The sequence below is a fragment of the Mycobacterium celatum genome (genome assembly GCF_002101595.1).
In the GTDB taxonomy this organism is placed as follows: domain Bacteria; phylum Actinomycetota; class Actinomycetes; order Mycobacteriales; family Mycobacteriaceae; genus Mycobacterium; species Mycobacterium celatum.
Genome location: NZ_LQOM01000020.1, coordinates 57,391 through 162,031 on the forward strand (window position 1 = coordinate 57,391; position 104,641 = coordinate 162,031).

At 64.0% G+C, this 104,641-nt stretch carries 91 protein-coding genes (1 of these 91 cut by a window edge); 50 read left to right on the forward strand and 41 right to left on the reverse strand.

Features of this window, described 5'->3' with window-relative positions; translation table 11 throughout:
- Nucleotides 1-162 carry the 5' portion of an ABC transporter substrate-binding protein gene (locus tag AWB95_RS06160; RefSeq protein WP_062539818.1) on the reverse strand. 969 nt of this gene lie to the left of the window's left edge, so 162 of the gene's 1,131 nt are visible here — the first part of the coding sequence; the start codon lies at nt 160-162; its stop codon lies off the left edge, out of view.
- Nucleotides 163-443: 281 nt separating this feature from the next.
- Here AWB95_RS06160 and AWB95_RS06165 point away from each other — a divergent pair, with 281 nt between their 5' ends.
- From AWB95_RS06165 to AWB95_RS06175, 3 genes are read left to right on the forward strand one after another with little or no spacing between them, the layout of a single operon-like run.
- Nucleotides 444-1,310, forward strand: coding sequence for an enoyl-CoA hydratase (locus AWB95_RS06165; protein ID WP_062539849.1), 867 nt, complete (start codon nt 444-446; stop codon nt 1,308-1,310).
- A 12-nt stretch (nt 1,311-1,322) separates the two neighbouring features.
- Entirely contained in the window at nt 1,323-2,522 is a 1,200-nt protein-coding gene (locus tag AWB95_RS06170; protein WP_062539817.1) for an amidohydrolase family protein, read from the forward strand.
- A 38-nt stretch (nt 2,523-2,560) separates the two neighbouring features.
- Nucleotides 2,561-3,757, forward strand: a complete 1,197-nt coding sequence (locus AWB95_RS06175; protein ID WP_062539816.1) for an acyl-CoA dehydrogenase family protein — start codon at nt 2,561-2,563, stop codon at nt 3,755-3,757.
- A 9-nt stretch (nt 3,758-3,766) separates the two neighbouring features.
- Here AWB95_RS06175 and AWB95_RS06180 read toward each other — a convergent pair whose 3' ends face one another.
- From AWB95_RS06180 to AWB95_RS06195, 4 genes are all read right to left on the reverse strand, one after another.
- The gene (locus AWB95_RS06180) at nt 3,767-4,993 is read right to left on the reverse strand and encodes a cytochrome P450 (protein WP_062539815.1); all 1,227 of its coding nucleotides are present in this window, start codon (nt 4,991-4,993) and stop codon (nt 3,767-3,769) included.
- Nucleotides 4,990-6,258 (reverse strand): amidohydrolase family protein, encoded by a 1,269-nt coding sequence (locus AWB95_RS06185; RefSeq protein ID WP_062539814.1) that lies wholly within the window; start codon nt 6,256-6,258, stop codon nt 4,990-4,992. Before AWB95_RS06185 ends, AWB95_RS06180 begins: the two co-directional genes overlap by 4 nt.
- 108 nt (nt 6,259-6,366) lie before the next feature.
- Nucleotides 6,367-7,383: an aromatic ring-hydroxylating oxygenase subunit alpha gene (locus AWB95_RS06190; protein WP_062539813.1), complete on the reverse strand. Its 1,017-nt coding sequence runs from the start codon at nt 7,381-7,383 to the stop codon at nt 6,367-6,369.
- A gap of 484 nt (nt 7,384-7,867) precedes the next feature.
- Nucleotides 7,868-8,860 (reverse strand): hypothetical protein, encoded by a 993-nt coding sequence (locus tag AWB95_RS06195; RefSeq protein WP_062539812.1) that lies wholly within the window; start codon nt 8,858-8,860, stop codon nt 7,868-7,870.
- A gap of 364 nt (nt 8,861-9,224) precedes the next feature.
- Here AWB95_RS06195 and AWB95_RS06200 point away from each other — a divergent pair, with 364 nt between their 5' ends.
- Nucleotides 9,225-10,010: a FadR/GntR family transcriptional regulator gene (locus AWB95_RS06200; RefSeq protein WP_084707092.1), complete on the forward strand. Its 786-nt coding sequence runs from the start codon at nt 9,225-9,227 to the stop codon at nt 10,008-10,010.
- Nucleotides 10,011-10,046: 36 nt separating this feature from the next.
- On the opposite strand, the gene AWB95_RS06205 is transcribed toward AWB95_RS06200, so the two are convergent.
- From AWB95_RS06205 to AWB95_RS06210, 3 genes are all read right to left on the reverse strand, one after another.
- Nucleotides 10,047-10,781: an ANL family adenylate-forming protein gene (locus tag AWB95_RS06205; RefSeq protein ID WP_428838830.1), complete on the reverse strand. Its 735-nt coding sequence runs from the start codon at nt 10,779-10,781 to the stop codon at nt 10,047-10,049.
- A gap of 46 nt (nt 10,782-10,827) precedes the next feature.
- A complete protein-coding gene (locus AWB95_RS24080) occupies nt 10,828-11,103 on the reverse strand; it encodes a hypothetical protein (protein WP_428838831.1) in 276 nt (91 codons plus the stop codon).
- Nucleotides 11,104-11,183: 80 nt separating this feature from the next.
- Nucleotides 11,184-12,356, reverse strand: a complete 1,173-nt coding sequence (locus tag AWB95_RS06210) for an acyl-CoA dehydrogenase family protein (RefSeq protein ID WP_062539848.1) — start codon at nt 12,354-12,356, stop codon at nt 11,184-11,186.
- Between the two features lie 92 nt (nt 12,357-12,448).
- On the opposite strand from AWB95_RS06210, the gene fabG reads away from it, so the two are divergent.
- The 5 genes from fabG to AWB95_RS06235 are packed head-to-tail and all read left to right on the forward strand — an operon-like array spanning nt 12,449 to nt 17,490.
- Complete coding sequence (fabG, locus tag AWB95_RS06215) at nt 12,449-13,189, forward strand: 3-oxoacyl-ACP reductase FabG (RefSeq protein WP_062539810.1); 741 nt, start codon at nt 12,449-12,451, stop codon at nt 13,187-13,189.
- A gap of 2 nt (nt 13,190-13,191) precedes the next feature.
- The gene (locus AWB95_RS06220; RefSeq protein WP_062539809.1) at nt 13,192-14,409 is read left to right on the forward strand and encodes an acetyl-CoA C-acetyltransferase; all 1,218 of its coding nucleotides are present in this window, start codon (nt 13,192-13,194) and stop codon (nt 14,407-14,409) included.
- A complete protein-coding gene (locus AWB95_RS06225) occupies nt 14,406-15,614 on the forward strand; it encodes a CoA transferase (RefSeq protein ID WP_062539808.1) in 1,209 nt (402 codons plus the stop codon). The genes AWB95_RS06220 and AWB95_RS06225 overlap by 4 nt, the downstream gene beginning before the upstream one ends.
- Nucleotides 15,611-16,804 carry an acyl-CoA dehydrogenase family protein gene (locus AWB95_RS06230; RefSeq protein ID WP_062539807.1) on the forward strand — a complete coding sequence of 398 codons (1,194 nt, stop codon included), beginning with the start codon at nt 15,611-15,613 and terminating at the stop codon, nt 16,802-16,804. Before AWB95_RS06225 ends, AWB95_RS06230 begins: the two co-directional genes overlap by 4 nt.
- On the forward strand, nt 16,801-17,490 hold the full coding sequence (locus AWB95_RS06235; RefSeq protein WP_062539806.1) for a GntR family transcriptional regulator: 690 nt from the start codon (nt 16,801-16,803) through the stop codon (nt 17,488-17,490). Before AWB95_RS06230 ends, AWB95_RS06235 begins: the two co-directional genes overlap by 4 nt.
- 5 nt (nt 17,491-17,495) lie before the next feature.
- Here AWB95_RS06235 and AWB95_RS06240 read toward each other — a convergent pair whose 3' ends face one another.
- The 7 genes from AWB95_RS06240 to AWB95_RS06270 all read right to left on the reverse strand — a co-directional run bounded on the left by AWB95_RS06240 (nt 17,496) and on the right by AWB95_RS06270 (nt 24,852).
- Nucleotides 17,496-17,777: a type II toxin-antitoxin system VapC family toxin gene (locus AWB95_RS06240; protein ID WP_232315662.1), complete on the reverse strand. Its 282-nt coding sequence runs from the start codon at nt 17,775-17,777 to the stop codon at nt 17,496-17,498.
- 189 nt (nt 17,778-17,966) lie between these two features.
- The gene (locus tag AWB95_RS06245) at nt 17,967-19,478 is read right to left on the reverse strand and encodes a class I adenylate-forming enzyme family protein (protein ID WP_062539805.1); all 1,512 of its coding nucleotides are present in this window, start codon (nt 19,476-19,478) and stop codon (nt 17,967-17,969) included.
- Nucleotides 19,471-21,030 (reverse strand): class I adenylate-forming enzyme family protein, encoded by a 1,560-nt coding sequence (locus tag AWB95_RS06250; protein WP_062539804.1) that lies wholly within the window; start codon nt 21,028-21,030, stop codon nt 19,471-19,473. Before AWB95_RS06250 ends, AWB95_RS06245 begins: the two co-directional genes overlap by 8 nt.
- Nucleotides 21,020-22,441: a class I adenylate-forming enzyme family protein gene (locus AWB95_RS06255; protein WP_062539803.1), complete on the reverse strand. Its 1,422-nt coding sequence runs from the start codon at nt 22,439-22,441 to the stop codon at nt 21,020-21,022. The genes AWB95_RS06250 and AWB95_RS06255 overlap by 11 nt, the downstream gene beginning before the upstream one ends.
- Nucleotides 22,441-23,220, reverse strand: a complete 780-nt coding sequence (locus tag AWB95_RS06260) for an enoyl-CoA hydratase/isomerase family protein (protein ID WP_062539846.1) — start codon at nt 23,218-23,220, stop codon at nt 22,441-22,443. Before AWB95_RS06260 ends, AWB95_RS06255 begins: the two co-directional genes overlap by 1 nt.
- A complete protein-coding gene (locus AWB95_RS06265) occupies nt 23,217-24,020 on the reverse strand; it encodes an enoyl-CoA hydratase/isomerase family protein (protein WP_062539845.1) in 804 nt (267 codons plus the stop codon). The genes AWB95_RS06260 and AWB95_RS06265 overlap by 4 nt, the downstream gene beginning before the upstream one ends.
- A 13-nt stretch (nt 24,021-24,033) precedes the next feature.
- On the reverse strand, nt 24,034-24,852 hold the full coding sequence (locus AWB95_RS06270; RefSeq protein WP_062539802.1) for an enoyl-CoA hydratase/isomerase family protein: 819 nt from the start codon (nt 24,850-24,852) through the stop codon (nt 24,034-24,036).
- A gap of 122 nt (nt 24,853-24,974) precedes the next feature.
- On the opposite strand from AWB95_RS06270, the gene AWB95_RS06275 reads away from it, so the two are divergent.
- The 3 genes from AWB95_RS06275 to AWB95_RS06285 are packed head-to-tail and all read left to right on the forward strand — an operon-like array spanning nt 24,975 to nt 27,302.
- Nucleotides 24,975-25,640, forward strand: a complete 666-nt coding sequence (locus AWB95_RS06275; protein WP_062539801.1) for a hotdog family protein — start codon at nt 24,975-24,977, stop codon at nt 25,638-25,640.
- Between the two features lies 1 nt (nt 25,641).
- On the forward strand, nt 25,642-26,427 hold the full coding sequence (locus AWB95_RS06280; protein ID WP_062539800.1) for a FadR/GntR family transcriptional regulator: 786 nt from the start codon (nt 25,642-25,644) through the stop codon (nt 26,425-26,427).
- The gene (locus tag AWB95_RS06285) at nt 26,424-27,302 is read left to right on the forward strand and encodes an enoyl-CoA hydratase/isomerase family protein (protein WP_062539799.1); all 879 of its coding nucleotides are present in this window, start codon (nt 26,424-26,426) and stop codon (nt 27,300-27,302) included. Before AWB95_RS06280 ends, AWB95_RS06285 begins: the two co-directional genes overlap by 4 nt.
- A gap of 76 nt (nt 27,303-27,378) precedes the next feature.
- On the opposite strand, the gene AWB95_RS06290 is transcribed toward AWB95_RS06285, so the two are convergent.
- Nucleotides 27,379-28,155, reverse strand: a complete 777-nt coding sequence (locus AWB95_RS06290; RefSeq protein ID WP_062539798.1) for a TetR/AcrR family transcriptional regulator — start codon at nt 28,153-28,155, stop codon at nt 27,379-27,381.
- A gap of 129 nt (nt 28,156-28,284) precedes the next feature.
- Here AWB95_RS06290 and AWB95_RS06295 point away from each other — a divergent pair, with 129 nt between their 5' ends.
- Nucleotides 28,285-29,082, forward strand: a complete 798-nt coding sequence (locus tag AWB95_RS06295; RefSeq protein WP_062539797.1) for an SDR family NAD(P)-dependent oxidoreductase — start codon at nt 28,285-28,287, stop codon at nt 29,080-29,082.
- A gap of 10 nt (nt 29,083-29,092) precedes the next feature.
- Complete coding sequence (locus tag AWB95_RS06300; protein WP_062539844.1) at nt 29,093-30,100, forward strand: dihydrodipicolinate synthase family protein; 1,008 nt, start codon at nt 29,093-29,095, stop codon at nt 30,098-30,100.
- A 6-nt stretch (nt 30,101-30,106) separates the two neighbouring features.
- Here the strand turns inward: AWB95_RS06300 and AWB95_RS06305 are convergent, their stop codons facing one another.
- Nucleotides 30,107-30,427: a hypothetical protein gene (locus tag AWB95_RS06305; protein ID WP_062539796.1), complete on the reverse strand. Its 321-nt coding sequence runs from the start codon at nt 30,425-30,427 to the stop codon at nt 30,107-30,109.
- 179 nt (nt 30,428-30,606) lie between these two features.
- Between AWB95_RS06305 and AWB95_RS06310 the strand changes: the two genes are divergently transcribed.
- The 6 genes from AWB95_RS06310 to AWB95_RS06335 are packed head-to-tail and all read left to right on the forward strand — an operon-like array spanning nt 30,607 to nt 37,324.
- On the forward strand, nt 30,607-31,437 hold the full coding sequence (locus AWB95_RS06310) for an enoyl-CoA hydratase (protein ID WP_062539795.1): 831 nt from the start codon (nt 30,607-30,609) through the stop codon (nt 31,435-31,437).
- Nucleotides 31,434-32,636 (forward strand): amidohydrolase family protein, encoded by a 1,203-nt coding sequence (locus tag AWB95_RS06315; RefSeq protein WP_062539794.1) that lies wholly within the window; start codon nt 31,434-31,436, stop codon nt 32,634-32,636. The genes AWB95_RS06310 and AWB95_RS06315 overlap by 4 nt, the downstream gene beginning before the upstream one ends.
- Nucleotides 32,637-32,639: 3 nt before the next feature.
- On the forward strand, nt 32,640-34,259 hold the full coding sequence (locus tag AWB95_RS06320; protein ID WP_062539793.1) for an acyl-CoA synthetase: 1,620 nt from the start codon (nt 32,640-32,642) through the stop codon (nt 34,257-34,259).
- Nucleotides 34,256-35,089 carry an amidohydrolase family protein gene (locus AWB95_RS06325; RefSeq protein WP_062539792.1) on the forward strand — a complete coding sequence of 278 codons (834 nt, stop codon included), beginning with the start codon at nt 34,256-34,258 and terminating at the stop codon, nt 35,087-35,089. The genes AWB95_RS06320 and AWB95_RS06325 overlap by 4 nt, the downstream gene beginning before the upstream one ends.
- 2 nt (nt 35,090-35,091) lie before the next feature.
- Nucleotides 35,092-36,126, forward strand: coding sequence for an acyl-CoA dehydrogenase family protein (locus AWB95_RS06330; protein ID WP_062539791.1), 1,035 nt, complete (start codon nt 35,092-35,094; stop codon nt 36,124-36,126).
- 10 nt (nt 36,127-36,136) lie between these two features.
- Nucleotides 36,137-37,324 (forward strand): acyl-CoA dehydrogenase family protein, encoded by a 1,188-nt coding sequence (locus tag AWB95_RS06335; protein ID WP_062539790.1) that lies wholly within the window; start codon nt 36,137-36,139, stop codon nt 37,322-37,324.
- Nucleotides 37,325-37,402: 78 nt separating this feature from the next.
- Here AWB95_RS06335 and AWB95_RS06340 read toward each other — a convergent pair whose 3' ends face one another.
- From AWB95_RS06340 to AWB95_RS06350, 3 genes are read right to left on the reverse strand one after another with little or no spacing between them, the layout of a single operon-like run.
- Nucleotides 37,403-38,548, reverse strand: coding sequence for a thiolase family protein (locus AWB95_RS06340; RefSeq protein ID WP_062539789.1), 1,146 nt, complete (start codon nt 38,546-38,548; stop codon nt 37,403-37,405).
- The gene (locus AWB95_RS06345) at nt 38,545-39,759 is read right to left on the reverse strand and encodes a CaiB/BaiF CoA transferase family protein (RefSeq protein WP_180275987.1); all 1,215 of its coding nucleotides are present in this window, start codon (nt 39,757-39,759) and stop codon (nt 38,545-38,547) included. The genes AWB95_RS06340 and AWB95_RS06345 overlap by 4 nt, the downstream gene beginning before the upstream one ends.
- A gap of 21 nt (nt 39,760-39,780) precedes the next feature.
- Nucleotides 39,781-40,989: a cytochrome P450 gene (locus AWB95_RS06350; RefSeq protein ID WP_062539787.1), complete on the reverse strand. Its 1,209-nt coding sequence runs from the start codon at nt 40,987-40,989 to the stop codon at nt 39,781-39,783.
- A 62-nt stretch (nt 40,990-41,051) separates the two neighbouring features.
- Between AWB95_RS06350 and AWB95_RS06355 the strand changes: the two genes are divergently transcribed.
- Nucleotides 41,052-42,515, forward strand: coding sequence for an aldehyde dehydrogenase family protein (locus AWB95_RS06355; protein WP_269745730.1), 1,464 nt, complete (start codon nt 41,052-41,054; stop codon nt 42,513-42,515).
- Between the two features lie 182 nt (nt 42,516-42,697).
- Nucleotides 42,698-43,072 carry a type II toxin-antitoxin system PemK/MazF family toxin gene (locus tag AWB95_RS06365; protein ID WP_373280770.1) on the forward strand — a complete coding sequence of 125 codons (375 nt, stop codon included), beginning with the start codon at nt 42,698-42,700 and terminating at the stop codon, nt 43,070-43,072.
- A gap of 12 nt (nt 43,073-43,084) precedes the next feature.
- Here the strand turns inward: AWB95_RS06365 and AWB95_RS06370 are convergent, their stop codons facing one another.
- Genes AWB95_RS06370 through AWB95_RS06385 form a run of 4 tightly spaced genes read right to left on the reverse strand, consistent with a single transcriptional unit; the run spans nt 43,085 to nt 46,714 of the window.
- The gene (locus AWB95_RS06370; protein ID WP_062539785.1) at nt 43,085-44,740 is read right to left on the reverse strand and encodes an acyl-CoA synthetase; all 1,656 of its coding nucleotides are present in this window, start codon (nt 44,738-44,740) and stop codon (nt 43,085-43,087) included.
- Between the two features lie 8 nt (nt 44,741-44,748).
- Complete coding sequence (locus AWB95_RS06375; protein WP_062539784.1) at nt 44,749-45,366, reverse strand: PaaI family thioesterase; 618 nt, start codon at nt 45,364-45,366, stop codon at nt 44,749-44,751.
- Nucleotides 45,363-45,980: a cysteine hydrolase family protein gene (locus tag AWB95_RS06380; RefSeq protein WP_062539783.1), complete on the reverse strand. Its 618-nt coding sequence runs from the start codon at nt 45,978-45,980 to the stop codon at nt 45,363-45,365. Before AWB95_RS06380 ends, AWB95_RS06375 begins: the two co-directional genes overlap by 4 nt.
- Nucleotides 45,981-46,033: 53 nt before the next feature.
- Entirely contained in the window at nt 46,034-46,714 is a 681-nt protein-coding gene (locus AWB95_RS06385) for an LLM class flavin-dependent oxidoreductase (protein ID WP_084707088.1), read from the reverse strand.
- A 182-nt stretch (nt 46,715-46,896) separates the two neighbouring features.
- Between AWB95_RS06385 and AWB95_RS06390 the strand changes: the two genes are divergently transcribed.
- Both AWB95_RS06390 and AWB95_RS06395 read left to right on the forward strand, forming a co-directional pair.
- A complete protein-coding gene (locus AWB95_RS06390; protein ID WP_062539782.1) occupies nt 46,897-48,021 on the forward strand; it encodes an alpha/beta fold hydrolase in 1,125 nt (374 codons plus the stop codon).
- A complete protein-coding gene (locus AWB95_RS06395; protein ID WP_062539781.1) occupies nt 48,002-49,048 on the forward strand; it encodes a TIGR03857 family LLM class F420-dependent oxidoreductase in 1,047 nt (348 codons plus the stop codon). The genes AWB95_RS06390 and AWB95_RS06395 overlap by 20 nt, the downstream gene beginning before the upstream one ends.
- An 88-nt stretch (nt 49,049-49,136) precedes the next feature.
- Here AWB95_RS06395 and AWB95_RS06400 read toward each other — a convergent pair whose 3' ends face one another.
- A complete protein-coding gene (locus AWB95_RS06400; RefSeq protein WP_062539780.1) occupies nt 49,137-50,633 on the reverse strand; it encodes an acyl-CoA carboxylase subunit beta in 1,497 nt (498 codons plus the stop codon).
- Between the two features lie 108 nt (nt 50,634-50,741).
- Here AWB95_RS06400 and AWB95_RS06405 point away from each other — a divergent pair, with 108 nt between their 5' ends.
- From AWB95_RS06405 to AWB95_RS06420, 4 genes are all read left to right on the forward strand, one after another.
- Entirely contained in the window at nt 50,742-51,749 is a 1,008-nt protein-coding gene (locus tag AWB95_RS06405; protein ID WP_062539779.1) for an LLM class F420-dependent oxidoreductase, read from the forward strand.
- A gap of 9 nt (nt 51,750-51,758) precedes the next feature.
- Nucleotides 51,759-52,991, forward strand: coding sequence for a cytochrome P450 (locus AWB95_RS06410; RefSeq protein WP_062539778.1), 1,233 nt, complete (start codon nt 51,759-51,761; stop codon nt 52,989-52,991).
- A gap of 84 nt (nt 52,992-53,075) precedes the next feature.
- The gene (locus AWB95_RS06415; RefSeq protein WP_062539777.1) at nt 53,076-55,388 is read left to right on the forward strand and encodes an FdhF/YdeP family oxidoreductase; all 2,313 of its coding nucleotides are present in this window, start codon (nt 53,076-53,078) and stop codon (nt 55,386-55,388) included.
- A gap of 95 nt (nt 55,389-55,483) precedes the next feature.
- Nucleotides 55,484-55,930: a PIN domain-containing protein gene (locus tag AWB95_RS06420; RefSeq protein WP_232315660.1), complete on the forward strand. Its 447-nt coding sequence runs from the start codon at nt 55,484-55,486 to the stop codon at nt 55,928-55,930.
- 55 nt (nt 55,931-55,985) lie between these two features.
- Here AWB95_RS06420 and AWB95_RS06425 read toward each other — a convergent pair whose 3' ends face one another.
- From AWB95_RS06425 to AWB95_RS06445, 5 genes are all read right to left on the reverse strand, one after another.
- On the reverse strand, nt 55,986-57,158 hold the full coding sequence (locus AWB95_RS06425) for an ATP-binding protein (protein ID WP_062539776.1): 1,173 nt from the start codon (nt 57,156-57,158) through the stop codon (nt 55,986-55,988).
- Nucleotides 57,159-57,354: 196 nt separating this feature from the next.
- Entirely contained in the window at nt 57,355-58,512 is a 1,158-nt protein-coding gene (locus tag AWB95_RS06430; RefSeq protein WP_062539775.1) for a Zn-dependent alcohol dehydrogenase, read from the reverse strand.
- The gene (locus AWB95_RS06435) at nt 58,509-59,711 is read right to left on the reverse strand and encodes a cytochrome P450 (RefSeq protein ID WP_062539774.1); all 1,203 of its coding nucleotides are present in this window, start codon (nt 59,709-59,711) and stop codon (nt 58,509-58,511) included. Before AWB95_RS06435 ends, AWB95_RS06430 begins: the two co-directional genes overlap by 4 nt.
- Nucleotides 59,712-59,858: 147 nt before the next feature.
- Nucleotides 59,859-60,479, reverse strand: coding sequence for a hypothetical protein (locus AWB95_RS06440; RefSeq protein ID WP_062539773.1), 621 nt, complete (start codon nt 60,477-60,479; stop codon nt 59,859-59,861).
- On the reverse strand, nt 60,476-61,237 hold the full coding sequence (locus AWB95_RS06445) for a hypothetical protein (RefSeq protein ID WP_062539772.1): 762 nt from the start codon (nt 61,235-61,237) through the stop codon (nt 60,476-60,478). The genes AWB95_RS06440 and AWB95_RS06445 overlap by 4 nt, the downstream gene beginning before the upstream one ends.
- 133 nt (nt 61,238-61,370) lie before the next feature.
- Between AWB95_RS06445 and AWB95_RS06450 the strand changes: the two genes are divergently transcribed.
- From AWB95_RS06450 to AWB95_RS06460, 3 genes are all read left to right on the forward strand, one after another.
- A complete protein-coding gene (locus tag AWB95_RS06450; RefSeq protein ID WP_062539771.1) occupies nt 61,371-62,504 on the forward strand; it encodes an acyl-CoA dehydrogenase family protein in 1,134 nt (377 codons plus the stop codon).
- Nucleotides 62,501-63,721 carry an acyl-CoA dehydrogenase family protein gene (locus AWB95_RS06455; RefSeq protein ID WP_180275984.1) on the forward strand — a complete coding sequence of 407 codons (1,221 nt, stop codon included), beginning with the start codon at nt 62,501-62,503 and terminating at the stop codon, nt 63,719-63,721. Before AWB95_RS06450 ends, AWB95_RS06455 begins: the two co-directional genes overlap by 4 nt.
- A 148-nt stretch (nt 63,722-63,869) precedes the next feature.
- Nucleotides 63,870-64,694, forward strand: coding sequence for a class I SAM-dependent methyltransferase (locus AWB95_RS06460; RefSeq protein ID WP_062539770.1), 825 nt, complete (start codon nt 63,870-63,872; stop codon nt 64,692-64,694).
- Nucleotides 64,695-64,746: 52 nt separating this feature from the next.
- Here AWB95_RS06460 and AWB95_RS06465 read toward each other — a convergent pair whose 3' ends face one another.
- From AWB95_RS06465 to AWB95_RS06475, 3 genes are all read right to left on the reverse strand, one after another.
- The gene (locus tag AWB95_RS06465; protein ID WP_062539769.1) at nt 64,747-65,940 is read right to left on the reverse strand and encodes an amidohydrolase family protein; all 1,194 of its coding nucleotides are present in this window, start codon (nt 65,938-65,940) and stop codon (nt 64,747-64,749) included.
- 83 nt (nt 65,941-66,023) lie between these two features.
- Complete coding sequence (locus AWB95_RS06470) at nt 66,024-67,037, reverse strand: hotdog fold thioesterase (protein ID WP_062539768.1); 1,014 nt, start codon at nt 67,035-67,037, stop codon at nt 66,024-66,026.
- A 108-nt stretch (nt 67,038-67,145) separates the two neighbouring features.
- Nucleotides 67,146-67,838: a rhamnosyl O-methyltransferase gene (locus AWB95_RS06475; RefSeq protein ID WP_062539767.1), complete on the reverse strand. Its 693-nt coding sequence runs from the start codon at nt 67,836-67,838 to the stop codon at nt 67,146-67,148.
- Nucleotides 67,839-68,039: 201 nt separating this feature from the next.
- Between AWB95_RS06475 and AWB95_RS06480 the strand changes: the two genes are divergently transcribed.
- Nucleotides 68,040-69,518 carry an MFS transporter gene (locus AWB95_RS06480; protein WP_232315659.1) on the forward strand — a complete coding sequence of 493 codons (1,479 nt, stop codon included), beginning with the start codon at nt 68,040-68,042 and terminating at the stop codon, nt 69,516-69,518.
- A 42-nt stretch (nt 69,519-69,560) separates the two neighbouring features.
- On the opposite strand, the gene AWB95_RS06485 is transcribed toward AWB95_RS06480, so the two are convergent.
- From AWB95_RS06485 to AWB95_RS06500, 4 genes are all read right to left on the reverse strand, one after another.
- Nucleotides 69,561-69,884, reverse strand: a complete 324-nt coding sequence (locus AWB95_RS06485) for a hemophore-related protein (protein WP_062539842.1) — start codon at nt 69,882-69,884, stop codon at nt 69,561-69,563.
- A 182-nt stretch (nt 69,885-70,066) separates the two neighbouring features.
- On the reverse strand, nt 70,067-72,982 hold the full coding sequence (locus tag AWB95_RS06490) for an MMPL/RND family transporter (RefSeq protein ID WP_062539765.1): 2,916 nt from the start codon (nt 72,980-72,982) through the stop codon (nt 70,067-70,069).
- 22 nt (nt 72,983-73,004) lie between these two features.
- Complete coding sequence (locus tag AWB95_RS06495; RefSeq protein ID WP_062539764.1) at nt 73,005-75,890, reverse strand: MMPL/RND family transporter; 2,886 nt, start codon at nt 75,888-75,890, stop codon at nt 73,005-73,007.
- Nucleotides 75,887-76,306, reverse strand: a complete 420-nt coding sequence (locus tag AWB95_RS06500; protein WP_062539763.1) for an MmpS family transport accessory protein — start codon at nt 76,304-76,306, stop codon at nt 75,887-75,889. The genes AWB95_RS06495 and AWB95_RS06500 overlap by 4 nt, the downstream gene beginning before the upstream one ends.
- 749 nt (nt 76,307-77,055) lie before the next feature.
- On the opposite strand from AWB95_RS06500, the gene AWB95_RS06505 reads away from it, so the two are divergent.
- Nucleotides 77,056-78,324, forward strand: a complete 1,269-nt coding sequence (locus AWB95_RS06505; protein ID WP_062539265.1) for a glycosyltransferase — start codon at nt 77,056-77,058, stop codon at nt 78,322-78,324.
- 22 nt (nt 78,325-78,346) lie between these two features.
- Here the strand turns inward: AWB95_RS06505 and AWB95_RS06510 are convergent, their stop codons facing one another.
- Nucleotides 78,347-79,708: a hypothetical protein gene (locus AWB95_RS06510; RefSeq protein ID WP_084707012.1), complete on the reverse strand. Its 1,362-nt coding sequence runs from the start codon at nt 79,706-79,708 to the stop codon at nt 78,347-78,349.
- Between the two features lie 322 nt (nt 79,709-80,030).
- On the opposite strand from AWB95_RS06510, the gene AWB95_RS06515 reads away from it, so the two are divergent.
- The 9 genes from AWB95_RS06515 (at nt 80,031) to AWB95_RS06555 (ending at nt 89,676) form a co-directional block, all read left to right on the forward strand.
- Nucleotides 80,031-80,870, forward strand: coding sequence for a phthiotriol/phenolphthiotriol dimycocerosates methyltransferase (locus AWB95_RS06515; protein WP_084707011.1), 840 nt, complete (start codon nt 80,031-80,033; stop codon nt 80,868-80,870).
- A gap of 254 nt (nt 80,871-81,124) precedes the next feature.
- The gene (locus AWB95_RS06520; protein ID WP_232315602.1) at nt 81,125-81,790 is read left to right on the forward strand and encodes a class I SAM-dependent methyltransferase; all 666 of its coding nucleotides are present in this window, start codon (nt 81,125-81,127) and stop codon (nt 81,788-81,790) included.
- A gap of 645 nt (nt 81,791-82,435) precedes the next feature.
- Complete coding sequence (locus AWB95_RS06525) at nt 82,436-83,665, forward strand: DegT/DnrJ/EryC1/StrS family aminotransferase (protein WP_084707009.1); 1,230 nt, start codon at nt 82,436-82,438, stop codon at nt 83,663-83,665.
- Nucleotides 83,662-84,933 (forward strand): glycosyltransferase, encoded by a 1,272-nt coding sequence (locus AWB95_RS06530; RefSeq protein WP_062539263.1) that lies wholly within the window; start codon nt 83,662-83,664, stop codon nt 84,931-84,933. Before AWB95_RS06525 ends, AWB95_RS06530 begins: the two co-directional genes overlap by 4 nt.
- Nucleotides 84,934-85,161: 228 nt before the next feature.
- Nucleotides 85,162-86,184 (forward strand): GDP-mannose 4,6-dehydratase, encoded by a 1,023-nt coding sequence (gene gmd, locus AWB95_RS06535; RefSeq protein ID WP_085167836.1) that lies wholly within the window; start codon nt 85,162-85,164, stop codon nt 86,182-86,184.
- 6 nt (nt 86,185-86,190) lie between these two features.
- Nucleotides 86,191-87,153 (forward strand): GDP-L-fucose synthase family protein, encoded by a 963-nt coding sequence (locus AWB95_RS06540; protein ID WP_062538370.1) that lies wholly within the window; start codon nt 86,191-86,193, stop codon nt 87,151-87,153.
- Between the two features lie 59 nt (nt 87,154-87,212).
- Nucleotides 87,213-87,875, forward strand: coding sequence for a class I SAM-dependent methyltransferase (locus tag AWB95_RS06545; protein ID WP_099539592.1), 663 nt, complete (start codon nt 87,213-87,215; stop codon nt 87,873-87,875).
- Between the two features lie 121 nt (nt 87,876-87,996).
- Nucleotides 87,997-88,728: an FkbM family methyltransferase gene (locus tag AWB95_RS06550; protein ID WP_085167838.1), complete on the forward strand. Its 732-nt coding sequence runs from the start codon at nt 87,997-87,999 to the stop codon at nt 88,726-88,728.
- 144 nt (nt 88,729-88,872) lie between these two features.
- Nucleotides 88,873-89,676: a glycosyltransferase family 2 protein gene (locus AWB95_RS06555; protein ID WP_274520120.1), complete on the forward strand. Its 804-nt coding sequence runs from the start codon at nt 88,873-88,875 to the stop codon at nt 89,674-89,676.
- Between the two features lie 28 nt (nt 89,677-89,704).
- Here the strand turns inward: AWB95_RS06555 and AWB95_RS06560 are convergent, their stop codons facing one another.
- Nucleotides 89,705-90,517 (reverse strand): GAP family protein, encoded by an 813-nt coding sequence (locus AWB95_RS06560; RefSeq protein ID WP_062538373.1) that lies wholly within the window; start codon nt 90,515-90,517, stop codon nt 89,705-89,707.
- Between the two features lie 500 nt (nt 90,518-91,017).
- On the opposite strand from AWB95_RS06560, the gene AWB95_RS06565 reads away from it, so the two are divergent.
- The 5 genes from AWB95_RS06565 to AWB95_RS06585 all read left to right on the forward strand — a co-directional run bounded on the left by AWB95_RS06565 (nt 91,018) and on the right by AWB95_RS06585 (nt 97,296).
- A complete protein-coding gene (locus AWB95_RS06565; RefSeq protein ID WP_062538374.1) occupies nt 91,018-92,331 on the forward strand; it encodes a hypothetical protein in 1,314 nt (437 codons plus the stop codon).
- Nucleotides 92,332-92,521: 190 nt separating this feature from the next.
- Nucleotides 92,522-93,790, forward strand: a complete 1,269-nt coding sequence (locus tag AWB95_RS06570; RefSeq protein WP_062538381.1) for a glycosyltransferase — start codon at nt 92,522-92,524, stop codon at nt 93,788-93,790.
- A gap of 136 nt (nt 93,791-93,926) precedes the next feature.
- Nucleotides 93,927-94,652, forward strand: coding sequence for a class I SAM-dependent methyltransferase (locus AWB95_RS06575; protein WP_084706895.1), 726 nt, complete (start codon nt 93,927-93,929; stop codon nt 94,650-94,652).
- A gap of 87 nt (nt 94,653-94,739) precedes the next feature.
- Complete coding sequence (locus AWB95_RS06580) at nt 94,740-95,999, forward strand: glycosyltransferase (RefSeq protein WP_062538375.1); 1,260 nt, start codon at nt 94,740-94,742, stop codon at nt 95,997-95,999.
- A 16-nt stretch (nt 96,000-96,015) separates the two neighbouring features.
- Nucleotides 96,016-97,296: a glycosyltransferase gene (locus tag AWB95_RS06585; RefSeq protein ID WP_062538376.1), complete on the forward strand. Its 1,281-nt coding sequence runs from the start codon at nt 96,016-96,018 to the stop codon at nt 97,294-97,296.
- A 36-nt stretch (nt 97,297-97,332) separates the two neighbouring features.
- Here AWB95_RS06585 and AWB95_RS06590 read toward each other — a convergent pair whose 3' ends face one another.
- On the reverse strand, nt 97,333-98,415 hold the full coding sequence (locus AWB95_RS06590) for an NAD-dependent epimerase/dehydratase family protein (protein WP_062538377.1): 1,083 nt from the start codon (nt 98,413-98,415) through the stop codon (nt 97,333-97,335).
- 250 nt (nt 98,416-98,665) lie between these two features.
- A complete protein-coding gene (locus tag AWB95_RS06595; RefSeq protein WP_085167840.1) occupies nt 98,666-100,849 on the reverse strand; it encodes an acyltransferase family protein in 2,184 nt (727 codons plus the stop codon).
- Between the two features lie 579 nt (nt 100,850-101,428).
- On the opposite strand from AWB95_RS06595, the gene AWB95_RS06600 reads away from it, so the two are divergent.
- The 3 genes from AWB95_RS06600 to AWB95_RS06610 all read left to right on the forward strand — a co-directional run.
- The gene (locus AWB95_RS06600; RefSeq protein ID WP_062538378.1) at nt 101,429-102,523 is read left to right on the forward strand and encodes a class I SAM-dependent methyltransferase; all 1,095 of its coding nucleotides are present in this window, start codon (nt 101,429-101,431) and stop codon (nt 102,521-102,523) included.
- Nucleotides 102,524-103,077: 554 nt separating this feature from the next.
- Entirely contained in the window at nt 103,078-103,308 is a 231-nt protein-coding gene (locus AWB95_RS06605) for an MbtH family protein (RefSeq protein ID WP_062538383.1), read from the forward strand.
- Nucleotides 103,309-103,331: 23 nt separating this feature from the next.
- Nucleotides 103,332-104,641: condensation domain-containing protein (locus tag AWB95_RS06610; RefSeq protein ID WP_085167842.1), on the forward strand; the 1,310-nt coding region annotated here is incomplete at its 3' end.

The following is a 104,641-nucleotide window of genomic DNA, read 5'->3' on the forward strand; positions in this document are numbered from 1 at the left end:
TACCGCTCGCACAACGAATTCCACTGGTCTGTCCAGGAGTCCGCGTGCGACATAGTCGTCGACGACCAGTTGCAGCGAGGGCAACACGTTCTCGTCGTATCCGCCGTCGCCGTCGATGTAGTCGATCAGCAGTCCGACGCGCGCCGGGTCGACTGTGGGCATCACACATCACTCCTACGGACGTCGGTACAGCGGACAAGCCGAGGAAACCCGGCGCATTCCGTCGGGTCGCGCACTGTGAGGGCCCATAATACATCTAGAGCTTTCGTGGTTCGATTCGGCGCAATCCGCGACAGTGGGTTGTCGTCACCGCGGGGGTTGCAGGGAGCCATACTGTTGTATATACCGTATGACTTATCTTTAGATGTTTGACAGCCCGGCTGCACGCTTGACGAGGCTTTGATCGCGAGCGAAAGGCAGCGTGACACACAGATGAGGTGATCTTGTCCTCCGCCAGCACTGAGGCAACCGCGAATACCGCACCCTGCCCGGACGAAGCCGTCCGTTACGAGATTCGCGACAGCGGCGTGGCGGTGCTGACCTTGAACCGCCCCGAGCGGATGAATGCCTGGGGAGGTGGCCTGGCATCAGCGCTCTATGCACATATGGATGCGGCCGAGGCCGACCCCGCGGTCCGCGTCATGGTGCTCACGGGCAGCGGTCGGGCGTTTTGCGCCGGCGCGGACATGGGTGACCTTGATGCGATCGGCGGTGCCCAGACTTCTGGTGACGTCGACGTCACAAAGTTGGTCGGGGAACGCTATCCGGCGTTCGTCACCGAGCTGCGCAAGCCGCTGATCGCGGCGATCAATGGCGCCTGCGCCGGCATCGGCCTCACCCAGGCCCTCATGTGCGACGTGCGATTCGCCGCCGCAGGCGCAAAGTTCACCACCGCGTTCTCGCGGCGCGGGCTGACCGCCGAATACGGCGTCTCCTGGATCCTGCCCAGGGTGGTCGGATGGGGCCCGGCACTGGATTTGCTGCTGTCCGGGCGGGTGTTCTACGCCGAGGAGGCCGCCGAACTCGGCATGGTCAAGGAAGTGGTCCCGCCCGAACAGCTGATGACGCGGACCCTGGAGTACGCCGACGACATGGCCCTCAACTGCGCCCCCAGTTCCATGGCGGTGATCAAGCAGCAGCTGTGGGGCGACGCCCTGCGCGGCATCCAGGAGACGAGCGCACGTGCCGAGAAGCTGATGCACGCCTCCATGTTGCGGCCCGACTTCATCGAGGGCATCAGCGCATTCTTCGAGAATCGCAGACCCAATTTCCCGCCGCTCGGCGACTTGACTGAACTTCAACAATCCTGAAGGGACAAGACGATGTTGGACTATCGCGCGATCGACGTCGACAACCACTATTACGAGACGCTTGACGCGTGCACTCGCCATCTGCCCAAGGAGTTCAAGCGTCGCGGGGTGCAGATGCTCAGCGACGGAAAGCGCGTCACCGCAGTGATCGGTGAGCGCGTCAATCGCTTCATCGCGAACCCGACATTCGATCCGATCATCGTCCCGGGCTGTTTGGACCTGCTGTTTCGCGGGGAGGTTCCCGAGGGGGTGGACCCGGCGACGTTGATGAAGGTTGAGCCGCTGCCGGAACATCCCGAATACCAGGACCGCGACGCGCGCATCAAAGTGATGGACGCTCAAGGCATCGAGACCGTATTCATGTTGCCGACGTTCGCGTGCGGGGTCGAAGAAGCGCTCAAACACGACATCGACGCGACCATGGCCACGGTGCACGCGTTCAACCTCTGGCTGGACGAGGATTGGGGTTTCGATCGGCCCGACCACCGGATCATCGCCGCGCCGATCATCTCGCTGGCCGATCCTGAAAAGGCAGTCGAGGAAGTTGAATTCGTGCTGGCGCGTGGCGCGAAGCTGGTGCTTGTGCGGCCGGCACCGGTCCCCGGTGTCATCAAGCCACGCTCGCTCGGTGACGTCAGCCACGATCCGGTGTGGGCGCGGCTGGCGGAGGCAGGAGTGCCGGTGAGCTTTCACCTCAGTGACAGCGGCTATCTGCAATTGGCGGCGCTGTGGGGCGGTAAGTCGAAGTTCGAACCCTTTGGGTCCACGCCGAATTCGCTGGATCAAATCCTGGTCGACGACCGGGCGATACACGACACTATGGCGTCGATGATCGCCCATGGCGTATTCACCCGGCACCCTGAATTGAAAGCGGTCAGCATCGAAAACGGGTCGTATTTCGTCTACCGGCTGATCAAACGATTGAAGAAGGCAGCCAACAACCACCCGCGTCTGTTCCCCGTTGACCCGGTCGAGCAACTCAAAACCAACGTGTGGATCGCCCCCTACTATGAGGACGATCTGTCTGCGCTGGCTGAGGTCATCGGTACCGACAAGATCTTGTTCGGCTCCGACTGGCCGCACGGTGAAGGCCTCGAGTCACCGGTTTCGTTTGTCGACGAACTCTCGGGGTTCAGCGACGGAGATATCCGAAAAGTGATGCGCGACAACGCACTCGACCTACTCGGCGTGCGATCAGCGACGCCGGTCTAAGCCGCCGCTCGACAAGCAACGAACGTAGGAACTGATCGATGGATTTCTCCCGTGTCGAGCTTTCCGCCGATGACCGGGCCTTCCTCGACGAGGTGCGGCAGTTCCTGCGCACCCACGTCACCGAGGACGTGCGTCGCCGCAATCGCGAAACCGGCGACAATTTCGACGAGGCGGTCCACCTTGCGATGGGCGCTGCCGGTTACCTGGAAAAAGAGTGGCGCCGCGAATCCGACGGTGGTTTCAGCCGCGTGCGCCGGCGGATATGGGAACTGGAGAAACGCCGCTTTCATGTCCCCTGGGTCACCTGGGGGACGACGGCGCTGGTGGCTCGTTCTGTCGATACGTTCGCAACACCCGAGGTTCGCGACGAGGTGCTGGCCGGGGTTTTCGACGGCAGCGTGCGGCTCTGCCTGGGCTACACCGAGCCCGAAGGCGGCTCGGACGTTGCGACCTGTAAGACTCGCGCGGTACGCGACGGTGACGACTGGATCATCAACGGCTCCAAGATGTTCACCACCGGCGCGCACAATTGCCAGTATGTGTTTTTGATAACCAACACCGATCCGCAAGCCCCGAAACATCAGAGCCTGACCACATTTCTCGTTCCTCTCGATTCACCGGGCATCGAAATTCAAGGCATCCGCACCGTCGATGGCGAGCGGACCAACATCGTGTACTACAGCGATGTCCGCGTACAGGACAAATATCGGCTCGGTGAGGTCAACGGCGGCTGGGCAGTGTTGCGGGAACCGCTGAACACCGAACACGGTGCTGTCGCAGCCGCTGCGGACGGCCTGTCCGACGTATCGATCCTCGATCACCAAAGCGGTTTCTTTGCTCAGGCCATCGACGCCGCGGCCGCTGCGACCGCAGCGGCAGACTTTAACGGACGGCGATTGATCGAAGACGGTTCGGTGGCATACCGGTTGGGTCGTGCGTACGCGCGGTTTGAGGCCGCGGTGTCCGCGCCGGGCATTTTCGGTCGCGTGGCGGTGGCGCAGGCGATGCGTGATTGCTCTCCCGACGTCATGGACCTCTTGGGGGCTGCCTCAGCGCTGCCCCTCGGCGCGCCGGCTGCAATCGATAACGGCGCAACGGAATACGTGTACCGCTTCGCACCCCTTGTCGGTATATACGGCGGCACGCTGGAAGTGTTTCGCAACATGATCGCCCAGCACGTCCTGGGTCTGGGGCGGCCGAATTACTCACCGCCTCAGGCGAAGACGTCTACATAACGCTGCCATCTACAGGACGCGCACCGGGACGTTGGCCCAGCCGACTACGTTGGTCATGTTGACCCGGCGCAGCCCCGTCTGGTCCACCGCATATCGCGGGATCAGGTCCAAGAGCGCATCCAGTGCGATTCTGCCCTCCATCCGGGCCAGCGCCGCGCCGAGGCAGCTGTGGATGCCATAGCCGAACCCGAGGTTGTAACCCACCTTGCGTTCCCGGTCGATGTCGAATCGGTCGGGGTCGGGGAAGGCCCGCTCGTCGCGGTTGGCCGAGCCGTTGATCAGCATGACGGCGCTCCCCGCCGGGATCGTCGTGCCGTGCAACGTCACTTCACGCAAGCTGTAACGCACGTTGTATTGGGACGGGCCTTCGTAGCGGAGTAACTCCTCGAACGCCGCCGGTATCTTGTGGCGGTTCTCGCGCAAGTGCCGCCACTGGTCGGGATTTTCGGCGAACACCACGACGGCGTTGCCGATGAGCTTGGTCACCGTCTCGGCGCCGGCGCCGCCGAGCATATTTGCGAATCCGGCGATTTCGACGTCGTCGAGCCGTCTGGTTTCGCCGTTTTCGATCACCTCGGTTTCGATCAACCGGCTGATCATGTCGTCTCGGGGGTTCTTGCGCCGCTGCTGGACCAGGTCGAAGTAGTAGGCGCCCGAGGCCAGCATCGCATCGATGCTTTCCCTGGAAGGCAGCGCCTTGCCGGGCTCGCGTTCGAGGCCCTTGTCCAACAACCTCCGCAGTTCTTGGCGGTCAGAGGGCGGAACGCCGAGCATCTCGGTGATGATCTCGACGGGGAACAGCGCCGAGAAATCGGCGACCGCGTCGAAGGATTTGGGGTCAAGGGTCTCCACGACGTTGTAGATCTTTTCCCGGACCATCGACTCAAGCCCGGCGACCGCCCGTGGCGTGAATACCCGATTGACCAGCTTGCGCATCAGGTCGTGTTCGGGCGGATCCATCATGATCAGGACTTTGCCGCGGGGCATCTTGAGCTTGGAAGCATTGACCATGTCAACGCTCACGCCACGCGCCGACGAGTACGTCTGGAAATCCTTGTACGCCGGCGCGACGTCGTCGTAACGGGTGAGCGCATAGAAGTCGAGCTTCTCGTTGTAGTACACGGGCGCCTCGTTGCGCATGCGGCGGTAGGTGTCGTAGGGGGAGTTGAAGAAATCCTCCGAGTACGGATCGAACTCAAGTGGTTCGGACACGGTCGAACTCGGTGCACTGTTCATCGCGGAGCTTCCGCGCCGGCCGCCGCCTGCTCGCTGTTCTTCTTGTGGGAGAGAGGTCGGATGGACACGTCGTGTCCCTGAGCGGCGTGTCGTAGCGCACCGACGGTGGCTTGCTCCTTGGGTATGCGGGAGAAGGGGTCGAAATGGTACCAGCGCATCGCATTCTGGTAGGTCATTTTGTTGATCTCGTCGTCGGGCACGGCGTTTTCGGTGAGGACGCTGTGGAGTTGCTCGGGGGCGCCTGGCCACATCGAGTCGGAGTGCGGGTAGTCGGCTTCCCAGCAGATGTTGTCGATGCCGATGTCGTTGCGGAGCTTGACGCCGACGGGGTCGGAGATGAAGCAGGTCAGGAAGTGCTCCCGGAACACCTCCGAGGGAAGTTTGCCGCCGAAGTCCTGACCGGTCCAGGTGGAGTGCATTTCATATGTGCGGTCGACGCGCTCCAGGAAGTAGGGGATCCAGCCCGTACCGCCTTCGGACAGCGCGATTTTGAGGCCCGGATACTTCTTGATCGGCGCCGACCACAGGAGGTCGGCGGCGGCTTGGACGATGTTCATCGGTTGCAAAGTGATGGTCACATCCATCGGCGCGTCGGGGGCAGTCCGGGCCAGCTTGCCGGAGGAGCCGATGTGCACATTCATCACCGTGTCGGTGTCGACCAGCGCTTCCCACAGCGGCGTCCAATAGTCGTTGTGGAAGGACGGGTAGCCCATGGCCGCAGGGTTTTCGGTAAAAGTCAGTGCATGCACGCCGCGAGCGGCGTTTCGGCGCACCTCTTTGGCGCAGGCTTCGGCGTCCCAGATCACCGGCAGGCACATCGGGATGAACCGCGCCGGGTAGGCCCCGCACCACTCCTCGACGTGCCAATCGTTGTAGGCCTGCAGCAGCGCCAGAGAAAAGTCTGGATCCTCGGTAGCGAACAGCCGGCCGGCGAACCCGGGAAACGACGGGAAACAAATCGATCCCAAAATCCCGCCGGCGTTCATGTCCTTGATGCGGTCATCAACTCGCCAGCAGCCCGGCCGGATCTCGTCGAGGCCCTGCGGTTCGAACCCGTACTCCTCTTTGGGGCGGCCCGCCACGGCGTTGAGCGCTACATTCGGGATCACGACATCGCGGAACTGCCAGGTATCACTGCCATCTGGGTTGTGCACCAGCCGCGGCGCCTCATCCAAGTACTTTTTGGGCAGGTGATTTCGGAACATGTCCGGCGGCTCCACGATGTGATCGTCAACGCTGATCAGGATCATCTCGTCCTTGTGCACGCCAACCCCTCCGTCACTGACAATTGTCGGTCTTACTGTTGTAACAACAGTATTGCATATGAGTCACTGGTGTCTTGGTATCAATAGCGCGGGACTACCGAGCGGTTCTCACACACTGACTGGCGATTGTTCCGCCGGTGGGACCTCGTAGAACTGCGTCGCCCACTTGCGCAGGGCCATATACGGTTTGGCATCGACTTTCGATAGTGGGGGACGGTCGACGTACTCTTGGTACCGCCAGATGTCCAGGTCTTCCCATACGGTGCGCAGGAATTGACGCTCAACCTGCTCGCGCACGTTGTCCGGAGGCACGTCGGAAGTGTCGCCCGGAATGCGGGGCCACCAGATTGAATAGAACATGTCGGAGTGGCCGTCCTCGACGGGCGTGCAGGCAAAGATCAGCCGGTGGTTTGACGATCCCTCAAACGCGCTGATCGCGAAACCCAGCCCGGAGAAGTGGCTGTGAATGTAGAGCGCCATCTTGTCGGGATCGTCGCTGCCCACGTCTGGCCAGCCGGTAAGGAACCGCCATTCCTCGTCCACGGCTTCCCAGTTCAGGCATACCGGCGTCACGCTGGCGCCGTGTACGTAGCGGAAGTGCGCGCTGTCCGGCCCATTCTCGGCGACGATCTGTGGATGCACGGGTTCACGCTCGGCGCGGCGTGAGAACTCCGGGTAGGGCCGGTAATACGCGTCCGGGTCGGTTTCGAGCTGGGGGAACTTACAGAACAGGTCCGGCATGTCCCACCGCGGCTCTTTGCCTTCGGGTTGGTGCCAGACGAACACGCAGCCGTACTGTTCGCGCACGGGGTAGACCCGCAACCGCAGTGCCTTGTTGGGCCGATCCGGCTGATAGGGGATGTAACGGTTGGTCCCATCGGGTCCCCACCGCCATCCGTGGAACGGGCACTCTACGCAGTCTCCGACGACCTTGCCGCCGTGACCGATATGGGCGCCGAGATGCCGGCAGTGCGCCGAGAGGACGTGCAGTTCGCCGGATTCGTCGCGGTAGGCGACCAGATCCTCGCCGAAGTACCGAAGCGGCCGGACGTCGCCAGTTGGGAATTCCGCCGACCAGCCGACCATGAACCAGCCGGTGACCTTCCAGGTGAACGGCACCTTCACAAGACATCCCTTCCGTCGCCGTAGGCGGTTTACTGTATAGCTTACAGTATGACCATCGCTTACAGTAATTACAACCGCAAAGTCCGCTGGGGTCTGCTGCCCCGACCACCTGCACAGCAGTGACACATTGAGCACGCCCCACCGAGGACTATGCCGTCAAGCTTCTCGCCGATCCCGCGGCAAATGTCGACGAGCCCAGAGTCCATGCGGCGCTCACTCATCTACGCGCATGCGCCGGTGTCCTGGGTCGATGTGCCCGGTGGTATCGGACACTGACACCGTGTCCCACTACATCCTCATCGCCATGGCAGGCCATGACCGCTAAGCGGACCGCGGATTGCATGAAAGTTGTGCTTACGCCAGAAGCGCTTCCTTGACGCCGATAGTCAGACTACCGCCGAGCGCGGCGCACAGTGTTGAGCCGTCTGTCGGAGTGAGAGTGAAATTGGCTCCGGCGCTTGCAAATACGGCGCTGACCGGGTGCTCAGCGGCCGCGGGCGAGCCTGAAGGGCTGCATCATGGCGTCGAGGATCTCCGGCGTTAGCATCCCGCCGGCGTACTCGACCCAACACCAGCTCCGGGCGGGCAACCGACCCGACGAGCTGTTCGTCAGGCGGCCGAAGAAGTGGATGTAGCTACCTGCAGTGTCGAAGGTGAACCAGTAGGAATCGGAACCGATCGATACGCCCAGTGCGCTCAACTTGCCCTGGTCGTCGAACCTCGGTGTGGCGACGATGTCGTCATAGGCAGTGGTAATCCCGTCTTTGAGTTGGTAGCCCGGTCCGAAGTCATGCCCGTCGCGGCCTTGCCAGAAGCAGCCGCCACCGAGTTCCCCGTCCTCATACTGGTGTAACCACGACACCCACATGCCCTGCAATTGACGGGCGATCGGCAGTTCGGGGTAGACCATGCCGGGCGGACCGTAGGCGTAATCCTGATGGAGGTAGCCCGAAACGTCCACACCGTTGACTTTTCCTGTGGCCCAAAGCAGTTCGTGACGATAGTAGACGTCGGCGTCGATCCCGTCTTGTCTCGGTACGTGGACGACGAAGATGTCGGTAGCGTTCTTGCCGTGGATCTCCCACCGGTGGCTCGCGTCGTACCAATGAATGCCGTCAGCGTCGCGCTCGATGCGGCCACTGCTGTAGCTCAGTGCTACTCGAGCACCGCTGTCGACGTAGTCGAGGGGTTCGAACCAGTCGATTGATGAGTACTCCGCAAACAGCTGGGGCGGATCCCCGTCGAGGGTCTTTTGCAGCGCCTTGAATCCGCCAACAGGCGAAACCACGTGGGTCATCCCGGTGAGAAAGTCATCGGCACCTCGCAATCCCCAATAGTTCTGTCCGGATGCGTCAGCGACCACGGCGCCGATCCACATGCCGGCTAGGCCCACCCCCGGGGCGGGCGCCCATTCGCGTCGATAGTGCTCCGGCGATGGCGACTCAACCAGCACTTCGAAATCGACACGGTCTGGCATACAACCTTCCTTTCGCTGACGGGACTCTCATATGTGCAGGGGTTTTTTCGGCGATCGCCGCACACTCCTCACAACCCGCCAACCCTGTAGAGCGGCTGGGCGACCGCAATCCGATGACGGCATTGCGCTCGCGCTGAACTATTTAAACCTCTAAAGGTATGTTCTGTAAAGGCTCCGACGCCAGTTAGGTCCTCCGCCGGGCAGGCTGGCATTGCGGCCCATGGAGTGGTGGGCAACCTCGGCCGGCAGCGGATCTAGAAACACGTGTCCCGCCGCAACTGGGCAAGCGGCGGCAAATATCAGATAATTGTGCTCGCGGGCTGGTCCATCGAGCACCGCTGACTAATCGGATAGTGGGAGAGAAGTGGCTAAGCGGGCGAAGCGCACAACGGCGACGGGCACCGTGTCGGGCGAGGGCCCGCCATCGGGCAAGCCGAAGAAGATCGCAGACGAGTTACGCGGCCTGATCATCAGGCGCGGAATGGACGAGGGAGATTTGCTTGGCACCGAGGCCGATCTGCTCGCGCAGTTCGACGTGTCGCGGCCCTCCCTGCGGGAAGCCTTACGCATTTTGGAGGCCGATGGCCTGATCTCCGTAGCGCGCGGCGTTCTCGGCGGTGTGGTAGTTCATCGGCCCGACGAGCGCATGACGGCACGCGCGGCAGCCATTGTCATGCAGTCACGCAGCATCTCACTGGCCGACGTGTTCGAGGCAAGCGCAGTTATCGAGCCGGCTGCCGCACGTATGGTGGCAATCTCGCGTGGTCATCAGCGCGCCGCAAACCAACTGCGCGAGGTCATCATCGAGCAGAAGCGCACCATCAACGACCCGCTGGCATCCAACACCGCCATGATCCGGTTCCACAAGGAGATAGTGGATCTCGCGGGAAACCAAACATTGATACTAATGCTCGAAACCCTCAATGAGGTCATCTCCCGCGCGATCGCGGACGTGCTCATGCGCACCCGGGTGCAACCCGTTTCGGCGCGTCGGCGCACGATTCGCTCGCACGAGCAACTCGTGGAACTCATCGCGGCCGGCGACGGCGATGCGGCCCAAGCGCACTGGAACACTCACATGGCGTGGCTGCGCCGATCGCTGCTGGGTGAGCACGCGGATACGATCGTTGATATCAACAGCCATCTCTGAGTGGCGCTCACACCCCGGCACTCGAGCCCCGCACCGCTACATCGCTTGATACAACGCCGCCACCTCGCCCGGCCTGACCTTCATCGCCGCGTTACGCGGTAATTCGTCGACGACGGCGATTGCGACCGGAACGTGGTGGCTGGGCAGGGACTCGCGCACCCAATCCTTGAGCTCGGTTTCCGACGGCGGCGAGACGCCCTGCTGCACTTCGACTGCGGCGAACGGTACTTCGCCGACACGGGCATCGGGCACACCGACGACGCAGGCATCCCGAACCGCATGATGCGAGACGAGCACGGCGCGCACCGTCTCCGGAAGGATCTTGAATCCGCCGCGGTTGATGGCTTCGTCGGCGCGGCCGTGCAGTGTGACGAACCCGTCGGCGTCCATCGACGCCACGTCGGTGGTCCGGATCCATTCCGGTCCGATCACCGCGACCCGGGCCTCCAGCAGCCCTGCCTCGCCGGGTCTCACCTCGGCACGAGATTCGGGGTCGACGATGCGCACCTCGACACCAGGCAGCGGACGTCCGACGCTGTCGCGTTTGGCCTTCCCGTATCGGCGGTAGAGCTCCGGGGTCCAGGCACACACCGAGCCGGCGAATTCCGTTGCGCCATATGCCCACAGCAACGGAATTCCGTAACGCTGCTCGAACGCGTCGCGCAGGGCCGGTTCCAGCGGTCCCGAGCCGCCCGGCAGATACTCCAGTGAGGCAAGGTCTTCGGCGGCAACGTCGGCGTCGAGCAGCATGCGCACGATGGCCGGCTGCACGCCGGCTCGTCTCACTCGATAGGTCTTGACCGCCCGCACCCACTCCTCAAGACGGTGTGGTGCAGAACACCACCGGTCGCCGGGCGGCGATAAAACCCAGCACCGCCGCCGCATGCGACAGCCGGTTTCGGACCACCATGCCGACCGGCTCGGCCGGGGACACGCCGGCGCTGGTCAAAGCATCGGTAATCTGCTCGATGTAGTCGGTGATCTCGTTGCCCGAGTACCACTTTCGCTCGAACTCGATGAACGGCTGATCACGGTAGCCGACCAACCGCGCCGCCAGTGTGTCGGCGAAATCTGCACCGGTGTCTGGAGACATTGGCGCTGATTAGTATTGCGTGGAGCCTTGGCCCCGCGCGGCTCCGGTGATGAACGCCACCTTGGCCTCGAGACGACCGGTCATACTCGTTGTCCTTTCGAGGCCGCCTTCACCAGATTCGACCCGACGATCAGGCGCTGAATCTCGCTGGTTCCCTCGTAGAGTCGCAACAGCCGAACGTCGCGGTAGATCCGCTCCACCGGCACCTCCCGCATGTAGCCGCTGCCCCCGTGAATCTGCACAGCGAGATCCGCTACCTTGCCGGCCATTTCGGTGCAATACAGCTTCGCGACCGACGGCGCGATCCGGCGGTCCTGTTCGGTGATCCACAGTCGGGCGGCGTCACGAACCAGCGCGCGCCCGGCCATCACGCCGGTCTGCTGGTCGGCCAGCATCGCCTGCACCAACTGAAAATTGCCGATCGGCGTGCCTCCCTGCGTCGCGGTGGCCGCATACGTCACCGACTCGTCGAGTGCCCGCTGCGCCGTACCCACTGCGAGCGCGGCGATATGGATCCGGCCGCGCGCCAACGACGTCATCGCCGCCCCGTAACCGAGGTCTTCGCTGCCGCCGACCAGCGCGGCTGCGGGCACGCGGACCTCGGTGAGACTGACGTCGGCCGTCCACGCGCCTTCCTGGCCCATCTTGGCGTCCTTGGCGCCGACCTGAACCCCGGGTGTGTCCGCGGGAACCAGGAATACCGCGATGCCCGGGCCTTGATCATCGGCCGGGCGGGTGCGGGCGAACACCACGAACAGATCGGCAACCGGCGCGTTGGTGATGAAGCGCTTCTCACCGGAGATCACCCAATCGCCGTTGTCGCGAACGGCTTTGGTGCGCAGTCCGGCCGGGTTGGATCCGGCGCCGGCCTCCGTCAACGCGAACGAGGCGACGACGTCGCCGGAGGACATTGCCGCCAGCCAGCGTGACTTCTGCTCGTCGGTGCCGAACCCGACCAAGACCTGACCGGCGATGCCGTTGTTGGTGCCGAACATCGAGCGCAACGCCAGCGACGTGTAGCCCAGCTCCATCGCTAGCTCGACATCCTGGGCGAGGTTCAAGCCGAGACCACCCCATTCCTGCGGGATGGCGTAGCCGAACAAGCCCATCTGCTTGGCCTGGTCGCGCAGATCGTCGGGCACCCGGTCGTTGGCCAGGATTTCCTGCTCGCGTGGGACGACGGCGGTGCGGACGAACTCGCGGGTCTGCGCGAGGATCTGCGCGAAATCGTCGTCGTCGACGGCAGTGGCCATGGATAGCGCTCCTTCCGGGCCGTTGTCCGCGGCGATCATATATGAAATAGGATGTCTGAGATTATGGAGGTCGACAGGAGGACGGTGATCAGGTGTCGTTGCTGACCGGTCAGACGGCGGTCGTCACAGGCGGCGCGCAGGGATTGGGGTTCGCCATAGCCGAACGGTTTATCGCCGAGGGAGCGCGGGTGGTGCTCGGCGACGTGAATCTCGAGGCGACCGAAGCCGCGGCGAAGCGCCTCGGCGGTGACGACGTGGCGCTGGCGGTGCGCTGCGACGTCACCGTGGCGAGTGACGTTGACGCGTTGGTTGCCACCGCCGTCGAGCGGTTCGGCGGCTTGGACATCATGGTGAACAACGCCGGGATCACCCGTGACGCGACGATGCGCAAGATGACCGAGGAACAGTTCGACGAAGTGATCGCGGTGCATTTGAAGGGCACCTGGAACGGCACCCGCAAGGCCGCGGCGATCATGCGGGAGAACAAGCGCGGCGCGATCGTGAACATGTCGTCGTTGTCGGGCAAGGTCGGGCTGGTCGGTCAGACCAACTACTCGGCGGCCAAGGCCGGGATCGTGGGCATGACCAAGGCGGCCGCCAAGGAGCTGGCCCACCTCGGCGTTCGGGTCAACGCCATTGCGCCCGGGTTGATCCGCTCCGCGATGACCGAGGCGATGCCGCAACGCATTTGGGATGAAAAGGTGGCCGAGGTGCCGATGGGTCGCGCCGGCGAGCCGGCCGAGGTGGCCAACGTCGCGCTGTTCCTGGCGTCGGATATGTCGTCGTACATGACCGGAACCGTGCTCGAAGTCACCGGCGGGAGGTTCATGTAGCCATGCGCCACGCCGTGATCTGCGAACCGGTGCGCACCCCGATCGGCCGCTACGGCGGAATGTTCAAGTCGCTGACCGCCGTCGACCTCGGGGTGGCCGCGCTGAAGGGGCTACTGGGCCGAACCGGCCTGCCGCCCGAATCGGTGCAGGACGTCATCCTCGGGCACTGCTATCCGAGTAGCGAGGCGCCGGCAATCGGTCGCGTGGTGGCGCTCGACGCCGGGCTGCCGGTCACGGTTCCCGGCATGCAGATCGACCGCCGCTGCGGCTCGGGTCTGCAGGCGGTCATCCAGGCTTGCCTGCAAATCGTCAGCGGCGACAGTGATCTCGTCATCGCCGGCGGCGCGGAAAGCATGAGCAACGCCGTGTTCTATTCCACCGACATGCGCTGGGGTGGGGCACGGACCGGTATCCGAGTGCACGACGGGCTGGCCCGCGGACGCACCACCGCAGGCGGCCGTCACTACCCGGTGCCGGGTGGAATGTTGGAAACGGCCGAGAACCTGCGCCGCGAGTATGGCATTTCGCGGCAGGAGCAAGACGAGCTCGCGGTGACATCGCATCAGAGGGCGGTAGCTGCGCAAAAGAACGGGATTCTTGCCGAGGAGATCATCCCGGTGACCGTGCGGACTCGCCACGGCGAGGAGCTGATCGACACCGATGAACACCCGCGCGCCGACACGTCGGTGGAATCGCTGAGCAAGCTCAAACCCGTTCTGCTGGAACAGGATCCCGACGCCACCGTGACCGCCGGCAATGCCAGCGGACAAAACGACGCTGCCTCGATGTGTGTGGTAACGACACCCGAGAGGGCCGGCGAGCTGGGCCTGACGCCGCTGGTGCGGTTGGTCTCGTGGGGCGTCGCGGCGGTACCGCCCAACGTCATGGGCATCGGCCCGGTGCCCGCCACCGATGTCGCGCTCGCGAAGGCGGGGCTCCAACTGAGCGATATCGATCTGATCGAGCTCAACGAGGCCTTCGCTGCGCAAGCACTTGCGGTGATGCGTGAGTGGGGGTTCACGGAGGCCGACCGGGAGCGGACCAACGTACACGGGTCCGGGATTTCGCTGGGGCATCCGGTCGGCGCGACGGGCGGCCGGATGCTGGCCACACTGGCGCGCGAGCTCAACCGGCGCGGGGCCCGCTACGGCCTGGAGACCATGTGCATCGGCGGCGGCCAGGGTCTGGCCGCCGTGTTCGAACGGGTTACGTCGCAATGACTATGCCGTTGACCGACCTCACCGTCGTCGAAGTGTCCAGCTTCGTGGCCGCACCGCTATGCGGAATGACGCTCAGCCAGCTGGGTGCCGAGGTGATCCGGGTCGACCCCATCGGCGGTGCCTCCGACGTGCACCGGTGGCCGCTGGCCGCAAGCGGTACGTCGATCTACTGGACGGGGCTGAACAAGGGAAAGCGTTCGGCCACAATCGATTTGCGTTCCGGCGAGGGCCAGCAGTTGGTCCAGCGGTTGATCGTCGAGGGCGACGGCGTCGTAGTCACCAACGCCGCGGGCCTGTCCTGGCTGTCGCATCAGACCCTCGCTGCGCTGCGCTCCGACGTGATCCACGTGCAGTTGCTCGGCCGCGGCGACGGGTCCACCGGCGTGGACTACACGGTCAATGCGGCGACGGGATACCCCTTGGTGACCGGCCCACCCAACCACGCCGGACCGATCAACCATGTGCTGCCGGCCTGGGACGTGTGCTGCGGGCTGTACGCTGCCCTGGCGGTGACAGCCGCCGTACGCCGTCGCGACCAAACCGGCGCGGGCGCGCAGATCAGCATTGCGCTCGAAGACGTCGCACTGGCCACCGCCGGCAATCTGGGCCTGCTGACCGAACCTCAAGTCAACGGCACGCAACGGCAGCGGTTGGGCAACGCGATCTACGGCCAGTATGGTCAGGATTTCACCAGCCGCGACGGCGTCGCTTTCATGGTCGTCACACTGACCGGGCGGCACTTTCGCGATCTCGTCGAGGTCACCGAAACCGGTGCAGCGGTGTCGGCGATCGCCGAAGCCCTGGGTGCCGACTTCACCGCCGAGGGGGAGCGCTATCGGTACCGAGATGTGTTGAGCGGGTTGTTCGCAACCTGGTTCGCCGACCACACCGCGGCGGAGATCACCGATGCTCTGTCGGCGACCACCGTGCTCTTCGAGCGCTACCGCACGTTCGCCGAGGTCGCCGAAGACGAGAAGGTGACGGCGAATCCGCTGTTTTCCCGTGTGCACCAAGACGGGCTCGGAGACTATCTCGTACCCGGCATGCCAGCTGCTTTCGACGGCACCCATCCGGCGAGCAAGCCCGCACCCACACTGGGTCACGACACCGCTGACGTGCTGACCGAGCGACTGGGGTTGAGTGCCGCCGACATCGAGCGGCTGACAAGCGCGAAGACGATCGCCGCTAAGAGAGGTATGCCATGACCAAGCTCGCCCAGACGGTTGGTCTCACCGAGTTGCAGACCGAGATCGTCGCGACCGTCCGGCAATTCGTGGAGAAGGAAGTCATTCCCAACGCGCCGGAACTGGAACGCACCGACAGCTATCCGCAGGCCATCGTCGACCAAATGCGGGAAATGGGCCTGTTCGGCCTGATGATCCCGGCCGAGTACGGCGGGCTGGGCGAGTCGCTGCTGACCTACGCGCTGTGCGTCGAAGAGTTGGCGCGCGGCTGGATGAGCATCTCCGGGGTGCTCAACACGCACTTCATCGTCGCCTACATGGTGCGCCAGCACGGCACCGACGCACAGAAGCAGCGGCTGCTGCCGCGGATGGCGACAGGCGAAGTGCGCGGGGCGTTTTCGATGTCCGAGCCGGAGCTGGGCTCCGACGTGGCGGCCATCCGCACAAGGGCGGAACGCAACTCCGACGGCACCTACACCATCAACGGCCAGAAGATGTGGCTGACCAACGGCGGCAGTTCGACACTGGTGGCAACGTTGGTGCGCACCGACGAAGGCGCAGACACGCCGCATCGCAACCTGACGGCGTTCCTCATCGAAAAGCCCGTCGGATTCGGCGAAGTCGCACCGGGGCTGGTGATACCCGGCAAGATCGACAAGCTGGGCTATAAGGGCATCGACACCACCGAGTTCATCTTCGACGGATATGTGGCCAGCGCCGACGACATCCTAGGCGGCGTCCCCGGGCAGGGTTTCTACCAGATGATGGACGGCATCGAGGTCGGCCGGGTCAATGTGTCGGCGCGGGCCTGTGGGGTGGCGCTGCGGGCGTTCGAACTCGGAGTGCGCTACGCGCAGCAGCGCCACACCTTCGGCAAGCCGATCGCAGAGCACCAGGCCATCGCGTTCCAAATCGCCGAGATGGCAACCAAAGTTGAGGCCGCGCACCTGATGATGGTCAACGCGGCCCGGCTGAAAGACTCCGGCGAGCGCAACGACGTCGCCGCCGGCATGGCGAAGTATATGGCCAGCGAATTCTGCTCGGAGGTCACCCAGCAGAGCTTCCGCATCCACGGCGGCTACGGGTACTCGAAGGAGTACGAGATCGAGCGGCTGATGCGCGACGCCCCCTTCCTGCTCATCGGCGAGGGAACCAGTGAGATACAGAAGCAGATCATCAGCAAGCGACTGCTGGCCGAGTACCGAGTATGAGCGTTCCGGAATTCGCCGCGCGGCCACAGCTGTCCGAAGACGTTGCGCGCTATGTGCGTAAGCGGATTTTCGACGGCACCTACACGGCGGGGGAGTACGTGCGGCTCGACCAGTTGGCCGCGGAGTTGGGCATCAGCGTCACGCCGGTGCGTGAGGCACTGTTCGAACTGCGCGCCGAGGGGCTACTGGCGCAACAGCCCCGGCGCGGTTTTGTGGTCCTGCCGGTGACGGGACGTGATCTCGCTGATGTCGCCAACGTCCAGGCACACGTCGGCGGTGAACTCGCCGCACGTGCAGCGGTCAACATCGACGAGGTTCAGCTGCGCGAGCTCAAGGAAATCCAGGCGCAGCTGGAAGACGCCTACGCCGGCGGCGACGACGAGCTCACCGTGCGTCTCAATCACGACTTCCACCGCGCCATCAACGTGGCCGCCGACTCGCCGAAACTCGCCCAACTGATGTCCCAGATCACCCGCTACGCACCGGAATCGGTGTTTCCGACCATCCCCGGCTGGCCGGATCAGTCGATCAAAGACCACCGCCGGGTGCTGGCGGCGTTGGCGAAACATGACGCAGAGTTGGCCCGCAAAGCCATGTCCGAGCACCTCGCCGCTGGTGCGGCGCCCTTGATTGAGCACCTCGTCGCGCACGGGGTAGTCGATGAAACCAATAGCCCGAACTCATGAGCTCCCTATGGCGTCGCCTCCTGGTTGGTGTCGTAGGTTGCCATGCCGACCTCCAACCATGCGTTCAGCAGCTGTTGGTCTCCCGACGCGGCGACGACATCCTCGTCATCGAGTTGCTCCGCCGATGCGCAGTGCACAGCGTCGTAGCCGCGCAGCGAAAGCCGGTGCGCCAGTTCAACCGCCCGAGTCACGAGCTGCTCGTCCACCTCGACGACATCCATCTCTGACCACATCTGGTCCAGACGTCGGCGCGCTCGAACGTGCGTGCCCTGACTAAGACGTCTCATCCTTCGCGCTTGCGCCAGCGCGGCCGTGCCTTCCACGTAAAGCAGCCTCGACGTATATGCCGCCGGCTACCCCGACGACCAAGACCTTTACCTACCGTCGTCGTCTTCGACCGCTGTTGTCACTCGTTGACCCCGTACAGCGATGTTGGTCAATGATCGATTGAGCGCCGCGCTGTTCGACCACCTCGATTAGGACTTCTCGCTCAACAACTCGCGCAGTCGCCGAGCGTCGACCTTGCCGGTGGCACCCCGCGGAACCGCGTCATCCGAATCCACCAAGAGCCACACCGTCGGCACCTTGAAGGAACTCAGCAGTGCCCGCGCCGATGCGCGGAGCTGTTCGACGGTCACGACGGCAGTGTCACACACGACCACCGCGCCAACCCGGTTGCCTTGTGCGCCAGGCACGTTCGTGACAAATGCATTGTCGACAGCGTCGATTTCCCGCAATGCCCGTTCGACCTCGCCGGGATAGACAGTGGCCCCGCTGACTTTGAACATGTCGTCGGACCTGCCGTGGTAGAACAGAAACCCGTCGTCGTCGAGTCGGCCGAGATCGCCGGTGGGGTAGAAGCCGTCGATTGTGAAAACATCTTCCCGGCTGCGTCGACAGATGCCGCGCAGCGTATGCGGCCCCCGGATCTGGATCATCCCTACGCTTCCCGTCGCAACGGGGCGTCCGGTGTCGGGGTCGGTGATCCGGACCTCCATCCCGGCGAACGGCATTCCGCAACTGCCCCAGGCGGATCGGGGCATATCGGTGTCGGCGGGGTAACCGCAGTAGGGCCCGAACGCCTCCGTCATGCCGAACAGCGTCGCCCGCGCCCCGGGCTCCGATCGTTGCTCGGGCGGCAGCAACGCCTCGAGGCTACCCGGCCGCAGCGCCGACAAATCAGCCGTACTGGCATGGCGCGCCAGTGCCTCGGCCTGATCGGGCCAGCCACGAAACAGCGTGACCCGTTCACGCTCCAGCAGCCGCAACGTGGTTTCCGGCCGCGGGATTTCCTCGGTCACCAGCGTGGCGCCACCCAGCAGCGCGGAGAGGACACCGCCGCCGAATCCGCCGACCCAGAAGAACGGCATCGGCAGATACAGTCGGGTATCCGCGTCGATGCAGCGGCTGGCCAGACCGGATTTCACGGCGCCCAGCGCGCTGCCATGCGAATGCACGACTCCCTTCGGCGGCCCGCTGCTGCCGGACGTGAACATGATGACCATCGGGTCGCTGGGTGTCACCGTCTCGGTCAGTGCGTCGAAGATCCGGGCGGCACGTTCGGTGGGGCGCATCGTTGCCACCTGGTCGGCGGTCCACACTTGTCGCAGCGCAGGAAGCTGGTCGCGCTGCAGGTCGTCGAGATAGCGGTGTCCGCGGAATTCTTCAACGCTGACCAGAAACTGCACCGACGCGACCCGCAGCTGGTCCGTCAACTCCCGTGATTGCAAGAGGGTGCTCAACGGCACCAGTACCGCGCCGATGCGGGTCAGCGCGATCGCGATCTGCACCCAGCGCGTACCGTTGGGCATGATCAGACCGACTCGACTCCCTTTCACAACGCCGGCCTCGACGAACGTCGCGGCCAAATCGCGTGTGCTCGTGTCGAGTTCGCCGTAGTTCAGTCGGTCGACCGGCTCGATCACCATCGGTTTGGCGCCGTGCTCAGCGGCGCGGGCCCGTACCACCCGGTCGATGGTGTCAGGCATCGAACACCTTCTGTAGCCGGCGCAGGTCGACCTTGCCGCTGGACAGCAGCGGAATGTCGGCCGGCTGCAGCACCGCAAAGCGTTTGGGAATCTTGTATGCCGACAGTTCGGCCCTCAGCTGATCACGAAGTGCCGCTTCGTCGAACGGCGTGCCGTTCTCCACGGCCAGCACCGCCGCAACCACCTGTCCGCGTTCGGGATCGGGGATGCCCAGCACATGCGCGACGGCGCCGCCGGTGACTTTGGTGATCGCCTTCTCCACCTCTGCCGGTGACACGTTGGCACCCGCCGTCTTGATCATCGAGCCGCGGCGGCGGATGAAATATACGAACCCATCCCGGTCGACGGCCACCAGGTCACCGGTGTGGAACCAGCCGTCGGCGTCGAAAGACTCCTCGCGGCTGCGTTTGTAGTACCGCTGCATCAGATAGGGCCCGCGGAGGCACAATTCGCCGAGTTCGCCGTCTTGGACCGGCCTGCCGGTCGACGGTTCGATGACCTTGATGTCGAAGCCGGGCGCGGGCTTACCGAACGACCCGCGCCGGTGTTCGGGCTGGTCGGTTTCGTCGCCGCTTAGCAGCACGACGCTGCCGGCCTCGGTGAGGCCGAGCATGTTGTGCCGCAGCTCGGGGTCGGCCGGCCGCACCTCGGGCGCCATGATCGGATACAGGTTGCCGCGCCGCATCGACGACAGGTCGCGATCCGCGAAACTCGGGTGCCGCGCCAGGTGGGCGACCCCGGCGACGAAACCGTTGGTGATCGTGGGCTTCTCAGCCTCCAACAGGTCGAGCGTTGCGGCGGCGTCGGTGGCGTTGGAGCACACCAAGGTGCATCCGGCGACCAGCGTGGCGAGCACCGCGAACCCGAGGCCGCCAATCCAAAAGAACGGCGAATTGCAGAACAGCTTGTCATCGGCGGTCAATCCGCGAATCTCGTTGAGATTCTTCTGGTGGCCAAGGAGTGGGGCATGGGTATGCAGGACCCCTTTGGGTGCGCTGGTGGTGCCCGACGTGTAAATGATTGACAGCGAGTCTGATCCGTCGACGTCGTCCTCCATTGCCGTCACCAGCCGATCGTCGGCAGACCGGCACACCCGGTCGATATCGAATATCGCATGACGCAGCTGCGGCACCCGGGTGCTGAACAACCGGTCGGCAGAGTCGAGTTCAACGTCGCAGAGCACTTCCGCCAGCCGTCGCCGGTAGTCGTGCGAGCGGTAAGACGGAGCCGCCAGGAGGATCTCGACATCGCTGTCCACCAACTGCTCGCGTAACTCCGGCGCGGTGACGAACGTGGAGAACGGGACGACGACGGCACCGATCCGCGCCGCCGCCAGCATCGCCACGACGAAGGCAACGCCGTTGGGGTACAACAGGCCCACGTGGGTGCCCTTGCCGGCGCCGAGAGCGACGAGACCACGGGCCAGCACCGCCGAGCGCCGCTCGGCCTCGCCGTAGCTGATGCGCTCCGAGTCGCAGACCAGCAGCGGATGATTCGCGCGTGCACTCGCCTGCCGCCGAAGGACATGCCCTACGGTCGAGTCAGCCGGCATGAGCCGACTCGTTGAAGTAGGCCCGCACCGCAGTCAGGTCCGGCTTGCCCGACGGCGTCCGGGGAATCTCGTCGACGATCGCGATGTCGGTGGGAATCTCGTAACGCGCCAACCGCGTCCGAAGGTGGTCCGTCAAAGCGGCAACGTCCGCACTGCCTGCCTCGCGCAGCTCCACCATGGCGACCGGCGTCTCCCCAAGACGGTTGTCGCGCCGGCCGACCACAGCGGCGCCGGCCACTGCCGGGTGATTCTCCAAAGCGCGCCGCACGTCGTCGGGCATCACCTTGAAGCCCCCACGGATGATCGCCTGGTCGGCCCGTCCGACGATCCACAGAAAGCCGTCGGCATCGATGCGTGCGATGTCGGTGGTGCGCATCCAATCCGCCGACTGTCCCAGCTGTCCGGGCTTGACCTCGAGCAGCCCGACTTCGTCGGGGCCGAGCGGTGTGCCGTCGTCGCCGACCACCCGCAACTGCGCGCCGAGGCTGGCGCGTCCCACGCTGCCGCGTTTGGCTGTCCAGTACTTCCGGTAGTCGGCCAACGTCCAGCCGGCGACACCGCCGCCGAATTCCGTTGCCGCATAGGAGGTCAACACCGGAATGCCGAATTTGTCATAAAAGGCATCCGCGTCATCCGCGGAGAGCGGCGCAGTCCCCGACGTCACGGCGCGGATGCTCTGCAGGTCCTCGCGTGTCAAGTCGGAGTGCAGCACCATGCGCAGCGCCGCCGGTACCAGCGACACTGCCCGCGGCTTGTGTCTGCGCACCGCGTCGGCCCACCGCTCGAGCTGGAATCGCTCCAGCAGCACGAACGGCCTTGCCTCCGCGACACATTGTAGGACCCGGAACACGCCGCCGATGTGTACCAGCGGCGAGTTGACGATCGCCACGCCGCGGCGCAGCTCCGTGGGCGCCGGTGACCGGTTGCTGTCTGGGCCCATCACGCTGTGCGCCAGCATGTCGTAGGTGAGGTCAATTCGTTTGGGGGGTCCGGTTGTTCCGCTGGTCAACATCCGCACCGCAACCCCGGGCCGCTCGGCGGCTCCACCGCCGCCGGAGCTGACCACCGCCAGCTCGCCGATCGCATTCGCCGGACGGGAAAGGTCATTGGGCTCGCCGATTATCAGCGGGAGACCGAGCTCTTCGATGTCGGCTTTGGTGCGGTCGTCGCCGCGCGACGGGTTGATCGTGACGACGGTCGCGCCGCTCAGCAGCGCACCCAGCAGTGCGGCCACATGAGCCGGCTTGTTGCGCAACAGGATGCCGATCTGTCCGGTTCCGGCGAGGGTCCGGATCTTGGCGGTCGCATCGTCGAGCTGACCCCACGACAACCATTGGCCCTCATACTCGATCGCCGGTGCGTCGGGCTGCAGAGCGAGGACGTCGGCGATGCGCTGACTGAGCGGATGCATCAGCGGATCCTCGGCTGCGCCGCGGCGCGCCGATGCGCGGCGAGTTCGGCGGTGCCGATCGGATTGCCCAGCCGGGTGTAGATGAGGTTCTGCTCCATGGCCGCCCGATAGGGCTTGTCGAGCGATTCCCAGATCGCCTTCACGGTGCCTTGAGTTGCGGACGGCGGTTTGGCAGCGATCGTTGCGGCGATCTCGTGCGCGCGGGCCCAGAGCCGCTCGGGGGAGACCACCTCGGAGACCAATCCGATCTGCAGCGCGGTGTCCGCGCCGATGCGTTCGTCGTTGCCCATCAACGCTATTCGCAGGGTTTCGCCCAGGCCGACGCGGCGCATCAAGCCGATGGGCTCCAGCGCGCAGACCAATCCCGCCGAGACGTGGGAGTCGAAAAACGTGGCGTCCGTGGAGCAGATCACCACGTCGGACTCGTTGACGAAGTAGAACGCGCCGGCGGTGCACATGCCCTGCACGGCGCACACGACTGGTTTCCACATCTTCTGCCACTTAGGGCTGAGCGGTTCGCCGGGATCCTCGTGGTTCCAGATGTTTTCCGGCTGGCCGTATGGCACCTTGATATCAAGGCCGGCGCTGAATGCGCGGTCGCCGGCCGCGCGCAGCACCACGGCATGGACCGTGTCGTCGAACTTGACGGTGCGCCACGCCTCGGCCATCTCCTCGCACATTGTGCGGTTGAATGCATTGAGTTGTTCGGGCCGGTTGAGCGTGATCGTGGCGACCCGGTCGTCGTGATCCAACTCAAGCAGGATGGTTTCGAAGTTCATCGGCACTGCCATTCCGGTGCCCGCTTTTCGGCGAAGGCTTTGGGACCTTCCAGTGAATCCTCGGTGTGCAGATTGCGTTCGCGGAAGGATTCGGCAAGCATCTCGGCTTCGTGCAGCGGCAGGTCCAGGCCCTTCAGGATCGCCAGGCGGGTGCCGCGCACGGCAAGCGGCGCGTTGGAGTTGACAATGTCGGCGATCTCATGGGCGCGCTCCAATAGCCGTTCGTGTTCCACGATTTCGCTGATCATCCCGAGTTCGTATGCCCGCTGTGCGCTCATCCGCTCATGTTTGCCCATCAGCGCCATCCGCAGCGCGATCGAGCGCGGCAACACCCGGGCCACCCGGACCACTTCACGCCCGGCCACCAGCCCGATGCTGACGTGCGGGTCGAAGAATGTCGCCTTGTCGGAGGCGATGACGATGTCACCGGTGGTGACCCAGTCGAGTCCGGCGCCGCAACAGATTCCGTTGATGGCAGCCAGCACCGGCTTGGCCATCGTCCGAAACGGCGGCGTGCCCTCCTGCGGCGCCTCCCACTGTTCGTAGGTCGACAGATACGGCCGTTCGTTGATCACCTTGCCATCGCCGGGGATGGCCTTGACGTCTGCGCCGGTGCAGAATGCGCGGCCGGTGCCGGTCACGATGAGAAGCCAGATGTTGTCGTCGTTTTCGGCTTCGTGGTAGGCGGCGCGCAACTCGGTGATCATGTGCGGGCTGAGCGCGTTGAGGGCATCGGGACGATTCAAGGTGATCGTCGCTTTGTGCCCGTCGACCTCATACTTGATTGTGTCGAACGACATGGTCTTCCCTTCGTCAGCGCCCACGGAATTCGGGCGCTCGGCGTTCCCGAAATGCAGCCAGGCCTTCTTTGAAATCGCCGGTGCGGCAAGACAGCTCGAGGTTGAAAAGTTCCTGCGTCATCGACTGGCTCAGCGTCGCGTGCTGGCCGTAATGGATGGCCTGCTTGGCCAGCCCGATCGCCACGGTGGGCCCGGATGCCAGCCGGCCCACCAACTCTTCGGCCGTTTCGTCGAGGTCTGCCGGGCTGACAGCGCGATAAATCAAGCCCCAATCGGCGGCCTCCGATGCGCCGACTTGCTCGCCGAGCAACAGCATCTGTTTGGCTCGGGTCAGCCCGATCAGCCGCGGCAGCAGCCAGCTAGAGCCCGAATCCAGGCTGAAACCGCGGGCCAGAAACGGTTCCCAGAACAGCGCATCCGACGCGGCCACCGTGAAGTCGGCGGCCAACGCCAGATTGCAGCCCAGGCCAACCGCCCATCCCCGCACGGCGCATACCACCGGCAGCTGGATGCTGTGGAGGAGTTCGATGACCCGGTGGGCGGCATGCGGGATACGACGGACCAGATCGCCGGTGCGCGGTCGTTGGCTGGCTTCGTTGGTGGCGACCCAATCAGCCCCTGCGCAGAAGTGGTCGCCCACGCCGCGAATGAGGATGGCGCGCAACGAGTCATCGGTAGCCGCCTCGGTCAGCGTCTCGACGAATGCGTCGATCATCGGATGACTCAGCGCGTTGCGCCGGGACGGCCGGTCAAGCGTGAGCCGCAAGATCGGGCCGTCCCGACGCACCGTGAGCGAGCCGTCGTCGGCCGTGGGATGGAGCTCCTGACTCACCGTTGAATCCGCCCTTCCACGCCGCTACGGTTAGCCCTACAGTAGGCAATACAATTTCTGCATTGTATAACTTAGCAAGGAAAGCCGGTCGGCGAAACAGCCGCGTCGGGAAAGAGGACAGCATGGCGCAGACCAGCGGCCCCGCGGGCGCCCGGTTCGGCGAACAGCCGCTGGCCCAGACCATGGCTGCCGCGGGCGCCATCCGGCGGCTCAGCTCGCTGCTGCTGGCGCTCGAACATCCGCATCCCGCCGTGGACGCGATGCTCGCCCGGTGCGCCGAGTGGGAACGGGAGCTTGCCGCGGCGGTGCCGCCTGACAGCACACCCCGGATCGGTGACGACGGCGGCAGCCGGCGGGTGTATCTCGATCACGCCACCGACATCGGCGCATTCAACCCGTGCTTTCCGGAATACCGCTTCGATCACCTCGACGGCCAGACCGCGGCGGGGCGGGTCACCTTCCCACTTGTGTACGAAGGCCCGCCGGGTTTGGTGCACGGCGGGTTTCTGGGTGTCTTCTTCGACTGTGTCATCCAGCACCAGAACTGCGTGATAGGGCTGTCCGGCAAGACGCGGTCGCTCAACGTCACCTTCCGCCGGCCGACACCCATACTCACCGAACTACGTTTCGACATCACCCGCTCTGAGGTCGAACGAGGCATCACGTCGACGGCCCGGCTGTCCCTCGACGAGGAGGTGCTGTGCGCCGGCGAGGTCAACACGCTGGCGATGCCGCCGGACAAGTTGACCGGATACCGTTTCGGCAAGCGACGAGCCGAGAAGGCCTGACATGGCACGCATTCGCCAACCCCGCGTCGCCGAAATCGTGGCATCGCGATTGCGTGACGACATCCTGTCGGGGCGCCTGAAAGAAGGCGACATGCTGCCGTCCCAGGAGAGCATGTTCGGCCAATTCGGGGTGAGCCCGCCGGCGCTGCGTGAGGCGATCCACATTTTGGAGGCCGACGGCCTGATCTCGGTGCGCCGCGGCAATGTCGGTGGGGCGGTCGTGCACCAGCCGACGGCCGAACGGACCGCGCAGATGATCAGCATGGTGTTGCAGGCGCGGGCCGCGACGCCGGCCGACGTCAGCGAGGCACTGCTGCATTTGGAACCGATCTGCGCGGGTATGTGTGCGGCCCGCGACGACCGCATGTCCGAAGTGGTGCCCTATCTGCAGGCCGAAATGAACGCGCAGATAGAGCAATTCGACGACGCCGCCCAATATGTTCCCAACGCCCGGCGATTCCATGAGGCGCTGGTCTCCCGATGCGGTAACGAACCGATGATCCTGCTGATCGGTTCCCTGGAGCTGATCTGGTCTGCGCACGAGTCATCGGTGTGGAGCGACCACGGCAATCCCGCGCCCATGGCGCAAGAAACCAGGCGCGCGGCGTTACGTGATCATCAGCGTCTGCTCGACGCGATCCGCGACGGCAACGCCGCGCGAGCGGTCCGGCTGGCGCAGGATCACCTGGCCGCTGCGCGCCGCAACACACTTGCCTTCGGTACCGACAAAACCATTGAGGCCAAGCGGATGTCGAATGGCGTGTGCAGAAAGGAGTCGCTCAGATGACAGCGGCAGATGATCGTGTCCTGTTCGACGTCGATACAGAAAAGCGAATCGCCACGATCACGCTGAACAATCCCCGGCAGCGCAACTCCTACGACGCGTCGATGCGCGACGCCCTCGCGCGCTACCTCGATCGGGTTGCCGACGACGACGACCTCACCGTGGTACTGCTGCGAGGTGCCGATGGGGTTTTCAGCACCGGCGCCGACATGAACAACGCCTACGGCTGGTACGGTGAGCGCGGCAAGCCGGACGCCAAGAACCGTCCCAGTCAACGCCGCCGGTTGGCGGTGGATCGCAAATCGTTCGGCTTCTATCACAACCTGATGGGTTTTCCGAAGGTCACCGTCGGTGAGATCAGCGGCTATGCGCTCGGCGGGGGCTTCGAGATGGCGCTGATGACCGACATTTCGGTGATTGCGCGCGATACGAAAATCGGCATGCCGGCCACCCGCTTTCTGGGCCCGGCGCTGGGCAGCCTGCATATGTTCTTCCACCGGTTGGGGCCGGTGCTGGCGCGGCGGCTGCTGTTGACTGGCGACATCATCGAGGCCAGCGCCGTCGAGCATCTTGGAATCTTTACCGAAACTTGTGATCCCGGCATGGTCACCAAGCGGGCCCGGTATTGGGCGGAGAAGGCGGCGAAAATGCCCGCTGATGGTGTGGTTATCGCCAAGGAGGCGTTCCGGCTCGTCGAACAGAGTCAGGCGTACCAAGGGGAGGAGGTAGCCAGCTATCTGTTCCACGCATTCGGAACGAACTTGCAATTCGCGCCCGGGGAGTTCAACTTCGTCAAGACGCGCGCGCAGCACGGCACCAAAGAAGCATTCCGGTTACGCGACGAGCACTTCGACGTCCCGGAGCCCGACGCGCCGTAGACGCCGAGCGCCGAACGTGTAATCAGGGCGAGAAAATGGCCGAAATTTCACCCTCAGTGCACGTTGGGTGCGTGCGTCAGCGTGCCGACTTAGTTCGTCTCGGCTTAACTGGTTTGCGTTGGCGGGCAGCCGGTTTCGATCTCTGTTCGATCAGCCGGCTGGCGTGGTCGAGGATGCACTCCAGCCCGTATTCGAAGTTGTTGTCGTCGGGAGCCCCGATGTGGTAGCCCTTTGCCGTCATCTTGGCCAGCAGTGGCGTAGTTTCGGCGTCGATGACCATGGCATCTTCGATGGTCCGCCCGCCGTTCTCGGTCGCCTGATTCTTCTGGTGCAGCCGATGCAGAACCACCGATCCGCGGACATGGACCGACACCGCGGAGTAGGTGTCGAAAGCCTCTTCCGGGGACAAACCCGCGTCGACCAGACCCGCGATCGCCTTCTCGATTTCCTGAACTCCCAGTCTCGCCGCTTTGGGGCTCAGTGCGGATCGAATCAGAATCAGGTCGCACAGGATCGGGTTACCGAGGAATGTCTTGCGCATGGAGCGGGCGTGATTGCGCAACGTTTCGCGCCAGTCGCTGGCCTCGACGTACGGCGTGGCGAACACGTACTTGCTCAGCGCGCGATCGGTCATCGCGTTGAGCAGGTCGTCCTTCTTGCGGAAGTACCAGTAGATGCTGGTGACGCCCACACCGAGGTGCTTGCCCAGCAGTGGCATGCTCAGGTTGTCGATCGACACCTGCTCGGCGAGTTCGAACGCACCGCTGATGATGTCGTCGGGGTTGATGGATCCGCGTTCGCGTCGCTGACGCTTTTCGGCGGTCGCTTGCTTGGCCACGAGGGGCACCTCCATCGACTTCAATGCTGTGCGGGCCGGTGAATCGAATCTACCGGCAGTTTGCTCACCGAACTGCGCCGTTGCAGCCGTGTCGCCGCTACCATCAACTACTGTAATACCTATCGTAGGGGTTTTGATAACGACATGGATCTAGGATTGGCGAACGCCGCCGCGGCTGTCGTCGGTGGCGGACGCGGCATGGGTCTGGCCACGGCGCGCTGTCTGGCCGACGACGGCGCCCGGGTAGCGATTATCGCGCGCTCTCGAAACGATCTCGACCGCGCGGCGGCGGACTTGGCCAGTCGCGGTAGTCCCGACGCGTTCGGGCTAGTGGCCGATATCACCGACGCCGGCGAGGTCGACAACGCGTTCGCCGAGTTGGGTGAACGGTGGGACGGCGAACTCAACATCCTCATCAACGCGGTCGGTCCGACGGTTCGGGGCGACTTCGAATCGCTCACCGACGATCAATGGCGCCAAGCGGTCGACGAGGGCGCGATGGGAATGGTGCATTGCGTCCGCTCGGCGCTTCCCCTGCTGCGCAAGGCGCCGTGGGCACGGATCGTCAACTTCTCCGCACATTCGACGCAGCGGCAAAGCGTCGTGCTGCCCGCCTACACGGCCGCCAAGGCGATGCTGACGAGCATTTCCAAAAACCTGTCGTTGCTGCTCGCCAAGGACGAGATCCTGGTCAACGTGGTGTCACCGGGCAGCATCGCATCCGAGTCGCTGGTCGGCTGGGCCAAGTCGGTCGGCGTCGACGGCGACAACCCGTATCGGTTGATGGACGCGATTGCCAAGCACTTCGGGCATCCGGCGCATCTGCCTCGCGCCGGGCTGCCCGACGAAATCGGGCCCGTCGTCGCCTTTTTGGCGTCGCAGCGCAACTCCTACATGACCGGAGCGAACATCAACGTCGACGGCGGCTCGGACTTCACGTAAGGAGCGGATGGTGGCGACGGCTTCTGAGGCACGCGGGTGGGCGCGTATTGCTTTGCGGGGTATCGGCGACTCGTTGTACACGCCGTTTTGTGGGGCCGACGGCGACGACATCGACTGGGACGCGTATCGGACGCTGGTGCGTTACTGCGTCGGCGACCTAGGTCACCCAATGTTGTGGTGTACCAGCGGTATCGCCGAGTTCTGGTCGTTGACGCTCGACGAACGTAAGCGGTTGCTGGAGGTGGCGATTGAGGAGGGCCGCGCCGCCAACCCCGACGTCGTCATACAGGCGTGCACGGCGGCCATGTCGGCCAAGGACTGCCTGGATTTGACGTTGCATGCCCAGCGGGCCGGCGCCGACATCGCCTACATCCAGACACCGATGATGGAGGCGCACGGCGGCGAGGGCGTGCTGCGCTTCTTCAAATACATTGGCAGCCATACGGATATCGCGCTAGGAATGTTCAATTCGCCGTCGTCGGGCTATGTGCTGACCCCGGCCGAAAGCGCGCGCATCTTCGACGACGTTCCCGCCGTCTGCGCCACCAAGGAGGGCGCCTTCCGCCCGGCCGCCAGCCGTATGCTGCACGAACTCGCGCCGGGGCTGGTGCTCTGGGAATGCGACAAGACGGTCTACCGGGCCGGATGGCTGCGTGACGGGATCGTCTGCCCGGCGCAGCTGGGCACCGCCGGATACCTGTTCGAGACGCCTGAGCGGCGGCTGCTCTCCGAATATTGGGACTTGATCGTCAACGACAAACTCGTCGAGGCGATGGACTACGCCCGCGATTCGGGTCTGGACCAGTTCGACATGGACCTCGGATCGTGGTTCACCTGCTACCCGGGACGGCCCGACTACTTCACCCACTGGGGTGGTGCGTTTAAGTACGCCGCATCGCTGCTGGGCCTGCCGATCGGGGACTATCCGCATTCCCGGCCGCCGCAAGCCAAGCTGCCGCGGGAAGCCAAGGTTCAGATCGAAAACGCCTATCGCCGACTCGGATTGGCCGGGGAGTAAGCCGACTCAATCCTGATCGGCGATCAGCCGTTCGCGAATCTCGACGATGTGTTGCTGGCCGGCGGCCGCAACGTCGAGCTTGCCGTGGATCTCACCGACATGCCCCCGCAGGACGGTGATGTCTTCGCGTACGGCATTGAAGCTGGCGGTGGTGGCTCGACGGAAGTCACGCAGTTCGTCACGAAATTCGGTGACATCGCGGTCGGCCGCGCCGGCAAGGACACGTGCCGCCGCGGCGTCTTGTTCGCTTGCTCGAACCCGCTCGCTGAGCTGGTGCACCTGCGACTCCAACTTGGTCACGCGGGCTTCCAGGCTGTCGGGCGACATGGTCGTGAGCTTACCGAGTTCCAGTCGCGCTGCCAGTCACTCTGCCACCGCCATCAAATCTGACTTCTGACCAGCGACTGGCGACGCAGCGGGAGGCAAGCGCAACTTGCGGGATCCCGCTATCGAAAGGTATACAGTATGAGTAATCAGATTGATCGGACAGCCGCCAGGAGCGTCATGTGAGCACCGCCGACGATGTCGTCACAGACGCGGTGCTGTACGAAAAGACACCAACCGGTGTCGCCGTCCTGACTCTCAACCGCCCGGACCGCCTGAACACCTGGGGCGGCGACATTGCCACGGCGTTCTACGCCGGCCTGGACCGCGCCGAGGCCGACCCGGAAATCCGGGTGATCGTGGTGACCGGTCGCGGCAAGGCGTTCTGCGCCGGCGCCAACCTGGGGTCGACGGCAACGGTGGGCGAGTCGCTGGGGAACGGCGAGCAGCGTGATCTGTCGGAGTTGGTGGGAGACCGGCAACCGTACTTCCTGACCACGCTGAGTAAGCCGGTGATTGCCGCCGTCAACGGCTCCTGCGTCGGTATCGGGCTCACCCAGGCGCTGATGTGCGACGTCCGATTCGCCGCTGCCGGAGCCAAATTCGCCGCGTCGTTCGCACGGCGTGGGCTGATCGCCGAGTACGGCATTTCGTGGATACTGCCGCGGCTGGCCGGCTGGGCGGCTGCCCTCGACCTGTTGTTGAGCGGCCGGACGTTCCTGGCGGAGGAGGCGGCCGAGTTGGGCCTGGTCAAGCAAGTCGTCGCCCCGGAGAACCTGATGCGGCGCACCATGGACTACGCCGAGGACGTCGCCCGCAACTGCTCGCCGGCATCGATGGCCGTCATCAAGCGCCAGGCCTACGGTGATGCCATGCGCGACGTCGTCGAGGCCAGCGCCCGGGCCGAAACCCTTCTGCAGGAATCGCTGCAGCGTCCGGATGTCATCGAAGGAATCACAAGCTTCTTGGAAAAACGGAGCCCCAATTTTCCCGGGCTGAAAGGATCATCATGACGAACTTGGGCTTTCAGGCGATCGACGTCGACAACCATTACTACGAGCCGCTGGACGCGTTCACCCGCCACCTGGACAAGAAGTTCAAGCGCCGCGGCGTGCAGATGCTCAGCGACGGCAAGCGCACCTGGGCGGTGATCGGGGACCGCGTCAACCACTTCATCCCCAACCCCACCTTCGACCCGATCATCGTGCCGGGCTGTCTGGATTTGTTGTTCCGCGGCGAAATTCCCGAAGGCGTCGACCCGGCGTCACTGATGAAGGTCGAGCGGCTGGCGGATCACCCCGAGTACCAGAACCGCGACGCACGCATCCGGGTGATGGACACCCAGGGCATCGAAACCGTGTTCATGCTGCCGACATTCGCATGCGGCGTCGAGGAGGCGCTCAAACACGACATCGACGCGACGATGGCGTCGGTGCACGCGTTCAACCTGTGGCTCGACGAGGACTGGGGTTTCGACCGGCCCGACCACCGAATCATTGCGGCGCCGATCATCTCACTCGCCGACCCCGCCAAGGCGCTCGACGAGGTCGAGTTCGTGCTGTCGCGCGGCGCCAAACTGGTGCTGGTCCGGCCGGCGCCGGTGCCCGGCGAGGTCAAACCGCGATCGCTGGGTGACCGCAGCCACGACCCGGTGTGGGCCCGGCTGGCTGAGGCGGGCGTTCCGGTGGGATTCCATTTGAGCGACAGCGGTTATCTGCACATCGCGGCGATGTGGGGCGGCAAGTCGACGTTCGAGGGGTTCGGCGAGAAGGATCCGCTGGACACCGTGCTCCTCGACGACCGCGCCATCCACGACACGATGGCCTCGATGATCGTGCACGGTGTGTTCACCCGGCATCCCAAACTGCGGGTGGTCAGCATCGAAAACGGCTCGTACTTCGTCTATCGACTGGTCAAGCGACTGAAGAAGGCGGCCAACAACTATCCGCGGCTATTCCCCGAAGACCCGGTGGAGCAGCTGAAGAACAACGTCTGGATCGCGCCCTATTACGAGGACGATTTACCGGCGCTGGCCGAGATCATCGGTGTCGACAAGATCCTGTTCGGGTCGGACTGGCCGCACGGCGAAGGCCTGGAGAACCCGGTGGCGTTCACCGAGGAACTCGCCGGCTTCAGCGAGGCCGATATCCGAAAGATCATGCGCGACAACGCATTGGATCTGCTTGGGCTCAAGGTGGGATCGGCGGCCTAAGCGGTGCCCGAGTGGACCATAGGCGCGGTTCTCGACGCAATCGCCGACGTCATTCCCGAGCGCACGATGACGGTGTGCGGCCACCGTCGCAGCACTTTCGGACAGGCCGCCGACCGAACCCGTCGGCTGGCAAACTTTCTGGCGGGCAACGGCTTCGGGGCGCATCGCGAGCGGTACAGCCTCGAGCGCTGGGAGTGCGGTCAGGATCGGGTAGCACTGGTCATGCACAACGACCTATACCCCGACATGGTGGTCGGTTGCCTGAAGGCACGCACTGTTCCGGTGAACGTCAACTACAACTACACGCCGCGTGAAGTCCTCGAACTGTTCGACTACATCCGACCGAGGGCAGTCATCTACCACCGGTCGTTGGGCACGAAGTTCGCCGAGGTGTTCGGTGATACCGACCTGTTGGTGTCCGTCGACGATGGCAGCGCGGCGCCCGAGTTGCCCGGCGCTGTCCGGCTGGATGACGCACTGGCGCAAGGGGTTACCGACCAGCCCGTGACGCCGTCGCCGGACGACGTGGTGATGATCTGCACGGGAGGCACCACGGGCCGCCCCAAGGGTGTGCTGTGGCGGCAGTCTGATATCTACGTGTCGTCGATGGTGGGCGCCGACCACGAGTCGGTCGCCGAGATCCAGGACAAGGTACGCGGGCCGGCCGGGCCTCCGTGGTTTGCGGTGTCCCCCTTGATGCATGCGGCCGGAATGTGGACGGCGTTCTCGGCGATCATGCATGGCATCCCGGTCGTGCTGTACGACACCAGCAAGCAGCTCGACCCGCGGCTGGTGTGGCAGACCGCCGAACGCGAGAAGGTCGGCATGATGACGATGGTCGGCGACGCCTACGCCGCGCCACTGGTCGAGGAACTTCAGCGGGGCAGCTACGACCTGCCGTCGCTGTCTGCGATCGGCACCGGCGGCGCCGCGACCAACCCCAAATACCAACGGGTGCTGCTGGAATCACTGCCGCAGATCACGCTGATCAACGGCTACGGGTCGTCGGAAACCGGAAACATGGGGTTCGGGCACAGTCAGCGCGGCACGCGGACCGAGACCTTCACACTTCGCGAGGGTGGGTTGATCCTGTCCGAGGACTGCACGCGGTTCCTACGGCCCGGTGACCGGGAGGTCGGCTGGGTGGCCAGGACGGGCCGGATTCCGCTCGGCTACTTCGATGATCCGGACGCCACCCGCAGGACCTTTCCGGTGGTCGACGGCCGGCGAGTGGTGATCTCCGGGGATCGGGCCCGCTTTGAGGACGACGGCACGCTGCGGTTGTTCGGCCGTGATTCGTTGGTGGTCAATACCGGCGGCGAGAAGGTGTTCGTCGAAGAGGTCGAAGAAGTTCTGCGGGCGCACCCGGCCGTCGCCGACGCATTGGTGGTGGGGCGGCCGAGCGAGCGCTGGGGCGAAGAACTCGTCGCGCTCGTCGCAGTGCGGAATGGCGCCGACCCGGAGCGTGACCCGCTGCACGCGCATTGCACGACGCAGCTGGCGCGGTTCAAGGCTCCCAAGGAGTTCATCTTCGTTGAGCAGGTTCGTCGCCTGGGCAACGGCAAACCCGATTACCGGTGGGCGAAACGTCAAGTGACAGAAAAGGCGCCGATGTCGACATGAAAGCGATCGATTGTCTGGTCAATGTGCATTTCGGCGAAAGCGAGAAGCAGCCCAGCTGGATGCTCAAGGTCCGCGACGACTACTTCAAGGGCCCGAAGTCGATGTTCGAACCGGTCGATCTGGCCGAGCTGCTCGACGAGATGGACGAACAGGGCGTGCAGAAGGCCATCCTGATGGATTCACTGGCTAATCCGTCGGTGACTGCACGCAAATTCGTTGCGGCCCAGCCGGATCGTTTCGCCTTGGCCATGGGCGGTGTCAACCTGCTGCGGCCGATCCCGTCGTTGCGGGAGTTGAGCGCCATCGTGAACGACCTGCCGGTTGCGTATGCCGCTGTGGGGCCGAGCTTTTGGGGCGACGGTCAGTACCCGCCCAGCGACGCTGTCTACTATCCGCTCTATACCAAATGCGCCGAACTCGGCCTACCGCTGTGCATCAACACCGGGATCCCCGGTCCGCCGATCCCCGGTGAAGTGCAGCATCCCATGCACCTCGACCGGGTGTGCGTGCGCTTTCCCGAACTCAAGCTGTGCATGATCCACGGCGCCGACCCCTGGTGGGACGTCGCGATCCGGCTGCTGATCAAGTACCGCAACCTGCGACTGATGACGTCGGCGTGGTCGCCCAAGCGGCTACCGGAAAGCCTGCTGCACTACATGCGCACCCGCGGCCAGAACAAGGTGATCTTCGCCTCGGACTGGCCGGTGCTGCCGATGCGCCGCGTCGTGCCCGAAGCGCGTGCACTGGATCTGCCGGCCGAGGTGCTCGACAACTATCTGTACAACAACGCCCAGGAGTTCTTCTTCGGCGACCGGGAACAGGAGCAGTGACGATGGACCGCTTCGAGGTGCGCAGGCTGGACTACAGTCTCACCGAAGATCACGAGGCCTTGCAGGCCGCATATCGGGATTTCTTCAAGACCCACTGCCCGATCGAGACCGTCCGTGCCGCAGAGGAATCCGGCTTCGACAAGAACCTGTGGGAACGGCTGTGCGCGATGGGGGCCACGACGATGGCCCTGCCGGAATCCGCCGGCGGCGATGGGGCGACGCTGGTCGACCTCACGCTGGTGGCCGAGGAAATCGGCCGGTCGCTGGCGCCGGTCCCGTGGATCGACCATGTTTGCGCCGCCCGGTTGCTCGCGCGGCTGGGAGCGGTGGATGCCGACGTCGTCAACGGCACACAGCTGGCCGCGCTGGACCCGCAAGTCGACAGTGCCGTGGGACCCAGGTTGATCCCGACCGGGTCGATCGCCGACCAGGTGATCCTGCGCGACGGCCAGGACATCGTGCGTTTGACGTTCGCCACCCGACCGGCGAAGGTCGACAACATCGGCCGGCTTCCGATGGCCTGGGTCGATCCGGCCACCGCGGACACCCGCACTGTGCTGGCCACCGGTACCGATGCGACGGCGAATTACCGTCGCGCACTTGACGAGTGGCGGCTGTTGACCGCCGCGGCGTTGGCCGGACTGGTCGAAGAGACCATGAACATCGCCGCGGAATTCTCCAAATCCCGTTACACGCTGGGCGTGCCGATCTCGACCCTGCAGGCCATTTCGCATCCGCTGGCGAACATGGCGATCACCGTGCAGGGCGGTCGCAACCTCGCGCGCCGCGCGGCGTGGTTCCTGGACAACGAACCCGACGAGCGGCCCGAGTTGGCGCCGTCGGCGTTCGTGTTCATGGCAGAGGAGGCCGCCAAAGCGGCGACGATGGCGGTGCACATCCAGGGCGGCCTGGGAGTTTCGGCCGAGGCGGCCGCGACGGCGTATCTGGTGCGAGCCAGGGGATGGCCGCTGGCCGGGGGCGACCCAGGCGCCAGCGCATGCCAGATCGCCGAAATCGTAGCGGCGCGGGAAAGCTAGGAGGCTATCGATGGATTTCTCCAAGGTCGACTTGTCCGACGAGGACAAAGCCTTCCTCGACGAAGCGCGCGAGTTTCTGGCCACCCACGTCACCGAGGATGTCAAACGCCGTGACCGCGAGACCGGCGACAACTTCGACGAGGGAGTGCATTTGGCGCTGGGCGCCGCGGGCTATCTGGAAGCTGAGTGGAAGCCGGAATCCGAGGGCGGTTTTTCTCGAGTACGCCGTCGCATCTGGGAGCTGGAGAAGCGCCGCGCACATGTGCCCTGGGTGACTTGGGGCACGACCGCGATGGTGGCGCGATCGGTGGCGAAGTTCGGCTCGAAGGAGTTGCAGGACGAGGTGCTGCCCGGCGTCTTCAGCGGGCACGTCCGACTGTGCCTGGGCTACACCGAACCGGAGGGCGGCTCCGACGTGGCGACCTGCAAGACGCGCGCGGTGCGGGAGGCGGATGGATCTAGCTGGGTCATTAATGGCTCCAAGATGTTCACCACCGGCGCACACAACTGCCAATACGTTTTCCTGATCACCAACACCGACCCCGATGCGCCCAAGCACCAGAGCCTGACGATGTTTCTGGTTCCGCTTAATTCGCCCGGCATCGAAATCCAGGGCATCCGCACGATCGACGGCGACCGCACCAACATCGTCTACTACAGCGACGTCCGCGTCGACGACAAGTACCGGCTCGGCGAGGTCAACCAGGGCTGGACGGTGTTGCGTGAGCCCCTCAACGTCGAGCACGGTGCCGTCGCCGCCGCGCCCGATGGGCTGCAGGACACCTCGATCATGATGCACCAGGCCGGGTTCATGGCCGAGGCGGTCGATAAGGCGGCGGCGCGGGTGGGGCAGCCGGATGCCAGTGGCCGCCGGTTGATCGACGACGGCTCCGTGGCATATCGGTTGGGCCGCAGCGTAGCCCGGATGGAAGCGGCGCTGTCCACCCCTAGCATCTTCGGCCGCGTCGCGCTCGCTCAGACCATGCGCGACATCTCGCCGGACCTGATGGACATCCAGGGCGCCGCGTCGGCGCTACCGCTCGGCACGGACGGGGCCAGCGACGACGGCGCATCCGAATACGTCTACCGGTTTGCGCCGCTGGTTGGCATCTACGGCGGAACGCTTGAGGTGTTCCGCAACATGATCGCCCAGTATGTGCTGGGCCTGGGCAAGCCAGCCTACTCCAAGCCCAAGTAGCGCGAGCGTGCGTGTTCCCGGCCGACACTCCGTGTCGAAGGCCGGGAACACGCACGTTCGCGCCACAAGTTGCTCGCGCTAAGTGGTCAGCACCGTCGCGGCGGCGGTGCCGGGCGCGCCGTAGAGCTGCGCGAACCCGACGCTCGGCTTGCCGGCCACCTGCCGATCGCCCGCCTCGCCGCGCAGTTGCCGCACCAGCTCGTGGATTTGGCGCAGACCTGATGCTCCGATCGGTTCGCCATTGGCAATCAGCCCGCCGTCGGTATTGACCGGCATGGCGCCCGTGATCTCGGTGGCGCCGTCGGCCAATAGCTTTTCCTGATCGCCGTCGGCGCAAAAGCCGCATTCGGCCATGTGGATGATCTCCGCGCCCGCATCGGTGTCCTGGAGCTGGATGACGTCAACGTCTTCCGGTGCGACGCCGGCCTTTTCGAACGCAGCCTTGGCGGCGTAGACGGTCGGCGATACGTCCTCGTCGACCGGCGCGAACGTGGTGTTCACTTCGTAGGCGCCGTAGCTGCGGGTGCGCACCTCGACGGCCCGCAGAAAGACCGGCTTGGACGTGTAGCGGTGCGCGATGTCCGCGCGGCACATGACCACGGCGGCAGCGCCCTCGTCGGGCGCGCAGAACATGTACTGGGTCAGCGGATAGTTCAACACCGCCGAACCCAGGATCTCCTCCTCGGAGAGCGGCTTACGGCGGAATGCATTCGGGTTGCGTGCGCCGTTACGGAAATTCTTGGCTGCCACCTTGGCCAGGGTCTGCTGCGAGATGTTGTGGTCGTGCAGGTAGCGGTTGGCCTTCATGCCGAAGAACTTGGTGGTGAGGTACTGCCCGTTCTCCGCATACCAGCGCGGCATGCCCACCAGAGCGGGATCCTCGGTGAAGGCGCCGCGCGGATGCTTGTCCAGCCCGACCGCGATCCCGATGTCGTAGTCGCCTAGCCGGATTCCGTCGGCGCAGGCCTTGGCGGCGCTAGCGGCCGTCGCGCACGCATTGAACACGTTGGTGAACGGGATGCCCGACAACCCGACCATGCTCACGATCGCGTCGGGATTGGCCACCGTCCAGCTGCCGCCGGTAGCGGCCTGGATGTCCTTCCACTGCACACCAGCATCGGCGACCGCAGCGAAAATCGCGTCCACGCCCATCTGCATCGCCGACTTGCCCTCGAAGCGGCCGAACGGGTGCAAACCCACCCCGATAATCGCAACTTGATTCACGCTATGGCTCCCGATTCCTTCAGCTCCGCGATGCGGTCCCAGTCCATCCCGAGTTCCATCAGCACGATCTCGGTGTGCTCCGAAGCCTGGGGGGCGCGGGTGGTGGCCAGCGGTTCGTGGTTGAACTGGACCGGCCCGCGCACGACATTGAACGGCGGCCCCCCGTCGGTGGCTTCGACTTCGACGATCATGTCGTTGGCAATGGCCTGTTCGTCCTCGGCGAGGTCGATCAGGCTCTGGCACGGCGCCCACTGACCCTTCATCGTCTTCAGGTGCTCACGCCAATATGCAAAAGGCTTGGCCCCGAAGGCTTTTGCAATCAACTCGCCGGCCACGTCGGCGTTCTGCATCAACGGCAGCACATCGGCGAAGCGGGGATCGTCGGCCGCCTCGGGAATGCCGAGGTGTTCGAAGGTGTCCCGGATGTAGCCGGTCGGGCTGACGATGCACAAGTTGATGGTTCCGCCGTCGGAGGTTTGGTAGTTGCCCAGGAACGGGTTCACCGGTGAGCCACCGGACAGCGGCATGGAAGCGCGCATGGTCTCGCCGGTATCCATGCCCTGGGTCACGCTGGCACCGGCAGCCCACCACGCGGTACTCAACAGCGACACGTCGACATCGAGGGCTTTTCCCGTGCGTTCGCGGTGCAGCAGCGCGGCGGCGATGCCGCCGGCGATGTTCATGCCGCCGATCGAATCGCCGAAGGCCGGAATCCCTTGTGCCAGCGGTGCGCCGAGCTCAGGCGGCGTCAACGCGTGGCCGATGCCGCTGCGGGTCCAAAACGCGGTGCCGTCGTAACCGCCGACGTCGCGCTGGGGACCCTTGTCGCCGTAGGCCGTGCCACGCGCGTAGATGATGTCCGGGTTGACCGCACGGATGTGTTCGACGTCGAACTGGTTCTTCTGCCGCGCTGCGGGCAGGTAGTTGGTCAGGAACACATCGGAGGTGCGGGCAAGCTCATGCAACACTTCCTGCCCGCCCGGGGTGGACAGGTCGATGCCGACGCTGCGCTTTCCCCGGTTGGGATGTTCGATTAGGGGATGCCGGTCGGGGTTGAGCTGGACGCCGCCCATGTTGAGGAAGCCGCGCTGGGTGTCGCCACGCACCGGATGCTCGACCTTGATGACGTCGGCGCCCCAGTCGGCGAGGATCGCACCGGCGGCGGGGACGAACGTGAACTGCGCGACTTCCAGGACCCGGAAGCCCTCCATTACCTTGACCATTTCCGAAACCTACTTGGCGTCGAACGTCACCGGAAGCGCGGTGGGGGAGCGGAATGGCTGGCCGAAGATGTGCGGGTCGTCGTCCATCCGAAGCTGGATGTTGGTCAGCCGATTGAGCAGGCATTCCAACGCCACTCGGGTCTCCATGCGCGCCAGATGCAGGCCCAGACAGGTGTGTTCGCCGGCGGCGAAGGAGATGTGCGGCATGTGCGGACGGAAGATGTCGAATTCCGCCGGCCGTTCCCAGCGTTGCTCGTCGCGGTTCGCCGAGCCGATGCACACGTCGATCACGGATCGGGCCGGAATCTTGACTCCTTCCAGTTCGGTGTCTTCGGTGGTGAACCGCTGCACCGTCGTCAACGGCGTCTCGAAGCGCAGCCCCTCTTCGATCGCCCTGGGCATCAGCTCAGGATCGGCTTGTATCGCGGCGAATTGCTCCGGATGGGTGAGCAACAGGTAGATCAGGTTGCCGGAGGACCGGTAGGTGGTTTCCAGCCCGGCGGGCAGCAGAAGGCGCAGGAACGAGTAGATGGCTTCGTCGCTGAGCTTCTCGCCGTCGATCTCCGCGGTGACCAAATCGCCAATGATGTCCTCGGTCGGTGTGAGTTTGCGCGCCTCGATCTGCTCGAGGAAGTAGTCCTTCAACGCCGCCGAGGCCTCGAAGGCGCGTTCGTAATTGACTGTGTAGCTGATCAATTCCACTGCGCGCCGGTGGAACATCGGCAGGTCTGCCTCCGGCAGGCCCAAGAGCTTTGCGATGACTCGGGTGGGGAACTCGAACGTGAACTGCCGGACCAGATCCGCCTCGCCCGCATCGATGAATTCGTCGATGAGCGCGTTGCAGATTGGCCGCACAATCGTGGGCTCCCAGCGTGCGAGGGCCTTCGACTTGAACGCCGCGCTTACGAGGTTGCGGTGGTCGCGGTGTTTCTTGCCCTCCATCGCCAGGATTGTCGGACCCATGAACAGGCCGATCGTGGTGTCGTACATTGCCGAACTGAACACTCGGCCGTCGCGGAAGGCTTTGTTGACGGCGTCGAACGACATGGCGGCGAAGGACCGCTTGGGTCGCAGCGACTCGGGGGTTTTGGAGTAGTCCATCACCGTGCCGTCGTACACCCCGGTCTCTCGGCGTTTCTGTGCGAAGTACGGGTAGGGGTCGCGGAGGTAGCCGACGGGTTTGTCGTCGGTGGCGGCGTCTTGAACTTGACTTTCCACGGCGGCGGCTCCCCGGCTCAGGTAGGCAGTCGTACTGTAAATATTACAGTAGACTACATCGGGTGGAGTCATCTGAGCATCAGGGCATCCAGGCGATGCTTGAGCGCCAGCGGCATGCATTCGCGACGGAGGGGCCGCCCAGCGCCGCGGTCCGGCGCAACCGCATCGATCGGCTGATGGCGCTGCTGCTGGACAACAGCGATGCGTTCATCGAGGCGATGGCCGCCGATTACGGCACCCGGTCGAAGGCGGCGTCGCTGTTCACCGAGATCGTCGGCATCATCGCGGTTGTCGAGCACACCAGAAGCCATGTGGCGCAATGGATGCGCCCGACCAAGCTGATGCGTGTCGCGCGGCTGTGCGGTCTGCGCGCAGAGGTGCAGCCGACACCGCTGGGCGTCGTGGGCATCATCGGCCCGTGGAACTTCCCGGTCAACCTCGTGGTCCTGCCCGCATCGGCGGCGTTCGCGGCCGGTAACCGAGTGATGATCAAGATGTCGGAGATCACCGCACACACCGCGGAGCTGATGAAGGCGACCGCGCCGAAATACTTCGACCCGACCGAGCTCGACGTCGTGGCCGGCGGCCCGGACGTCGCGGCCGCGTTCGCGGCGCTGCCGTTCGACCACCTGTTCTTCACCGGCTCGCCGTCCGTCGGTGCGCTGGTGCAGCGGGCGGCCGCCCAGAACCTGGTGCCGGTCACATTGGAGCTCGGCGGCAAGAATCCGGTGGTCGTTGCGCCGGGTGCCGACATCCGGCGGTCGGCGGCCCGCATCGCCCGTGCCCGAATGGTCAACGGCGGACAGGTCTGCGTCTGCCCCGACTACGTCATGGTGCCCGACGAACACGTCGACGCCTTCGTCGACACCGCACGCGAAACGTTGCGCGAGATGTTCCCGACCATCGTCGGCAACGACGACTACTGCTCGGCCGTCAACCACGCCAACTTCGACCGGATCGTCGGGCTGATCGAGGACGCAGCGGCCAAGGGTGCCTCGGTCGAAACCATTGCCCCCGAAGGCGAGTCATTGCCCGACCGAGCCAGCCGCAAGATTGCGCCGACGATCGTGCGAGGCTTCGACGACCGGATGCGGATCGCCGACGAGGAGATCTTCGGTCCCGTGCTGGCCGTCACCGGATATTCCCGGCTGAGCCAGGCCATCGACTATGTTAACGAGCGACCGGCGCCGCTGGTGGCCTACTGGTTCGGACCGGACGACGACGACTTCCGCACGTTCGTGCGCTACACGCGCAGCGGCGGCGTCGCACGCAACGACTTTGCCGCACAAATGATTCCGTCCGCCGCACCGTTCGGCGGAGTGGGCCGCAGCGGAATGGGCGCCTACCACGGCAAGGCCGGCTTCGACACGTTCAGCCACCACCGCACCGTGGTGGGAAACGATCTGCCGTTTTCCATCACCGGAACCGCAGCGCCGCCGTTCCGGCGTCCTACCCGGCGCTACGCGGAGGCGATGCTGTGGTTGGCGCGCCGTCGAACCCGCCGTCGGCTCGAGAGGCGGCGGTGAGCGTATTACAATCTGCAATATGGGAACGCTTACAATCCGCACTGACCCTGAGGTAGAGCGTGCCTTGGAGGCGCTGACCAGCGAAGGACAGTCGCGTTCTGAGGCGGCTCGTGCGGCGATCCTAGAGGCCGAACGCGCTCGCCGTCGGGCACGGCTGCGGGCTGAGGCCGAGGAACTACGTAATGATCCAGACGACGTCGCTGCCGCACGGAAGCTCGCAGCGGAGATGGACGCCATTCGTGCGTGGTGATCTGTATCGCCTGAAGCCACCCAAGGGTGTCCGTGGTCATGAGCAAGCCGGAGCTCGTTACGCCGTTGTGGTGCAGTCCGACGATCTTCCGCTGTCCACATGGATCATCGCGCCAACCTCGACCGGCCGACGCGCAGCTTCTTTTCGACCTGAGATCGAGATCGGTGGTGCGAGAACGCGTGTGATGGTCGAACAGCTCACCGTGATTGACCCGCAGCATCGCCTCGGAGATTTCGTTGGTCGACTCAACGCCGTTGAGATGCGAGCGGTCGACGACGCTCTTCGAGCTGTTCTTGCCCTCGATTGAGACAATGCCGGCTCAGGCGCCGCTGATCGCCTGCTCGCGAGCCCAGCGGTAGTCCGCCTTGCCCGACGGGCTCCGCTCGATGACCGGCCGGAACACCACCGCCTTGGGAAGCTTGTAGCGCGCCAACGACTTTGCGGCGTGCGCAATCAACTCCTCGGCGTCGGCGTCGGCCTCCTCGGCAAGTGCGACGACGGCGACGACCTCCTGGCCCCAGCGTTCGCTCGGCCGCCCGGCGACCACCACGTCGGCCACCGCGGGGTGCGATGCGATCGCGGTCTCGACCTCCTCGACAAAGATCTTCTCGCCGCCGGAGTTGATGCACACCGAGTCGCGGCCCAGCAGCTCGACGGAGCCGTCTTCGCGGTGGCGGGCCCGATCGCCCGGAACGGCGTAGCGCACGCCGTCGATGACCGGGAAGGTCTTGGCGGTCTTGGCGGCGTCGCCCTTGTAGCCCAGCGGCACGTAACCGCGCTGCGCGAGCCAGCCCATCCCGTCGTGGCCGGGCGCCAGCACCGAGTCGAGGTCTTCGGCGACGACGGAGGTGTCCGGGCCGGGGTTGAACGTGCCGGTCGACACCGCGCCTGTCGTCGACAGGTGGCTCATCTGGGCACCCGTCTCCGACGATCCCACACCGTCGACGACCATGGCGTTGGGCAGCGCCTCGATCAGCCGCTGCTTGACGTACGGGGTCAACAGCGCACCGCCGTTGGCGATCACCGCCAGCGAAGACACGTCGGCAATGCCCTTTTCGATGGCGGCGAGCAGCGGCCGCGCCACCGCGTCCCCGACCACCGTCACCACCGACACCTTTTCGCGTTCGATGGTGCGAACGACGTCGTCGCCGTCCAAATGGTCCACAACCGAGGGGAATACGACCGTCTGCCCCGTGGTCATCGCCGTCATCACCGTCCACTGCGCGGCGCCGTGGATCAGCGGCGGCAACACCATCAGCTTGGTGCCAGGCCCGGCGGTGACCCCCGCGACGATCTCGTCGAGGGAGGCAAACGGCTCACCGGTCACCAGGTTTCGCCCGCCGAATGACGTCATGAAGATGTCATGCTGGCGCCACAGCACGCCTTTCGGCATCCCGGTGGTGCCGCCGGTGTACAGCACGTACAGGTCGTCGGCGGAGTGCTGCACCGGTGGTGGAGCCGGTGAGCTGGATCCGACGATCTTCTCGTAATCGACTGCGCCATAGATCAGTTCGTTGCCGGAGTCGTCGGCGATCTGGATGAGAACACGCAGCTGCGGAAGTTCGGGCAGGACCTCGGCCACCCGCGGCGCGAATGCGGCGTGGTAGATCAGTGCCGTGGCGCCGGAGTCGGCGAGCAGGTATTGCAGCTCGCTCTTGACATACCGGAAGTTGACGTTGAACGGGGCCACCCGCGCCGCGAAGGCGCCGAGCAACCCTTCGACGAATTCGTTTCCGTTGTACGCGTAGAGCCCGAGAAGATCCTGGCCCACCTCGTGCCCGGCGAGCGCCGAGCGTTCGGTGTGGCAGCCCAGCCCACGCGAATGCAGGTAGGTCGCGAGCCGGTTGGACCGCTCGAGGATTTGCGCATACGTGTAGCGCTTGTCGCCCTGAACGACGAACTCGCGGTCCGGGATCGCCGCGGCGACGGCCGCCGCCACCGCGGGTACCGTGAACTGCGTTGTAGTGTCGGACATCGTGCCTCTCACGATTGGTGCGGGAGCAGGCGGACCATCAGGCCGTGGGCCTCGCTGGGCAGCGTGCCGTCGGCTGTCGTCATTGTCGCGCTGACGAATGCCTTGCGGCCTTCGATGCCGGCGATACGGCCGCATGCGGTCAACGGCTGCTCGATCGGGGTGACGTTGCGGTAGTCGACGTGCAGGTAGGCGGTGCGGCTGATCGGTCGGCCCGCCGCAGAGACCACCATCCCCAATAACCAGTCATAGAGAAGTGGTATCACGCCGCCGTGCACCGCGTTGTTGCCACCCACGTGGTAGCGGGTGAAGTGTCCCGCCATCGCGACGCCGTCGGGCCCGGAGTCGGTGATGGTCCACGGCGGTAGCAGCGGATGGCCCAGCCCGGGCAGATTGATGTCGCGGCCAGCCGGTGCCAGTCCTTCCGGGACCTGGTGGTCCTCGAGCAGGGTGCAGAGGTTTTCGACGTGCTCGGCCGCGCGGGCCCACAGCGCGGCGTCTGGGTTGGTGGAGACGGTGAGATCCTGCAGTCGGCGCATCGCCGCCACAAACCGGCCCAATTCCGGTGGCGCGTCGACGGGCTTGAGTTCCGGGAATCCGCCGCGGATTTCGGGCACGGTGCCGGTCATGACGTGTTCCACGCGCCGAGCAGTTGGTCGGTGGTGGTGACGGTGGCGAGCAGCGAGAGCGTGTTGTCGATGACGGCAGCCCCGTACTCGGCGGGGATGCCGGCAACGGCGTCACGCGGCACCACGACGCGGTAGGCGGCGTTGACCGCGTCCATCACCACGTTGGGAATGGCGATGTTGAGCGACACTCCGACCACGACGACGGTGGATACGCCGAGGTTGCGCAGGATCGCGTCGAGGTCGGTGCCGCCCATCGGCCCGACGCCGTGCCAGCGGCTGAGCACCAGATCGGTTGGCTCCGGACCTAATTCGGGCAGCAGGGATGCTCCGGGCGTGCCCGGCGTGATGTCGACGTCGCCGCGGCCTATCGCGAAGATCTTGGCGTTGTGGTTGGAGCCGAGCCCGTCTGGCCGTCGCTGCACCAGGCAGTGCACGACGCGCACGCCGGCCGCCCGGGCCGCCGGCAGCAGCCGCACGATGTTGGGCAGCGCAATGCGGCGGGCCTCTTTCGCCAGGGCGCCCAGCCCGGCGTCAGGCCCGACGACGGCACCCTGGCACTCCTGGGTGATGACCGCGGTGTGGGCAGGTGCCGCGATCTCCTCGAGGGCTGTCACGCCGTCGCCTCCCGCATCCGTGCGCTGATACTAAGGACATTACAGTAGAGATTTCAGGCCGGGCCGGCCCGGCGGCTCGTCCGCACAACCGCTTCGCCGAAGAAGGTGATGAAATCCAGCGCGGCCCGCGGGCTGGAGCCGTCGACGTGCACGACGGCCCAGGTGGCGCCGTAGCTGGCCAACTCGTCGAGCACATCGAGGGCATGCCGCAGCGATGCCTCGTCATCGATGTCGGTGTGCGGACAGACCACCTGGACGTCGACCGACATCGGGTCGCGGCCGGCGTCGGCCAGCCGTGCGCGCAGTTCGTCGAGCGCCGCACCGAATTGCTCCGCGTCCTGGATGGCCGCGGTGCGAATCACCGACGCCATTCCCGCCGGGGCGATCAGCGGCATCCAGCCGCTGCCGTAGTCGACGACGCGCCGCAACGCAACCTTGCTGTTGCCGCCGATCCAGATCGGCGGGTGCGGGCGTTGCGCCGGCGGCTGTAGCCACACCGGCCCGACCGCTTCGAAACCACGGCCGCGGACCGGGGTTTCGGGATCGGTCCAGATCGACCGCAGCGCGCCGAGCGCTTCGTCGAGCAGCTCAGCGCGCCGGTCGAAGTCGACGCCCAGCGCGGAGAACTCCGAGCGCAGGTAGCCGGCACCGACGCCGGCGATCAACCGGCCGCCGGAGACCACGTCGTCGACAGCGTCGGGAAGTTCGCTGGGGTATTCCAGCGTGTACTTCATCGACGCGGCTCCTGCAGGCGGATTATCCGAAGCTGACCCCGGGTCAAATACTGTAACCGCTACAGTAACATCCGAGAGACAGTCGGTCCTGGGAGCAGTGGATGGAAAACCATACCCGGCGGCGCGCGCTGGTGGTGGGCGCGAGCGCGATCGTGATCGCCGCCGGATTCAGGCTGGCCTAGATGTCGAACCGCGCACTCGACGTCACCCGCGAGCTCGCCCTGGTACTGCCGCGCGCGGTGTCGGGCATCACCGAATCGACCGGCTGGTCCCCGGCCTCGCCCCGCGGTGTGCGCCAGCTTGGCGAGGTGGTGATGGACGAGCTTGTGCTGGCGGGCTTTTCGCTGCTGCCGGTCGATCTGGCGGTCAGGCCGCTCGATGGCTGCACCGCGGCGGCCGAGCAGCTGACCGCACTGGGAACCGACGGAGTACACGCCGACCCGCCACGGTTGCGGGTGCGGTCGCTCCGGCGTCGCCGCCTCGGGACGCTGGCGTACGAACAACTGACCTACGAACACGACCCCGCACTGCCGAGCACGCTGGAGACGGCGGGCCTGGGTGGCCCCGCAACCGCGGTGGTGCACCTGTGCCGGCATTGCGACGGGCCGCGGCCGTGGCTGGTGTGGGTGCACGGCGCCGGTCAGGGCAGACCCGACGATTTGTTGGTGTCGCGGGCAGGGCGGCTACAGCGACGGCTCGGCTTCAACGTCGCGGTACCCGTGCAGCCCGGCCACGGCAGCCGGCGCGGCGAGTGGCCGCCCTATCCGGACATGGATCCACTGACCAACGTTGCCGGCATGATGCGCGCCGTATCGGAGGTTCGCGCCGTCGTGCAATGGGTGCAGTCGCAGTCGAGTGCGGTTGTGGTGTCCGGGGTTTCGATGGGCAGCGCGGTGGCGGCGCTGGTGTCGCATTTCGAGAAGGGCGTCGATGCCGTCGCGCTGTACACGCCAATCCTGGGTCTCAACGCGATGATCGCGCAGCACCTGGCGCGCCGGGGCTCGTCGCGGGACGGGATCCGGAAGTTGTTGCAGTCCGAGGTGGTGGCGGCGCTGACGTCGGTGATCGACCCGCTGACTGCCGAACCGGCACCGCCGCCGCAGCGCCGGCTCATCGTCGGAGCCTGGCATGACAGGATGGCGATGCGCGAGCCCGCCCTTGCGCTGCAGCAGCGGTGGCGCGGCCAGTTCCACTGGTACGACGGCAGTCACGTCGGGCACATCTTCTCCCGTCGCGTGCAGGCGGTCTCGGAGCGTTTCCTGCGCGGGGTAGTAAAGGAGTTGGGTATTGACCGAGCGGGTATTTAACGAGTTGGGCTACTACCTGCTTGCCGGGGCCGGCGGTGAAGGGCCCGCGACATTGATGGACGAGGCCCGTCGCGGCGAGGAGCTGGGCTTGGGCACCGCGTTCATCTCGGAACGCTGGAACGTCAAGGAAGCGTCGTCTCTGGTCGGCGCCGCGTGCGCGGTGACCAGCCGCATGCAGATCGCCACGGCCGCAACCAATCACAACACCCGCCATCCGCTGATCACCGCGTCGTGGGCGACCACGATGCACCGGCTCTCCGGCGGGCGGTTCACGCTGGGCATCGGCCGCGGGATCGGCGCTATCTACAGCGCGTTCGGCATTCCGGCGGTGACCACCGCGCAGATGGAGGACTGGGCGCAGGTCATGCGCCGGCTCTGGCACGGCGAGGTGATCTTCAACCACGACGGCCCGATGGGCAAGTACCAGGTGCTGTTTCTCGACCCGGACTTCGACGAGGACATCCGGCTGGCGCTGGTGGCGTTCGGGCCCAAATCGCTCGCGTTGGGCGGCCGCGTCTTCGATGACGTCATCCTGCACACCTATTTCACCCCGGAAACGTTGCAGCGCTGCGTCAGAACCGTCAAAGACGCCGCGGAAAAGGCGGGCCGCGACCCGTCCAGCGTGCGGGTATGGTCGTGCTTCGCCACCGTGGGTGACCATCTTCCCGAAGAGGTGCGGCTCAAGAAGACGGTCGCGCGGCTGGCCACCTACCTTCAGGGCTATGGCGATCTGATGGTGCGCACCAACGGCTGGGATCCCGCTGTGCTGCAACGCTTCCGGGAAGAACCGGTGGTAACGTCGATCGCGGGCGGCATCGACCACAAGGCCACGCCCGAGCAGATCGAGCACATCGCGACGTTGATTCCCGACGAGTGGTTGGAGCCCTCGGCCACCGGCTCGACGCAGCAATGTGTCAACCGCATCCGCAAGGAATTCGACTATGGGGCCGATGCGGTGATCCTGCACGGCGCCACACCCGACGAGCTCGAGCCGATCGTGGCCGCATACCGCGCCGTGCAACCATAAGCGGCCGGGCCACGCCGCGAGCGTGCGCAAACCCGGCGACACGCTCGGCGTGTCGCCCGGGAACACGCACGCTCGCGGCAAAAGGGGGTTACGGGAGGATGACCGTGCGGATCGCCGGCTCGGGGGCGGCTTGGCGGCTGTAGATGCCCCGCTGCAGCGCGGCTAGCAGCGCGTCGCGCGTCTCGCGGGGATCGATGAGCTCGTCGAATCCCATGTGCTCGGCGGACCGGTACGACGCCTGCAACTCCGCGTTGCGCAACCTCGCCGAGAGGTCTTCGCCGGCGTGCGACGCCCGGCTCAACGCGGCGGCGCTCATCGCTCCCATCGTGGCGCCCGGATAGGCGAATGTGGCTACCTGCGAGTCGAATCCGAGCAGCGACATCACCATCGACCCGAACCCGTAGGCCTTGCGCAGCGTCAGGTGCAGCTTGATCGTGGTGGCCGCGGTCTGCGCGGCGAACATCCGTGCGCCGGCCCGCAGCACTCCGGAGCGCTCGGAGCGGCTGCCCGGCAGCATGCCGGGATTGTCGGCCAAGAACACGATCGGTAAATGGAACGAGTCGGCCACCATGATGAAATGTGCTGCCTTGTCGGCGGCGTCGGCGTCGATCGAGCCGGCCAGCACCTGAGGCTGGTTGGCCACCACCGCCACCGGATGGCCACCCAGATGCGCCAAAGCGCAGATGATCGCCCGGCCGAACTGCGGCTGCACCTCGAACCAGTCGGGCCGGTCGAACACCACGTCGAGCACCGCGCGCATGTCGTAGACGCGCCGGTTGTCGCGCGAGACGATGTCGAGCAGCTCCGGCGTGGGCCGCGGTCCTGTGGTGTCGTCGGCGGGCAGCGACGGCGGGTACGACCACGCACTGGGCGGGAAATACGACAGGTAGCGACGAACACTGTCGAGCACCCCTTCGTCGTCCTCGGCGACGTTGTGGATCACCCCGCTGGGCAACGCGACATCGGGTCCGCCGAGGTCTTCCTTCGAAATGTCTTCGCCCGTCGACTCTTTCACGACGGGTGGGCCGGCTGTGAAGATGGCGCCCTGGTTGCTCATGATCCGGAAGTCGCACACCGGCGCCACCAGGGCGCCGTGTCCGGCCGACGGGCCGAGTACTGCGGCGACGGTGGGGACCCGCCCCGAGCACTGCGTCTGGGCGAGCAGGTCGGTTGGGCTGCGCCCGTAATGGCCGCCGGTCGGGCGGAAGCCGGCGCCCTCCAGCAGCATCACCAACGGAATCTTGTCGCGCAGTGCCAGTTCGGCGATGCGGTACCGCTTGGAATTACCGCCCGGCCCGATGCTGCCCGCCAGCGTGGTGAAGTCCTCGGCGCCGACCATGACGGGAGATCCGTTGATGCAGCCCGACCCCACCACGATCGCGTCCGCGGCCGCCTCGCCGCCGACCAACGTGCCCACTTCGCGAAACGTGCCGGCGTCCAGCAGGTACTCCAACCGTGCCCGCGCGTCGAGCTTGCCTTTGCCGCGGTGCTTGGCCAGTCGCTCCGGCCCGCCCATGCCCCGCGCATACTGACGACGGCGCTCGAGATCGTCGAGCGTTTCCTCCCAGTCCGGGGGCTTGGTCATCGCATGTCCTCACTCGTCTACGGGTTGCCTAGAGCCTAACCTCCGTTGACCATACTGAATCGCTTACTGTAGCGTCGGCGACATGGGTATCGCGGCGTCGCAGACGCGATGAGGGTCGACGGCGGCCTATTCGGCGACCTCGCCCGGGTGCCGGAGCGGGCCCGCGATTTGGAGCAGCGGGGCTACGACGGCTGCTGGACGGGCGAAATCAACCACGACCCGTTCCTGCCGCTGCTGCTGGCCGCCGAACACACGTCGCGACTCGAATTGGGCACCAGCATTGCGGTGGCATTCGCGCGCAACCCGATGATCGTCGCCAACCTCGGCTGGGATCTGCAGAGCTATTCGCAGGGCCGCTTCATCCTCGGGCTCGGTACACAGGTCAAGCCGCACATCGAAAAGCGCTTCAGCATGCCGTGGAGTCACCCGGCGCGGCGGATGCGCGAATTCGTGCTGGCGCTGCACGCGATCTGGTCGACGTGGAAGGACGGCGCCCCGCTGCGATTCGAGGGCGAGTTCTACACCCACAAACTGATGACACCGATGTTCACCCCCGAGCCGCAGCCGTATCCGGCGCCGAAGGTCTTCATTGCCGCAGTCGGCGAGGCGATAACCGAGATGTGCGGCGAAGTCGCCGACGGCCTACTGGCCCATGCCTTTACGACGACGCGCTACCTGCACGAGGTGACCATACCGGCCCTGCAGCGCGGAATGCGGCGTGCCGGCCGGGACCGGGTCGCGTTTGAGGTGGCGTGCCCGGTGTTCGTCGTGACCGGCGACGACGATGCGGAATTGACGGCGAGCGCGGGCAGGGTCCGCAAGCAAATCGCCTTCTACGGCTCGACGCCCGCGTACCGCAAGGTTCTCGAGCTGCACGGGTGGGGCGATGCGGCAACCGAGCTGCATCAGCTTTCCCTGCAAGGCAAATGGGATGCGATGGGCTCGCTGATCGACGACGAAATGCTCGAGGCGTTCGCCGTCGTCGCGCCGGTCGAAAAGCTGGCAGCCGCACTGCGCGACCGATGTGACGGCGTGATCGACCGGGTGATGCCGGCCCTTCCGCACACGCTTTCCCACACCACTGTCACCGCTGTATTGCACGAGTTGCGCCAGTAAGGAGCCGCCATGAGCACACCGACGATCGACGACGCCGCCAAGCTGCTGGCCGACCCGATGGCCTACACTGACGAGCCGAAACTGCATGCAGCACTTGCGCATTTGCGTGCCAACGCTCCCGTGTCCTGGGTCGACGTGCCCAACTACGCACCGTTCTGGGCGATCACCAAGCACGTCGACATCATGGACATCGAGCGCGACAACGAGGTGTTCACCAACTGGCCCCGGCCGGTTTTGGTGACCGCCGAAGCCGACGAGGTGCAGGCCAACATCGGGGTGCGCACGCTGATCCACATGGACGACCCGCAGCACCGGGTGGTGCGGGCGATCGGCGCGGATTGGTTCCGGCCCAAGGCGATGAGGGCGCTGAAGGTTCGAGTCGACGAGCTGGCCAAGATCTACGTCGACAAGATGATGGCCGCCGGACCCGAGTGCGACTTCGTGCAGGAGGTCGCGGTCAACTACCCGCTCTATGTGATCATGTCGCTGCTGGGCATCCCGGAAGCGGACTTCCCGCGGATGCTCAAACTCACCCAGGAGTTGTTCGGCGGCGACGACGCCGAGTTCAAGCGCGGCACCACCCTCGAGGACCAGATGCCCGCGCTGCTCGACATGTTCGAGTACTTCAACGCCGTCACCGCCTCTCGTCGCGAACACCCGACCGAGGACCTGTCCTCGGCGATCGCCAACGCCCGCGTCGACGGCGAGCCGTTGTCGGATATCGACACGGTGTCCTACTACCTGATCGTCGCCACCGCCGGCCACGACACCACCAGCGCGACGATCTCCGGTGGTCTGCACGCGTTGATCGAGAACCCGGATCAGCACCGGCGACTGCGCGACGACCTCGGATTGATGCCGCTGGCCACCGAGGAGATGATCCGTTGGGTCACCCCGGTCAAGGAGTTCATGCGCACCGCCGCCGAGGACACCACCGTGCGCGGGGTGCCGATCGCCGCGGGGGAGTCGGTGCTACTGTCCTACGCGTCGGCCAACCGCGACGAGGACGTGTTCGACGACCCGTTCCGCTTCGACGTCGGCCGCGACCCCAACAAGCACCTGTCCTTCGGCTACGGCGTGCACTTCTGTCTGGGTGCGGCCCTGGCCCGTATGGAGGTCAACAGCTTCTTCACCGAACTGCTGCCCAGGCTGAAATCCATAGAGCTCACCGGTGATCCACAATTCATCGCCACCACTTTCGTCGGCGGCCTCAAACACCTGCCGGTGCGGTACTCATTCTGATAACCGTCCCGGACCACACCATTGTTCTTTCGGTGCGCGTCATCATTTGATGACGCATTTCGAGGAAGTACCTGCTCGTGCAAGATGGACGTTGTGAAGGATCGCGACGTCGACGTGGGCTACGACGAGCACGCGGTGGTGGCGACGCCGCCCAAGCGCGAGGCCGCCGGGGTGAAGGCGGTGCTGGTGTCGCTGCAGCGCGGGCTGGCCTCGATGGGCGCGGTGCGCACGGCGGCGGCGCTGGCGCGGGTGAATCAGCGACACGGGTTCGACTGCCCGGGCTGTGCCTGGCCGGAGGAGCATGGCGGCCGCAAGCTCGCCGAGTTCTGCGAGAACGGGGCCAAGGCGGTCGCGGAGGAGGCCACCAAGCGTGTCGTCACCGCCGACTTCTTCGCCCGGCATTCGATCGCAGACCTACAGGCACGCCCGGAGCACTGGCTCTCCCAGCAGGGCCGGCTCGCCCAGCCGATGGTGCTGCGCCCCGGCGACACCCACTACCGGCCCATTGACTGGGACGACGCCTACCGGCTGATCGCCGACGAACTGCACGCGCTGGACAGCCCTGACCAGGCGGTGTTCTACACGTCGGGGCGCACCAGCAACGAGGCGGCGTTTCTCTACCAGTTGATGGTGCGCAGCTTCGGCACCAACAACCTGCCCGACTGCTCGAACATGTGCCACGAGTCCTCCGGCGCGGCGCTCGTCGACGCGATCGGCGTCGGCAAGGGATCGGTGACCGTCGAGGACGTCACGCTGGCCGACCTGATCGTGATCGCCGGCCAGAACCCGGGCACCAACCACCCCCGGATGCTGTCGGTGCTGGAGAAGGCAAAAGCCAACGGCGCCAAGATCATTGCGGTCAACCCGCTGCCCGAGGCCGGGCTGATCCGGTTCAAGGACCCGCAGAAGCTGCACGGCATGATCGGGCACGGGGTACCGATCGCCGACGAGTTCGTCCAGATCCGTCTCGGCGGCGACATGGCGTTGTTCGCGGGGCTGGGGCGGCTGCTGCTCGAGGCTGACGACCGGGCACCGGGCAGCGTGGTGGACCGCGACTTCATCGCCGCCCATTGCTCGAATTTCGCCGAGTACGAGGCGCATACCCGCGCGGTCGACCTCGACACCGTGCTGGACGCCACTGGGATCTCGCGGGAACAGCTGCACCGCGTCGCAGACATGATGGCGCAGTCGCAGCGCACGGTTGCGTGCTGGGCGATGGGATTGACCCAGCATCGGCATGCCGTGCCGATGATCTCCGAAATCACCAATGTGCTGTTGATGCGAGGCATGATCGGCAAGCCGGGTGCCGGGCTGTGTCCGGTGCGTGGGCATTCCAACGTGCAGGGCGATCGGACGATGGGCATCTGGGAGAAGATGCCGGAGACGTTTCTGTCCGCGCTCGACGCACGATTCGGCATCGTCAGCCCGCGCAAGCACGGGTTGGACACCGTCGACGCCATCCGCGCCATGCGCGACGGCCGCGCCAAGGTCTTCATGGGCATGGGTGGCAACTTCGCATCCGCGACGCCGGATACCGCGGTCACCGAGGCCGCGCTGCGCCGCTGCTCTTTGACTGTGCAGGTGTCGACCAAGCTCAACCGCAGCCATGTGGTACACGGGTCGACGGCGCTGATCCTGCCGTCGCTGGGCCGCACCGACCGCGACCTCCAGGGAGGCGTCAAACAGCTGGTGTCGGTTGAGGATTCGATGTCGATGGTGCACCTGTCGCGGGGCAGCCTGCACCCGCCCAGCGACCAGGTGCGCAGCGAGGTCGCGATCGTCTGCCAGCTGGCGCGCACCCTGCTGGGCCCTGACCACCCGGTGCCGTGGGAGCGGTTCAACAACGACTACGACACCGTCCGTGACGCGATCGCCGCCGTCGTGCCCGGCTGCGAGGACTACAACACCAGAGTTCGTCAACCCGACGGTTTCCAGCTCCCGCATGCGCCGCGCGATGCCCGCGAATTCCCCACCAGCACAGGCAAAGCCAACTTCGCGGTCAACCCGCTGCAGTGGGTTCCGGTGCCGGACGGCCGCCTGGTGCTGCAAACCCTGCGCAGCCACGACCAGTACAACACCACGATCTACGGCCTCGACGACCGATACCGCGGCGTCAAGGGCGGCCGGCGGGTGGTGTTCGTCAACCCGGCCGACATCGCAAAGTTCGGTCTGAAAGCGGGTGACCGGGTCGATTTGGTATCGGAATTCACCGACGGCGACGGCGTGGTGCAGGAGCGGCGGGCCAAGGATTTCATGGTGGTGGAGTACTGCACCCCGGTCGGCAACGCCGCCGCCTACTATCCGGAGACCAATGCGCTGGTGGCGTTGGATCACGTTGCCGCCAAATCGAATACACCGGTGTCGAAGGCGATCGTGGTCAGACTAGAGCCGGCGTGACTGGGCTAGCCCCCGGTCGATGACGTTGGCGCTACGAGCGGAGGAAACGCCATGTCCAGCAACCGGTTCCATCCGAACAGCACACTATGACTCCGGTGGACACCGCCACCGGTATGGCCTTCGACGCGTTCCACGCGCGTTGGAGCGGGCTGCGCCGCCGCGGCAAGAATGCGCCATCCAGAGGTGCCGCGTCGTCTGCGCCAGCTGATCGAAGCCGGTGTGGTCGCCACAACTGCATCGCTGATGCCGAAGCGCTCTACAGTGCCCGCGGGCCGGCCGAATACGAACAGCTCTGGGCGGACCGCCGCGTCGCGTACGAGTATCTCCCGACCGACGACCAGTATTGGCAGACCGCACTCGGCGCACAGCGAGCCCTGGCACGAACCGGCCAACATCGAGCCGTCGGCATGGTCGAGCTGCTCACTGCCACCCTCGCCGCCGCGCACCAACCCGCCGTTGTCCACTACGACGCTGACTTCGACACGGCCGCAACGGTATTAAGGTTCCAGCACCGGTGGGTGCTGCCACGGCGGACCGTTTAGAGGCATCGCCTCGGAGCGGGCTTTTTCCGGATGGTGGCAATTATCTGCGACTCGATCACGGCTTCGGTTGCCGCTGAATGAAGTCCGCCATGCCGGGAACTGTGAAGGCGACGATGCCGTGCTCGGGGGCGAATATGAGGCCCTTGGATATTAGATTTGCGCGCACAGGGCCGAAACTGTTGACGCTGCGTCCCAGCCGTGCGGCCACGTCACCAGATAAGCTGCCTGCATCTCCGTCGGCAGCCATCGCGCGTAGGTAGCGCTGCTCGGATCGGGTTGCTCGGTCCCAGCGCGCACGGAAGAAGCCATCATCCAGAGCGGCTCGTCCTCGGGCCGCGCCGACGCGGGCGTCAGCAAGGGTAATCGCGGGGCCAGGTGCCTCGTTCCACGTGTCCTGGCCGAACTGCTGAAGGAAGTACGGGTAACCCGATGTTTCTTGAACTACGTAGGCGATTGCGCCTTCATTCCACCCGATGTCTTCAAGCATGGCCGGCTCGACGAGAGCCTTGCGCGCCAGGTCGCGGCTGAGGTGCTCGATTCGTTCGAAGGCGAATAATCGCTCCGCGTAGGACTTCGCCTCGGCCAGCACGCGCGGCAGACTCGGCAGGCCGGCCAGGGCAAAGAGGCACGCCCATCCGCGTTGTCCCGCTACGTGGGCCGCGGAACAAACCGCTGTCAGTTCGGCGGGCGTTAGGTCCTGCGCCTCATCAATGAGGATCGCCAGACCGACTTCTTCCTCCTCGGCTGCCTCAGATAAGTCCTGAACCAGCTTGTTCAGGTCGGTCTCAAGCATTCCGGTGTTTGCTCCGCCGCCCGTGGTTTCCGTGAGATCGAGGCCGAAATTCCAAGTGCCGGCAGTGTCATAAGAGGCCTTGAAGCTTACTGCCGTCTTGAATGCCTTCATTAGCCGCTTACCCGCTGATGGTCGCGCCAAGTCTGCCAGCGGTGCATGTAGCGCCTCCCCGAGCGCTTCGCGCAGCGACTTCCCCGCCCCAGCTTCAACCTGTGCGACGATCCAGTTTCGATCCCGGGCGGTGCTAAAGAACCGAGTGAGCAGGACTGTCTTACCTACGCCGCGCAACCCGTACAGCACCAGCGGTTGCGCGGTCCGGCCGGCCTCAATGCGATCCAGGGCGATCCGCCAACGATCGAGCTGACTGTCGCGTCCGACGAGCGCGGCCGGTGGTCGACCCGCTCCGGGTGCATACGGATTACGTACGGCGTCCACAGCGACTCCATCTGTAGCAATTTCTATCACCGTATAGCAATTTCCTATACTATCGCATAAAATGCTATAGATCCGCCTCTAGTTGGTTGGCGGCGTCCGCGGTGGGACTGAACAACGGAGGGTGGCCGGCGGTCGGAGCCCAATTAGGGCCTCGTTTAGCGGGGAGGCCTAGTGGAGAGCACGATCGGGTCCGTTCTCAGCCGATCCCGAAATCGATGACGCCGCGGATGATCTCGCCGCCCCGCAGGTCGGTGTAGGCGTCGTTGATGTCGTCGAGGCGGTAACGTTTGGTGATCATCTCGTCGAGCAGCAGCTGGCCGGTCTGGTACAGCCTGGCCAGCCGGACGACGTCGGCCCTCGGGTTGCAGGACCCGAACACCGTGCCAGCCAACGTCTTGTTCATCAGGATGAAGTCCTGCAGGTCGAACTTGATCGACCTCGTCAGTTGCGACGTCATACCAGTAAGCACACAGGTCCCGCCCTTGCGGGTGAGCTTCAACGCGTGGCGCACGTCGTCGGGCGTGATCAGCGACGGCGAGACCACCACCGCGTCGGCCATCACCCCAAAGGTCAAGTCGCGCACCAGATCCAGCGCCTCGATGGCGGTCGCCGCGCTGTGGGTGGCGCCGAACCGCAGCGCTGACTTCTGCTTGAATTCCACCGGGTCGACGGCGACGATCTGCGCGGCGCCGTTGATGCGGGCGCCCTGGATGGCGCCGGTGCCGATGCCGCCGGCCCCGACCACCACGACGGTGTCGCCGCCGCGGACCCCGCCGCGGTTGACCGCCGACCCGTAACCGGTGGGAATCGCGCATGCCAACAGCGCGGCGGACACAAGCGGCAGCTCGGGATCGATTTTGACCAGCGAATCCGCCGCAACCACGGTGTGTTCGGCGAACGCGCCGATCTTGGAGATATGCCCCAGCGACTTGCCGTCCGCGGTGTGGTGGCGAAATGTCCCGTCGGTCGGCATCCCAGGGGTCAGCGTGCCGATGCCGGCGTCGCACAGATATTCCATGCCCGTTGCGCACCAACGGCATTGCCCGCACACGGCGACGAACGAGGTCACCACATGATCGCCGGGCGCGAATTCGCTGACGCCTTTGCCGACTTCGCGGACGATGCCCGAACCCTCGTGGCCCCCGATCGTCGGGAACATGGTCGGCAGCCCGAGCGAGCGCAGCACCTCGTTGGGTGCGGACATGTCGCCCTTGAGGATGTGGTCGTCGGAGTGGCAGAGCCCGGCGGCGGCCATCTCGACGAGAACCTCGCCGGCGCGGGGCGGGTCGAGCTCGAATTCCTCGACAGACCACGGGCCTCCGACGTCGTGCAGGATCGCCGCGCGGCTTTTCATGACACCGGCGTGAACGTGACCGGCAGTTTGTTGGGGGAGCGGAACGTGAGGCCGACGATCCCGGTGTCGTCGTCGGGCGTCAGCTCCAGATTGGTGACCCGGTCGAACAAGCTGTTCAACATGATCCGGGTTTCCAGCCGGGCCAGGTGCATGCCGAGGCACATGTGGATTCCGCCGGCAAATGCCAGATGCGCCTGCCGGGGCCGGTGGATATCGAAGGTGTTGGGATCGGTCCAGCGGCTTTCGTCGCGGTTGGCCGACCCCATGCACAAATCGACCTGCGCACCGGAAGGGATTATCTGCCCGCCGATTTCGACGTCTTCGGTGGTGGTGCGCGGAACATTGGTCAGCGGCGTTTCGTACCGCAGTCCCTCTTCGATCGCCACAGGGATCAGGCTGCGGTCCCGGTACACCTCCGCCAACTGCTCCGGATGAGTGAGCAAGAGATACAGCAGATTGCCCGACGAGCGGTAGGTGGTCTCCAGGCCGGCGGGCAACAACAGCCGCAGGAACGAGATGATGGCCTCGTCGGCCAGTTTCTCGCCGTCGATTTCGGCGCTGACCAGGTCGCCGATGATGTCGTCGGTGAGTTTGCGCCGTCGTTGTTCGACCTGGTCGAGGAAGTAGTCGTAGAGGTCGATCGACGCCTTGAGCCCCGCCTCGATGTCAACGGGGATCGAGATGAGGTCGAACGACAACCGGCGGAACAAGTCGAGATCCTCGCGCGGCAGCCCGAGCAGCGTGGCCGCCACGCGGGTGGGGAATTCGAACGTCACGGCCTGGACCAAATCGGCTGCGCCGTCGTGCTTGATCTCGTCGACCAGCTGATCGCAGACCGGCCCGATCACCGCCGGTTCCCAGCGCTCCAGCGCGGTGGCGCGAAATGCCTTGGCCACCAGGTTGCGGTGATCGTGATGCTCTTTGCCGCCCATCGCCAGAATGGTGTGCCCGATGACCAGGCCGATGGTCTGGTCGTAGCCGTGCGAGCTGAACACCCGGTCGTCGCGGAAGGAGTGGAAGACGTCGTCGTAGCCGAACAACACCCATTCATCGCTGGGTTTGAGTTCGTCCGGTAGTTGCGACTGGTCGGTGAGCGAACCATGCCAGACCGGTTCGGTGCGCCGCTTGTATTCGAAGAACGGATACGGGCTGGTTTGCCCGGTGAAGTCGAGCGTGACGGTGCTGATTGCCATCAGCATCCTTCCTGAGCAGCCGGGGCCGGGAACTGAATATAGCAATCATAGTATAAATAGCAACGCAGCCCAACGACGGCTGTGCTGCCTGCAGCACAAGAAAGCCCCAGCCGCCGAAGTCCTTGCCGCGCCAGGGGATTCAGAGTTGGCTTATTAGACTGGTTCGAATTTCGTGATCAGCCACGTGTTGTCGACTTTGGTCATCGACACCAGCACGCTGCTGGCCGCCATGGCCGGGTCGGGCCGGTCCTTGCTGACCGTGCTCTGGTTGACGAAGACCAGCACGACCGCCGAGTTCGGGTGCATTTCCGTCACCGCGGCCTGTACCACCTGGGCGGTGGTGGTCACCGCCTTCTCCTTGGCCGCGGGAGTCACGATCTGCCGGGTGAACTCGTCGTAGTAGTTCAGGAAGTCGCCGGTGAGGTGTGACTTGGCGGCCGCGAAATCCTGGTCGAGCGTTTCGGGTTTGTAGGTCAGCAGCGCGACGGTGCCGTCCTTTGCGGCGTTGACCGCCGCCTGCGCGGCGGCGTGGTCGGTCTGCTGGTCGGGCCGGTACTGCTTGAAATACACCCATGCCGCCAACCCGGCGGAGGCCAGCAGTAACAGCACCAACACGACCGGAACGACCTTGAGCCGCAGCGTGATCTTCCCGCGAGTGGTCTTCGGCGGTGCTTGCTCCACGTCGGTGGCTTTGTCGATCTCCACGCCTTCGGTGGCCTCGACGTCACGCGTCTCGTCGGCGTTTTCCGTCTCCGCCTTGTCGTCCACGTTCACAACACGAACTCGACTTTCGACATCTTGATCTGATCGCCGTCCCGGGACACGGTGACGCGTAACCGGAACGACCGCGGTTCTTCTTTGGCGCCAGCGGCATTGGTGACGCGTTCGTTGGCCAGCACCAGGACGACGGCGGAATCCTTGCCCGTCGATTCGATCCCGGTTGTCTTCGCCGAACCTTCGGTGACGACCTTGGACTGCTCGACGACCGAGGTGAAATCGGCTGCGCGCTTTTGAAAGTCGTCGCGGAATTCGCCGGTGGAGCTGTCGATGACCCGCTGGACGTCCTCCTTGGCCTTGTGGAAGTCGAGCGACATCATGTTGACCACGCCCTGCCGGGCCGCCGCCACAAACGCCGCATCGCGCTGCCGTTGCTGATCAACGGTGTGGTGGTGCCACAGCATGTATCCGCTGGCGCCGAGCAGAGCGCAGATCGCGAGGATCGCTGCGACAGCCAGCGTCCTGGCTGCGATGCGCGCCCACCGTCGGGGCGGCGCTGTGGCGGTGGGCGACTCGGCTGGTTCGGTCGGCTCAGGGCTAACCTCGTCGGTCTCGGTGGTCTCGTTCTCGGTGTCCTCGGCTGGTGCTTTGGCTTCAGCTTCGGCCTCTCGGCGCAGTCGAATGGCCCGCGCCCGGGCGCGGGCCGCGGCGGCCAGCGCTTCGGCCTCGGCGGCTTCGGCCTCGGCCTGCTCGGCCAGCGCGAGGGCGTCCTCTTTCGTCTTGGCGTCGTCGGGCCGGTCTGCGGTGTCAGCCACGGCCGGCCCACCTTGTCAACGTCATTATCGACTGAACTCCGGTATCTCTTACGGTATTGCTCATTGCTACCATCGGGGGACCAGCGAACCCCCGACTGGGACCGATCGGCGAAGGAAGGCCGTAGCCAGGACCATGACTGCCGTCGACTCCCCCGAAAAGATACTCTTTGCCTCCACCACCCAAGCATTTCTCCAAAAAGAGGTGCCGCTGAGCCGGGTGCGTGAGCTGCATGCCGCGGGTATCTCGTTCGACCGAGACTGGTGGCGGCGCGCCGCCGAGCTGGGCTGGACGGGCCTGCTGGTTCCCGAGGAACTGGGCGGGGGCAGCGTCTCCGGCGACGGCGTCGCGGATCTGGCCATGGTCGCCGAGCTGCTCGGCAAGACCGTCGCTCCGGGCCCTCTCTATCCGGTCAGCGTCGTGCTGGCCGGGCTGGTGGATTGCGCCGAGCCGGAAACCCATGCGGCGACGATCGAATCGCTGATTGCCGGACAGACTGTGGCGTCCTGGGCCGTCTATGAGCCGGGTCAGGGCTGGGCGCCGCACCAGCCGTCGGTGACCGCCACCGCGACCGGCTGGGGTTACCGCATCGACGGTGTCAAGGACCGCGTGGAGGCGGGCGCCCAGAGCGACCTGTTGTTGGTGGTGGCGCGCGGCGACGACGGTGTACGTCAGTTCCTGGTGCCGACCGATGCGCCCGGGGTGAGCGTCGAGCCGCAGCAGTCGATCGATTTGGTCAAGCAGTACGCCCGGGTGCGATTCGACGGGGTGCAGGTTGAGGCCGCGGTCGGCAGCGCTGCCGAGACCGCCGCGCTGATCGAGCGGCAAAGCCAGATCGCGCAGGTGCTGCAGTGCGCCGAAGTGGTGGGGATCCTGCAGACGGTGTTCGACTTCACCGTGCAGTGGGCGCTGGACCGGCACACCTTCGGCCGTCCGCTGGCGTCGTATCAAGCGCTCAAACATCGCTTCGCCGATATGAAGATGTGGTTGGAGGCGTGCCGGGCGACGACGGGTGCGGCGGTCGCCGACATCGCAGCTCGCTCACCCGAAGCCGGGTTGTCGGCCAGCATCGCCAAGTCCTACGTGGGGGAGATGTCGCCACAGATTGTGCAGGGTTGTGTGCAGATGCACGGCGGGATCGGCGTGACCTGGGAGCACGACCTGCACCTGTATCTGCGTCGAGTTGCGTTGTACCGCTCCATGTTCGGCACACCCGAAGAGCACAACCTGGCGGTGTACGCCTGGAAGGAAGCCGCGAGGTCGGCGTGATGGCCGAGTCCGTCGAGCAGTTCCGCGCCCGGGCCCGGGTTTGGCTGGCCGAGAACATGCCGCGCATCGACCCGGCCGCCCCGCCGGCCGCGCATCGCGACGACGAGCGCTCGTGGCAGCGAGCCCGGGAACTGCAAAAGCGGCTCTACGACGGCGGTTTCGCCGGTATCTGCTTTCCCCGCGAATACGGTGGGCTGGGTCTGGATTACGAGTATCAGAAGGCGTTCGACGAGGAAAGCGCTAATTACGAGATGCCGCTGATCCTCAACACGCCGACGTTCACGATCTGTTGCGCGACGCTGCTCGACACCGGCAGCGAGGAGCAGAAGAAGCAACACATCGCGGCGGCGCTGCGCGGCGACGAGGTGCTGGTGCAGCTGTTGAGTGAACCCAGCGGGGGATCGGACTTGGCCGGTGTGCTCACCCGCGCCGACCGCAAGGGCGATCGCTGGGTGATCAACGGCGCAAAGACGTGGAGCACCAGTGCCTTTGCCGCCGACTACGGGTTGTGTCTGGCCCGCACTGACTGGGATGTGCCCAAGCACGACGGGCTGACGATGTTCTTGGTCCCGATCGTTCATCCCGGAATCACGTTGCGGCGCATCACTCAACTCAACGGCTCGACGGAGTTCTGCGAAGAGTTCCTCGACAACGTGGACGTCGGCGACGACGCGGTGGTCGGCGAGGTCAACAAGGGGTGGGCGGTGGCGTCGCGCCAGCTCTACCATGAGCGCCGCGCGGTGGGGCAGAGCTCCGAATTCGCCAGCGGCACAGGCAGTGAGGGGGGCCGCTCGACGCCGGTGGACTATGTCGCGCTGGTCGAGAAGACCGGGCAGGCCGACAACGAGAGGGTGCGGGAGATGGCCGGCCGGGTGCTGGTGCACCGCGCGGTCAGCGACCAGCTGTCCGACCACGTCTACCGCAGTGTGCGTGACGGCGCCCTTCCGCCGGCGGGCGGCACGCTGATTCGGCTTTTCCACGCCGAAACCGTGACGTTGGATATGGACACCGGCTTGGCGATCACCGGATCGACCGGGGTGGTCGGCGAGCCGGGGGAGGGCCTGGAGACCGGGTTGCGCTATCTGGCACGGCAGACGGTCTGCCTGGGCGGCGGCACAACGGAGATGGCGCGCAACGTGATTGGCGAGCGGGTGCTGAACTTCCCGCGCGAGTACGCCGCCGAACGCGGCGTGCCGTTCAAAGACGTCCACCGCTGAGCAGACGCACAGCCCCAATTTCGTGAACTGGCGATTTTGCGCTGCTGGTGCAGGTAGCTAGCCGCTTTTGCGGTGGAATTCACCCGCAACCTTAGCGCGCTGGCCAAAACTGTTTTGCGGTGACCCGCGGCAGGTAGGGTCAGCGTCGATGAGCCTCGCCAAGCTAACCCCTAGCCTGACCGGTGTTTCCGAGACCGCGCTTCTGACGCTGCATGCGCGCGCCGGGGAGGCTCGCCGCGCCGACGCCGTCATCGACGACCCACTCGCCATCTCGCTGGCAGACTCGATCGACTTCGATTTCGCAAAGTTCGGCCGGCCCCACCAGGGCATGGCGCTGCGCGCATTGGCCTTCGACATCCACACCCGCAGCTACCTCGAGCAGCATCCTTCGGCCACGGTGGTGGCGCTGGCCGAGGGCTTGCAAACCAGTTTCTGGCGTTTAGACACCGCCGTCCCCGATGGGCAATTCCGTTGGCTGACAGTCGATTTGCCACCGGTGGTCGACCTTCGCGCGCGGCTGCTGCCGCAATCATCTCGGATATCGGTGTGCGCCCAGTCGGCGTTGGACTACAGCTGGGCAGACCGCGTCGACGCGTCCAGCGGAGTGTTCATCACCGCCGAGGGCCTGCTGATGTACCTGCAACCCGATGACGCGCTGGCACTGATCGGGGAGTGCGCCAAGAGGTTTCCCGGCGGCCAGATGATGTTCGACCTGACTCCGGCGGCGTTCTCATGGTTTAGCCGGCGCGGGCATTGGAGCTCGTTGCGCTACAAGATGCCGCCGATGCCGTTCAGCATGTCGGTCAGAGAGGCCGCGGACCTGGTCAACACGGTGCCGGGAGTCCGTGCGGTGCGCGATGTGCATTCGCCGCCGGGCCGCGGGCGCGTGTTCAACTCACTGGCGTCAATGTCATATCGGATTCGTGCCCTGGCCGCACTGCGTCCAACGCTGACGTTACTGGAGTTCGGCTAAGCGTCATGCCGGTTGAAGCGTCGTTTGACGGGCTCCGCCGGTACGGCAATCCTTAGGCGCTGACTGGTTTGGCGACCTTCATCAACTCCATCATGTTGCCGCCCATGATCTTTTCCACGTCGTCCTGATCGAGGTCGGTGAGCTCGTCGACGAAGGTGAGCGGGTCGGCCAGGCCTTCGGGGTGCGGCCAGTCCGAACCGAACACCACCCGATCGGAGCCCACCATGTTGACGATCTCGGCGAACCGGTCCTCCCAGAACGGGCTGATGTAGATGCACCGCTTGAACGCCTCGATGGGATCCTCGCTGAACGCGTTGGGCATCTTCTTGTAGACACCCTTGAGTGCCTTGAACAGGTGCGGCACCCACTCGGCGCCGTTCTCGATGGACAGGATCCGCAGCTCCGGATTGCGGGACAGCGCGCCGTGACAGATCAACGCGCCCAGCGCGTCCTCGATGGGGCGGTGGCCGATCACCAGCATCCGGAACGCGGTCGGCCTGAACGGCAGGAACTCGTCGCCGGGTTCCCATGCGTTGGCGAATTCGGCGTACCCGCTGTCGGATGCGTGCATCGACACAGGGATGCCGGCCTTGATGCAGGCCTGCCAGAACGGATCGAACTCCTCCAATCCGAACGAGCGGGTGCCCTTGTAGCCTGGCACCGGCGCGGGACGGACCAGCACCGTGCGCGCGCCGCGCTCCAGACACCACTCGAGTTCTTCCAGGGCCCGCTCGACGATGGGCAGTGTGATCACCGGGGTGGCGAAGATGCGGTCCTTGTAGTTGAACGACCACGTCTCGTACATCCATTGGTTGAGCGCGTGGATGACGTCGTGGGTCATCTCCGGGTCGTCCTTCATGCGTTCTTCGACCAGGCTGGCCAGCGTCGGGAACATCAGCGCGTAGTCGACGCCGAGTTCGTCCATGACCTCCAGCCGCGGACCGGGCTCGCGGAAGGCGGGAATCGCCTTCATCGGCTCGCCCATGATCTCGCGGAAGCTCTTGCCGCCGCTCCCGTGCCGGAAGTACTCCTCCTGGGCGCCGGGACGGGCCACCACTTCGAAGGTGGGGTTGGGGATGTAGTCGCTGATGTGGCCGCGGACCACGATCTTGGTGCGACCGCGGACCTGCACGTAGTCGATGACGTGCTTGCGGTTGTCCGGCAAGAACTTGGTCAGCGCCTCCTGCGGCTCGTACATGTGGTTGTCAGCGTCGAACACCGGAAAGGACAGTTCGCGAGACGGCATGGCGACTCCTTGCAGTGGTGGTCCAGGGTAGTGGTAATGACATTACCACCGTGATCCGTAATGCGTAATAGGCGGCGGCGCATTTAGGACTGCGCGGCTTCTCGGCGGTTGACGACCGCGAAATTCACTGTGGCGGTGGCGGCGAGTTCGTCGTCGCCGTTGCCGAAAATGTCCACCTGGGTGACGATGGCGCGCCGGCTGGCCCGCAGCACCCGGGCCACCGCCCGGGCCGAGCCGGCGGTGATCGGCCGCAGGTAGCGGATGAACAGGTCGGCGGTGGTCAGCCCCGCGCCGGCGGGCAGGTAATTCAGCCCAAGCTGTCCGCCGGCGACGTCGGCGAGGGTGGCCAGCAGGCCGCCCTGCACGGCACCGGAGGTGTTGACCACCTGCGGGCTGACCGGCAATTCCATCGCGTAGCCGTCGTCGGCGGCGGCATCCCGCAACCCGATCTGGTCGAACAATTCGCCGAGCGTCGGTGCCGCCACCTCGCGCTCGTCGTCGGCGCCGAGCGCCCGGATGCAGAACTCGTACAACTGTGCCGCGTCGATCGGCGCGCCACTCAATTCCGCGCCCAGCCAGTGCAATCGCTGGGCGCCCAACACGGTCTGCATCACGATCGCGGCCGCGGCACCGACATCGATGCCCGGCCGGAAAATCCCTTCGGTGATGCCGCGCTGCACAATGTCGCGGATCAGCTGGTGCAACGGCGAGAGCACCCGGGCGTAGTCACGGGGGCGGGTTTCGGCTAGATGCTGGTTGTACAGGCTCAGCGCCCGGTTGAGGCTGTCTTGCTTGCTTGATTCCGGCTGGGCGCTGATCCGGTCGATCACCAGTTTCATGGCCGCGGTGCTATCAAGCCCGGTGGTTTCGGCGCGCCAGGACTGCGCCGAGTGGGCCATGGTCCGGTCGAACAGGGCGAGCAGCAGTTCGTCCTTGCTGGCGAAATGCTGGTAGAACGCCCGCAGTGACGTCTTGGAGCGGGCCACCACTTCTTGGACGGTGAAATCGGTGCGCCCGGTTTCGCCGAGGATCTCCACCGCGGTCTTGATGAAGCGCTCGCCGCGCGTTACTTCGACTTCGTCGTCCGTGCCGGCCATCGCGCTCTCCTATTCTGCCGCGCAACAAAGGCGCTTCGAGAATGAGATTACCGCAGCTGACGACGGCCCGGCAGGCGTCGGCCGTCGCGGGCATCGTCGCGGACGCCGTTAGTTACGGATCAGAAATCCTCGCGGTGCGAACGTCCAGCCGAATTTGTCTTCTCGCGCCGCGTCGTGCGCGTAGTCCTGTGGAAACTCACGCTCGTACGCCTCGATGGCTTCGTATGGCCCTTGTCCCCATCCGGGGAGGACCGGGTGACCGTTGATGTTGGAGTCCTCGACGACCAAGTAGTCGCCGGTGCCAAGCAGCGGACGAAGTAGTTTCATCTCCGACAGCACGTTCTTCATGGAATGGTCGCTGTCCAGGATCGCGAAGGTCTTGCCGGGCAATTCGGCTTTGAGGCACTGGATCTGCTCGGCAACCGTCGGTGCCGTCGATGGTGATTTGACGAATACGACGTCGGGATCGCGCCGAGCCGCGGGATCGACATGCTTATCGGTGACATCCACCGTGAGCACCTTGAACGGTTGACCGATTTGCCTCATGACGCTGGCGAAAAACAGCGCCGAACCGCCGAAAGCGGTACCGAATTCGACAACCACCGAAGGCTTTAGATCGGACAGGATCTCCTGGTAGTTCCACATGTCGCTGACCGACTTCAGGCAAGCGACGCCCATCCATTTCGTTTTCAAGTGCACCGCAGTCCCGTAGTACCACTTGTGATACTCCGCAGCCACCTCGTCGGTAGGGCGATAGATCACCGCCGCCATCTGGCTAATCAGCTGGCTGGCCAGTCCCATACACGTTGACGTTACACAGCCTGCAGGAGTCGGATCGGTGATCCGGCAGAAGTTCTGGTAGACGAATGGGCCGCGACCCGTTCGTATTTCGTCCGCACCTATGACGAGGTTCGAGTAGGGTAGCCGGCTATGGCGGCTCGCGACGACGCAGAGCAAGTAGCACCTCACGGCGCGACGGAATGCACGGAACGAGAAACCCCGATGCAGATCGAAGCGCCGACTCGGCTGCTGTCGCGACGATTCGTCGACGTGGTCATCGCCATCGGCGGCATGCAGCTGATGGTGACCATGGACGGCTCGATTGCGGTTATCGCGCTTCCTAAAATCCAGCACGAGCTCGGTCTGTCCGATGCCGGGCGGAGCTGGGTGATTACCGCCTATGTGCTGACCTTCGGCGGCCTGATGCTGCTCGGCGGTCGCCTCGGCGACACCATCGGACGCAAGCGCACCTTCATCGTCGGCGTCGCCGTGTTCACGGTCGCCTCGGCGCTGTGCGGCATCGCGTGGGACGAGGCCAGCCTCGTCTTGGCCCGGTTGCTGCAAGGTGTGGCCGCGGGGATCTGCGCGCCTATTTGTTTGGCGCTGGTCGCCACCATGTTCCCGAAGGGCCCGGTGCGCAACGCCGCTACGGCGGTATTCGGCGCGACGGCCGGTTTCGGTTTGGTGGGAGGTTTGGTGGTGGGTGGAGCGCTCACCGAGTTGTCCTGGCGGCTGGCGTTTTTGATGAACCTGCCGATAGGGCTGCTGGTAATCTACCGCGCCCGCGCAACGCTGGAGGAAACCCAGAGCACACGGATGAAGCTCGACGTCAGTGGGGCGGTACTGGCCACGTTGGTCTGTGGCGCTGCGGTTTTCGGCTTTTCGGTAGGGCCGGAGAAGGGATGGCTGTCGCCAATGACGATCGGTTCCGGTGTGGTGGCGCTGGGCGCATTCACGGCATTCGTCGTAGTGGAGCGCACGGCCGAGAACCCGATCGTCCCGTTCAGCCTGTTCTTCGATCGCAACCGGCTAGCCACGTTCGCAGCCATCTTCCTGGCCGGCGGGGTGCTGTTCACCGTGACCGTGCTGGTTGCGGTGTACGTGCAAGAGATCATGGGCTACAGCGCGCTGCGCGCGGGGTTCGCATTCATCCCATTCGCCGTTGCGGTGAGCGCCGGAGCGGGCATGTCGTCGCGGCTGGTGTCGTGGTTCCCGCCCCGGATGGTGGTGATAGCCGGCAGCATCGTGGTGCTTGTCGCCATGTTGTACGGCTCGACGCTCAACCGCGGCGTCCCGTACTTCCCGAACCTGGTGGTGCCCCTCGCCGTCGGCGCCTTCGGCATCGGGATGATCGATGTCCCCCTTGCGTTGTCGGTGATTGCCAGCGTCGGCGTCGACCGGATCGGGCCCACGTCCGCGATCTCGCTGACGCTGCGGTCCCTCGGCGGACCGGTGGTGCTGGCCGTCGTCCAGGCCGCCATCACATTGCGCACACTGCACCTCGGCGGCATCAACCGGCCGGTGAAAGACATGAACACCGCCCAGTTGAATGCCCTGGACCACGGCTTCACCTATGGGCTGCTGTGGTTGGCCGGCGCGGCCGTCCTCGTCAGCGGGGTGGCGCTGCTCATCGGCTATACCGCGCAGCAAATTGCCCACGCGCAGGAAGTCAAGAAAGCGATCGACGCCGGCGAAATGTAGCGCGACGGCGCCTACTGCTTCCTCAAGATATGTGGCGGTGACTCAGTAGTTGTTGCAGGTGGCAGCAATCTGCTGGATAACGCCAAAGTACGGCGAGCCCTGAATCTGCTGGGCCATCACCGCACGCCGACTCGGCGGCGCGGCGAGGAACTGACGCAACGCGGACTGCGCCGGCGGCGATGCGTTGAATTGCGCTGCAGCTTCCGGGTTCTCCGCGTTCAACGCCGCCACCGCCTGCGGGTACGTGCAGGTTGTGTTGACGATCGGGTCCAGAGCGGGGTCTGCGGACGCGATTCCGGCTCCGGCGGTCAACGACAATCCCAAACCGGCAATCGCAATCGCCAGTCTGGTCAACGACAGTTTCATCATGGATAGACTCCTCCCACTGATGGCACCGACTCTAACCGCTCGACGCCAACCTTGCCCGGGATTTTCGTAACCGGCCATCTGCCAATCACTTTGACACGACGGAGTGGCGTTAAACCAGCTGGCGCAAAGTGTTTGCAAACTGTTTCGAATAGGTCAGCCGCGCCGATCCATGGCTAGCTTCAACCCCGGGGGACCGGTCTCGGGATTGGGGCTGTGATCGCGTCATCGTCCTCATCCGTCAGCAGCAAGGATCGAACCAACGGACGCGGCCCGTACGGCCGGAGCAGGGCACTGGCCGGCCGTGGGCGCACTATCTGCGGCCACCAGAACCAACGCCCGAGCAGCGCGGCAATGGACGGCGTCATGAACGAGCGCACGACCAACGTGTCGAACAACAGACCCAGACCGATGGTCGTACCCACTTGAGCGATAATGGTCAGGTCACTGACCGCCATGGACATCATCGTGAACGCGAACACCAGGCCGGCGTTCGTCACGACCTTCCCCGTACCGCCCATTGCGCGGATGATGCCCGTGTTTATCCCAGCGGCGATTTCCTCTTTCATCCGTGATACCAGCAGCAGGTTGTAGTCAGACCCCACCGCCAACAGGATGATCACCGACATCGGGAGCACCATCCAGTGCAATTTCATACCGAGGATGTACTGCCAAATCAGCACCGAGAGCCCGAACGACGCGCCCAACGAAAGTGCCACCGTGCCCACAATGGCGAGCGCGGCGATAAAGCTCCGCGTGATGATGAGCATGATGATGAAAATAAGGCAGAGCGAGCCAACTCCCGCGATCAAGAGATCATATTTGGAGCCGTCGCCCCAGTCCTTGTAGGTCGCCGCCGTGCCGGCAAGGTAGATCTTGGCGTTGGACAAAGGCGTCCCTTTGAGCGCCTCCTCGGCGGCCGTCTTTACTTTGTTGATACGCGCGGTGCCCTCGACCGACGCGGGATCGCCACGCTGCGAAATTATGAACCGCGCAGCCCTACCGTCCGGGGACAGGAAGGAACTCATCGCCCGCTTGAAGTCCTTGTTTTCGAAAACTTCCGGGGGTAGGTAGAAGGAATCGTCGTTCTTGGCGGCGTCGAACGCCTGGCCCAATGCCATGGCGTTATCGCTCATTTCGTCCATCTCATTGAAGATCCCGGACATGGTGCTATGCATCGTCAGCATCATGGTCCGCATGCTCTGCATGGTTGCGATCATGGCCGGGAAATTCTCGATCATCTGAGGCATCAGCACATCGATTTGATCGAGGTCTTTGATGAGGTCACCCATTTTATCGGTCAGCTCGTCAACGCCGTCGATTCCGTCGAAAATGGATCTCAGCGACCAGCAGATCGGGATGTCATAGCAATGCTTTTCCCAATAGAAGTAGCTGCGGATCGGCCGGTAGAAATCTTCGAAATCCGCGACGTGATCCCGCAACTCATCGGTGATGAGCTTCATTTCTTTTGTTTGGGTAATTGTGGAATGCGTGATGCTATACATATTTTGCATCAGGCCGTACATGTGCTGCATGATGCCGATCATTTTCGCCATGTCGTCTGCCTGCTTGAGCATGTCGCCTGTGCGCGCCTTCACATATTGCATAACCTCTAGTTGCGTCGCATTTTGCAGGCTGATCAGAAACGGTATCGACGTGTGGCCAATCGGTGTTCCCTCGGGCCGCGTTATGCCCTGCACCCGGGAGATTCCTGGCACCCGAAATACGCCCTTGGCCAGTTTGTTCAGTACCAGAAAGTCTGCCGGGTTACGCATATCGTGATCGGACTCGATCATCAGAATATCCGGCATCATTCGCGATTGAGAGAAATGACGGTCAGCCGCCGCGTATCCCATATTGGCCGGGAGGTCTTGAGGGATATAGAGCCGGTCGTTGTAGCTCGTCTTGTAGCCCGGCAGAGTCACCAGACCAACCAGCGCAATCGCGCAAGTGGCCGTCAGAATGGGCACAGGCCAGCGGACGATCGCCGTGCCCACCCGGCGCCAGCGACGGACCCCGATCATGCGCTTGGGGTCGAACAAACCAAACTGGCTGCCGAGGCCGATGACTGCCGGAACCAGTGTGAGCGCAACCGCGACGGCAACGAACATCCCGATAGCGCAGGGGACGCCCATGGTCTGGAAGTAGGGCATCCGGGTAAAGCTCAGACAGAACAGTGCCCCCGCGATGGTCAGCCCGGAGGCCAAGACCACCTTGGCGACACTGCGATATGTGGTGTAGTAGGCGGTTTCCGGATCCTCGCCAGCCTGCCGCGCCTCTTGATATCGACCGAAGAAGAAGATCGCGTAATCGGTTCCGGCCGCGATGCCGAGGGACACCAGCAGGTTAATCGCGAACGTCGACAGGACGAGAATATTGTTATGGCCGAGAAACGCCACGATTCCCCGGGCCGCACCTAATTCGATCCCGACGGTGACCAATAGCAGGACCACGGTGATGACCGAACGGTAGACCAGGAGCAGCATTGTGAAGATCATCGCGACGGTTACCGCGGTAATCTTCAGGATGGATTTGTTGCCGCTGTGCTGCATATCGGTAATTAGCGGCGCAGCGCCGGTGACATAGGCTTTCACCTCGGGAGGCGGCGGGGTGTGTCGGACCAGATCCCGTACGGCCGCGACGGATTCTTCTCCCAGGGGCGTGCCCTGGTTTCCGGCCAGGTTCAATTGCACATAGGCGGCCTTGCCATCTGGACTCTGGGCGCCAGCCTCCGTGAGACGATCTCCCCACAAATCCTGTACATGCTGAACATGCTTCGTGTCGTCGCGTAACTTGCGAACCAACTCGGCGTAATACTTGTGAGCGTCTTCGCCGAGCGGCTGCTGCCCCTCCAGGACGATCATCGCGAAACTGTCCGAATCGGACTCCTGGAAGTCCTTACCCATGCGCACCATGGCCTGCACGGACGGCGCGTCCGGCGGACTCATCGAGACGGAATGCTGTTGCCCGACCCGCTCGAGCGACGGAACCGCAAAAGTCACAAGCAGTGTCAGTGCTACCCAACCCAGGATGACCAACACCGAAAACCGGTGGATTGTCCGGGCTATCACGGGTGGCCGGGCGTGTTCGGTGCTCATGCGGTGTTCACCAAGCACCCGCTTAGTCCTTCAGCAGCAGGGAACGGACCAATGGACGGGGTCCGGCTGGCCGAAGTAGCGCGCTGGCGGGGCGGGGGCGCACTTGTTGCGGCCACCAGAACCAGCGCCCCAACAGCGCGGCAATCGATGGCGTCATGAACGCGCGCACAACCAGCGTGTCGAAAAGCAGACCGAGGCCGATGGTGGTACCGAGTTGACCGACGATGCGGAGGTCACTGACCACCATGGACATCATCGTGAACGCGAACACCAGGCCCGCGTTCGTCACGACCTTGCCGGTACCGGCCATGGCCCGGATGATGCCCGTATTTATCCCGGCCGCTATTTCCTCTTTCATGCGGGACACCAGCAGCAGGTTGTAGTCAGAACCCACCGCCAAAAGGACGATCACCGACATCGCCAGCACGACCCAGTGTATTTGAATGCCGAGAAGATATTGCCAGACGAGCACCGACAGCCCGAATGATGCTCCAAGCGAGAGCGCTACGGTACCGACGATCACCAGGGCGGCAATGAAACTTCGCGTCATGATCAGCATGATGATGAAAATCAGGCAGAGCGCTGCGACTGCCGCGATCAACAGATCGTATTTGGAGCCGTCGATGATGTCTTTCACCATCGCTGCTGTGCCGGTGAGGTAAATCTTGGCGTCTTCCAGCGGGGTTCCCTTGAGTGCCTCTTCGGCCGCGGTTTTTATTGCATCAACCCGCGAAACGCCCTCAACCGTCGCCGGGTCGCCGCGTTGGGAAATGAGCATACGGGTCGCCTTCCCGTCCGGCGACACGAAGACTTTCAAGATTCGTTGGACGTCTTTGTTTTTCAAGACTTCCGGCGGCAAGTAGAAGGAGTCGTCGTTTTTGGCGGCGTCGAAAGCCTTCCCCATTGCTGTCGCGTTGTCGCTGGAGTCCTCCATTTGGTTGAAGATCCCGGACATGGTGCTGTGCATGGTCAGCATCATGGTCCGTGTGCTCTGCATGGTCGCGATCATCGGCGGGAACTGGGTGAGCAGCTGTGGCATGAGCAGATCCAGCTGATCGAGGTCTTTGACAAGGTCCTCGAGCTTGTCGCTCACCTCGTCAACCCCGTCGATGGAATCGAAGATGGATCTGAACGACCAGCAGATGGGGATGTCGTAGCAGTGCTTTTCCCAGTAGAAGTAGCTTCGGATGGGCCGCCAGAAGTCCTCGAAATCCGCAATGTGATCCCGCAGTTCTTCCGTGATGGCGACCATTTCGTGTGTTTCGCCGACCATGTGATGAGTGGTCGCGGTGAGTTGCTGCATCAACGCATACATGCGCTGCATCAGGCTGATTGTTGTCGCCAGATCATCGGCCTGTTTGAGCATGTCATTCATGCGGGCTTTCTGGAACTGCATGTTCTGCAGCTGGCTCGCCTGCCCCATGCTCATCATGAACGGTATCGACGTGTGCTGGATCGGTTCACCAGTGGGCCGAGTTATGGCCTGCACACTGGAAATGCCCGGCACGGCGAAGACGTTTTTAGCCAGTTTATTCAGCACCAGCATATCCGCCGGAGTGCGCATATCGTGGTCAGCCTCGATCAGCAGGATCTCGGGCGCCATCATCCGCGCCTGAGGGAAATGCCGTTGGGCGGCCGCGTATCCCAAATTGCCGGGGATGTCTTTCGGGATGTACTGCTGGTCATCGTAGTTGGGTTTGTATCCCGGCAGCGCCAGCAGCCCGACAAGCGCGACTGCCATTGTCGCAGCGAAAATGGGTGCGGGCCAGCGGACGATCGCCGTGCCTATTCGTCGCCATCCATGGCCCCTGACGGTGCGTTTGGGTTCGAACAGCCGGAACCGGCTGCCTAAAGCGATAACTGCGGGAACCAGGGTGAGCGCAACCGCGACCGCAACGACCATACCGACGGCGCAGGGAACGCCAATCGCTTGGAAAGCGGACAGGCGCGTAAAGCTCAGACAGAAAAGGGCTCCGGCGATTGTCAATCCGGAGGCCAGGACAACGCGGGCGACCCCATGGTATGTGGTGTAGAACGCAGTTATCCGGTCTTCGCCGGCCTGGCGCGCCTCTTGATAGCGCCCGAAGAAGAATATCCCGTAATCGGTTCCAGCCGCGATCGCAAGGGATGTCAGCAGGTTGACGACGTAAGTAGTAAGGCCACCGATTACCTGATGATGGCCGAGGAATGCCACCGCGCCCCGGGCTACCTGCAGTTCTATCCCGACCATCACCAACAGAACAATGACGGTGACAACCGACCGGTAGACCAGGAGCAACGTAGTGAAAATCACCGCGAGGCTCACCACGGTGATTGTGAGGACGGTCCGGTCCCCGCTGTGGCCCATATCCGCGGCGATCGCCGCCGGACCGGTGACATACACCTTGAGTCCGGCCGGCGGCGGCGTGCGCGCCACGATGTTTCGGACGGCTTCGGTGGATTCGTTGCCTAAGGTCTGGCCAAGCTCGCCGGCCAGGTCCAATTGGACATATACGGCCTTGCCGTCGGCGCTTTCCGCGGCGCCGGCCGTGAGTGGGTCTCCCCAGAAATCTTGAATGTGCTGCACATGCTGGGGGTCTTCTTTCAGCTGACGAATCAAATGTTCGTAATAGCGGTGCGCATCGTCGCCCAGGGGCTGCTGACTCTCCAGGACGATCATTGCCACACTGCCGGAAGTAGCTTCCTTGAAGTCCTCCACGACGCGGTTCGCGGCCTTGAACGCCGGTGCGTCCGGAGGGCTGAGCGATACTGTGTGTTCTTTTTCGACTTGCTCCAATGAGGGAACGGTGGCGCCCAAGAGGAGGATCAGCAGCACCCACCCCAGGATGATCGGCACCGAAAATCGATGGATCGTCCGCGCCGCGAATGGCGGCGCAGTGTGCTGGTTACCCACGTGTATGTCGCTCATGCGGCCTTCAATAGGCAGAAGGTAAAGGCGTTGACTTCGTGCGATATTCGTTCGGCCTTGACTTCACCGTCCACCATGATGCGGCAGCCGATGCTGTTGCTGTCTCCCTGCGCCACAATACTTCCCACGGCTGTGGCCTCAGTTGTCGCCATGTCCAGCGACCACGGCAAGTGCGCTCCCTCGATACGCTGCGGGTCGGCATTGACGTCGAAATAGCTGATGTCGGCCGTGGTTCCCGGCGGCCCGAAAATTTCGTACTTCAGGTGCTTGGGGTTGAACGGTTTGGTGTCGTTGACTTTGGTGTCGGCATACGATGGGCGCTTCTCATTGCCGAATATATTGTGGAGTCGTGTCACGGTGAATCCTCCGCCGGCGATGACCACCAGTATGACCAGCGGAATCCACACCCGTCTCAAAACGCTGAAAATCGCGAATCCTCTCCACCCGTTTCCGTACCCGACGTCATGTCACCCGGCCAGCCATGCAACTACACATCGGCCACGACACGCCAGACGGCATCTCGAGTGGGGTGAGCGTCGCCGGCTAGCCGTGCGGCGATCACTTCAAACGAGCGGCCCCCACGGGAGCGCGACCAGATCTTGACGAGTAAACCATGCCGGCGGCCTCCATAACGGCTTGTTTCCCACGCGATATGGGATCGTAATGCATGGCGCGTGCGTAACGGGGCGGTACGGTGCTACGCGTCCGTATCTGGACTTGGCCCGCAGCACGTTTCTAGTGTTCGACCAGCGCCTGGAGGCCAGGCGATGGCATCCCATCCTCGGCGTGTGCGGGGGTTGTAGGTGCCGTCGCCGCTAGGCCCACCGTGAACGGTGAGGAGAACGATCCCGACCGATCAGTGATTCGGGGGCGGCGGGCTCCTTCGGTTGGGGGATATCGCTACGACGCCTACCCGTTGCTCATGCGACGCGCGCAAGCGGCGCCAGCTACGGCGCGAAGCTTGCGATATGTCTCCAATTGGGTAATGTCAGCCAAATCACCGGTCAAGGCAGTGCCGTACGGGCGCTTACCCGAAAACTTCTGGGTTTCACGACAATAGCGCGGATATCGGGCTATGCTGCCGGGCGGCTGAACCGGGCGACACAACATTCCACCTTCATTTCGCAGCATGGGCACGGGAAGTGAAAGGCCAGGATTTCCGCGAATGAAACTTGTGCTGGCAAGTTATGGAACGCGCGGCGATATCGAGCCCAGCGTTGCTCTTGGCCGTGAACTGCTCCGCAGGGGCCATGACGTGCGCATGGCTGTTCCGCCCGACCTGGTGGGCTTCGCCGAGTCGGCGGGACTTGCGGCGGTCAGCTACGGGGTGGACACTCAGGCGCCGCTGGGCGTGTACCGGGACTTTTGGACAGGTTTTTTCCGAAAGCCGTGGAGGATCCCAGATCTGATCAGGCTGTGGCGCAAAGCGAGGGAGCTCGCGACCCGGTGCTGGGAGGAGGCGAGCATCACGCTGACAGCGCTGGCCGACGGAGCCGACCTGCTCTTCACCGGCCTGGTTTTCGAGCAACCCGCTGCCAATGTCGCGGAGTACTACGACATGCCGTTGGCCACGTTGCATTACTACCCGAAGCGGGTCAACGGTCAGCTCCTTCCGTTTTTGCCGGCACCACTGAACCGCGCGGTGGCGAGGGCGAGCGAGTGGCTGATTTGGCGCGCCAGCAAAAGGCTTGAAGACGCGCAACGCCGGGAATTGGACCTGCCGAAAGCAACAGGTCCAGCCGCGCGACGGATTAGCCAACGCCGATCGCTGGAAATCCAGGCCTACGATGAGCTTTGCTTTCCCGGGCTGGCAGCCGAATGGGCGGGTTGGAATGGCCGACGGCCGTTTGTGGGTGCGCTGACGGTGGAGTTGCCGACGGATGCCGATGAGGAGGTTTTGTCGTGGATTGCCGCGGGAACACCGCCGATTTTCTTCGGGTTCGGCAGCATACCGTTTGAATATCCGGCGGACATGATCGTGATGATCAGCGCGGTCTGCGAGGAGTTGGGCGAGCGAGCCTTGGTGTGTGCGGCCGGGGCCGACTTGGGCGACGTCCCGCGCACGGAGCATGTCAAGGTGGTGGACGCGGTGAATTACGCCGCAGTCTTTCCGGCCTGCCGCGCGATCGTGCACCACGGTGGCGCAGGGACTACGGCCGCGGCCCTGCGCGCCGGAGTCCCCCAGTTGATCCGCTGGATGGCAGCGGATCAGCCGTACTGGGCCGCTGCGGTCAAACGATTGAAAGTGGGGAGGGCCCGGCGGTTTTCCAGTACTACCCGGCGATCGCTGATCGCAGACCTCCGCCGGATCCTCGCCCCCCAGTACAGCGCTCGGGCGCGGGAGATCGCCGGCCAGCTGAGCAAACCTGCCGAAAGCGTCGCGACCGCCGCCGATCTCGTGGAAAACTTCGTCCGCCTCAAGCAAGTTCGCTGACCGGCAAGAAGCGGACCCCTCGCTAGTCGATCTCGCCGGTGAGCCCGAACTCGGCCAGCGTCCGCGCAGCCAGCTCACGCAGAGCGGACTTTGTGTTCTCAGCGCCCGGTTGATAAGCGACGACGGTGATGAAGACCTTGCCACTGAGGCGCCCGGACAACACGGTCAATTGACCGCCTATTCGCTCAAGCCACTGTCGCGTTATGCGTTGCCCGGTCACGCGCGCGGCGGCGTATTCGGCGTCGGTGCCATCGAGGCGTGACAGCACCGAGCCGAGATCACCGAGAGTAGAACAAAAGACCGGGCGATCGGGGTCAGTGAACCCGGCATCGACCATCCGTTTCATTGCCCGGTTTGGTGTGAAGGGTGTCAGCCAAAGCACTTGCGACGACTCATCTGTTGTCTCCCGCACAGATCCCAGCGCCTGTTTGATGGCGGCACGGGCGTCACCCAAATCAGTTGTTAGGTGGGTAGGGTCGACGCTGACGCGCGCATACGACAATGCAAACGCGCGCGTGTCGCCCTCGACGCGCTCGCTTATGGGCAGTTGCAACGTAATAGCGCCGTCGCTGGCACGTCGACGCCCCACGCGCTCTCCGAGCTTCGCGGCCAATCCCGCGGCCAGCGTATTACTCGTCCCACCAAGCGCTTTCGCGCGCGAATCCCAGTCATCCAGGTCGATGTAGATGGTGATGGTGGGCACGACGACCACGTCGTCGCCGTCGCTTCCATGGAGTGCGGCGGGTCGCGGCGCCGGCGATCGCGCAACCTCAAGCCGGCCCCGGCGGGCCAGTTTCGCCGCGGTGGCAACCGCGCGGACAACCTCAGGAATGTCCTGCGCTGTTTGGCGAGCGTCCTGGACGACCGCGCGCAGTCGACTGCGCGAATGCGGCGGCGGGTAGCCGAGGTCGTGGGTGTTACCCAAGATCGCATCGGCAAGCACGTTGGCAAGCCCAAGACCGTCGATCAAGTAATGGGCGAGCACCAGGCTGACGGCGGTCGAACCGTCCGCAAGTGGAAGCACGGCGAGATGCCAACCAGGGCCTCGCTCTGGATCAACCGGTAGCTGCGAGCGTTCATCAGCCCAGTCGCTGAGTTCCGCCCGCGGCCGGGCGCGCTGAGCGACATCGATGTCAGACGGCCCCCGATCTATAACCCACCGATGGCGGCCGAACGGGAGCGGCGAACGCTCGATGCGCCGTCCCAACAACCCGTAACCGAGATTGTGGTGAAAACGCCTTAGCCCGTCGAGGTCGATGCCGTGCTCATAAACCCAGACGACTTCGATGACTACCCTTTGGCCGGCTGCACTGTGCCCCGCAAACAAGGCTTGGTCCACCAACGCAAGCCGATTGTCCGGTCGCGCAGTGTCATTGGATACCACGCTGTGAAGCAACTCACGGGCAGGACGTAATCGGATCGGCACTGATCAGCCTCCGAGTACACGGGATTGGCACATGGCGCCGTGTGAGATGCAGACGTAACGAAGGGCGACTCTGCGCGAGACGGCGTGGCCCTTTCTGGGGTCCAACCGATTCATGAGCTGAGAGTATCTGATTCGCTGTACCGGCATGGCGAGCGTCGATCGCCGTCGGCCAGCCCTCGCGAGGGCTTTAGATAATCGAGTCCGGCACCCCGGCAGGGGTCTACATTCCGGTTGACGGGTAGTTGACGCATGGCGTCGTTAGAGGCAAGGGGGAGCGTTGATGGCCACCACCATCGCACGCGCGTTACGTGACGGCGTGCTTGAGCCCGCCACGAGGGCAGTCATCTATTCCGCGCAGAGACGGTTATACCGCTACCTGACTCGCCGGGTTGCTGACGATGCGGTGTTCCTCAACTACGGCTACGAGCAAGACCCGCCGATGGGCCTGCCGCTGGATGCGGCCGACGAACCCGAGCGCTACCCGATCCAGCTGTATCACGCCACTGCCACCCAAGCCGGGGGACTCGTCGGCCAGCGGGTGCTGGAGGTGGGCTGCGGCCATGGCGGTGGCGCCTCCTATCTGACGCGCGCACTGGCGCCGGCATCCTATGTCGCGATGGATGTCAACGCCGCCGGTATCGAGTTCTGCCGGCGCCGCCACCAGGTGCCCGGACTCGATTTCGTGCACGGCGACGCGGAAGACCTTCCCTTTCCCGCCGAATCGTTTGACGCGGTCATCAATGTCGAATCATCGCACTGCTACCCGCATTTCGACCGATTCCTCGCCGAGGTTTCCCGCGTGTTGCGCCCCGGCGGGACGTTTCTTTACACCGATCTACGTCAGCGACTTGTGTGCGCCCAATGGGAGGCGGACCTGAATAGTGCGCCCGGCCTGCACGTGGTGTTGTCGCGAAACATCGACGCCGAGGTGCTGCGAGGGATGACGCTGAATTCGGAGCGAATGCAGGCGTCGATGGAAAACGTGGCACCGCGCTTCTTGCGGCGTTGGGTGCGCGACATGCTGCCGGTGCACGGATCGGCAATTTATCGGAACATCCGGAGCGGACGAGACTCGTATTGGATGTACTGTCTGGCCAAGGCCGACGAATCGCCCAGGTGAGTGACTTCAATTGCATGGGTTGAGATGCACAAATTTAACTGAGAGACAACCATCAACAATCAGAGAAAAGCGCGAGGAACATGACAGGACTGACAACCACGACCAAGATTCGTTGGTCCATCCGATACGTCGCTTTTCTATTGCGTATCGGGACCAGACACCCTTCTGTTCTGTGGCATTTCCTCGCCTGCAACTTGCGCTATATTCTAGTTAAACTTGGCGTTCTCCCCAGTGCGGCAAGACACGTTGCGGAGGTGCGTGCTGCATTCGAGGAGCATGCGGCGCAGGGACAATTCAAGGAACGATGGTTTGATATGAGTGACGTTATTGTCATTCAATGGTGTGCTGTTTTTTCCGGAATCTTTGATCGCGCAGCCCCCGTGAGCATCCTTGAAATCGGGTCCTGGGAAGGCCGCTCAAGCCTGTTTCTTTTGACCTACTTTACCCGAGGCCGCTTAACCGCGGTAGACACGTGGGCCGGTATCGACTATTACTTATACAACGCAACCCCGGACGGACGGGACCTCGAAGCTCGATTCGATGGCAATCTTGCCCCATGCGCCACCCGCCTTATAAAGCGCAAGGGGTCGTCGCTACACGTGTTGCCGCAACTGCTGGATGAACAGCAAGAATTTGATCTGATATATGTAGACGGATCCCACTTTGCAGACGATGTCTTAATGGATGGGATCACCGCATGGCGCCTGTTGAAGCAGGGCGGAGTAATGATCTTTGACGACTTTTTGTGGCCGTGCTACCCCCGGGCGCGGGCTAACCCCTGGTGGGCAATCGATCAGTTTTTGACATACCATGCCGGCGAATACAAGGTTCTAGCTGCGTACGACCAAATTATCTTGCAGAAAAAAACAAGGTTCACCGATCGTGTGACTGCTGACCTCACCGCAGTTCAGTGGCAATGATTGCACGCGTGCAAGAGGCAACCGTGCCTCGAGAGAACAGGCGCAACGGCGAGGTCCGCAAACTAACCGATCGCTGCCCACGTGACGACAGATCCGCGGCCGACGTGCGCGGTTAATGATGCCACCCTGCGATACAGACAGCGGGATCGCGCAGCGGCACCGTGATCTACAGCGGGGCTGTGGCGCGCGGTTCGCAGCCGGTGACGTCGTTGGACGGATGCTGAGGACCAGGCTGGAGGCCCGTCGGGGTTAAGCTTCGCCAGCGCCGCTAGTCTGCATATTCGCCGCGTGTATAAAAGGCTCGACGAGCTGCGTCTTTATTGCACCGAGTTCAATAAGAGCTATCGAGAAAAAAATTTGCTGAAGTTTGGTCATCATGCGCGAATCTTCGACCAACGTGGCGTACCTTCTGCGGAAAGCCCCCGCCCGGGGGCTTCGAGTTCCATCGCAAAGGGGGGCGCGGGTTGGAGCGGCTGATGGCCAGCGTTGACGAGTTTCGGCCCGCGTCGACGGCTTGCGATGATCACACGGTCCTCGACCGTAGGACGCTGAGGGGCGATCGCGGAGTCGGCAAATCGACACCTTATAGCAGGGTCTGCGCGAGTATCACCGCGTCGCTCGGCGAAATTTGGGACCGGTGGCTCGATGCCCGCTGAGATCCCCTTTATCCGTCCAAGCTTCCCTAAGCCGGCCGAACTCGCCGAAGAGTTCGACGAAATTGTCAACGCCAACTGGTACACAAACTTCGGCCCGAAGGAACGACGGTTCGCCTTGGCGCTCGGTGAGTATCTCGGGCCCGACCTGCACGTCGCCACCTTCGCAAACGGCACTCTGGCGCTCATCGCAGCGCTTCATGCCACCGTCGGCCCGGGAACACGTGACCGCTACCTGCTGATGCCGTCCTTCACTTTCGTCGCCGTGGCGCAAGCCGCTCTATGGGCCGGATACCGGCCGTGGTTCATCGACATCGACGCCGACACCTGGCAGCCGAGTGCCCCTTCGGCGCGGGCCGTCCTGGAGTGCTCCCGCGATCTGATCGCCGGCATCGTGCTCCCCAACGTATTCGGCGTTGGCAACCCCGACGTTGATGTCTGGGAGGCTTTCGCCGCCGAGTGGGACCTGCCGATCGTGCTCGACTCGGCCGCTGGCTTCGGCTCCGCCTACACCGACGGGCAGCGCCTCGGCGCGCGTGGCGCCTGCGAGATCTTCTCCTTCCATGCCACGAAGCCGTTCGCGATTGGCGAGGGCGGCGCGCTGGTCTCTCGTGACCCCGGGCTAGTTGAGCAAGCGCGCATGTTCGCAGACTTCGGCTTCACCGGCCGGCAAACCACGCAGCTCGGACTGAACGGGAAGCTGCCGGAGCTCAGCGCAGCCATCGGCCTGCGCCAACTCGACGCGCTCGACGATCGCCTGGCCAGCCGCCGCAAAGTCTTCGACCGCTATCGCGCCGAACTCAGTCCTGTGGGTCTACGGTTCCAGCCCAACGCGATTGCCTCCTCCGTCTGCTTCGCCAGCGCGTGCTGCGAGTCCGCGGACCACAAGACCGCGGTGCTCGCCGAACTGCGGCGCTACGCGATCCGGGCCCACGACTACTACAACCCACCGCAACACCTGCAGCCATACTTCATGGCCAACCCCCAGATGGTGAGATCAGCAGATCTCACCGTCACAGCCGACGTCTGCTCACGGATCGTCTCGCTGCCGGTTCACCACTACATGCCTTCCGAAGACGTCGCACGCGTCGTTGCCGCAGTACAGCGAAGCTCGCAGCTCGTCCACCCGTCTGTGCGAAGCGACCGAAGTAGCAGAAGCAATGACCGATACCCCGGGGCTTGTCTAAGCGCCCAGGAAGTAGAGGGCTCAGAGCCGCGATGAAATTTGTACTGGCAGCCTGGGGAAGTCGCGGCGAAATCGAGCCCTGCGCCGCTGTCGGTCGTGAGCTGCTGCGAAGAGGCCATGACGTGTGCATGGCGGTCCCGCCTGACCTGGCCGGCATCGCCGAGGTGGCCGGGATTGTGGCGGTGCCGTACGGGCTTGAGGTGCAGGCGGTGCTTGACGCATACCGCGACTTCTGGACGAGGTTGTTTCACAACTTCTGGAATATTCGGGATCTCATCAGGTTGGGACACGAAGTTGTGGAACCCGGGAAGCGGTGCTGGGAGGAGATGAGCAGGACTCTGACGTCGCTAGCGGACGGGGCCGACCTCCTGTTCACCACTTTGTCTTTCGAGGATGCCGCGACCAATGTCGCGGAGTACCACGACATTCCGTTGGCCACCCTGCACTGGTTTCCCCTGCGACCCAATGGCCAGCTCTTACCATTCCTACCGAAAGGGTTGGGCCGCTCCGCGATGAGGATCTACGAGTGGCTGACGTGGCGCATGACCACCAGGAAGCTCGAGGACGCGCAGCGCCGTGAACTCGGTTTGCCAAAGGCGACAACCCCTGCGCCGCGACGGATGATCGAACGTAAAGTACTGGAAATCCAAGCCTACGACGAGGTTTGCTTTCCGGGGCTGGCCGCCGAATGGGCGAAATTCGACGGCCAGCGGCCCTTTGTCGGCACATTGACGCTGGAGTCGCCCACGGATGCCGATGACGAGGCCTTGTCGTGGATAGCGGCGGGAAGGCCGCCGATTTTCTTTGGGTTCGGCAGCATACCGGTTGCGTCTGCTGCCGAGACGCTGGCCATGATCAGCGGGGCTTGCGAGGAATTGGGCGAGCGGGCATTGGTTGGCGCCGGCTGGAGTGACTTCAGCGACGTCCCTCGTTGGGAGCATGTCAAGGTGGTGGGCGAGCTGAATTACGCAGCGATCTTTCCGGCCTGCCGCGCCGTCGTCCACCGCGGTAGCTCGGGCATCACCGATGCGGGCCTGCGTGCTGGGGTGCCCACGTTGGTCCTATCGACGGATCTCAACCAGACGCTCACAGGCGCAATGGTCAAACGGCTTAAAGTGGGCGCGGCGCGCCGCTTTTCAAGCGCTACTCGCGAATCGTTGGTTGCTGACCTGCGAACCATCCTCGGCCCGGACTACGTTGCCCGGTCCCGCGAATTCGCCAGACGGATGACCAAATCGACTGACAGCGCGGTCGCCGCCGCCGATCATCTGGAAAACTTCGCCCGCTTGCGGCGTATCGGCTGATCGCGAAGCTGTTAACCGGCCAACCGGTGCGCCGCGGCCGCGAAAATGTTTTGGCGAAGCTCGCTACCACACGGGCTTTGGATCAGCGAAGGCCTGCCGGCTCAGCGCGGGCAACCGACGGCGGCGAGATTGCCTCGCCGTAAACGCTAGAACAGGGGAGTAAGCCAGCAGTATTTTGGGTACCGGAAAACCCGCGGCGAGCACGCAGCTTGAACAAATAGGAATCCGATGAAGCGAGCGCTCATAACTGGGATCACCGGGCAGGACGGCTCCTACCTTGCCGAGTTGCTGCTAACCAAAGGATATGAAGTCCACGGACTCATCCGGCGAGCTTCGACATTCAACACCTCGCGGATCGACCATCTCTACGTCGATCCGCACGAGCCGGGCGCACGACTGTTCCTGCATTACGGAGACCTCAGCGACGGCACCCGCTTGGTGACGTTGCTCAGCACGATCGAGCCCGACGAGGTGTATAACCTTGCGGCGCAGTCGCATGTGCGCGTTAGTTTTGATGAACCCGTACAAACCGGCGACACTACCGGCATAGGATCTATGCGACTGCTGGAAGCCGTGCGCCTGTCCAAGGTGCAATGCCGGTTTTATCAGGCCTCGTCGTCTGAGATGTTCGGCGCATCTCCACCACCACAAAGCGAGCAGACTCCCTTCTACCCGCGATCACCGTATGGCGCCGCAAAGGTCTACTCGTACTGGGCAACACGCAACTATCGAGAGGCGTACGGATTGTTCGCCGTGAACGGCATCTTGTTCAATCACGAGTCACCCCGCCGCGGCGAGACATTCGTGACGCGCAAGATCACGCGAGCTGTGGCTCGTATCAAAGCCGGCGTCGAGTCGCACGTCTACCTGGGCAATCTCGATGCCGTTCGCGACTGGGGGTACGCACCTGAATACGTGGAAGGGATGTGGCGGATGCTGCAAGCCCCCGAGCCGGACGACTTCGTGCTCGCTACGGGACGTGGCTACAGCGTGCGCGAGTTCGCCCAGGCCGCATTTGAGCATGCTGGGCTGGACTGGCACGAGCATGTGAAGTTCGACGAGCGCTATCTACGGCCCGCGGAAGTCCACTCTTTGATCGGTGACGCCACCAAGGCGGCCCAATCGCTCGGGTGGAAGGCGAGTGTGCACACCGCCGAACTGGCGCGGATCATGGTGGATGCGGACATCGCGGCACTGAAGTCGGACCGCAAGCCACGGATTGACGAGCCGTCGCTTCCGGGTTGGAGCTAATGCGAGATGAACAGGGCATTCGGCTTCCTCGACCGGGCATCTCCCGTGTATATCGCCGGACACCGCGGGCTGGTCGGGTCAGCGCTCGTACGGCTGTTTCAGGCCGAGGGCTTCACCAATCTGGTTGTGCGGTCACATCGTGAGCTCGATCTGACGGATCGCCACGCGACGTTTGACTTTGTCCTCCAGTCAAGGCCCCAGGTCATCATCGATGCTGCGGCCAAGGTCGGCGGCATCCTGGCCAACAACACCTACCCAGTCGATTTCCTGTCCGAAAACCTGCAGATCCAGCTCAACCTGCTCGATGCTGCCGTAGCCGCGCGCGTACCGAGGCTACTTTTCCTCGGATCCTCTTGCATCTACCCGAAGTTCGCTCCGCAGCCGATCAAGGAGACCGCGCTGCTTACCGGGCCGCTGGAAGCGACGAACGACGCATATGCGATTGCCAAGATTGCCGGAGTACTCCAGGTACAGGCGGTCAGACGGCAATACGGGCTTGCGTGGATCTCGGCGATGCCAACCAACCTGTATGGACCTGGCGACAACTTTTCCGCATCCACGTCGCATCTCTTACCGGCGTTTATTCGCAGGTATGAAGAAGCCAAAGCCAGCGGCGCGCCTGAGGTGACCAACTGGGGCACTGGGACCCCGCGGCGAGAGCTGCTGCACGTCGACGATCTGGCCAGTGCCTGTCTGCATCTTCTCGAACACTTCGATGGACCGACCCCAGTCAATGTCGGTACCGGCATCGACCACACCATCAGCGAGATCGCCGATATGGTGGCCAACGCGGTCGGCTACAGCGGCGAAACCCGATGGGATCCAACCAAACCGGACGGTACTCCACGCAAACTGCTGGACGTTTCAGTGTTGCGGGAAGCGGGATGGCAACCCAGAATCCCGCTGCGCGCCGGCATCGAGGCTACGGTGGCGTGGTATCGCGCGAACATCGGTGCGGCGAGGCAATAACCTTGCGGCTCGTACCGATAGGCGCGTGTCCTCGATCGTCTGCCCTACCATCAACCGTTATGTCGAGGATGAGGCAAAAACTCATCGGTATCGCACTGAAGTTGGTCCGCAGTAGGAACTCACTAGAACCCAACCGCCTCGCCGCTGCACATGGCTGGTTCCGCGGCATGCACCTGGTTTCACCGCCCGCAATCGCTAAGCGACGTCACCTGCTCAACACGCTGAGGGCGCGAGGGCACCGGATCTTCGTCGAGGCCGGCACCTACAAAGGTGAAACCACCGCATTTTTCATACCGCATACGGATCACGTGTTTTCGGTCGAACTACATGACGGGCTCTACGCCGCGGCCCGACAGCGGTTCGCCGATTACCCCAATGTCACCGTCGTCCACGGTGATTCACTCGCCGAGATCCCGAAGATCGTCGCGAATTGCTCGACCCCGCCGCTGGTGTACCTAGACGGGCACTTCTCCGGTCCTGGGACGGCCGAAGGTCAGGAGATGGAGCCAGCGGAGTCGACGCTGCGGCGGCTCGCCGACGTAACGCCGGCAGGCACCACCATCGTGATTGATGACCTACGACTTTTTGGCTCTGGGCTCGCCGGCTTCCCCCAGCTCGACGCGATCACGGCAGCCGCGCGCTCGGCATTCCCCACCGCAGTGATCCGGGCCGGCCTGGACTCGATCGTCGTCGAGATTCCTGGAGAAAGCAGGGAAATTTAGGGCGACTCGAGTTCCACGGTCAGCCGGACACCGTGCGGCGCGAGAGCACTTGGGGCCAGGATCCGATTCCGGGGGCCGGAACTATCTCGCAGGCGCGGTATTCAAATGTTAGTGTGACGCGATGCGTTTGTTGGACCGTGCCCGATTGATCGGCCGCAGCGCTGCCTTCGAAGTATCGCGGCGCTATTCTGAGCGGAACTGGAAGCATCAGTTTGTGAAGCAATTGGAATCGCACCAAGTAGATGTCGTTTTGGATGTAGGCGCCAATTCGGGACAATACGCCGCCGATCTCCGCAAGGCGGCGTACAAAGGCCGTATCATTTCGTTCGAACCTCTTTCAGGCCCGTTTTCGATTTTGAACAGGAGGGCATCGGCAGATTCGCTTTGGGACTGCCGACGCTACGCGCTGGGCGACTTTGATGGAACAATCCCGATAAATGTTGCAGGCAACGCCGGTCAAAGCAGTTCCGCCCTGCCGATGCTGAAAAGCCACCAAGATGTCTATCCGCCAGCAAATTATATCGGGGTCGAAGATGTTCCAATACATCGACTTGATTCCGTTGTGCCAGAAATTCTCCGGCCCGACGATGCAACCTTTCTCAAGGTTGACGTTCAAGGATTTGAAAAGCAGGTGCTCGCCGGAGGCAAATCAACGGTGGGCGACCGCTGTGTCGGCCTGCAACTCGAACTGTCGTTTCTGCCTTTGTACGAAGGCGGCATGCTCGCTCGTGAGGCGCTCGAACTCGTGCACTCCTTGGGCTTCACGCTCACCGGATTACTGCCCTGTTTTACCGATTTCCGCAATGGTCGCATGTTGCAGGCCGATGGGATCTTCTTCCGTGAGGACGATTGACCGGAAATGCGGGGGCCCATTCCAAAAGCAAACGGCAGACGGAGCACTCGACTCTAGACCGCGTCCTTAAGCCGAAAATTTTTGTAGACGAAGCGGTACGCCGTAGCGACCGCTGCTAACGTGAGTAGCGGTATGACCGCACCAATGTTTTCGATCATCGTGCCCACATTGAACGCGTCGGCAACCCTGCATACCTGCCTCGACAGCGTCATATGCCAAACCTGCAGCGACTTCGAACTCGTCCTGGTCGACGGTGGCTCGACCGACGAAACCATCGACATCGCGAACGGCTTCGCCACCCATCTCGGTACCCGCCTGGTCATCCATTCCGGCCCGGACCAGGGTGTCTACGACGCCATGAACCGCGGGGTCGGCATGGCCACCGGGGCATGGTTGCTCTTCCTGGGCGCCGACGACGCCCTGCACGAGGCGGACACGCTCGCGCGCGTGGCCGGCTTCATCGATGAACACCAGCCCAGCGACCTGGTCTACGGCGACGTGATCATTCGCTCAACTTGGTCCCGCTGGGGTGGCGCATTCGACCTCGACCGTCTGCTATTCGAGACGAACATCTGCCATCAGTCGATCTTCTACCGCCGCAACCTTTTCGACGGCATCGGGCCCTACAACCTGCGCTACCCCGTCTGGGCCGACTGGGACTTCAACATCCGCTGCTTCTCCAACCCGGCGCTCGTCACCAGGTACATGGACATCGTGATTGCTCACTACAACGACATGACCGGGGTCTGTGCGAGCAAGGGCGCGGACAAGGAGTTCAGAAAGCGGCTGCCGGTGTTCTTCTGGTGGTCAGCCTTGGAGACCTGCCGCCGGCAGTTGGCGCTGTTGAGGCGGAAAGACGCCTGGCGGCAGGCGCCGCTGGCAATGCGTCAGCAGCTGATCAGGACCAGGGCCGCACGCGAGGCCAGATCGAGCTCCTCGACGCACTGATCACACGGTGTCGCACGCGGCCCGGACCTCAGCTACCAGCTGCGCCGCCCATGCCGGTGCCGATTAGGGCGAGCCCGCCGACTGCGCACATAGCGATGAGGATTTTCCGACGGTGAGTCCGCGCCCAATCGTGCAGCCGTTGCACTATCGCCTGGGTTTTCGCTGGCGCGGCCAGATAGCTGGCGAGCGTGAACTCGATAACGGCAAGCATCCCGATGACGAACGCGACGGCGGCGACGGCCTGTGTACCGGTGGCAGCTCCCGATGCGACGATGAACGCCAGTAGGAACAGAACTCCGTCGAGTGGTGGCCCCGTTCCGAGGCCGAGTGCACCCGCGACCCACAAGGATCCGTTTTCCCACGCATTGTGGGCCCGGTTGAGTAACCCGCGAAATCCAGATGCGCCCTCCGGCGGCACATCCTGCGGGCGGCCCAACAGTCGCGAGATTGCACTTGGTTTTTGCGACTCCAGCACCTGGGTCGACGCAGGGCCGCTTGCTGCCGTCGAGTGCGCGCGCTGACGCCAGCGAGCCAGCGAGTGCACCAAAAGCAGCGCACCAATCGACAGCGCCACCACGCCCATTGCGAGTTGAATGTGTTTGACCGTCGGACTTGTCGCCAAATTGTCCGCAAAGGATTTGAGCATTGGTGTGTTGTGCAGCATCGTCAGCGGAAACACCACGGTGAAAACGCATGCGATCAGGTTTCCGACCCCGTAGGCGAGCAGGTTCTGTACAGGCCGGGGCCGGGAGATCACGAGAAGGGCGAGGCCCAGACGCATCGGATCGAACCCCGTCAGAAGCCCGGAACTCAACCCCACCAGCACCAGTGAGCTCCACATGGCCGGAACACTACCTTGGTAGCTGTACTCCGTTGGTTCTTCTAAAGCTCCCTGCGTTGTAGGTCGCTGGCGCACATGGTGTAGCCAAGTGACGGACTGCCGTGCGGTGTAAAGACGTCTCGCAGGCGGCCAGAGAGCGATTCGCGTGGCTCCCGGTGCATGGCGCAGACGCCCAACGAGACATCAGGTGATGGCAACGGTCCAAAAGGTAAGTGGGACACGGCGTTCGCCAATGACCAGTCGACCGTCCTCGGGCCGCAGGATTGCTCCGTCCCTAGTGACCGGGAAAGGGCCAGCCGTGAATTCCGCACGGCTGCTGAAGACATGCTGCTGACGCCAGGTTGATCAGATCGGTCTGCTGGGGCCCAATCTGGTCCCGGTCGTTTGTTGGACGCCGCCCCCAGTTGGAGCCAACGCATCCCAAGCGACGCGGGGTAGTTTGCTCGTTACTGAAGGTGAAACTGCATCTACGGCCGATAGTGAGAAAGTACGGTACGCAAATGGACAACCTGCTCGACCCGCTCGACCAAGCCATGTTTGAGTTCGGGCGAGCGACGGGAGTTACCGTCGTCATCCAAGCCGTCTGGGTCTACAACCGTGCCATCGACATCGAGGGTCTGCGGAAGTTCCATGACCATCTTCAGCGGGGCCGGTTGTCCCGCCGTATCGAACGCTCACCCTTGCCGTTCGGCCGCCATCGCTGGGTAGCGCCCAACGGCTCACCCAAGCTCGAGATCGTTGCATCCGCGCGACCGCGCGAAGAATTCGACAATTGGCTCAACGAGCAGGCCAGGGTCCCACTGGATTGCGAGCGGGGGCCGGGATGGCACCTCGCGGTGCTGCCGTTCACCGATGGCGGCGCCGGGGTCAGCCTTCTCGTCCCGCACTCCATCACCGACGGTCTGGGGCTGTTCGAGGCACTGGCCGATGCCGCGCTTGGTCGTGATGACCCGATCAGTTGGCCGGTTTCCGCATCGCGCACGCGGTGGCAGGCCGTGCGCGAAGATGCTCGCCAAACCGCGCGCGATGCACGCGCCATCGGCCGCGGAGTCGCCGCCGCAGTGCGCGTTGCCCGCCGCGGCCGCAGCAAAGCTGGACCTGCCGCCCCGCTTCCTGCGCTCCCCGCCGGCGCGGCCGACCGATCCATCACGGTCCCAATTGCGACGATGTTCGTCGGCGCCGACGAGTGGGAGGGCCGCGCACAATCACTCGGCGGCAGCAGCGCGACGCTGCTTGCCGGATTGGCGGCACGTCTCGCCGAACGACGGGGACGAGTAACCGCCGACGGCCTGGTCGACTTGAGGATCCCGTTCAACGAGCGCACGGTCGACGACACCCGCGCCAACGCGGTCAGCAATGTCGACATCATGGTCGACCCGTCTCCCGCGGCGACCGACCTGCGCCCGATGCGCGCCGCAATCCGCGAAGCGCTGATGCGCCACAGGCAGGTCCCCGACGACGAGCGGGCAATGTTCTCTGCCGTTCCTCTGGTGCCCAAGCGGCTCATCAGGAAGATCAGCGGGAACGGGATCGGCGTCGTCTCAACCAACCTCGGTGCGATCAACCCGGCGGCCACGCGGCCGGATGGCACGGACGCCGATTATCTCGGCATGCGGATGCATTACCCAGCCGTGACCGAGGCGATGGTGCACCGATTCGGTGGACTGCAGATTATGGGGGCGGGGAGGGCGCATGAACAGGTCTTTGTCTCAGCCCTTGCTTATCAGCCGGGCCGCCTCAACTCGAATGATGCCTTGCGGCATGACCTTGCGAGCGTCTTGAAAGACTTCTCGCTTACCGGCACGCATCTCTGAGCGTTCGCGCGGGATGCTTTGCCGTTCAGCCCAACCCGCCGAGCACCAGTTAGATAGTCCCACCGCAGTCGCACAGTCTTCGCACCCAAAAATCGGAGAAAAACCCAGCCGACAATCCAAGAATTCGGAATAATTACCGACGGCCTGACGCCGACCACGCCCAAGCGAAGTGAAAGGTCAGGACCGCGCAATGAAGTTTGTGCTGGCAAGCTGGGGAAGTCGCGGCGATGTCGAGCCCTTCGCCGCTGTCGGTCGTGAACTGCTGCGACGCGGACACGAAGTGCGTATGGCTGTCCCGCCGGATTTGGTTGGTTTCGTCGAGGCGGCTGGTATTGCGGCGGTCGGATATGGACCGGATTTGCGTGGCATCGCGGACGCGCACCGCGACTACTGGACGTGTTTCTTCCGGAACTTTTGGAAGATCGGGGAGTTGAACAGGCTGCGGAGCGCAGTTTGGGAGCCAGTTGCGGCGCGCTGGGAGGAGATGAGCGCCACGCTGACATCGCTGGCAGACGGCGCCGACCTGCTATTCAGCGGGCTGAATTTCGAGAACGCCGCTGCCAACGTCGCCGAGTACCACGACATTCCACTGGCCACACTGCATTTCTTCCCCTTGCGGGCGAACGGCCAACTCCTCCCATTCCTGCCAGCGCCGCTGGGCCGCTGCGCAATAACAGTGTTCTGGTGGATGTCGTGGCTCGGGACGAAGAAACTCGAGGACGCGCAGCGCAGCAAATTGGGCCTGCCGAAGACAAAGGGGTCGGCGCCTAGGCGGATCACCGAGCGCGGATCGCTGGAAATTCAGGCTTACGACGAGGTTTGCTTTCCTGGGCTGGCGGCCGAATGGGCGAGATGGAATGGCCAACGGCCATTCGTCGGTGCGCTGACGATTGAGTTGCCAACAGATGTCGACGATGAGGTTGCGTCGTGGATCAAGGCGGGAACTCCACCGATCTTCTTTGGCTTCGGCAGCATCCCGGTGGTGTCTCCGGCCGAGAAGGTGGCCATGATCAGCGCGGCGTGTGCACAGTTGGGCGAGCGGGCACTGGTGTGCGCCGGTTCGAGCGACTTCAGCCGCGTCCCCCATTTCGAGCACGTCAAGGTGGTGGACACAGTGAATTACGCGTCCGTCTTTCCGGCATGCCGCGCTGTCGTGCATCACGGCGCCCCGGGTACGACGGCCGCGGGGCTGCGCGCCGGCCTCCCCACCTTAAGCCTTCCGACCGACCTCGATCAGACGCTGTGGGGGGCTGCGATCAAACGATTAGAGGTGGGCACCGCTCGGCACTTTTCGACTGCCACGCTGGAAACGCTGATCGACGATCTGCGGACCATCCTGGCCCCGCAGTACGCCGCCCGCGCGCGCGACATTGGCTCCCGGATGACCAAACCGGCCGAAAGCGTTCTGACCACAGCCGATCTCGTGGAAAAGTTCGCCCGCGTGGGCCGTGTTGGCTGACCGGTTTTGCCGGCGCGGACCTAGGGTAGGCGTTGCCGCACCGCCGAAGGATCTATGCGCGTTGCGCAAGCAGTAGGCGGAACGGAAACACGAAGGGGTTTGGCGTGCGGGGCGTACCCCCTGCCAGGTAGCTCCGATGGAGGGTGGTTGTGTGAACCGGATCAAGGCCGTGCAGGAGGCGCTCGACGGGCGGGTGAAGCCCGTTTACCTCGAGATCGGCGTTTCGTACGGGATGGCGTTTCGGCGCATTGCCGCCGACGAGAAGATCGCGGTCGATCCGACGTTGAAGCTCTCGGCGCGCTCCCGCAGGCTCGCCGAGGCGAAAGCGCGCGCCACCCACTACTTCGAGGCGACCAGCGACGCCTTTTTCGCGAGCGAGACGGCCTTCCTGGAGCAACACGGCGTCGACGTCGCCCTGATCGACGGGCTTCACACCTATCAGCAGGCACTGCGCGACGTGGAGAACACCCTGCGCTATCTGCGAGACGACGGTGTCATCGTCCTGCACGACTGCAACCCCGCAAACGCTGCGATCGGCTACCCTGCCGCGTCATACGCCGACTATCGTGCGCATCACCGCTGGCGAAACCTGCTCTGGCACATGCTCATCACGACGCCGCCCTGGAGCGGTGATGTCTGGAAGGCGATCGTCCACCTGCGCAGCACCCGGCCCGACCTGCTCGTTGCAGTCCTGGACTGCGATAGTGGGATAGGCCTGGTGCGGAAGGGGCCGCCGGAGTCGCAACTGCCCTATACGGCGGCACAGGTCGAGGCGTTGGATTACGAGGACCTCGCCGCCGACCGCGAGCGCTTGCTCAACCTGAAGCCACCCGCTTACCTCGGCGAATTTGTCGCGTCGTAGCTGCTGGCGGCGGCTCAGCGGGGATGGCAGGCCCGGCGATTCGTTTCGCTGAACCCGCACGACAAGCGAGGGGCTAGGATCTCCGCAATGAAATTTGTGCTGGCATGCTACGGATCTCGTGGCGATGTCGAGCCTTGCGTCGCAGTCGGCCGTGAGTTGCTGCGGAGAGGGCACGAGGCGCGCATGGTGGTGCCGCCTGACCTGGTCGGATTCGCCGAGTCGGCTGGGCTTTCCGCGGTTGCGTGCGGACCTGATATGCGGGCCGTTCTCGAGGCGCACCGCAAGTTCTGGACATGTCTATTTCGCACCCCATGGAGGGTGCGGGATCTGATCGCTTTCCGGCGCGACGTCGGGGAGCCCATCATCCAGTGCTGGGAAGAGATGGCCACCACGCTGAGGTCGCTGGCGGACGGGGTGGACCTGCTCTTCACCGGCCTGAATTTCGAGGACGCGGCCGCCAACGTCGCGGAGTATTACGACATCCCACTAGCCACGCTGCATTACTTCCCGCTGCGACCCAACGGCGAACTGCTGTCATTCCTGCCGGCGCCGCTAGGCCGCTCCGCAATGAGGGCATTTTGGTGGCTGTCGTGGCGCGGCACGAAGAAGGTCGAGGATGCGCAGCGACGCGAACTTGGCCTGCCGAAGGTAACGGGCCCGTCGCCGCGGCGAATCAGCGAACGTGGATCGCTGGAAATCCAGGCCTACGATGAGGTTTGCTTTCCCGGGCTGGCAGCCGAATGGGCGAAATTGGGTGACCAGCGGCCCTTTGTCGGCGCGCTGACGATGGAGTTGCCGACGGATGCCGACGACGAGGCCGCGTCGTGGATTGCCGGGGGAACACCGCCGGTACTCTTCGGCTTTGGCAGCATCGCGGTCGAATCTCCGGCCGCCACACTCGGCATGATCAGCGAGGCCTGCGCGCAGTTGGGTGAACGGGCGCTAGTGTGCTCCGGCGGAACTGATTTCAGCGGCGTCCCCCATTCGGATCATGTCAAGGTGGTGGACGCGGTCAATTATGCGGGTGTTTTCCCGGCCTGCCGCGCGGTGGTGCATCACGGTGGCGCCGGCACCACGGCCGCCGGGCTGCGCGCCGGAGTCCCAACGTTGATTCTCTCGACGGACCTCGATCAGACGCTGTGGGGAGCTCGGGTCAAACGATTGAAGGTTGGTACCGCCCGGCGCTTTTCGACCACTAACCAGCAAACGCTACGTGATGACCTGCGCACTATCCTTGCTCAGGAGTGCGTCGCCCGAGCCCGTGAGATCGCAACTCGGATGACCAAACCCGCTGAAAGCGTGGCGGCGGCGGCCGATCTCGTGGAAAATCTTGCGCGCGGGAAGTGAAGGGCTTGGAGCTGCGATGAAATTTGTGCTGGCGGCCTATGGGACTCGTGGCGATGTCGAGCCGTTCATCGTTGTCGGCCGGGAGCTGCTGCGCAGAGGGCACGAAGTGCGCGTGGCAGTCGCGCCCAACCTGGTTGGCGACGTCGAGGCGGCTGGGCTTTCGGCGGTCGCCTATGGGATGGATTCGCAGGCCGTGATCGACATGCACCGCGACTTTTGGACGAGTCTTTTCCGCAACTTCTGGAAGATCCCGGAAGTGATCCGGCTGTGGCGTGAGATTTGGGAGCCGGGTATCCAGTCCTGGCAGGAGATGAGCGCGGCGCTTACATCGCTGGCGGACGGGGCCGACCTGCTACTCACCGGCATCAGTTTTCAGGAGGGCGCGGCAAACGTCGCCGAGTACTACAACATTCCGTTGGCCACCCTGCACACGTTCCCGATGCGGGCGCACGGCCAGTTCATTCCGATGTTGCCGTCGCGGCTGGGCCGCTCCGCGATGACGGCGCTCGAATGGGTGCATTGGCGCATGACTAGAAAGGTTGAGAACGCGCAGCGTCATGAACTTGGCCTATCGAAGGCAACACGGCCCTCGCCGCGACGGATCGCCGAACGTGAATCGCTGGAAATCCAGGCGTACGACGAGGTTTGCTTTCCCGGGCTGGCAGCCGAATGGGCGGAATTCGGTGACCAGCGGCCGTTTGTCGGCGCGCTGACGATGGAGACGCCGACCGAGGCGGACGACGAGGTCGCCTCATGGATCGCGGAGGGAAACCCGCCAATTCTCTTCGGCTTCGGCAGTATTCCGGTCGGTTCGCCCGCTGAGACTCTCGCAATGATCAGTGCGGCTTGCGCGGAGCTTGGCGAGCGGGCATTGGTGTGTGCCGGCTGGAGTGACTTCAGCGACGTCGCGGAGTTCGACCACATCAAGATGGTGGGCGCGGTGAACTACGTGGCGGTATTTCCAGCCTGCCGCGCGGTGGTACACCATGGTGGCGCCGCCACCACGGCCGTCGGCCTGGGCGCCGGAATACCCACGTTGATCCTCTGGACGTGGCCCGACCAGTCGCTGCGGGGAACGGCGGTCAAAAGATTGAAGGTGGGTACTGCCCGGCGCTTTTCGACAACCACACAGGAATCGCTGATTGCGGATCTGCGTACCATCCTTGCTCCGCAATGCGCCACGCTGGCCCGCGAGATCGCGAGCCGGATAGCCAAACCCGCCGAAAGCGTGGTTGCCGCGACCGATCTCGTCGAAAACTTCGCCCGGCAGGGGCGCGTCGGCTGCCGTCAGACTTAACGAAGATCCCCGCGCGCGGCGGCCAGATGCGCCGACTTAGGTTGCATGATCGCTTGGAACGGAGGGCAATTCGGGTTGCCTGCCGATCCATTCGAGCAGCGTGCGCAGGCCCTCCTCGAGTGCCCATTTCGGGCGGTAGTCGAGTTCGTTCTGGGCCGGCTCGACGATGCAGCTCGCGGCACGTACGTCACCGTCGCGAAATTTCGGTACGACGACGGGCTCGGGAGCGTCGCACATCGCGGCTATCTCGCGGGCCAGCTCGTGGATGGTGGTCGCGCTGCCTGACCCGATGTCAAGACAGCGCGACTCAACTGCAGGCCTTTGCAGCGTCGAGAACAACGCGTCGACGACATCATCGATAAACACGAAATCGCGCACGATGCGACCGTCTTCGTAAACCTCCAAAGGGCGTTGCTCACGCGCCAACCGTGCGAAGAGAGCCACGATCCCGGTGTACGAATTGGTCAACGACTGGCCCGGCCCGTAAACATTCTGCAGCCGCAGCACACTCAGGCTGGCGTCGTGTGCTGTCGTCCACGCCGTCAACATGTGTTCCTGTGCGAGTTTGGTCGCGGCGTAGATGTTGGTAGGTCGCGGCTCGGTTCGGCATGCGCAACTCGGAAGCGGCACTGCCGCTTCGCCGGTGGGCCCTTGCGGATCCCAGATGCCGGCGAGCAGCTGGGCGTGACTGCGAGGCGGCGGATAGAACACTTCGTCACCGGATTGCCAAGCGCCCTCGCCGTACACCGCCCGTGACGACGCCAGCACGAACTGGTCGGGCACGTGCCCGGCGCGGCTCAGGGCATCAAGCAGCTGGGCCGTTCCTACGACGTTCACCGAGGCATGACGTGTCGCCTCGGTAAGCGACTGCGCGGTTCCGGTCTCGGCCGCCAAATGCACGACCTGCGCCGGACGAAATAGCCGAAGCACCGCATCCCAGTCGGGCGCATGGGTGACATCGCCGGTGAACAACTGCACCGATCGTGGCAGGTCGATCGCGTCGCGTCCGGCGTGCACTTGCGGATGCAAGACGTCCATCACGGCGACGTCGTAGCCGGCTTTGACGAGACGGCGTGAGAGCGCGGATCCTATGAATCCTGCCCCACCAGTGACGAGCACGGACGTTGACAAGAGGGGAAGCCTCCGGTTCGTCTGCGGAGTGGTCTTGTGACCGGCACGCGTTGTCGAGAGCGCAGTCCTGGCCGATCATATCCTCGACCTCTCGGCAATTATGCTCACCTGCGCCAACCGCGGGAAAAACTCTGCGCGCGCGAGCTGAGAGAGTCGAACTTCATTCTGGCACTGCACTTTTCGTTCTACACGACCACAGTCGGGCCCCTGTATCGGCTTGCCGCCGGTGCGCAATCTCTCAACCGCGCGCGAGCGCGCCGTCGGCCAGTGCACCGATTACCGGCGCCACCAGCCGGCAGTAGTCGGCCGCCACATGATTCCTGTCGAAGTACACCAGGGTGTTGCCGACGATTACCGGGCAGCGCTCGGTGGTGCAGAACAGCCCGGTCAGGTCGGCGTAGTGTCCGCCGCCGGCTGTGGTGGCAGCAGACTCAGCCGTGATGCCGGTTGCGTTGACCGCCGTCGACCGTGGCGGCGAGCAGGCCGTTACGTTGTCGAGATGCGCCGACAGGCAAAGCGGCACTGTCGACTGGGGATCAGGGATCGGTCCGAGCACCAGCACCCTTGCACCGGTGTCGCGCAGTTGCTGCACCAGCCGGGCCAGGCCGTCGATCCAGGCTGGGTCATATGACGTCAATCCCGACGGAAAGCCATGGGCGGCACCGTAGCGTCGCCACAAGCTGAGCACAACCAGACGTGGGTGCTCGGCACGTAGCCGGTCGATGACCTGAGTGCGCCACTGCCCGCACTCGGTGTACTCCCGGTGAAGCAATGGGTTGATGAGGGGCACGTCCATCAATGGACAGCCGCCCTTGCTCAGCGTCTCTAGCCGCCAGTGCCGCTGCGTGGCGAGTTGCTGGAACGCCGGGCTCCACATCGCGGCATTCGAGTCACCGACCAAAGCCACCGTGGTCGGCGAGGCGGTGTCGCCCGTCGCGCAATCCGGCTGGGCGACTTGGTAGAACTGACGCATACAGCTTTTGATGAACGTGGCCATTTTTGTCGCCGCCACGTCGGCAAGCGGCGGATTCAGGTTGGACGGTACGGCTTTCAGGTCGATAGATGCCGCGACCGCGGCCTGCACCTGCGCGAACGCCTGCTGTACCGCCGCGTCGTAGGGGCTCATGTTGGGGCCCCCCGGCGCGGGCGCCGCAGTGACGGCCACCGTCGGGGCCGGCGCGCCACGGCCGACGGGGGCGGGTACGACCACCAGCAATGCCACGCCGACGCAGACCGCCATCGCGGTGGCGACACCACCAACTGCCAGGCTGCGTGCAGGAGAGCGGCGTACAGGAGCGGCGAATCGCAACGGATTCTCGATCAGATGCAGTGTGAGAACAGCCAACCCGCAGGAGATGAGTGCAGCTGCCAGCCTGCCGGCCAGTCCGAGCGGGTGGCCCAGCAATGGCGGTGCGAGTAGGAGCACGGGCCAGTGCCACAGATACCACGAGTACGACACTCGGCCGATCGCCCGCATCGGCGACAACGACAGGACGCGCCCGCACCCACGGGAGGCTGAGGCACAGCCGGCGCCAATCACCAGCGCGGTGCCCACAACGGGTAACAGCGCGGCGGTGCCCGGGTAGAGCGTGCTCGTGCTCAACACGGTGCAGGCCAGCAGAATCAGGCCCAGCCCTGCCCAACCCGCGATGGCGGCGGCTAGTGCCGGTAATCGGCGCCAGTGGCCGGCCGTCAGCGCCACCAGCCCGCCAGCACCCAACTGCCAGGCCCTGGTGGGAAGCGAATAAAACGCCACAAACGGCATCCAGTGAGTGCTCGCGAGCGACAACGCGAACGACACCGCCCCGACCACCGCCAGGATTGTCAGATACGGAGTTTCTGACGACGTGCCGTGCGTCGCGCTACGTCGACGCGTGCGTCGGATAAACCAAGCCGTACCGATAATCAAGGGCGGCCACACGAGGTAGAACTGCTCTTCTACGCCCAAAGACCAGTAATGTAAAAACGGCGACGGCGGCATCTCACTGAAGAAGTAGTCGGCGCCTTGTGCGAGAAACCGGTAGTTGCCGACATATAACGCGCTGGCGATGCCGTCACCGAAGACGGTACGAGCCTGCAACGGGGGCAACAGAATAGCCGCGCCGATCGCGGTAACGACCCCTACCGTCGCCGATGCCGGCAGCAATCGGCGGGCCCGCGCTCCGTAAAACCGGCGCAGTCGGACGGTGCCGGCGGTGCGCACCTCGCGGAAGAGCAGCCCGGTGATGAGGAAGCCAGAGATAACGAAGAAAACGTCCACGCCGATGTACCCACCACCGACGCCAGGCACCTCGGCGTGAAACAGGACGACGGCCAACACCGCGACCGCGCGCAGGCCCTCGATGTCTCCGCGAAAATCCTTCTGGGGCGAGCGCCCAGCCCGCACTCCCTCGACGGGGCTTACGGTGTCATCGAGGCGCAAGGTTCACCAACTTGGTAAGGAGAAGTGTTCTTCTGATGGCGTCATTGTTGCATTTTCGGCAGCCCCGAAGGGGTGGATTCGAATCCGTTAAATTGCGGACCGCGCTGGTGACGGTCTCCGGCGGGCTGTCCCGGCAAGCTGCAGAAGATGATCGATGCGACGGTGGACTGCGCAAACCGTTACCGGAGAAGACAACGACCGAGCGTGGCGTTTCAAGTATGAAGTCGCCCAAACGATTTCGAACTCGTAGGCGGCCGAGTGGCTCGACGGGGCTTTTCGGACCACCAGCAGCTGCCAGGCAACCGTGCAGCAAGCACGCGACGACACTCGAATCCCGAGACTGTTACAGTGACCGTGGTGTAAAGTCCGCGCTATCAAGAGCTTTGCAGACTGCGCCGCATGCCTCGGTATGGACGTGTCCTTGCGAGAGCGAATGTGGAAATTGCAGTCGGCCGCGTCGCGCGGCGAACGATACGCCACCCACCAAACAAGAGGGCACGCTCCATCGATGGTCCACAGCCGCGCGGTCCAGGCGATGCGCATCCAGTACTCCCTGGCCCATAACCCGGAGGCGAACCGATGGGTGTAGTCGATAGGCGGACAGTGGATCGGACGAACCTCCACCGCGTATGGAAAGCCATCCTTGTTGGTGGTGCGCTCATCGTGGCCGCCGCATGTTACTTCGTACCGGCCCTCGCCGTAGCCATCGGCGTGGTTCTGCTGGTCGTCCTCTGCGCACGCTTTTTCTACCGGGATCGCGACCGCTACATTCCCAACTTATATGCCCGGGACACCAAGGCCTATGACGACGCATACCGTGCGTTTATCGCGCGCACGATTTCGGACCTGCGGCGGTGCAGGATTCGAGGCCACACACTATTGTGGGAAGCATCTCGCCTGCCGGAACCAATCGGCAACAATTCCGACGAGCTTCTGCTCGATCTAGGTGTCTGGATTGGCTGGTCCACGCGCCTCATATCTGATGCCTGCGACCGCTTGGTGTATGGTTTCGATACTTTTACCGGTCTTGTCGAAGACTGGCAACTCGAAAACCAGGTCCTAAAACGCGGCACCTTTTCACTGTCGGATCCATTAGCAGTACGTGCCATGGCAGAAACCGGCGTCAGCTTGCACGACGGCATACCAGCCGCGCTCGGTCGTAACGTTCAATTCATCAAGGGAAGCACCTACGACACGTTGGCGCCATTCCTGGCTGCCCGACCCGGCGCGTCGATTCGCCTGTTCCACATGGATTTGGACACCTACGAAAGTTGCCTCCACGCATTAGAAACCTGCAAAGATCGCTTTATCGAAGGCTCCATACTTGTCTTTGATGAGTATCTTGTCACCAGTGGCGAAATGCGTGCTTTCTATGAGTTCCAGGACCGCTACCAGTTGGAATGGCGGTACCGAGCCTGGGGCCTTGAGATCATGGAGATGAATGTCGAGATGATCCGTGCGCGTTGGAAGCGCGCGTTGTATTACCTGCTCTGGATCGCATCGTATTGGTTGGCAGGGGAGGGCCGCTATATATGGACTTGCTTTGGCCGGCCGTTTTGGCGATTCTGGTTGGGCGCACCGGCAGGTGACATCTTTTTCATGCTGGGTGCGGCCGGCCAACGCAAGTCGATAAGCCTTGAGATCACCGGCCTGGGCAAGCTTCACAGCGGGTAATGTCACTAGGCAGGTTCCGCTTCGCCGTAAAGGCATGAGAAAGATAACTGGATCGTGCCGACGGAATATGGCGGCTCTGCAATTGGACTTTGACCAAATTGGTGTGCCGAGTCGACGCCCGCGCGCCCTGGAGATTTGCGCGCCATGGTAATAATCCAGCTCGTCGATGATCCGACGCGAGCGTCAGGAAAACGAACCGCGAGGTTCGCCGCTGGATCAGCGGCAGCACCACGCTGGTAGTACGGGTGCCCGCTACGGGCGCAGAATCCGCCCCCTTCCGAGTAATCGACTACTCCACTTTGCGCCGGCGGACCGGATGGTGCTCTCGCGGCCCGTCGATGCCCAGTGGCGAACTGCGAGGCCAAGTCCGTCGCTGCTGGTCACAAGGCCAGCAGTCACCATCGCAGCGACCCCATGCCGGGAGCGAATCACTGAGGCCCACCAGGCACCTTGGGATGATCTGAGGAACTTTGCCGAAAACTGGACCCACTCTGTTGGCTCCAGTAGAGTTTGGACCTGTTGTGCTCGTGTCGATTAGACAGCAGGGGGACCTCGTGAGCGTCAATCCCTTTGACGATGAAAATGGAAGCTTTTTTGTGTTGGTCAATGATGAGGAGCAACACAGCTTGTGGCCGACCTTCGCCGATGTTCCCGCCGGTTGGCGGGTCGTTTACGGCGAAGCCGACCGCGCCGCGTGCCTGGAATACATCGAACAAAACTGGCCCGACATCAGGCCGAAAAGCCTACGCGAAAGGCTAGCGAAGAGTCAGGGATCTGATAGCTAGACCGTCCGGGTTCGGTGAGTCCGATGGAAATTGATGACGAGGCACTGCCGCTCTCGCGCGGGCAGCTCGACATCTGGCTTGCTCAGGAGACGGGCAGCTTTGATGAAGAATGGCATATAGTCGCACATGCCATAATCGAGGGTGCCGTTGAACGGAATGTGCTTGAACAAGCAATCCGTCGCGTGGTGGCAGAGGCCGAGCCGATCAGGGCCGGCTTTTTCGAGGTGGATGGCCAGGTTTTTCAAAAACCAATTGACAACCCCGAGGTCGAGCTCCCATTCTACGATCTCACGCACCTTTCGGATCCGCTGCAGGAATTCCGTCGGATAACCGAGTCGATCCGGCGCACTCCAATGCCGCCGTCTGGACCGCTATTCAAATTTGCGCTGTTTCAAACGCGGACGAACGAATCCTATTGGTTTTTGTGCTTCCACCATCTGGTGACCGATGGATTCGGCACCGTGCTTTTCGCCAACCGGGTGGCCGCGGTCTATTCCGCCCTGATTGCCGAGGCGCCCGAGCCTCCTGCCTTTTTCGGCTCGCTGCAGGATCTGGTCGCGTGGGAGGCCGAATACCAGGAATCTGAGCAGTACGCCGAGGACTTAGCGTATTGGAGCGAGAACCTCCCGCCGGAAAGCGCGCCATATTCTGGCCTGTCACAATCGCCGGACGACCGCGACCCATCGTCGGTATCTGATTCTGTTCGACTGGATCCTGGGGTTGTCAGCCGCGTCCACCAGTTGTCCGACGTTTTGGGAATGCGGCGGTCATCGGTGATCACAGCCGCCTGCGCGCTGCTGGTGCGAGGGTGGTCTGCCGAGGGCTCACAGGTGGTGCTCGACTTTCCAGTGAGCAGGCGGACAAGCCCGGAGTCGGGAACGTTTCCCGGGATGGTTTCCGGGGTCGTCCCGCTGGTGTTAACGGTTTCGCCGCGATCGACGGTTGCCGATTTTTGCGAGCATGTCGACGCGCGGATACGCGAGGCGCTGGCGCATCAGCGGTTCCCGGTGCCCGCCCTTGAACGCAAAGCCCGTCACCGGGGTCCAGGGCGGCCACGCAATAGGGTCGGCGTGAATTTCGTGCCGTCGATAAACGTTCTGCCCTTCGCTGATTCGCCGGCAACAGGGGCCGTTACACGCTTCGGCCGTGTGGACCACTTCGAATTGTTTTTCTTGAGCGCCGACGGCCAGCTCTCCCTGAGTACCGCGGGCGCCGCGCAGCCATGGTCGAGCTTCGCCGTGCCCGAGTTGGCACGGCGGTTGGAGCGGGTGTTGGTGGGGATGGCGGCTGCTTCGGGTGGGTTGTTGTCGTCGTTGGGTGTGGTGGATGAGGT

What these genes read in the sequence shown, in the direction of transcription:
- AWB95_RS06565 (WP_062538374.1), top strand. Translation starts at nt 91,018, where the DNA reads ATGGACAACCTGCTCGACCCGCTCGACCAAGCCATGTTTGAGTTCGGG.
- AWB95_RS06470 (WP_062539768.1), bottom strand. Translation starts at nt 67,037, where the DNA reads ATGGCCGGCACGGACGACGAAGTCGAAGTAACGCGCGGCGAGCGCTTC.
- AWB95_RS06560 (WP_062538373.1), bottom strand. Translation starts at nt 90,517, where the DNA reads ATGTGGAGCTCACTGGTGCTGGTGGGGTTGAGTTCCGGGCTTCTGACG.
- AWB95_RS06435 (WP_062539774.1), bottom strand. Translation starts at nt 59,711, where the DNA reads ATGCTGATGGCAATCAGCACCGTCACGCTCGACTTCACCGGGCAAACC.
- AWB95_RS06180 (WP_062539815.1), bottom strand. Translation starts at nt 4,993, where the DNA reads ATGAACAGTGCACCGAGTTCGACCGTGTCCGAACCACTTGAGTTCGAT.
- AWB95_RS06275 (WP_062539801.1), top strand. Translation starts at nt 24,975, where the DNA reads ATGGCGCAGACCAGCGGCCCCGCGGGCGCCCGGTTCGGCGAACAGCCG.
- AWB95_RS06530 (WP_062539263.1), top strand. Translation starts at nt 83,662, where the DNA reads ATGAAATTTGTACTGGCAGCCTGGGGAAGTCGCGGCGAAATCGAGCCC.
- AWB95_RS06515 (WP_084707011.1), top strand. Translation starts at nt 80,031, where the DNA reads ATGGCCACCACCATCGCACGCGCGTTACGTGACGGCGTGCTTGAGCCC.
- AWB95_RS06295 (WP_062539797.1), top strand. Translation starts at nt 28,285, where the DNA reads ATGGATCTAGGATTGGCGAACGCCGCCGCGGCTGTCGTCGGTGGCGGA.
- AWB95_RS06170 (WP_062539817.1), top strand. Translation starts at nt 1,323, where the DNA reads ATGTTGGACTATCGCGCGATCGACGTCGACAACCACTATTACGAGACG.
- AWB95_RS06540 (WP_062538370.1), top strand. Translation starts at nt 86,191, where the DNA reads ATGAACAGGGCATTCGGCTTCCTCGACCGGGCATCTCCCGTGTATATC.
- AWB95_RS06210 (WP_062539848.1), bottom strand. Translation starts at nt 12,356, where the DNA reads ATGGCCACTGCCGTCGACGACGACGATTTCGCGCAGATCCTCGCGCAG.
- AWB95_RS06265 (WP_062539845.1), bottom strand. Translation starts at nt 24,020, where the DNA reads ATGTCGTTCGACACAATCAAGTATGAGGTCGACGGGCACAAAGCGACG.
- AWB95_RS06460 (WP_062539770.1), top strand. Translation starts at nt 63,870, where the DNA reads ATGAGCCTCGCCAAGCTAACCCCTAGCCTGACCGGTGTTTCCGAGACC.
- AWB95_RS06290 (WP_062539798.1), bottom strand. Translation starts at nt 28,155, where the DNA reads ATGGAGGTGCCCCTCGTGGCCAAGCAAGCGACCGCCGAAAAGCGTCAG.
- AWB95_RS06315 (WP_062539794.1), top strand. Translation starts at nt 31,434, where the DNA reads ATGACGAACTTGGGCTTTCAGGCGATCGACGTCGACAACCATTACTAC.
- AWB95_RS06495 (WP_062539764.1), bottom strand. Translation starts at nt 75,890, where the DNA reads ATGAGCGACATACACGTGGGTAACCAGCACACTGCGCCGCCATTCGCG.
- AWB95_RS06385 (WP_084707088.1), bottom strand. Translation starts at nt 46,714, where the DNA reads ATGAAGTACACGCTGGAATACCCCAGCGAACTTCCCGACGCTGTCGAC.
- AWB95_RS06325 (WP_062539792.1), top strand. Translation starts at nt 34,256, where the DNA reads ATGAAAGCGATCGATTGTCTGGTCAATGTGCATTTCGGCGAAAGCGAG.
- AWB95_RS06220 (WP_062539809.1), top strand. Translation starts at nt 13,192, where the DNA reads ATGCGCCACGCCGTGATCTGCGAACCGGTGCGCACCCCGATCGGCCGC.
- AWB95_RS06260 (WP_062539846.1), bottom strand. Translation starts at nt 23,220, where the DNA reads ATGAACTTCGAAACCATCCTGCTTGAGTTGGATCACGACGACCGGGTC.
- AWB95_RS06250 (WP_062539804.1), bottom strand. Translation starts at nt 21,030, where the DNA reads ATGCCGGCTGACTCGACCGTAGGGCATGTCCTTCGGCGGCAGGCGAGT.
- AWB95_RS06230 (WP_062539807.1), top strand. Translation starts at nt 15,611, where the DNA reads ATGACCAAGCTCGCCCAGACGGTTGGTCTCACCGAGTTGCAGACCGAG.
- AWB95_RS06570 (WP_062538381.1), top strand. Translation starts at nt 92,522, where the DNA reads ATGAAGTTTGTGCTGGCAAGCTGGGGAAGTCGCGGCGATGTCGAGCCC.
- AWB95_RS06240 (WP_232315662.1), bottom strand. Translation starts at nt 17,777, where the DNA reads ATGAGACGTCTTAGTCAGGGCACGCACGTTCGAGCGCGCCGACGTCTG.
- AWB95_RS06225 (WP_062539808.1), top strand. Translation starts at nt 14,406, where the DNA reads ATGACTATGCCGTTGACCGACCTCACCGTCGTCGAAGTGTCCAGCTTC.
- AWB95_RS06480 (WP_232315659.1), top strand. Translation starts at nt 68,040, where the DNA reads ATGCAGATCGAAGCGCCGACTCGGCTGCTGTCGCGACGATTCGTCGAC.
- AWB95_RS06255 (WP_062539803.1), bottom strand. Translation starts at nt 22,441, where the DNA reads ATGCATCCGCTCAGTCAGCGCATCGCCGACGTCCTCGCTCTGCAGCCC.
- AWB95_RS06365 (WP_373280770.1), top strand. Translation starts at nt 42,698, where the DNA reads ATGATCCAGACGACGTCGCTGCCGCACGGAAGCTCGCAGCGGAGATGG.
- AWB95_RS06430 (WP_062539775.1), bottom strand. Translation starts at nt 58,512, where the DNA reads ATGAAAAGCCGCGCGGCGATCCTGCACGACGTCGGAGGCCCGTGGTCT.
- gmd (WP_085167836.1), top strand. Translation starts at nt 85,162, where the DNA reads ATGAAGCGAGCGCTCATAACTGGGATCACCGGGCAGGACGGCTCCTAC.
- AWB95_RS06450 (WP_062539771.1), top strand. Translation starts at nt 61,371, where the DNA reads ATGACTGCCGTCGACTCCCCCGAAAAGATACTCTTTGCCTCCACCACC.
- AWB95_RS06555 (WP_274520120.1), top strand. Translation starts at nt 88,873, where the DNA reads ATGTTTTCGATCATCGTGCCCACATTGAACGCGTCGGCAACCCTGCAT.
- AWB95_RS06235 (WP_062539806.1), top strand. Translation starts at nt 16,801, where the DNA reads ATGAGCGTTCCGGAATTCGCCGCGCGGCCACAGCTGTCCGAAGACGTT.
- AWB95_RS24080 (WP_428838831.1), bottom strand. Translation starts at nt 11,103, where the DNA reads ATGTCTCCAGACACCGGTGCAGATTTCGCCGACACACTGGCGGCGCGG.
- AWB95_RS06545 (WP_099539592.1), top strand. Translation starts at nt 87,213, where the DNA reads ATGTCGAGGATGAGGCAAAAACTCATCGGTATCGCACTGAAGTTGGTC.
- AWB95_RS06585 (WP_062538376.1), top strand. Translation starts at nt 96,016, where the DNA reads ATGAAATTTGTGCTGGCGGCCTATGGGACTCGTGGCGATGTCGAGCCG.
- AWB95_RS06175 (WP_062539816.1), top strand. Translation starts at nt 2,561, where the DNA reads ATGGATTTCTCCCGTGTCGAGCTTTCCGCCGATGACCGGGCCTTCCTC.
- AWB95_RS06410 (WP_062539778.1), top strand. Translation starts at nt 51,759, where the DNA reads ATGAGCACACCGACGATCGACGACGCCGCCAAGCTGCTGGCCGACCCG.
- AWB95_RS06505 (WP_062539265.1), top strand. Translation starts at nt 77,056, where the DNA reads ATGAAACTTGTGCTGGCAAGTTATGGAACGCGCGGCGATATCGAGCCC.
- AWB95_RS06550 (WP_085167838.1), top strand. Translation starts at nt 87,997, where the DNA reads ATGCGTTTGTTGGACCGTGCCCGATTGATCGGCCGCAGCGCTGCCTTC.
- AWB95_RS06245 (WP_062539805.1), bottom strand. Translation starts at nt 19,478, where the DNA reads ATGCCTGACACCATCGACCGGGTGGTACGGGCCCGCGCCGCTGAGCAC.
- AWB95_RS06465 (WP_062539769.1), bottom strand. Translation starts at nt 65,940, where the DNA reads ATGCCGTCTCGCGAACTGTCCTTTCCGGTGTTCGACGCTGACAACCAC.
- AWB95_RS06400 (WP_062539780.1), bottom strand. Translation starts at nt 50,633, where the DNA reads ATGACCAAGCCCCCGGACTGGGAGGAAACGCTCGACGATCTCGAGCGC.
- AWB95_RS06375 (WP_062539784.1), bottom strand. Translation starts at nt 45,366, where the DNA reads ATGACCGGCACCGTGCCCGAAATCCGCGGCGGATTCCCGGAACTCAAG.
- AWB95_RS06335 (WP_062539790.1), top strand. Translation starts at nt 36,137, where the DNA reads ATGGATTTCTCCAAGGTCGACTTGTCCGACGAGGACAAAGCCTTCCTC.
- AWB95_RS06405 (WP_062539779.1), top strand. Translation starts at nt 50,742, where the DNA reads ATGAGGGTCGACGGCGGCCTATTCGGCGACCTCGCCCGGGTGCCGGAG.
- AWB95_RS06330 (WP_062539791.1), top strand. Translation starts at nt 35,092, where the DNA reads ATGGACCGCTTCGAGGTGCGCAGGCTGGACTACAGTCTCACCGAAGAT.
- AWB95_RS06390 (WP_062539782.1), top strand. Translation starts at nt 46,897, where the DNA reads ATGTCGAACCGCGCACTCGACGTCACCCGCGAGCTCGCCCTGGTACTG.
- AWB95_RS06305 (WP_062539796.1), bottom strand. Translation starts at nt 30,427, where the DNA reads ATGTCGCCCGACAGCCTGGAAGCCCGCGTGACCAAGTTGGAGTCGCAG.
- AWB95_RS06370 (WP_062539785.1), bottom strand. Translation starts at nt 44,740, where the DNA reads ATGTCCGACACTACAACGCAGTTCACGGTACCCGCGGTGGCGGCGGCC.
- AWB95_RS06600 (WP_062538378.1), top strand. Translation starts at nt 101,429, where the DNA reads ATGGGTGTAGTCGATAGGCGGACAGTGGATCGGACGAACCTCCACCGC.
- AWB95_RS06280 (WP_062539800.1), top strand. Translation starts at nt 25,642, where the DNA reads ATGGCACGCATTCGCCAACCCCGCGTCGCCGAAATCGTGGCATCGCGA.
- AWB95_RS06580 (WP_062538375.1), top strand. Translation starts at nt 94,740, where the DNA reads ATGAAATTTGTGCTGGCATGCTACGGATCTCGTGGCGATGTCGAGCCT.
- AWB95_RS06475 (WP_062539767.1), bottom strand. Translation starts at nt 67,838, where the DNA reads ATGGGACTGGCCAGCCAGCTGATTAGCCAGATGGCGGCGGTGATCTAT.
- AWB95_RS06525 (WP_084707009.1), top strand. Translation starts at nt 82,436, where the DNA reads ATGCCCGCTGAGATCCCCTTTATCCGTCCAAGCTTCCCTAAGCCGGCC.
- AWB95_RS06285 (WP_062539799.1), top strand. Translation starts at nt 26,424, where the DNA reads ATGACAGCGGCAGATGATCGTGTCCTGTTCGACGTCGATACAGAAAAG.
- AWB95_RS06485 (WP_062539842.1), bottom strand. Translation starts at nt 69,884, where the DNA reads ATGAAACTGTCGTTGACCAGACTGGCGATTGCGATTGCCGGTTTGGGA.
- AWB95_RS06575 (WP_084706895.1), top strand. Translation starts at nt 93,927, where the DNA reads ATGGAGGGTGGTTGTGTGAACCGGATCAAGGCCGTGCAGGAGGCGCTC.
- AWB95_RS06345 (WP_180275987.1), bottom strand. Translation starts at nt 39,759, where the DNA reads ATGGAGGGCTTCCGGGTCCTGGAAGTCGCGCAGTTCACGTTCGTCCCC.
- AWB95_RS06490 (WP_062539765.1), bottom strand. Translation starts at nt 72,982, where the DNA reads ATGAGCACCGAACACGCCCGGCCACCCGTGATAGCCCGGACAATCCAC.
- AWB95_RS06415 (WP_062539777.1), top strand. Translation starts at nt 53,076, where the DNA reads ATGGACGTTGTGAAGGATCGCGACGTCGACGTGGGCTACGACGAGCAC.
- AWB95_RS06195 (WP_062539812.1), bottom strand. Translation starts at nt 8,860, where the DNA reads ATGCCAGACCGTGTCGATTTCGAAGTGCTGGTTGAGTCGCCATCGCCG.